92 protein-coding genes, 2 tRNA genes, 2 rRNA genes, 3 pseudogenes and 1 riboswitch (1 of these 100 only partly in view) are annotated in these 115,343 nt (G+C 61.3%); of the genes and pseudogenes, 52 read left to right on the forward strand and 47 right to left on the reverse strand.

Features of this window, described 5'->3' with window-relative positions; translation table 11 throughout:
• The 5 genes from J3P84_RS04835 to J3P84_RS04855 form a co-directional block, all read left to right on the forward strand.
• Positions 1–2,287: ribosomal RNA gene (locus J3P84_RS04835) — 23S ribosomal RNA — on the forward strand; it begins 605 nt to the left of the window's first position.
• Between the two features lie 164 nt (positions 2,288–2,451).
• A 5S ribosomal RNA gene (gene rrf / locus J3P84_RS04840) occupies positions 2,452–2,567 on the forward strand.
• 148 nt (positions 2,568–2,715) lie between these two features.
• Entirely contained in the window at positions 2,716–3,375 is a 660-nt protein-coding gene (locus J3P84_RS04845) for a paraquat-inducible protein A (RefSeq protein ID WP_434571812.1), read from the forward strand.
• A complete protein-coding gene (locus J3P84_RS04850) occupies positions 3,362–3,985 on the forward strand; it encodes a paraquat-inducible protein A (protein ID WP_434571814.1) in 624 nt (207 codons plus the stop codon). Before J3P84_RS04845 ends, J3P84_RS04850 begins: the two co-directional genes overlap by 14 nt.
• Positions 3,978–6,281: an MlaD family protein gene (locus J3P84_RS04855; RefSeq protein ID WP_434628291.1), complete on the forward strand. Its 2,304-nt coding sequence runs from the start codon at positions 3,978–3,980 to the stop codon at positions 6,279–6,281. The genes J3P84_RS04850 and J3P84_RS04855 overlap by 8 nt, the downstream gene beginning before the upstream one ends.
• A gap of 195 nt (positions 6,282–6,476) precedes the next feature.
• Here J3P84_RS04855 and mksF read toward each other — a convergent pair whose 3' ends face one another.
• Genes mksF through mksB form a run of 3 tightly spaced genes read right to left on the reverse strand, consistent with a single transcriptional unit; the run spans position 6,477 to position 11,285 of the window.
• Positions 6,477–9,317: an Mks condensin complex protein MksF gene (gene mksF, locus J3P84_RS04860; RefSeq protein ID WP_434628294.1), complete on the reverse strand. Its 2,841-nt coding sequence runs from the start codon at positions 9,315–9,317 to the stop codon at positions 6,477–6,479.
• A complete protein-coding gene (gene mksE, locus J3P84_RS04865; protein WP_434558641.1) occupies positions 9,314–10,015 on the reverse strand; it encodes an Mks condensin complex protein MksE in 702 nt (233 codons plus the stop codon). The genes mksF and mksE overlap by 4 nt, the downstream gene beginning before the upstream one ends.
• The gene (mksB, locus tag J3P84_RS04870; RefSeq protein ID WP_305498806.1) at positions 10,005–11,285 is read right to left on the reverse strand and encodes an Mks condensin complex protein MksB; all 1,281 of its coding nucleotides are present in this window, start codon (positions 11,283–11,285) and stop codon (positions 10,005–10,007) included. The genes mksE and mksB overlap by 11 nt, the downstream gene beginning before the upstream one ends.
• 181 nt (positions 11,286–11,466) lie before the next feature.
• On the opposite strand from mksB, the gene J3P84_RS04875 reads away from it, so the two are divergent.
• Both J3P84_RS04875 and rimI read left to right on the forward strand, forming a co-directional pair.
• A complete protein-coding gene (locus J3P84_RS04875) occupies positions 11,467–12,252 on the forward strand; it encodes an energy transducer TonB (protein WP_434628299.1) in 786 nt (261 codons plus the stop codon).
• Entirely contained in the window at positions 12,245–12,697 is a 453-nt protein-coding gene (gene rimI / locus J3P84_RS04880; protein WP_003205585.1) for a ribosomal protein S18-alanine N-acetyltransferase, read from the forward strand. The genes J3P84_RS04875 and rimI overlap by 8 nt, the downstream gene beginning before the upstream one ends.
• Before the next feature lie 257 nt (positions 12,698–12,954).
• Here rimI and J3P84_RS04885 read toward each other — a convergent pair whose 3' ends face one another.
• A complete protein-coding gene (locus tag J3P84_RS04885) occupies positions 12,955–13,359 on the reverse strand; it encodes a serine kinase/phosphatase (protein WP_434628302.1) in 405 nt (134 codons plus the stop codon).
• Between the two features lie 133 nt (positions 13,360–13,492).
• Here J3P84_RS04885 and can point away from each other — a divergent pair, with 133 nt between their 5' ends.
• A complete protein-coding gene (gene can, locus J3P84_RS04890) occupies positions 13,493–14,137 on the forward strand; it encodes a carbonate dehydratase (RefSeq protein ID WP_305498811.1) in 645 nt (214 codons plus the stop codon).
• 92 nt (positions 14,138–14,229) lie between these two features.
• Here the strand turns inward: can and J3P84_RS04895 are convergent, their stop codons facing one another.
• Both J3P84_RS04895 and J3P84_RS04900 read right to left on the reverse strand, forming a co-directional pair.
• Positions 14,230–15,390 carry a hypothetical protein gene (locus J3P84_RS04895; RefSeq protein ID WP_434628304.1) on the reverse strand — a complete coding sequence of 387 codons (1,161 nt, stop codon included), beginning with the start codon at positions 15,388–15,390 and terminating at the stop codon, positions 14,230–14,232.
• Positions 15,391–15,501: 111 nt separating this feature from the next.
• Complete coding sequence (locus J3P84_RS04900) at positions 15,502–16,920, reverse strand: short-chain fatty acid transporter (protein WP_434601839.1); 1,419 nt, start codon at positions 16,918–16,920, stop codon at positions 15,502–15,504.
• 374 nt (positions 16,921–17,294) lie between these two features.
• On the opposite strand from J3P84_RS04900, the pseudogene J3P84_RS04905 reads away from it, so the two are divergent.
• Positions 17,295–17,867: pseudogene (locus J3P84_RS04905) on the forward strand (PAS domain-containing protein); the annotation flags it as partial.
• Between the two features lie 156 nt (positions 17,868–18,023).
• A pseudogene (locus J3P84_RS04910) lies at positions 18,024–18,455 on the forward strand (methyl-accepting chemotaxis protein); the annotation flags it as partial.
• 160 nt (positions 18,456–18,615) lie between these two features.
• On the opposite strand, the gene ggt reads toward J3P84_RS04910, so the two are convergent.
• Positions 18,616–20,460 (reverse strand): gamma-glutamyltransferase, encoded by a 1,845-nt coding sequence (gene ggt / locus J3P84_RS04915; RefSeq protein WP_434628307.1) that lies wholly within the window; start codon positions 20,458–20,460, stop codon positions 18,616–18,618.
• 124 nt (positions 20,461–20,584) lie between these two features.
• Positions 20,585–21,385, reverse strand: coding sequence for a response regulator transcription factor (locus J3P84_RS04920; protein WP_434571828.1), 801 nt, complete (start codon positions 21,383–21,385; stop codon positions 20,585–20,587).
• 124 nt (positions 21,386–21,509) lie between these two features.
• Between J3P84_RS04920 and J3P84_RS04925 the strand changes: the two genes are divergently transcribed.
• A complete protein-coding gene (locus J3P84_RS04925; protein WP_434628311.1) occupies positions 21,510–22,331 on the forward strand; it encodes a carbon-nitrogen hydrolase family protein in 822 nt (273 codons plus the stop codon).
• A gap of 219 nt (positions 22,332–22,550) precedes the next feature.
• On the forward strand, positions 22,551–23,876 hold the full coding sequence (locus J3P84_RS04930) for an APC family permease (protein WP_434571831.1): 1,326 nt from the start codon (positions 22,551–22,553) through the stop codon (positions 23,874–23,876).
• Positions 23,877–24,001: 125 nt separating this feature from the next.
• On the opposite strand, the gene J3P84_RS04935 is transcribed toward J3P84_RS04930, so the two are convergent.
• A tRNA-Met gene (locus J3P84_RS04935) sits at positions 24,002–24,078 on the reverse strand.
• Between the two features lie 103 nt (positions 24,079–24,181).
• On the reverse strand, positions 24,182–26,239 hold the full coding sequence (locus J3P84_RS04940; RefSeq protein WP_434628315.1) for a methyl-accepting chemotaxis protein: 2,058 nt from the start codon (positions 26,237–26,239) through the stop codon (positions 24,182–24,184).
• 334 nt (positions 26,240–26,573) lie between these two features.
• Here J3P84_RS04940 and J3P84_RS04945 point away from each other — a divergent pair, with 334 nt between their 5' ends.
• The 4 genes from J3P84_RS04945 to J3P84_RS04960 all read left to right on the forward strand — a co-directional run bounded on the left by J3P84_RS04945 (position 26,574) and on the right by J3P84_RS04960 (position 31,435).
• A complete protein-coding gene (locus tag J3P84_RS04945; RefSeq protein ID WP_434571834.1) occupies positions 26,574–27,791 on the forward strand; it encodes an MFS transporter in 1,218 nt (405 codons plus the stop codon).
• Between the two features lie 163 nt (positions 27,792–27,954).
• Complete coding sequence (locus J3P84_RS04950; RefSeq protein ID WP_434628319.1) at positions 27,955–28,398, forward strand: DUF3592 domain-containing protein; 444 nt, start codon at positions 27,955–27,957, stop codon at positions 28,396–28,398.
• Positions 28,399–28,402: 4 nt separating this feature from the next.
• Positions 28,403–28,990, forward strand: a complete 588-nt coding sequence (locus J3P84_RS04955; RefSeq protein WP_434628322.1) for a hypothetical protein — start codon at positions 28,403–28,405, stop codon at positions 28,988–28,990.
• Positions 28,991–29,359: 369 nt separating this feature from the next.
• Positions 29,360–31,435 (forward strand): calcium-binding protein, encoded by a 2,076-nt coding sequence (locus J3P84_RS04960; protein WP_434628325.1) that lies wholly within the window; start codon positions 29,360–29,362, stop codon positions 31,433–31,435.
• A gap of 54 nt (positions 31,436–31,489) precedes the next feature.
• Here J3P84_RS04960 and ychF read toward each other — a convergent pair whose 3' ends face one another.
• The 8 genes from ychF to J3P84_RS05000 all read right to left on the reverse strand — a co-directional run bounded on the left by ychF (position 31,490) and on the right by J3P84_RS05000 (position 38,406).
• Positions 31,490–32,590 carry a redox-regulated ATPase YchF gene (ychF, locus tag J3P84_RS04965; protein WP_060740647.1) on the reverse strand — a complete coding sequence of 367 codons (1,101 nt, stop codon included), beginning with the start codon at positions 32,588–32,590 and terminating at the stop codon, positions 31,490–31,492.
• A 22-nt stretch (positions 32,591–32,612) separates the two neighbouring features.
• A complete protein-coding gene (gene pth / locus J3P84_RS04970; protein WP_047735973.1) occupies positions 32,613–33,197 on the reverse strand; it encodes an aminoacyl-tRNA hydrolase in 585 nt (194 codons plus the stop codon).
• A 164-nt stretch (positions 33,198–33,361) separates the two neighbouring features.
• A complete protein-coding gene (locus J3P84_RS04975; protein WP_186612429.1) occupies positions 33,362–33,964 on the reverse strand; it encodes a 50S ribosomal protein L25/general stress protein Ctc in 603 nt (200 codons plus the stop codon).
• Positions 33,965–34,106: 142 nt separating this feature from the next.
• On the reverse strand, positions 34,107–35,048 hold the full coding sequence (locus J3P84_RS04980; RefSeq protein ID WP_003171603.1) for a ribose-phosphate pyrophosphokinase: 942 nt from the start codon (positions 35,046–35,048) through the stop codon (positions 34,107–34,109).
• Between the two features lie 47 nt (positions 35,049–35,095).
• Positions 35,096–35,170: transfer RNA gene (locus J3P84_RS04985), tRNA-Gln, on the reverse strand.
• A gap of 37 nt (positions 35,171–35,207) precedes the next feature.
• Entirely contained in the window at positions 35,208–36,059 is an 852-nt protein-coding gene (gene ispE / locus J3P84_RS04990) for a 4-(cytidine 5'-diphospho)-2-C-methyl-D-erythritol kinase (RefSeq protein WP_434571840.1), read from the reverse strand.
• Position 36,060: 1 nt separating this feature from the next.
• A complete protein-coding gene (gene lolB, locus J3P84_RS04995) occupies positions 36,061–36,678 on the reverse strand; it encodes a lipoprotein insertase outer membrane protein LolB (protein ID WP_434558626.1) in 618 nt (205 codons plus the stop codon).
• A 3-nt stretch (positions 36,679–36,681) separates the two neighbouring features.
• Positions 36,682–38,406 carry a tetratricopeptide repeat protein gene (locus tag J3P84_RS05000; protein ID WP_434628330.1) on the reverse strand — a complete coding sequence of 575 codons (1,725 nt, stop codon included), beginning with the start codon at positions 38,404–38,406 and terminating at the stop codon, positions 36,682–36,684.
• A 181-nt stretch (positions 38,407–38,587) separates the two neighbouring features.
• On the opposite strand from J3P84_RS05000, the gene hemA reads away from it, so the two are divergent.
• From hemA to J3P84_RS05030, 6 genes are all read left to right on the forward strand, one after another.
• A complete protein-coding gene (hemA, locus tag J3P84_RS05005) occupies positions 38,588–39,874 on the forward strand; it encodes a glutamyl-tRNA reductase (RefSeq protein ID WP_434571844.1) in 1,287 nt (428 codons plus the stop codon).
• Positions 39,874–40,956, forward strand: a complete 1,083-nt coding sequence (gene prfA / locus J3P84_RS05010; protein ID WP_434628333.1) for a peptide chain release factor 1 — start codon at positions 39,874–39,876, stop codon at positions 40,954–40,956. Before hemA ends, prfA begins: the two co-directional genes overlap by 1 nt.
• A 14-nt stretch (positions 40,957–40,970) precedes the next feature.
• Positions 40,971–41,801 (forward strand): peptide chain release factor N(5)-glutamine methyltransferase, encoded by an 831-nt coding sequence (prmC, locus tag J3P84_RS05015; RefSeq protein ID WP_434628336.1) that lies wholly within the window; start codon positions 40,971–40,973, stop codon positions 41,799–41,801.
• Complete coding sequence (locus J3P84_RS05020) at positions 41,795–42,550, forward strand: molybdopterin-synthase adenylyltransferase MoeB (protein ID WP_434628339.1); 756 nt, start codon at positions 41,795–41,797, stop codon at positions 42,548–42,550. The genes prmC and J3P84_RS05020 overlap by 7 nt, the downstream gene beginning before the upstream one ends.
• Positions 42,543–43,334: a glutamate racemase gene (gene murI / locus J3P84_RS05025; protein WP_434628342.1), complete on the forward strand. Its 792-nt coding sequence runs from the start codon at positions 42,543–42,545 to the stop codon at positions 43,332–43,334. The genes J3P84_RS05020 and murI overlap by 8 nt, the downstream gene beginning before the upstream one ends.
• 111 nt (positions 43,335–43,445) lie before the next feature.
• Positions 43,446–43,964 carry an acyloxyacyl hydrolase gene (locus J3P84_RS05030; protein ID WP_434571851.1) on the forward strand — a complete coding sequence of 173 codons (519 nt, stop codon included), beginning with the start codon at positions 43,446–43,448 and terminating at the stop codon, positions 43,962–43,964.
• Positions 43,965–44,073: 109 nt separating this feature from the next.
• Here the strand turns inward: J3P84_RS05030 and J3P84_RS05035 are convergent, their stop codons facing one another.
• From J3P84_RS05035 to J3P84_RS05060, 6 genes are all read right to left on the reverse strand, one after another.
• Positions 44,074–44,379, reverse strand: a complete 306-nt coding sequence (locus J3P84_RS05035) for a YkgJ family cysteine cluster protein (protein ID WP_434628345.1) — start codon at positions 44,377–44,379, stop codon at positions 44,074–44,076.
• Between the two features lie 28 nt (positions 44,380–44,407).
• A complete protein-coding gene (locus J3P84_RS05040; RefSeq protein WP_434628348.1) occupies positions 44,408–45,172 on the reverse strand; it encodes an SDR family NAD(P)-dependent oxidoreductase in 765 nt (254 codons plus the stop codon).
• Between the two features lie 111 nt (positions 45,173–45,283).
• Positions 45,284–46,717, reverse strand: coding sequence for a deoxyribodipyrimidine photo-lyase (gene phrB, locus J3P84_RS05045; protein WP_434628351.1), 1,434 nt, complete (start codon positions 46,715–46,717; stop codon positions 45,284–45,286).
• 12 nt (positions 46,718–46,729) lie between these two features.
• Entirely contained in the window at positions 46,730–47,668 is a 939-nt protein-coding gene (locus J3P84_RS05050) for a MerR family transcriptional regulator (protein ID WP_434628354.1), read from the reverse strand.
• On the reverse strand, positions 47,668–48,630 hold the full coding sequence (locus J3P84_RS05055; protein WP_434628357.1) for a YbgA family protein: 963 nt from the start codon (positions 48,628–48,630) through the stop codon (positions 47,668–47,670). The genes J3P84_RS05050 and J3P84_RS05055 overlap by 1 nt, the downstream gene beginning before the upstream one ends.
• A 172-nt stretch (positions 48,631–48,802) precedes the next feature.
• The gene (locus J3P84_RS05060) at positions 48,803–49,789 is read right to left on the reverse strand and encodes an NAD(P)/FAD-dependent oxidoreductase (protein WP_434571861.1); all 987 of its coding nucleotides are present in this window, start codon (positions 49,787–49,789) and stop codon (positions 48,803–48,805) included.
• A 196-nt stretch (positions 49,790–49,985) separates the two neighbouring features.
• On the opposite strand from J3P84_RS05060, the gene J3P84_RS05065 reads away from it, so the two are divergent.
• Together J3P84_RS05065 and hemH are read left to right on the forward strand one after the other, a co-directional pair.
• Positions 49,986–50,885: a TIGR01777 family oxidoreductase gene (locus J3P84_RS05065; RefSeq protein WP_434628360.1), complete on the forward strand. Its 900-nt coding sequence runs from the start codon at positions 49,986–49,988 to the stop codon at positions 50,883–50,885.
• A 13-nt stretch (positions 50,886–50,898) separates the two neighbouring features.
• Positions 50,899–51,924 carry a ferrochelatase gene (gene hemH, locus J3P84_RS05070; protein ID WP_434628363.1) on the forward strand — a complete coding sequence of 342 codons (1,026 nt, stop codon included), beginning with the start codon at positions 50,899–50,901 and terminating at the stop codon, positions 51,922–51,924.
• Between the two features lie 126 nt (positions 51,925–52,050).
• On the opposite strand, the gene J3P84_RS05075 is transcribed toward hemH, so the two are convergent.
• Both J3P84_RS05075 and upp read right to left on the reverse strand, forming a co-directional pair.
• Positions 52,051–53,325, reverse strand: a complete 1,275-nt coding sequence (locus tag J3P84_RS05075; RefSeq protein WP_434628366.1) for a uracil-xanthine permease family protein — start codon at positions 53,323–53,325, stop codon at positions 52,051–52,053.
• A gap of 2 nt (positions 53,326–53,327) precedes the next feature.
• Complete coding sequence (upp, locus tag J3P84_RS05080; protein WP_434571869.1) at positions 53,328–53,966, reverse strand: uracil phosphoribosyltransferase; 639 nt, start codon at positions 53,964–53,966, stop codon at positions 53,328–53,330.
• Positions 53,967–54,129: 163 nt separating this feature from the next.
• Between upp and J3P84_RS05085 the strand changes: the two genes are divergently transcribed.
• Positions 54,130–54,687 (forward strand): hypoxanthine-guanine phosphoribosyltransferase, encoded by a 558-nt coding sequence (locus J3P84_RS05085; RefSeq protein ID WP_434628369.1) that lies wholly within the window; start codon positions 54,130–54,132, stop codon positions 54,685–54,687.
• Between the two features lie 8 nt (positions 54,688–54,695).
• Here the strand turns inward: J3P84_RS05085 and dauA are convergent, their stop codons facing one another.
• Positions 54,696–56,435 (reverse strand): C4-dicarboxylic acid transporter DauA, encoded by a 1,740-nt coding sequence (gene dauA / locus J3P84_RS05090; RefSeq protein ID WP_434628372.1) that lies wholly within the window; start codon positions 56,433–56,435, stop codon positions 54,696–54,698.
• Between the two features lie 294 nt (positions 56,436–56,729).
• On the opposite strand from dauA, the gene J3P84_RS05095 reads away from it, so the two are divergent.
• Positions 56,730–57,215 carry a hypothetical protein gene (locus tag J3P84_RS05095; RefSeq protein WP_434628374.1) on the forward strand — a complete coding sequence of 162 codons (486 nt, stop codon included), beginning with the start codon at positions 56,730–56,732 and terminating at the stop codon, positions 57,213–57,215.
• Positions 57,216–57,276: 61 nt separating this feature from the next.
• Positions 57,277–57,564, forward strand: coding sequence for a PA4642 family protein (locus J3P84_RS05100; protein ID WP_434628377.1), 288 nt, complete (start codon positions 57,277–57,279; stop codon positions 57,562–57,564).
• 113 nt (positions 57,565–57,677) lie between these two features.
• Here J3P84_RS05100 and mqo read toward each other — a convergent pair whose 3' ends face one another.
• A complete protein-coding gene (mqo, locus tag J3P84_RS05105) occupies positions 57,678–59,186 on the reverse strand; it encodes a malate dehydrogenase (quinone) (protein ID WP_434628379.1) in 1,509 nt (502 codons plus the stop codon).
• Positions 59,187–59,919: 733 nt separating this feature from the next.
• On the reverse strand, positions 59,920–60,153 hold the full coding sequence (locus J3P84_RS05110; protein ID WP_434628382.1) for a hypothetical protein: 234 nt from the start codon (positions 60,151–60,153) through the stop codon (positions 59,920–59,922).
• Between the two features lie 206 nt (positions 60,154–60,359).
• Here J3P84_RS05110 and J3P84_RS05115 point away from each other — a divergent pair, with 206 nt between their 5' ends.
• The gene (locus J3P84_RS05115) at positions 60,360–60,944 is read left to right on the forward strand and encodes a YajG family lipoprotein (protein WP_305498883.1); all 585 of its coding nucleotides are present in this window, start codon (positions 60,360–60,362) and stop codon (positions 60,942–60,944) included.
• Between the two features lie 128 nt (positions 60,945–61,072).
• Here J3P84_RS05115 and J3P84_RS05120 read toward each other — a convergent pair whose 3' ends face one another.
• Positions 61,073–61,279, reverse strand: coding sequence for a hypothetical protein (locus J3P84_RS05120; protein ID WP_047229420.1), 207 nt, complete (start codon positions 61,277–61,279; stop codon positions 61,073–61,075).
• 376 nt (positions 61,280–61,655) lie between these two features.
• On the opposite strand from J3P84_RS05120, the gene J3P84_RS05125 reads away from it, so the two are divergent.
• Complete coding sequence (locus tag J3P84_RS05125) at positions 61,656–61,937, forward strand: hypothetical protein (protein WP_434571881.1); 282 nt, start codon at positions 61,656–61,658, stop codon at positions 61,935–61,937.
• 181 nt (positions 61,938–62,118) lie between these two features.
• Here the strand turns inward: J3P84_RS05125 and J3P84_RS05130 are convergent, their stop codons facing one another.
• Positions 62,119–63,285, reverse strand: a complete 1,167-nt coding sequence (locus J3P84_RS05130; RefSeq protein ID WP_434628385.1) for a 1-acyl-sn-glycerol-3-phosphate acyltransferase — start codon at positions 63,283–63,285, stop codon at positions 62,119–62,121.
• A gap of 139 nt (positions 63,286–63,424) precedes the next feature.
• Here J3P84_RS05130 and J3P84_RS05135 point away from each other — a divergent pair, with 139 nt between their 5' ends.
• The 3 genes from J3P84_RS05135 to J3P84_RS05145 are packed head-to-tail and all read left to right on the forward strand — an operon-like array spanning position 63,425 to position 64,538.
• Positions 63,425–63,607 carry a CPXCG motif-containing cysteine-rich protein gene (locus J3P84_RS05135; protein ID WP_186634586.1) on the forward strand — a complete coding sequence of 61 codons (183 nt, stop codon included), beginning with the start codon at positions 63,425–63,427 and terminating at the stop codon, positions 63,605–63,607.
• A gap of 10 nt (positions 63,608–63,617) precedes the next feature.
• Complete coding sequence (locus tag J3P84_RS05140; protein WP_305498888.1) at positions 63,618–63,878, forward strand: putative signal transducing protein; 261 nt, start codon at positions 63,618–63,620, stop codon at positions 63,876–63,878.
• Positions 63,879–63,914: 36 nt separating this feature from the next.
• On the forward strand, positions 63,915–64,538 hold the full coding sequence (locus J3P84_RS05145; protein WP_305498889.1) for an SOS response-associated peptidase: 624 nt from the start codon (positions 63,915–63,917) through the stop codon (positions 64,536–64,538).
• A 58-nt stretch (positions 64,539–64,596) separates the two neighbouring features.
• Here the strand turns inward: J3P84_RS05145 and J3P84_RS05150 are convergent, their stop codons facing one another.
• Both J3P84_RS05150 and J3P84_RS05155 read right to left on the reverse strand, forming a co-directional pair.
• On the reverse strand, positions 64,597–65,439 hold the full coding sequence (locus J3P84_RS05150) for a methyl-accepting chemotaxis protein (RefSeq protein ID WP_434631162.1): 843 nt from the start codon (positions 65,437–65,439) through the stop codon (positions 64,597–64,599).
• Between the two features lie 63 nt (positions 65,440–65,502).
• Positions 65,503–66,735: pseudogene (locus J3P84_RS05155) on the reverse strand (methyl-accepting chemotaxis protein); the annotation flags it as partial.
• Between the two features lie 217 nt (positions 66,736–66,952).
• Between J3P84_RS05155 and J3P84_RS05160 the strand changes: the two are divergent.
• Complete coding sequence (locus tag J3P84_RS05160; protein WP_434628390.1) at positions 66,953–67,768, forward strand: M48 family metallopeptidase; 816 nt, start codon at positions 66,953–66,955, stop codon at positions 67,766–67,768.
• A 114-nt stretch (positions 67,769–67,882) separates the two neighbouring features.
• Here J3P84_RS05160 and J3P84_RS05165 read toward each other — a convergent pair whose 3' ends face one another.
• From J3P84_RS05165 to J3P84_RS05175, 3 genes are all read right to left on the reverse strand, one after another.
• The gene (locus J3P84_RS05165) at positions 67,883–68,467 is read right to left on the reverse strand and encodes a TMEM165/GDT1 family protein (RefSeq protein ID WP_305498893.1); all 585 of its coding nucleotides are present in this window, start codon (positions 68,465–68,467) and stop codon (positions 67,883–67,885) included.
• Positions 68,468–68,557: 90 nt separating this feature from the next.
• Positions 68,558–68,680, reverse strand: a riboswitch (yybP-ykoY riboswitch).
• Between the two features lie 50 nt (positions 68,681–68,730).
• Positions 68,731–69,729 carry a methyltransferase gene (locus tag J3P84_RS05170; RefSeq protein WP_434571887.1) on the reverse strand — a complete coding sequence of 333 codons (999 nt, stop codon included), beginning with the start codon at positions 69,727–69,729 and terminating at the stop codon, positions 68,731–68,733.
• A gap of 33 nt (positions 69,730–69,762) precedes the next feature.
• The gene (locus tag J3P84_RS05175; protein WP_434628394.1) at positions 69,763–70,728 is read right to left on the reverse strand and encodes a 2-hydroxyacid dehydrogenase; all 966 of its coding nucleotides are present in this window, start codon (positions 70,726–70,728) and stop codon (positions 69,763–69,765) included.
• Between the two features lie 128 nt (positions 70,729–70,856).
• Between J3P84_RS05175 and J3P84_RS05180 the strand changes: the two genes are divergently transcribed.
• The 6 genes from J3P84_RS05180 (at position 70,857) to J3P84_RS05205 (ending at position 80,457) form a co-directional block, all read left to right on the forward strand.
• The gene (locus tag J3P84_RS05180) at positions 70,857–71,486 is read left to right on the forward strand and encodes a LysE family transporter (protein ID WP_434628397.1); all 630 of its coding nucleotides are present in this window, start codon (positions 70,857–70,859) and stop codon (positions 71,484–71,486) included.
• Positions 71,487–71,631: 145 nt separating this feature from the next.
• Complete coding sequence (locus tag J3P84_RS05185) at positions 71,632–73,314, forward strand: fatty acid--CoA ligase (protein ID WP_434571892.1); 1,683 nt, start codon at positions 71,632–71,634, stop codon at positions 73,312–73,314.
• 287 nt (positions 73,315–73,601) lie between these two features.
• Positions 73,602–75,458 (forward strand): DUF1302 domain-containing protein, encoded by a 1,857-nt coding sequence (locus tag J3P84_RS05190; protein WP_434628401.1) that lies wholly within the window; start codon positions 73,602–73,604, stop codon positions 75,456–75,458.
• 25 nt (positions 75,459–75,483) lie between these two features.
• Entirely contained in the window at positions 75,484–76,848 is a 1,365-nt protein-coding gene (locus tag J3P84_RS05195) for a DUF1329 domain-containing protein (protein ID WP_434628404.1), read from the forward strand.
• A 211-nt stretch (positions 76,849–77,059) separates the two neighbouring features.
• Complete coding sequence (locus tag J3P84_RS05200; protein WP_434628407.1) at positions 77,060–79,795, forward strand: LuxR C-terminal-related transcriptional regulator; 2,736 nt, start codon at positions 77,060–77,062, stop codon at positions 79,793–79,795.
• A 161-nt stretch (positions 79,796–79,956) separates the two neighbouring features.
• Positions 79,957–80,457 (forward strand): methylated-DNA--[protein]-cysteine S-methyltransferase, encoded by a 501-nt coding sequence (locus tag J3P84_RS05205; RefSeq protein ID WP_434571899.1) that lies wholly within the window; start codon positions 79,957–79,959, stop codon positions 80,455–80,457.
• 54 nt (positions 80,458–80,511) lie between these two features.
• Here J3P84_RS05205 and J3P84_RS05210 read toward each other — a convergent pair whose 3' ends face one another.
• From J3P84_RS05210 to J3P84_RS05230, 5 genes are all read right to left on the reverse strand, one after another.
• Positions 80,512–82,419, reverse strand: a complete 1,908-nt coding sequence (locus tag J3P84_RS05210) for an alkaline phosphatase D family protein (protein ID WP_434628410.1) — start codon at positions 82,417–82,419, stop codon at positions 80,512–80,514.
• Between the two features lie 131 nt (positions 82,420–82,550).
• Positions 82,551–83,834: a C4-dicarboxylate TRAP transporter large permease protein DctM gene (gene dctM, locus J3P84_RS05215; RefSeq protein WP_434601811.1), complete on the reverse strand. Its 1,284-nt coding sequence runs from the start codon at positions 83,832–83,834 to the stop codon at positions 82,551–82,553.
• Positions 83,831–84,463, reverse strand: coding sequence for a TRAP transporter small permease (locus tag J3P84_RS05220; RefSeq protein WP_434571904.1), 633 nt, complete (start codon positions 84,461–84,463; stop codon positions 83,831–83,833). Before J3P84_RS05220 ends, dctM begins: the two co-directional genes overlap by 4 nt.
• Before the next feature lie 66 nt (positions 84,464–84,529).
• Positions 84,530–85,525, reverse strand: a complete 996-nt coding sequence (dctP, locus tag J3P84_RS05225) for a C4-dicarboxylate TRAP substrate-binding protein DctP (RefSeq protein WP_434628415.1) — start codon at positions 85,523–85,525, stop codon at positions 84,530–84,532.
• 126 nt (positions 85,526–85,651) lie between these two features.
• Positions 85,652–86,647: a TRAP transporter substrate-binding protein gene (locus J3P84_RS05230; protein ID WP_434628417.1), complete on the reverse strand. Its 996-nt coding sequence runs from the start codon at positions 86,645–86,647 to the stop codon at positions 85,652–85,654.
• A gap of 198 nt (positions 86,648–86,845) precedes the next feature.
• Here J3P84_RS05230 and J3P84_RS05235 point away from each other — a divergent pair, with 198 nt between their 5' ends.
• Positions 86,846–87,217, forward strand: coding sequence for a PH domain-containing protein (locus J3P84_RS05235; RefSeq protein WP_434628420.1), 372 nt, complete (start codon positions 86,846–86,848; stop codon positions 87,215–87,217).
• Between the two features lie 42 nt (positions 87,218–87,259).
• Here J3P84_RS05235 and J3P84_RS05240 read toward each other — a convergent pair whose 3' ends face one another.
• Positions 87,260–87,676 (reverse strand): VOC family protein, encoded by a 417-nt coding sequence (locus J3P84_RS05240; RefSeq protein ID WP_434628423.1) that lies wholly within the window; start codon positions 87,674–87,676, stop codon positions 87,260–87,262.
• 249 nt (positions 87,677–87,925) lie between these two features.
• Between J3P84_RS05240 and J3P84_RS05245 the strand changes: the two genes are divergently transcribed.
• From J3P84_RS05245 to J3P84_RS05275, 7 genes are all read left to right on the forward strand, one after another.
• The gene (locus J3P84_RS05245; RefSeq protein WP_434628425.1) at positions 87,926–89,080 is read left to right on the forward strand and encodes a mandelate racemase family protein; all 1,155 of its coding nucleotides are present in this window, start codon (positions 87,926–87,928) and stop codon (positions 89,078–89,080) included.
• Between the two features lie 68 nt (positions 89,081–89,148).
• Positions 89,149–90,771 carry an ABC transporter substrate-binding protein gene (locus J3P84_RS05250; RefSeq protein WP_434628428.1) on the forward strand — a complete coding sequence of 541 codons (1,623 nt, stop codon included), beginning with the start codon at positions 89,149–89,151 and terminating at the stop codon, positions 90,769–90,771.
• A gap of 35 nt (positions 90,772–90,806) precedes the next feature.
• Entirely contained in the window at positions 90,807–91,844 is a 1,038-nt protein-coding gene (locus tag J3P84_RS05255; protein WP_434571920.1) for an ABC transporter permease, read from the forward strand.
• On the forward strand, positions 91,844–92,752 hold the full coding sequence (locus tag J3P84_RS05260) for an ABC transporter permease (protein WP_434628431.1): 909 nt from the start codon (positions 91,844–91,846) through the stop codon (positions 92,750–92,752). The genes J3P84_RS05255 and J3P84_RS05260 overlap by 1 nt, the downstream gene beginning before the upstream one ends.
• 10 nt (positions 92,753–92,762) lie before the next feature.
• Positions 92,763–93,602: an ABC transporter ATP-binding protein gene (locus J3P84_RS05265; protein WP_434628434.1), complete on the forward strand. Its 840-nt coding sequence runs from the start codon at positions 92,763–92,765 to the stop codon at positions 93,600–93,602.
• Between the two features lie 10 nt (positions 93,603–93,612).
• Positions 93,613–94,380, forward strand: a complete 768-nt coding sequence (locus J3P84_RS05270; protein ID WP_434628436.1) for an ABC transporter ATP-binding protein — start codon at positions 93,613–93,615, stop codon at positions 94,378–94,380.
• Positions 94,381–94,510: 130 nt separating this feature from the next.
• Positions 94,511–95,233: an oligogalacturonate-specific porin KdgM family protein gene (locus J3P84_RS05275; protein WP_434628439.1), complete on the forward strand. Its 723-nt coding sequence runs from the start codon at positions 94,511–94,513 to the stop codon at positions 95,231–95,233.
• Positions 95,234–95,491: 258 nt separating this feature from the next.
• Here the strand turns inward: J3P84_RS05275 and J3P84_RS05280 are convergent, their stop codons facing one another.
• Positions 95,492–96,235, reverse strand: a complete 744-nt coding sequence (locus tag J3P84_RS05280; RefSeq protein WP_434571929.1) for a FadR/GntR family transcriptional regulator — start codon at positions 96,233–96,235, stop codon at positions 95,492–95,494.
• Positions 96,236–96,331: 96 nt separating this feature from the next.
• Here J3P84_RS05280 and J3P84_RS05285 point away from each other — a divergent pair, with 96 nt between their 5' ends.
• A complete protein-coding gene (locus J3P84_RS05285) occupies positions 96,332–97,045 on the forward strand; it encodes a FadR/GntR family transcriptional regulator (protein ID WP_434628442.1) in 714 nt (237 codons plus the stop codon).
• A 70-nt stretch (positions 97,046–97,115) separates the two neighbouring features.
• On the opposite strand, the gene J3P84_RS05290 is transcribed toward J3P84_RS05285, so the two are convergent.
• Both J3P84_RS05290 and aceE read right to left on the reverse strand, forming a co-directional pair.
• A complete protein-coding gene (locus tag J3P84_RS05290) occupies positions 97,116–98,165 on the reverse strand; it encodes a hypothetical protein (RefSeq protein WP_434628445.1) in 1,050 nt (349 codons plus the stop codon).
• Between the two features lie 343 nt (positions 98,166–98,508).
• Positions 98,509–101,178 carry a pyruvate dehydrogenase (acetyl-transferring), homodimeric type gene (gene aceE, locus J3P84_RS05295; protein ID WP_434628448.1) on the reverse strand — a complete coding sequence of 890 codons (2,670 nt, stop codon included), beginning with the start codon at positions 101,176–101,178 and terminating at the stop codon, positions 98,509–98,511.
• Between the two features lie 174 nt (positions 101,179–101,352).
• On the opposite strand from aceE, the gene J3P84_RS05300 reads away from it, so the two are divergent.
• Together J3P84_RS05300 and J3P84_RS05305 are read left to right on the forward strand one after the other, a co-directional pair.
• Positions 101,353–101,805, forward strand: coding sequence for a MarR family winged helix-turn-helix transcriptional regulator (locus J3P84_RS05300; RefSeq protein WP_434628450.1), 453 nt, complete (start codon positions 101,353–101,355; stop codon positions 101,803–101,805).
• A 35-nt stretch (positions 101,806–101,840) separates the two neighbouring features.
• Positions 101,841–102,542 (forward strand): hypothetical protein, encoded by a 702-nt coding sequence (locus tag J3P84_RS05305; RefSeq protein ID WP_434628453.1) that lies wholly within the window; start codon positions 101,841–101,843, stop codon positions 102,540–102,542.
• Between the two features lie 202 nt (positions 102,543–102,744).
• Here J3P84_RS05305 and J3P84_RS05310 read toward each other — a convergent pair whose 3' ends face one another.
• Together J3P84_RS05310 and J3P84_RS05315 are read right to left on the reverse strand one after the other, a co-directional pair.
• Positions 102,745–104,247 carry a hypothetical protein gene (locus J3P84_RS05310; RefSeq protein ID WP_434628456.1) on the reverse strand — a complete coding sequence of 501 codons (1,503 nt, stop codon included), beginning with the start codon at positions 104,245–104,247 and terminating at the stop codon, positions 102,745–102,747.
• A 186-nt stretch (positions 104,248–104,433) separates the two neighbouring features.
• Positions 104,434–104,838, reverse strand: coding sequence for a DUF488 domain-containing protein (locus tag J3P84_RS05315; protein ID WP_434628459.1), 405 nt, complete (start codon positions 104,836–104,838; stop codon positions 104,434–104,436).
• A 300-nt stretch (positions 104,839–105,138) separates the two neighbouring features.
• Here J3P84_RS05315 and J3P84_RS05320 point away from each other — a divergent pair, with 300 nt between their 5' ends.
• Entirely contained in the window at positions 105,139–112,773 is a 7,635-nt protein-coding gene (locus J3P84_RS05320; RefSeq protein ID WP_434628462.1) for a filamentous hemagglutinin N-terminal domain-containing protein, read from the forward strand.
• A gap of 97 nt (positions 112,774–112,870) precedes the next feature.
• On the forward strand, positions 112,871–114,535 hold the full coding sequence (locus J3P84_RS05325; RefSeq protein WP_434628465.1) for a ShlB/FhaC/HecB family hemolysin secretion/activation protein: 1,665 nt from the start codon (positions 112,871–112,873) through the stop codon (positions 114,533–114,535).
• The last annotated feature ends 808 nt before the right edge of the window (positions 114,536–115,343 follow it).

Below are 115,343 nucleotides of genomic sequence, written 5' to 3' on the forward strand. Positions count from 1 at the left end.
TAGGGGAGGCGTAGCGAAAGCGAGTCTTAATAGGGCGTCTAGTCGCTGGGAATAGACCCGAAACCGGGCGATCTATCCATGGGCAGGTTGAAGGTTAGGTAACACTGACTGGAGGACCGAACCGACTACCGTTGAAAAGTTAGCGGATGACCTGTGGATCGGAGTGAAAGGCTAATCAAGCTCGGAGATAGCTGGTTCTCCTCGAAAGCTATTTAGGTAGCGCCTCATGTATCACTGTAGGGGGTAGAGCACTGTTTCGGCTAGGGGGTCATCCCGACTTACCAAACCGATGCAAACTCCGAATACCTACAAGTGCCGAGCATGGGAGACACACGGCGGGTGCTAACGTCCGTCGTGAAAAGGGAAACAACCCAGACCGTCAGCTAAGGTCCCAAAGTTATGGTTAAGTGGGAAACGATGTGGGAAGGCTTAGACAGCTAGGAGGTTGGCTTAGAAGCAGCCACCCTTTAAAGAAAGCGTAATAGCTCACTAGTCGAGTCGGCCTGCGCGGAAGATGTAACGGGGCTCAAACCATACACCGAAGCTACGGGTATCACGCAAGTGATGCGGTAGAGGAGCGTTCTGTAAGCCTGTGAAGGTGAGTTGAGAAGCTTGCTGGAGGTATCAGAAGTGCGAATGCTGACATGAGTAACGACAATGGGTGTGAAAAACACCCACGCCGAAAGACCAAGGTTTCCTGCGCAACGTTAATCGACGCAGGGTTAGTCGGTCCCTAAGGCGAGGCTGAAAAGCGTAGTCGATGGAAAACAGGTTAATATTCCTGTACTTCTGGTTATTGCGATGGAGGGACGGAGAAGGCTAGGCCAGCTTGGCGTTGGTTGTCCAAGTTTAAGGTGGTAGGCTGAGATCTTAGGTAAATCCGGGATCTTAAGGCCGAGAGCTGATGACGAGTTACCCTTTGGGTGACGAAGTGGTTGATGCCATGCTTCCAAGAAAAGCTTCTAAGCTTCAGGTAACCAGGAACCGTACCCCAAACCGACACAGGTGGTTGGGTAGAGAATACCAAGGCGCTTGAGAGAACTCGGGTGAAGGAACTAGGCAAAATGGCACCGTAACTTCGGGAGAAGGTGCGCCGGTGAGGGTGAAGCACTTGCTGCGTAAGCCCACGCCGGTCGAAGATACCAGGCCGCTGCGACTGTTTATTAAAAACACAGCACTCTGCAAACACGAAAGTGGACGTATAGGGTGTGACGCCTGCCCGGTGCCGGAAGGTTAATTGATGGGGTTAGCTAACGCGAAGCTCTTGATCGAAGCCCCGGTAAACGGCGGCCGTAACTATAACGGTCCTAAGGTAGCGAAATTCCTTGTCGGGTAAGTTCCGACCTGCACGAATGGCGTAACGATGGCGGCGCTGTCTCCACCCGAGACTCAGTGAAATTGAAATCGCTGTGAAGATGCAGTGTATCCGCGGCTAGACGGAAAGACCCCGTGAACCTTTACTATAGCTTTGCACTGGACTTTGAATTTGCTTGTGTAGGATAGGTGGGAGGCTTTGAAGCGTGGACGCCAGTCTGCGTGGAGCCATCCTTGAAATACCACCCTGGCAACTTTGAGGTTCTAACTCAGGTCCGTTATCCGGATCGAGGACAGTGTATGGTGGGTAGTTTGACTGGGGCGGTCTCCTCCTAAAGAGTAACGGAGGAGTACGAAGGTGCGCTCAGACCGGTCGGAAATCGGTCGTAGAGTATAAAGGCAAAAGCGCGCTTGACTGCGAGACAGACACGTCGAGCAGGTACGAAAGTAGGTCTTAGTGATCCGGTGGTTCTGTATGGAAGGGCCATCGCTCAACGGATAAAAGGTACTCCGGGGATAACAGGCTGATACCGCCCAAGAGTTCATATCGACGGCGGTGTTTGGCACCTCGATGTCGGCTCATCACATCCTGGGGCTGAAGCCGGTCCCAAGGGTATGGCTGTTCGCCATTTAAAGTGGTACGCGAGCTGGGTTTAGAACGTCGTGAGACAGTTCGGTCCCTATCTGCCGTGGACGTTTGAGATTTGAGAGGGGCTGCTCCTAGTACGAGAGGACCGGAGTGGACGAACCTCTGGTGTTCCGGTTGTCACGCCAGTGGCATTGCCGGGTAGCTATGTTCGGAAAAGATAACCGCTGAAAGCATCTAAGCGGGAAACTTGCCTCAAGATGAGATCTCACTGGGACCTTGAGTCCCCTGAAGGGCCGTCGAAGACTACGACGTTGATAGGCAGGGTGTGTAAGCGCTGTGAGGCGTTGAGCTAACCTGTACTAATTGCCCGTGAGGCTTGACCATATAACACCCAAGCAATTTGCTGATCCTGCTCTGGAAACGGAGAAAGGCGCCAGATTGCGGTGTGTGAAGACGAGATGAACCGAAAGTTCGAGTCAAAACCCACAAACTATCGCATACCCATTCGCTGGAACGTGACCGCAAGGCACGCACTGGCTACCGAATTTCTTGACGACCATAGAGCATTGGAACCACCTGATCCCATCCCGAACTCAGAAGTGAAACGATGCATCGCCGATGGTAGTGTGGGGTTTCCCCATGTGAGAGTAGGTCATCGTCAAGATTAAATTCCGAAACCCCTATCTGCTGACGCAGGTAGGGGTTTTGTTTTTATCTGTAATAAAACCGGCCGAAGCTCGTGGTAAATTTGCGCAGTTATTTTCGAGCTGGAGCACTAGAATAGCCCCACCTTAGTTGAGCCAGAGCGCTATATGCCCGATCCGTCAGACATCGATAGGTTGTCAGATCTACCCTTGGACGGTCTGGTGGCGTGTCATGAATGCGACTTGTTGATGCGCAAGCCACAGCTGGCCCACGGCGAAAAAGCCGAATGCCCCCGCTGTGGATACGAACTTTATGCCCACCGACATAACGTGGTCGAACGTAGCCTCGCCCTGGTAGTTGCCGCTTTGCTGTTGTTTGTGCCGGCGAACTTTTTACCCATCATGCAGCTCAATCTGCTCGGACAGTCGTCCCAGGACACCGTCTGGAGTGGCGTGGTCGGGCTGTTCAATACCGGTATGCACGGTGTATCGGTGGTGGTGTTCCTGTGCAGCATGGGGATTCCGCTGCTCAAGTTGCTCTGTCAGCTGATTGTGCTGCTGACCATTCGCTGGAACGTCGGGCGAAGTTACGGCTTGTTGTTGTACCGCACTTACCATCACTTAAGGGATTGGGGGATGCTCGAGGTCTATTTCATGGGCGTGCTGGTTGCCATCGTCAAACTTGCCGACATGGCGGCTATTACCGTGGGCCTGGGCCTGGTGTGTTTTGTCAGCTTGTTGCTGGTTCAGGTCTGGCTGGAAGTGGTGATGTCACCGCATCAGATCTGGCAGGCGCTGTCAGGAGAGGATTCTCATGCGGGCGATTGATGCGGGCATTCTGATCTGCGTCGAATGTCACGAGTTGAATCGGCAGGATGCAGGCGCTGACAAACAGACCTGCTCCCGTTGTGGCGCACGCATCCATCCCCGTCGTCCGAACAGCCTCATGCGGACCTGGGCATTATTGATCACGGCCGCGATTCTCTATATTCCGGCCAATATGCTGCCGATCATGACCATCAATTCGCTGGGCCAGGGATCGCCCAGCACCATAATGGCCGGCGTCATCGAGCTGGTTCAGCACGGCATGATCCCTATTGCCGCGGTGGTGTTTGTTGCCAGTATCGTCGTGCCCACTTTCAAGCTGGTGGGGCTCGCCTTGTTGTTGTTTTCGGTGCAACGGCACCAGCCAATGTCCGCGCGTCAGCGCATCCTCATGTATCGCTTCATTGAGTTCATCGGCCGCTGGTCGATGCTGGACATTTTCGTAATCGCAATCCTGGTGGCGGTGGTCAATTTCGGGCGGCTTGCCAGTGTTGAAGCCGGTCTCGGTGCCATCGCCTTTGCCAGCGTAGTGATTTTGACAATGATTGCCGCAGTTACCTTCGATCCCCGACTGATTTGGGATAACACGGAGTCGGATGACGACCATGACTGATTTGCCTACTGCTAAAACCCGACCGGCTTCGAACTGGTCGGCCATCTGGGTCTTGCCGTTGATTGCCTTGATCATCGGCGGTTGGCTCGGCTGGCGGGCTTATAACGAGACCGGGATCGAGATCAGCGTACGTTTTGAAAGCGGTGAGGGCATTCAGGTCAACAAGACCGAGATCGTCTATAAAGGCATGACGGTGGGCAAGGTAAAGGACCTTACGCTTGATGACGAGGGCAGCTCGAAAGGCGTTATCGCGACCGTCGAAATGAACAAGGACGTCGAGCAATACCTCAAGACCGGCACACGTTTCTGGCTGGTCAAGCCGAGTGTGAGCCTGGCCGGGATCACCGGACTGGAGACGCTGGTATCAGGCAATTACGTGGCCATAAGCCCGGGGGAAGGCGAGTCGACACGCAAGTTCAAGGCCTTGGCCGAAGAGCCGCCGCTATCGGACGCCAAACCAGGTTTGCACCTGACGATCAAGGCTGAGCGCCTGGGTTCCCTGGACCGTGGCAGCCCGGTTTTCTACAAACAGATTCAAGTTGGCCAGGTGAAAAGTTATTCCCTGTCCGAAGATCAGCGCACAGTCGAGGTCAAAGTCTTCATCGAGCCGACCTACGCCAGCCTGGTTCGCAAACACACACGATTCTGGAACGCCAGTGGCATTAGCATCGATGCCAACCTATCGGGCGTCAAAGTACGCAGTGAATCACTGGCCAGTATCGTGGCCGGCGGTATCGCGTTCGCCACGCCGGAGAACCGCAAGGACAGCCCGCCCACGGACCCAAGCCTACCGTTTCGTCTGTACGAAGACTTCGATGCAGCCGCCGCCGGGATCCGGGTAAAGGTCAAGCTCAGCGATTTCGAAGGGTTACAGGCGGGGCGCACGCCGGTCATGTACAAAGGTATCCAGGTTGGTAGCCTGAAGACGTTGAAGGTCGACCCCGACTTGTCCAGCGCCAGCGCCGAGCTGACCCTTGATCCTTTGGCCGAGGACTACCTGGTGACCGGCACTCAGTTCTGGGTCGTCAAGCCATCGATTTCCCTTGCGGGTATCACTGGCCTCGAAGCGCTGGTCAAGGGTAACTACATCGCCGTGCGCCCGGGCGACAAGGGCGCGGCGCCGCAGCGCGAATTCGAAGCCAGGGCGAAGGCTCCGCCATTGGACCTGCGTTCCCCTGGCCTGCACCTGGTGCTGCTGACTGAGAATCTGGGATCGCTGGAAGTCGGCAGTCCGATTCTCTACAAGCAGGTCAAGGTCGGCTCGGTGCAGAGCTACCAATTCTCCCGCAAGAAAAAACAGTTGATCATCGGTGTGCACATCGAGAAGGAATACGAAGGGCTGGTGAACGGTTCGACGCGATTCTGGAACGCCAGCGGCGTCACCCTCACGGGCGGTCTGACTGGCGGAATACAGGTCAAGAGCGAGTCCCTGCAGAGCCTGATGGCCGGCGGGATCGCCTTCGAGACGCCGGAGCCGAATGTACCGTTGAAAAGACGCATCCCTCGGTTTCGCCTGCATGAAGACCGCGAAGCGGCACAGCAGAACGGCACGGTCGTGACGATCAAGGTCGATCGCGCCGACGGCTTGCGCAGCGGTACGCCGATCCGTTTCAAGGGGCTGGATGTGGGCAAGATCGAGAACGTCGATCTCAGCGCCGACATGCAGTCGGTGCTGGTCACCGCGCGTATCACCGAAGTGCCGGAGCGTATCGCCCGCGTCGGGACCCAGTTCTGGGTGGTCAAGCCAGAGCTGGGGTTGATGAAGACGTCGAACCTGGAAACCCTGGTGACCGGTCAATACATTGAAGTGCAGCCCGCTGTGAAAAGCCAGGGTCCACAGAAAAGCTTTGTTGCGTTGGCCGAACCACCCGAAAGCGCGGTTCCGGAGGCTGGTTTGAGCCTGGTATTGAGTGCGGCGCGCCGTGGTTCGTTGAAGATTGGCGTGCCGGTGACCTATCGCGAGGTGACGGTGGGTAAAGTCACGGGATATGAATTGGGCCAGACGGCGGACCGGGTGCTGGTCCATATCCTGATCGAGCCCAAGTATGCGCCGTTGGTGCGCAGTGGTACTCGCTTCTGGAACAGCAGCGGTTTTGGCCTGGACTTCGGCCTGTTCAAGGGCGCGACGGTGCGGACCGAGTCGTTGGAGACACTGATCCAGGGCGGTATCGCTTTTGCGACACCGGACGGCGAGCGGATGGGCAACCCGGCGCGACCGCAGCAGACGTTCCCGCTGTTCGACAAGTTTGAAGATGAGTGGCTGACCTGGGCGCCGAAGATCGCGCTCGGCAAGTGAGCTTATAGGATGTGACACCTGTGGCGAGGGAGCTTGCTCCCGCTGGGCCGGTCCGACGCTTCGGGCGTAGCGGCCCCAAAGCCTGCGACCGCTGCGCAGTCGAGCGGGAGCAAGCTCCCTCGCCACGGAGTATGCGATAACAAAAAAGGCCGCGATCCAATGGATCGCGGCCTTTTTCATACCCGGCTATTCACCTCAGACCGGATCCAGCTCCGGCTCATCGGCCTGGACGTTCACCGTGGCTTTCACCGCATCGTGACGACGGATGTACTTCCAGTCCGCCTCGTCGATGTAGATGCCGTTCGGGCCGCTGCCGCCTTCCAGGTCGATGGCGACACTGGCGCAGACCTGCGGCTTCACACTGGCGAGGATCGGCACGAAGCCCAGTTGCAAGCTGGTTTCCAGCAGCGCTGCCTGGTTCTTTTCGTCGATGTCCGCCGCTTCGTCCAGGTAATACGGCAGACGCACACGGCCGGCCTGTTCGCGGTCCATCAGGTGCAGCAACAAGTACATGTTGGTCAGCGCCTTGATGGTCATGGTGGTGCCGTTGGACGCCGCGCCGTCGATGTCGGTGTGGATCACCGGCTGACCGTTGACCTTGGTGATCTCGAACGCCAGTTCGAACAGGTCCTTGAGGCCGAGCTGGTTGTGGTTTGCCGCCACCAGCCGCGCCAGGTATTCCTTGGCTTCTTCGTTCTTGTTGTCCTGCTCGGCGCTCTGGCTCAGGTCGAACACCGACAGCGTCTCGCCTTCCTCGTACTGGCCGGCGCTGTGGATGATCTGGTCGATGTGCTTGAGCGCTTCCTTGTTCGGCGCCAGGACGATGCGGAAGCTTTGCAGGTTGGACACCTGGCGCTTGTTGATCTCGCGGTTGAACAGCGCCAACTGGTGTTCGAGGCTGTCGTAGTCGCTGCGGATGTTACGCAAGGTCCGGGCGATGTCGGTGACGGCCGCACGGCGCGCCTTGCCCAGGGTCAGGGCTTCGTCGGTGCGGTGGGCATAGGCGTTGATCAGCAGTTGCAGGCGGCGCTCCATGTCGTCTTCGCTGTCGAACTTGGCCACGCCCTTGAGGCGCACCTGGGCGTACAGCGCTTCGATCTGGCCATCGACCCGTAACAGGCCCTGCCAACTGTCCTGATAATCGTTGAGCAGCGGCAACAGGTTGTCCATGGAGTCGTCGACCGGGTCCATGAACGGTGTACCGAACGGCAGGTCCGCCGGCAGCAACTGACGACGGCGCAGGGCATCGTCGAGGGTGCGTTGCTTGGCTTCCATGTCGGCGATCTGCCGGCCCACCAGTTGCAACTTGGCGGACAATTGCTGGACCCGCTCGGTGAAGGCATCGCTGGAGCGCTTGAGTTCGTCCTGGGCGGCTTCCATCTGCGCCAGTTGCTCGAGTTTCTCGCCTTCCTCGGCGCTCAAGGTCTGGGTGCGACGGAAATCCTCCAGGGCTTTCTGCGCATCCAGCACCTGCTGGTACAGCGCTTCGGTCTGGGTCTTGCTCGCGGCACGGTCGGCGGCCACGGCTTGTTGGGTCTTGAGCTGCTTGAGCTCTTTTTCCAGACGCTCTTTCTGATCGCGCAGCGCGGCGCGGTCGGCAAGCGCTTGCAGGGCCGGCGGTTCGATGTGGGACAGGTCGATGGACAGGCCGGGCACTTCGAAGCGCTCGCCCCTGAAGCCGTCGAGAATCAGCTCCATGGATTTGACCCACTCGCCATTCTCGTCCAGCGCGATCCCGTGTTCGCCCAGCGGCAGGCTGAACAAAGCGCTGTTGAACAGGCGCATCAGGCGCTCGACGTCCTGCTGGGAGAATTCTTCGCGCAGGCGGGCGTAGCTGTTGTTGTCGGCGTGATCGAGTTGCTGCTTGACCGACTTCAGGCGTTTTTCCAGATCCCGCAGGCGCTCTTCCAGGTCTTCGGCGCTGAACTGCCGGGACTGAGCCAGAGCGCCGGCCAGTTCGTCGTGGGCGTCTTTGGCGGCGAGCAGTTGCTGCTCCAGGACCTTGACGTCGTCCACCAGGGCAAAGCGATGCTTGAGCACCGACAGTTCGCCGAGCCAGCGCTGGATGCCGCTGATTTCACGCTCCAGGCGCATCAGCTCCTGGGTGCCGCCGCGCTGGTCGTTCTGCAGCGAATCCTGCTCGTTGCGGTAGTGCTCGGCCTGGATGGTCAGCTCTTCCTTGCGCGCACTCGCATAGTCCGACCAGGTGCCCAGCAGCGAGTCGAGCAATGGCGACAGGCGATGCAGTTTGCCGCGCAGGATATCGCGCTGCTTCACGCCGTTGGCCAAGGCTTCCACCAACGGGCCGGCCGCCACCAGGGAGTTGTAGTCCTGTTCCATGCGTCGCACATCGCGGAAGGCTTCTTCGCACGCGGCTATGTAGTCCACGCTGCCGGAGCGCAGGCTGTGCTCGAAGGCATCGAGGAACAGTTGCTTGAGCTTGGCGGCGGTGATTTCGCGCATGTGCAGCAGGTTGATGAACAACGCGCGGAAGGTCTTGAGGCTTTGCTCGCTGGTGGAGCGCAGCGGGATCAGCGTCAGGTCCAGGGGGATCGAGGTGTGTCCGCCGACCAGCAGACGACGCAGTTCATCCGGCTTGAGTTCATAGGCCTTCAGGCCTTCGCGCTCCAGGTTGGTGAACAGCTCTTTCTGGCGCAGGCAAGTGTCATCTTTCTGATAGTGGGCCAGGTCCAGTTTGCCGGCGTAGGCAAAGAACTGATGGCCGAAACCGCCGCCAGGGCCGCGACCGACCACGCCAATCACGTGCGGGCCGTGGGGCAGGGCAACTTCCACGAGGATGTAGCTGGTGTCCGAGGCGAAGTAGAAACGCCGGGATTGCTCCAGGCTGTACTTGCCGAAGCTCATGTCCGACATGCGCGCCAGGATCGGGAACTGCAGGGCGTTGATCGAGGCGGATTTACCCAGGTTGTTCGCGCCGTAAACCGATAACGGTTCTTCCAGCGGGAACAGGCCGAGGCTATAGCCGGCGGTGTTCAAAAGGGCAAAGCGGCGGATGCCGTAGCGTTCCTTGCTCATGCGTCGGTCTCCTGTTCTTCGGCAATGGCGCGGGCCAGTGCGTCTTCTTCGCTTTCACCGTCGAATTCACTGAGGTCTAGCGGATCATCGGTCTGCAGCAGTTTTTCATCGCTGTCTTCGTCGATCAGCACCGGCGCCGGCAGCGGCAACACGCTGTGCAGGCTGGCGGCCAGGTCGCGGTCCTGCTGGACCGACAGGCAGACGTCGAGAAAACGATGCATCGGCGGCAGGAAGCGATACACGCCGTTTTCTTCGCTGGCAAAACCCAGCTGGGTCATGCGGCGCATGATTTTTTCTTCCAGCTCTTCCTGGGTCTGTACTTCGGCCTGGATGAACAGGTCGCGGTATTTTTCCAGCAACGACGGCAACTCATCGCGGCCGAGGCTGCCACCGTCGAGCACGGCAATCGGGTCGCGACCCTGATCGGCCAGGTGTTCGACCAGGATGAAGGTGAACAGGGCCAGGCGCTGGGCAGTCTTGTTCACCGCGGCGGCGGCCAGGTCGGGCACGAAGTAATAGAAGCCGCGGGTATCGCACACCAGTTCGAAGCCCAGGGCCTTGAACAGCGTGCGGTACTGGTCCTGGAAGTTCGACAGTTGCGCGTACAGCTCCGGGTCGCGGCGGCTGACGTGGTAACCCTTGAACAGCTCGCGAAAGATCGGCGCCAGCTGGGACAGTTCGGATAGATCAAGATGCATGGGGGATGCTCGCAGAATCCTCGGCGGCGGTGTCGCCGGCCGAGAGCAGGGCGAAGGAGCGCAGGCTGACCTGATGCTCGTGGGTGTGATAATCGCGGCGTTCCAGACGCTCGCGCTTGAATCGTTTTTCCCGCGACAGGCGCGAGAACCAGTACAGCAATTCGTCGGTGGCGCCGTCCGGTTCCTGCTCCAGCAGCCAGCTCATCAGGTCCGGCATCGGCAGGGCGTCTTCGCAACGCTCGACCATCTCGCGTACGGTGCGCGGCGCCCGTGGTGCCTCACCGCCCTTGTGGGTCTTGTGGGACTTGGGAAAGCGCGCCGGTTTGGGCTCGAAACGGGCCAGGGCATAGACATAGGCTTCGACCTGGCTGGCACTGCCCAAAAACGTACTTTGCGGCCGGGTGAACAGCGGCATGGCGGCTTGCGGCACGGCATCGATGCCCTTGCGGCGAATGGCCGCCAGGGCCAGCGCCGCGCCACGGGTCACGGCGTTATGCCGGCGGGCCTCTTCACGCAGCGGCAGGAGCAGTTCCCGGGCGTGGCGCAGGGTCAATTGGGCGCTGGTCTGCATTTCGAGGATGCGTGCGTGGGTACGCAGCAGCATGTCGTCGTCGACGAGGTGGCCGAGGCGCTGTTGTTCGGTGAGCATGCGCAACAGCACGTTCTCGACCTTGCGCACGCCTTGCTCGAAGGCGCCGTCGGCGTTCACCAGCTGGATCATCGGTTCGACGTATTCGTCCCAGGTCGCCAGTACTTCGGCGTAGCGCTGGCGCAGCGGAATTTGTCGATCGCTGGTCTTGGCCCGTTCGGCCACGGCCACCAGTGCCTGCTCATCGTTGGCGAGCTTCTTCAGGACGTCGCGCACGCGCATGTCCAGCAAGCGCAACTGGCGGGCCAGGTCGTTGCCGTCGCGCACCTCGAAAGCGTCCTGGATGTAACCGGCCAGGCGCTCGAGGTGGCGCAGGTAGGCTTCGATTTCCAGGCACAGGCCCAGGCGGTGTTCGCGGCGAAGGTAGGCGAGGAAGTCGTGGATCTGGGCGTTGAGCTCGAAACGGTTGGGGCTTTTCGCCACCGGCACGAGGATGTCCAGGCGGATCCATACGTCCAGCAGGTGGGTAATGTCCTGGGGCGTGCTGTCCAGTTGTTGGGCGGCCAGTTGTGAACGCAGTTCGTTGAGGCTCAGGGTGCCCTGGTCGAAGTGCTCGCACAAAGGTTCCAGCAATGCCCAGTGTTCAGCAAGGGCGCGCAAGACGCGCTTGGGTTCGATCATCGCAATGGCCGTCGGGTTGGCAATTAAAAGCGGCGATTGTACTGCATCGCGCCGGTTGCTATTCACCCCCGAGACGGACTGTCGTCGCGTATCGCTCAACTATCGGCTCAACAGGGAAGCGATCCGCGCCGAAGGGCGGTAGAATCCTCCCTACTTTCAGTTATCCACAAGTGGCCGACCCTTGCTTATCGAGTCCCGCCGCCGCGCCTATCTGACCGCCATGCAGGTGGTCAACTGGCTGCCGCGTACCGAATTGCCATTTGCCGCCCCGTCGCGGCCCGAGCTGCTGGAAGCGCCTGAGCCGATGGAGGTCGCGCCGCCCCAGGCCGCGCCCGTCGCCAAGACCGTTGCCGAACCGTTGGCGCCCGCTGTCGAACGGCCGAAAGTCGAAGTCCCGCGTCCGAGCCTGGCCTCGACCCGGACCAACGCCAAACCGGTGGAAGAGGTCGACGAAGCGCCGGCCCCGGTGAAGGTTGCACAGGTGCCGCCGCCACGTTTCGCCCTGCAACTGCTGCGAGCCGGGCGTTGCCTGCTGCTGGTGGAGTTACCCACCGGCGAACCCTTCCAGAGCCGCGATCCAGCCTATTTGCTGCTCAAGGACATGCTGCGTGCCGCCGGCCTGCCGGACAGCCCGCAAATCATCGGCGAGCCGGTGCGCTGGCCATTGTTGTCGCGCGGCACGATGGACCAGGGGCCGGAGGCGGCGCGGGATTTTGTGCAGGGATTTGTTTCGGCGCGCCTGGAAGATGAACCGTGCGTGTGTCTGTGGCTGATCGGCCTGCCGGCAGTGAGGTTCGCCGGCGAGGCGGATGCCGAAGCGTTCAACCGTGAATTGCAGGTCGAAGGCCTGGGCTCGGCCTGGGCGTTGCCTGGACTGGAATCGTTAATGGAAACGCCACGGCACAAGGCTGACGTCTGGCAAGCCATGCGCCGGCTGATGGCGCGCTGGAAAGAATCGAATGAGTGACGCTGTATCGTTCCGCCCGATGACCGAGGCGGACCTCGACGCTGTACTGAAGATCGAATACGCGGCCTACAGCCATCCCTGGACCCGCGGGATATTTCTCGACGGGCTGGGCAAATACCAGATCTGGTTGATGTTCGAAGGCCAGCAGCAAGTTGGCCATGGCGTGGTGCAGATCATCCTCGATGAAGCGCACCTGCTCAATATCACCGTCAAGCCGGAAAACCAGGGGCGCGGCCTGGGTTTGCGGCTCTTGGAACACTTGATGTCGATTGCCTACAAGGCGGAGGCACGCGAATGCTTCCTGGAAGTGCGCGACAGCAATCGCACGGCGTTCCGGTTGTATGAGCGTTACGGTTTCAACGAGATTGGCCGGCGGCGGGATTACTACCCGGCGGTGGGCGGGCGTGAAGATGCGGTGGTCATGGCCTGTACCTTGGTGGACTGAACTGCCACGACCCATGTGGGAGCGAGCTTGCTCGCGAAGACGGCGGTACATTCCACATATATGCAAACTGATCCGCCGCCATCGCGAGCAAGCTCGCTCCCACAGGGGACTGGCGGCGTACATCAAATCCTGGCCAGACACAGAACCCATGTGGGAGCGAGCCTGCTCGCGAAGACGGCAGTACATTCAGCATCAATGCAAGCTGACCCAGCGCTTTCGCGAGCAGGCTCGCTCCCACAAGGGACTGGCGAGTTTGTTCAGCGCTTGCCATCCAACGGGTCGATATCAGCCATTTCCGCTTCGTCCAGGCCGTCGCCGCCGCCGATATCATTTTCATCCACGACGCTCAGGTCCCAATCGGCCTGTTCACCTTCACCGGCCTCCAGGGCGTCCCTGGCGCCATCATCACGGATCAGGGTCTCGGGGCTCAGATCATCGTCGGTCGGCTGACGGTCATCCATCGAGGCCCCCGTCATGCCTGCTTCGCGCACACGTTCGTCCGGTATCAGTTGCTCGCGCTCGTTCTCCGGCAGCTCGTCGCCGATCCTGGCCTCGTATTCATCGTCATCGAATTCCAGCTCACGCATCGAGCCCATGCGGTCTTCGTTGTCGTCGATGGGTTCCGGTTGCACCGCATCGTAGGGACGTCGTGAATCATTCATGGCAATTCCTCATACTGTGGGCCTTACTATGAGTCGACCGGCTGCGGTGCCAGGAATTCCAACGCGCTGCCGACGTGACCTCGACCGGCGGTCGTCTGTCACAGTTGCGCACTCTCTATCGAGGCTGGACAGCATGAATGAATTACAAGATCTGATTGATAACAACGCGCGCTGGGCCGATGCGATCAAGCAGGAGGATCCTGACTTCTTCGCCAAGCTGGCTCGTCAGCAAACCCCCGAATACCTGTGGATCGGCTGCTCCGACGCGCGAGTGCCGGCCAACGAAATCGTCGGCATGTTGCCTGGTGATCTGTTTGTGCACCGTAACGTGGCCAACGTGGTGTTGCACACCGACCTGAACTGCCTTTCGGTGATCCAGTACGCGGTGGACGTGCTCAAGGTCAAGCACATCCTGGTCACCGGCCATTACGGCTGCGGCGGCGTGCGTGCCTCGATGCAGGACCGCCAGCTCGGCCTGATCGACGGCTGGCTGCGCTCGATTCGCGACTTGTACTACGAGCACCGCGAAGCGTTGGCCAAATTGCCGACCGAAGAGGAACGGGTCGACCGCCTGTGTGAACTCAACGTGATCCAGCAGGTGGCGAACGTCGGTCACACCAGCATCGTCCAGAATGCCTGGCACCGCGGGCAGAAACTGTCCATTCATGGTTGCATCTATGGGATCAAGGACGGGCGCTGGAAAAGCCTGGACACCACGATCAGCGGTTTCGAGCAGTTGCCACCGCAGTATCGCTTGCGTCCTGTAGACGCGCCCTGAGCGTAGACGTCAGTGATCAGCATCGTCGCTGATTGACGGCAGCGGCGCTTTCCCGCGTCAGCCAAGGCTCACGCGGGAAGGCTCCGTCAGGTTCAGACTGATTCAGCTGGCAGCGGCATCGGCACCTTCAATTGCTGAAGTTGCGACTTGATCGCCGGCGCCGCGCATTTTGTCGCCGCTTCGGCCGGCGTCAGTTTGCGAATCGAGGTATAGAACAACTCGCAGGTCTTCTCTTTCTGGGTAACCTGCCAGGTCTGCGTGCATTGGCTCAGTTGCTGGGTCGGATCGGTATCGGGCTTGCTGCCCATCCCGGCTTGCCAGCATGCGGCGCTCAGGTCCTGTCCCATGACTTTCAAGCCCGCGGCATCTGCCTTGGCCTGGTCACCGTCATAGCTTTCAGGGTCGGCGGCGTACCAGATATAGCTGGGGTGATTGGAGCCGAGTACCGGAACCTTGACGCCTTCTGTCGGTGTGATGGTCGCCAGGCCGAGCACATTCACGGTCGGGCCGTATTGGGTCTTGATCCAGTTCCGAACCGGAGCGCCGAAGGCCACCATCGGCAGTGCATTGCCGCTTGCGTTCTGGCTGACCTGCTTGACCATGGTGGTCTGGTAGTCGTTAAAATAATCGTAGACGCCTTCCAGTGCCTGGCCGGCGTTGGACGGGGCGGCGATCGGCGCGATGTCGATGATCGTCTGGTAGGCCGGCGTCTGGTCGGCGGCAATGCCATTGGCGGTCAGCAGCGTGGCCCAGCGGTCGGTAGTGGCCGATTCGAGGTAATCCTGGGCCTGGGTCAGCGAGTAATCCGGCGGGAAGTGCAGCAACTCGACGCTCTTGCGGTTTTCCAGGGCCATGCCCAAGGGCAGGAACAGGTACCAGTTGTAGGCCCACTTTTTGTCATTGTTGAGTTTCGTCGCGCCGTTGTACGCCAGGTCTCCGGCGTTGAGCAGCGCGGCCAGCGGTTGGCCGTAGCTTTTCGGCACCCCGCTGATGTTCGCGTAGACGATGTCGTTATCGCGTTTGACGCTGACCTTGGCCGCGCCGTAGCCGTCGCGCTGTACGCTTTGGGTCAGGTAATGCTCGACGGTCTGCTCCAGCGTCCAGTTGCGAAAACAGATGACGTTGCAGTTGTTAGGGTAGGCGAAGAGACGGGTGACACGTTCGGTACTGCCCAGTTGTACATCGATGTCGGCGGCATGGGCGGCGGCACTGAAGGCCAGGGCGGCGAGAGAGAATACGGCGAGTTTGGACATGCTCAGATCCTTTTCAGCGTGTGAGCCCTTTGAACAGGGTGTATCCATACTGAAACAGACGGAGCCGAAGAAGAAGTGGGCCGATGTAAATATCGGCCCTTTTTTATGGCTTTATGGCATCACGGGCGGCAAATAGGTCAGCGTGGTCCCCAGCGCCCAGAGCAGTACCAGCACCAGAGGGGTGTGCACCAGCAACTGTACAAACGAAAAACCGATCAGATCCCTGGCCTTCAGCCCCAGGACACCCAGCAGCGGCAGCATGTAGAACGGATTGATCAGGTTCGGCAGCGCCTCGGCGGCGTTATAGATCTGCACCGCCCAGCCCAGGTGATAGTTCAGGTCATTGGCCACCTGCATGACGTAGGGCGCTTCGATGATCCACTTGCCCCCGCCCGAGGGAATGAAGAAGCCCAGCACCGCCGAATAGACGCCCATCAACAAGGCGTAGGTGTCATGCGACGCGATCTGTACGAAAAAGGTCGAGATATGGTGGGCCAGCGTCTGCGCGTCGCTGCCCTTGACCGTGGTCAGCAGCGCGGCGATCGAACCGTACAGCGGAAACTGGATCAACACCCCGGTTGTGGTCGGCACCGCGCGGGCCACGGCGTCGAGGAAGCTGCGCGGGCGCCAGTGCAACAATGCGCCGAGCATGATGAACAGGAAGTTGTAGGTGTTCAGCCCGGAAATGGCACTGATCGCAGGCTTGGTCGAAAACTCGTGGAACAGCCAGCCGGCAGCCAGCAGCACCAGGGCGATGGTCAACAGCGGGCTGTGTTCCAGCCATTCTCCCGGACGGGTGCGAGGCTGCAATGCCGGCATGCTGAAGCTCGGATCGATCCCGCAGGCGGCGGCATCACGGGCGCTGTTGGGCCCTGGAGCGGTGGCGTAGGCGACGATCAGCGAAATCACGATCAGCGCCAGCAACATCACCCCGGACTGCCAGAGGAAAATGGTCTGGGTGAACGGAATGACGCCCGTGATGGACAGGATCGATGGCGGCAGGCTGGCCGGGTTGGCCTGCAGTTGCGCGGCCGACGAAGACAATCCCAGCGCCCACACCGCGCCCAGGCCCAGATAGGCGGCGGCACCGGCGGCGCGATAATCCATTTTCAAGTCGCTGCGCCGGGCGAGTGCCCGCACCAGCAGGCCGCCGAACACCAGCGACAGGCCCCAGTTGAGCAGCGATGCGACCATGGAAATCAAGGCCACCCAAGCTACCGCACTGCGGCCGTTTTTTGGAATCCGTGCCAGGCGATCGATCAGCTTGACGGCGGGCGGCGAACTGGCGACCACGTAACCGCCAATCACCACGAAGGCCATTTGCATCGTGAACGGAATCAGGCTCCAGAAGCCATCGCCAAACGCCATCGCCGCTGCCGTGGGCGTAGCGCCGATGAACTGCGTGGCGATTGCGACCACCAGCACCGCCAGCGCGGCGAAGACCCAGGAGTCAGGAAACCAGCGCTCGGCGAAACTTGAGCAGCGCAATGCGAAGCGGGCGGAGCGGCTGTCTTCGATGTCAGTGGTCACGGCAATCACCTCGGTTTTTATGGTTATGGGTATCTGGTGCGACGAAGCATCAGCGGTCGGACGCCAACGGTGGAACATTCCAATGACCGTGGAAGCCGGACCGGCGTTCGAGCGCCACTGGATTATTTTTCAGGCCGACCAGCGGCACTCTTCAGAAACAAATCGCCAAGCCGATGGCATGGGAACACAACAGATTCTCTGCCTGCCGGAGCATGCCCATGTTCAACACCCGCCTCAAGCAGGAGCTGCTGGCTCTTCGCCAAGAACTCTCGAGCATCATGCAAGTCAAGGAAAGCCTGGACCGAGAGATGTTGGCGCTGACCCTCGACGCCGAGGGGCGGGTGCAATCGGTCAATCAGAACTTTCTCGATGAGATGCACTACAAGAGCCAGGACCTGATTGGCCGCGCTGTCGAGGATCTGGTGCCGGCCTACCTGAGGTCCAACGAATTCCAGATTCGTTTCAAGACCGCGCTGACCCGCGGCGAGCACTTCTCCGGTGCCGTTCGCCTGGCACGAGGCAACGGCGACGAGGCCTGGCTACGCTCGATCCTCCAGCCGGTACGGGATGCCAATGGGCGAATCCGCTATTTCTCGATGTACTCCAGTGACCTGACCCGCACCATCGAAAATTCCCGCGAGCATGAAAACCTGATCGGCGCCCTGGTGCGTTCGACAGCGGTGATCGAGTTCGACCTGGGCGGCCACGTCCTGACAGCGAACGATCGTTTTCTCAATGCCATGGGCTACAACCTTGCGCAGATCAAGGGCAAGCACCACCGCACGTTTTGCGAGCCCGAGGAGTACAACAGCGCGGCCTACCAGAACTTCTGGAAACGCCTGAACAACGGGGAGTTCGTCGCCGGCCGCTTCAAGCGCCTCGACAGCAATGGCCGTGAGGTGTGGCTGGAGGCTTCCTACAATCCGGTACTTGACGCCAACGAGCGCCTTTACAAAGTGGTCAAGTTCGCGACCAATATCACCGATCAGGTCAACCAGGAAAAAGCCGTCGCGGAAGCCGCCAGCATCGCCTACAGCACGTCATTGCAGACCGATAGCAGCGCCCAGCGCGGAACCACCGTCGTGACCCAGGCGGTGGACGTGATGCGTGACCTGGCCCGACACATGCAAACCGCCGGTCAAGGTATCGAGGCCCTGAACGAGCAATCCCTGGTCATCGGGACCATCGTCAAGACCATCAGCGGCATCGCCGAACAGACCAACCTGCTGGCGCTCAACGCGGCCATCGAGGCTGCTCGGGCCGGTGAGCAGGGACGCGGTTTCGCAGTGGTCGCCGATGAGGTCCGGCAACTGGCTTCGCGAACCAGCCAGGCGACCGACGAGATCATTGGCGTGGTCCGCCAGAACCAGGACATGGCCCGCAATGCCGTGGCGCTGATGACCGATGGTCAACATCAGGCCGAACAGGGCCTGGCCCTGGCAGCCGAGGCGGGAACGGTCATCGTCGAGATCCAGGACGGGGCGAAAAAGGTGGTCGATGCGGTGAGCCAGTTCGCCAATCAGCTGTCGACTTGAGAACTTGCTGAGTGAGCCGCCTTCGCGAGCAGGCTCGCTCCCACGGTTGATCGGGGTTGTCACAGGTATCACGCAGATCCATTGTGGGAGCGAGCCTGCTCGCGAAGGCGTCAACCCATCCACCATCAAAGCAAGCGGGCCTCACCTGATCCCCGCGCGCTCAATCCCCCAGCGCCTCTCCCTCACGCCGCGGATCCGCCCCGCCAGCCAGTGAAGCCTTGCCTTGCGCATTGCGCACCCGAACGATGGCCTGGGTGCCGCTGGTCATGTCGATCTCGCTCACCGTGTGGCCCTGGTCTTTCAGCGCCTGGATCAGCGTCGGGCTGAACTGGCCCTGCTCCAGTTCGGTGGCGCCGTTGCGGCTGCCGAAGTTGGGCAGGTTGATGGCGGCTTGCGGGTCCAGGTTCCAGTCCAGCAGGCCGATCACCGACTTGGCGACGTATTCGATGATCTGCGATCCGCCCGGCGAACCAATTGCGGCGAGGAATTCGCCACTCTGGCGATCGAAGATCAGCGTTGGCGCCATGGACGATCGCGGACGTTTGCCGGGTTCGACGCGGTTGGCGACTTTCTGTCCGTTCTCTTCGGGTATGAACGAGAAATCGGTCATCTGGTTGTTGAGCATGAAGCCCTGCACCATCAAGTGCGAACCGAAGGCCGACTCCACCGTGGTGGTCATCGACACGGCGCCACCCTGGTCATCCACCGCCACCACTTGCGAGGTGGAAATGCGCAGGGGCGAGCGGTCCGGTGCGTAGGCCACCTGGATACCCGGCGGTGTGCCGGGCTTGGCAATACCCATGCTGCGTGGGCCGATCAGGTTCGCGCGACTGGCCAGATAAGCCGGATCGACCAGGCCCTTGAGCGGCACCGGGACAAAGTCCGCATCGGCGACATACTGGGCGCGGTCGGCGTAGGCCAGGCGTTCAGCCTCGGAAATCAGGTGCACCGCTTGCGGCGCCGGCTCGAGACCCGCGGGCTTGTCTGACGGTAGCGGTTTCAACGGCGCGAGGGCCGAGCGGCTGTCGCGATGTTCCAGGGCCTGCAATGTCCCGAGGATCTGCGCGACGGCGATCCCGCCGGACGACGGTGGCGCCATGCCACAGACTTGCCAGCGCTTGTAGTCGGTGCACAACGGCGCGCGTTCCCGGGCGGCGTAACCCTTGAGGTCGCTCAGCGAAAGGCTGCCGGGATTGCCATGGCCTTGCACCTTGGCGACGATCTCCGCAGCCACCGGCCCTTCATACAACGCGCTGGGACCTTCGTGGGCAATACGCGAAAGTACGCCGGCCAAGGCAGGATTTTTCAGCAGCGTGCCCACCGCTTTCGGGCTGCCATCGGCGTTGAGGAAATAGGCGGCCATCTCGGGCGAGCTGGGCAAGGCTGTATCGGCGGCGATCATCGAGTGCAGCCGGGGGGAAATCCTGAAGCCCTGTTCCGCCAGTTTGATGGCCGGCTCGAACAGCGTCGACCATTCCAGGCGACCGTGTTTGCGATGAGCCAGTTCCAGCGCGCGCAACACGCCAGGCGTGCCTACCGAACGGCCGCCAATCTGCGCGGCGGTGAACGGCATGGGTTTGCCGTCGGCCTGGATGAAGAGTTTTTCGCTGGCGCCGGCCGGTGCCGTTTCGCGACCGTCGTAGGTGCGCACCGCCTTGCCGTCCCACAGCACAATGAACGCGCCACCGGCGATGCCGGAAGACTGCGGTTCCACCAGCGTCAGCACTGCCTGCATCGCAATCGCCGCGTCGATGGCCGAGCCTCCACGCCGGAGCATTTCCCGTCCGGCCTCGGCCGCCAGAGGATTGGCCGCAGCGGCCATGTGCCGGTCGGCGTGGCGAGTCTGCAGGTCGGTGCGGTAGCCGGAAGCGATTTCCGGAGCGGTGGGCAATTGCGGGGCAGTCGTGGAGGCGGGCGGCGTCTTACAGGCAACAAGTGTCAGGGCGACGGCCAGCAGCGAAACGGCTGACAGGCGATGAAGATTCGGTTTGAGGTCTGAAAGCACGTGTCGCTCCATCCATGGGCCAGGGATATTGAGGCCGACTGTAGCGATACGGGACGTGGGGCGCAAATCAGCAAGGGCGTGCTTCTTTCAATAAGCGCTTCTCTGCGTCGCTCCGATAGACACGTCAGGCATTCTGCGCCTGGAGAAAAATGGAAAACAGCTCGGACTGGGACTTGATCCCCAGTTTGCTGTACATGTGCTTCTTATGGACTTTCACGGTCTCGACAGAAATTTCCAGCTTGCGGGCGACTTCCTTGCTGGAGCAACCACTGAGCATCAAGCGCCCGACATCCAATTCCCGCGCCGTCAATTGCGCGCCTTTGAGCTGCTGCACTGACGCTTCCAGCTGCACTCGCCAGTCGACTTGCGACGGTGCTGGCGCGAGGGCCACGACCTCATTGATTTCATAAGGCAGACGCTGGCGCAACAGGCCGAGTACCCAGGGCTGGATCAGTGACAGCAGCGCAATCTGCTCGCCACTGAAGCGCTGCTTGCTGCCCAACGACAGGCACAGCGTGCGGTCGCCTTCGAGCTGGCAATTGAACTGGATTTCATCGGATACCACGTTCAGCCGAAAGTAGCGTTGGTAATACTCGGTCAGCTCGAAATGTTCCGGTGCGACTTCCGAGAGGCGATACAGCCCGGTGCGCGACTGCTCGCGACAGGCGATGTAGAACGGATCGAGCAAATACAAACCGCGCAGGTAATCCTGGAACAACTGATCGGGGGTGCCGTCCGCGCCCGGGCACTCGGCGAACACTTGTGGGCGCTGGTCGGCACTGAAAAGCAGCGCCACCCAACTGTCAAAGGGCACGTACTGATCCAGCAGCCGTACCAGCTGCGTCCAGAAATTGGGCTTGTCCAAGGCGTCGATCAGTTGCCCGACCGAGCGGTGCCACGCGATGTCATCCAGCGAAAGTGTCATGCCTCTACCCCTATCGGGTTACCCCAGCGGCGTGATTTCCCGGCCGCGGGCTTGCTGCGCATACTGGCGCACAGACACCGAGCGGGCAATCTTTCTACCCGCCGATCAAGAACAAGGAATACCCATGAAAGTTGAACTTGCCCAGTTGGCGGGCCGTGATAACGCCACGGCCTACAACCTCGAACGCGCGCTCAAGGCGATTGCCGCGTGTGCCGCCGATACGCAGATGATCGTGTTCCCCGAAACCCACCTGATGGGTTTTCCGTCGCTTGAGACGGTGGCAGAAACCGCCGAACCGCTGGACGGACCGACCGTCAGCGCGGTGCTCGCTGCGGCTCGGGAACATGACGTTGCCGTGGTGATCGGCGTGGCCGAGAACGACCGCGGCCGCTTTTACAACACCACGCTGCTGATCACGCCACAAGGCATTGCGCTGAGATATCGCAAGACACACCTGTGGGCGTCGGATCGCGGGGTGTTCGAGGCCGGCGACCGTTACGCCACGTGTGAATGGAAGGGTGTGCGGGTCGGCCTGCTGATCTGCTACGACATCGAATTTCCGGAAACCGCCCGGGCCCTGGCGCAACTGGGGGCCGAACTGCTGATCGTCACCAACGGCAACATGGACCCCTACGGCCCGACCCACCGCACCGCGATCATGGCCCGCGCCCAGGAAAACCAGGCGTTTGCGCTGATGGTCAATCGGGTGGAGGAGGGCGACGGCGGGTTGGTGTTTGCAGGCGGCAGTGCGTTGGTGGACCCGCTGGGCAAATTGTTGTTCGAGGCCGGGCGGGAGGAAGGGCAGTTTGCGGTGGAGCTGGACCTGAACCAGCTGACGGCGGCGCGGCATGATTATCGGTATCTGGATGATCAGCGCCTGAAGTTGCCGGGGGAAATTATCGAGCATGCCTGTGGGTTGCGCGAGCTGCTGATTCCTGCGCGTTGATCCTGATCCTGTGTGGGTAGGGCTGACGCATTCGTGGGCAGGCCCGCCCCCACACTGGATGTGTGAACGCCAGAGTTCAACTGTGGGAGCGGGCCCGCCCGCGAAGAGGCCCTGGGCAGCAACATCTCTTTGCTGAAAAACCAGAACAACAACGTAACACCCGAAAACTTGCGCCGAACTCGGCTCTGCCATAAATCCAATAATTCGGAGTAGTCGCTCATGGCTCGTTTACAACGCACCCTGTCATTGGGGTCGGTGGTGCTGTTCGGCATCGCTTATATGACACCGATCATTGTCCTCGGCACCTTCGGCATCCTCGCTCAATCCACCGCCGGCATGGTCCCCGCCGCTTATCTCGCGGCATTGGTGGCGATGTTTTTCACCGCGATGAGCTACGGCCGCATGGCCGCAGCGTTCCCCGTCGCCGGTTCGGCCTACAGCTACGTGCGCAAGGCGATCAGCCCGAAACTCGGGTTCATCGCCGGTTGGGCGGTGCTGCTCGATTATCTGTTCCTGCCCATGGCGATCTGGCTGATCGGCGCGGCCTACCTCCATTCCGCATTCCCGGCGGTGCCGCAGTGGATCTGGGTGCTGCTGTTCATCGGCATAACCAGTGCGATCAATATCGTCGGTCTGAAACTGGCCAACGGTATCAACGCGTTATTGATGCTGGTGCAGTTCCTGGTACTGATCGCCTTCGTTGCGCTGTGCGTCCATTACATCGGCGGTGATGCGAGCACGCCGTTGTGGTCGGTCAAGCCGTTCTTCAACGGCGACATGCAGATGCCGCTGATCATGAGCGGTGCGGCCATTGCCTGTTATTCATTCCTCGGGTTCGACGCGGTCAGCACCTTGACCGAAGAAACCCGCGACCCACGCCGGACCATTCCGCGCGCGATCATGCTGATCACCCTGATTGGCGGATTGATCTTCGTCAGCGTGTCGTATTTCGTGCAGGTCGCGCATCCGTCCTTCCAGTTCGACAGCGTCGATGCGGCGGCCTATGAAATTGCCCGCAATATCGGTGGCGACCTGTTCGTGTCGATCTTCCTGATCGGCCTGATCGTTGGTCAGTTCGCGTCGGGGCTGTCGGCTCAGGCCAGCGGCTCGCGCCTGCTGTTCGCCATGGGCCGTGACGGTGTGCTGCCAAAATCCTTCTTCGGTACCTTGCATGAGCGTTTCGGGACGCCGATCAACAGCATCCTGTTGTGCGCAGTGGTCGCGTTGCTGGCGCTGAAACTGGACGTCACCACCTCCACCTCGTTCATCAACTTCGGCGCGTTCCTGGCGTTCAGCCTGGTGAACCTGTCAGTGATCTTTCACTACTGGATCGGCGCAGAAAAGAAGGGCCCGCGTGAATTCGTATTGTTCCTGCTGTTCCCGTTCATAGGGCTGGCAGCGGATGTGTGGCTGATGGTCAGCCTCGATCACCTGGCGATCTATCTTGGCCTGAGTTGGCTGGCGATCGGCGTGGTGTACCTGGCGGTGCTGACGGGCGGCTTCCAGCGCCAGCCACCGGAGATGGATTTCCAGGAGACTGCATAACCGCACTGCAACCTGGAGGGATATACGAAGGAGGGGAGAAGGAGATACAGCCAGAAACAAGAAAGCCCGCACTAGGCGGGCTTCTTGTTGTTCAAAGGCATTCGAAAACATCTTTGAACAGGACTTGGTGGCTACACAGGGACTTGAACCCCGGACCCCAGCATTATGAATGCTATGCTCTAACCAACTGAGCTATGTAGCCAAGTGGCGCGCATTATTCGCTGGTAACGAAGATGTGTCAAGCGTGAATCAAAAATATTTCTCTGCGCTTTCAACCGCTTATCCATCCCCGCCGCCAGCGCTCGTCAGCCGAGTTGAAATCTCCCCGTGTTCGCGCTCAAGGCCTGGCTGCCTTGGCTCAATGTGTCCGCCGCCAGGTTCACGGCGCGGGCACCTTCCAGCAAGCGCATGGCGGCCTGATCCACCTGTTGGATATTGCCGCTGACTTCGTCGGCGGTGCTGGCCTGTTCGTCAACCGCGGTGGCGATTTGCGCCAGGGTATCGGTGACGCTTTGCACGGCGCTGGCAATTTCGCCCAGTCGTTCGCCAAGCCCGGTGACGGCTTGGGCGTCGGTCTGGGCCTGGCCGCAGGCGGCTTCCATCAGGCTGACGGCCTCGTTGACCGTGGCGCGCAGGCTGTCGACGGTGCCGGCAATCTGCTGTGTCGAGGACTGGGTGCGCTGCGACAGGCTGCGCACTTCATCGGCAACCACGGCAAACCCGCGGCCTTGTTCGCCGGCGCGGGCGGCCTCGATGGCGGCGTTGAGCGCCAGCAGGTTGGTCTGCTCGGCCACGCCACGAATGGTGTCGACCACCAATTGGATCTGCTGGCCCTGCTCGCTGACCCGGCCCAGCGCCGCGGCGGTTTCGTTGAGACGCTGGTTGAGTTGCTGGATGCTCGCCGTGGTGCGTTGACTGTCGCGACTGCTGTCGGCGGCGATCTGGCGGGTCTGTTGGGCGCTGTCGGATGCCTGTTCACAACTTCTCGCGACGCCTTGGGACGTTGCCGCCAGTTGCGTCGCGGCAGCGGCGATCTGGCTGATCTGTATCTGTTGTGCCTCGACCTCGCCCAGGGCTCCGCTGGAATGGGTGTTGAGGGTGCGCACGGCATCGCTCAGTTGCAGGGTCTCGTGGTCGACGCCCAGCAGGCTGTTGCGCAATTGGACCACGGCGACGTTGAGAGCGGTGCTGATCGCCGCCAGTTCGTCGCGGCCCTGCACCGGCACTTGCACGCTCAGGTTCCCGTCACGCAGGGCTTCGGCCAGCACGGTGATGCCGCTGGCGCTGCGCCGGATCGAGGTCTGCAGGCAGATGAACAGATACAGCGCGGCCAGCAGCAGGCAGCCCAGCACGGTGGCCACCAAAGTGAATTGACGGATCGCCGAGCTGTGATAGTGCTCCAGCCGGTTATCCAGAGCGGTCAATGATTGTTGGCGCAGGGTCGCCAGATCAAGGAGGAGGGCATCCATCTGTTTCTCGAAGCCTTCCGGCTTGAGATTGATGGCGCCGCCGAACACGCCGTCATCGAGGATTTTCAAACCACCGTCGAGGTTTTTCAGGCTGCCCTGGAACTGGCCGGCCCAGGTTTGCAGCTCGCTGGGCAGGCGCGTTTCCAGCAGCGCACCGGTCTTGACCAACTGGTCCCGGGCATCGCCGATGCGGCTGCGCAAGTCGCGCAGTTGCAGGCGGCTCTGCAAAGTGAACTGGCCTGATACCACCGAGGCCTGGCCAACGCTGGCCAGGCGGCCGACACGTTCGATCAGGTCGGGTGTCTGCTGGGTCGAGATCTGGGTCAGCAGGTAGGTTTCCAGCCAGGAGGCGAGCGTCAGGCGATTGTCCATGACGATCTGTTCACGCAACGCTTGCAGCGCGCCGAGGGCCGCGGTGAAGCGATCATAGCCGTCCGGCCACCAACCGACGGTGCCGAGGCTTTTAGAATCCAGGCCGTTGAGGCTGGTTTGCAATGTCTGATAGCGGGCGAGGGTGTCGGCCTCCGCGCCTTCGGCTTGCAGGGTCGCGCCGAGGTCGCTGGCGGCCTGGTTGAGCGCCGGTTGCACGGCATCGAACGCGGCCATGGCGGCCAGTGTCGCCGGGGTCGGTTGGCGGTTGGTTTCCGTTGCTCTCCAGCGCGCCGCGCGATTGCGCTGGGCGGCGAGCAGGTTGTCCAGGTTGTCCAGCGCCAGCAACTGACGCACCCCGGCACGTTCCCCGGAAATCAGGTTGAGCTTGTCCCGGTAATCCTGGCCGATCAGCCACAGGCTGCCCATGAGCGGCAGGATGAACAACAGGAACAACAATTGGAATTTACGGGCGAAACCAAAATGCCCGAGCAACCGGATGCCCGGTGATAAAAAAGCCTGCATGCCCATACTCCCCTGGACACCCTTTGCACTGTTTTTGTGCGTTTCGACACGCTTGTCGAAACAGGTGCCCTTTTAAAAGGCCTCGAAAGTTTGTCCAGGCTGGCTCTGTGGGCCTGCTCTGTAGCGAAACTTCCCATTCTCGGTCCCCTTTGTAAGGAGCCGCGTCGTAGAGCATAAACAAGGCAAGATTCAGACCATGGCGTTGCGCTATCACCTTGTTCGGCGACTATTTTTTATAGGTAGATAGCAAGCTAAGGGGATAGCCTTGCCGCACCGAAAAATGGCACATTGACGCACCTGCCCGTGTGCACCCATCCGCCGTATGGAAACTCCCATGGCTATCAGCAATACCCAGGCCGACACGACGTCGCCAGCCGCTACGCCTCAAAGCAGCCCGTTAGTCATGCGCATCATTGGTGCGGTGGCGCTTGCCCATCTGATCAATGACCTGATCCAGGCCGTGCTGCCGTCAATCTATCCGATGCTCAAGGAAAGCTACGGCCTGACGTTTACCCAGGTCGGCCTGATCACGCTGACCTTCCAGCTCACGGCCTCGCTGCTGCAGCCCTGGGTGGGTTACCACACTGATCGACACCCCAAGCCCTGGCTTTTGCCGGCAGGAACAATCTGCACCTTGGTCGGTATCGTGATGATGTCGATGGTCGGCAGTTTTGCCTTGATCCTGCTGGCGGCCGGGTTGATCGGGATCGGCTCCTCAACCTTCCACCCCGAGGCGTCGCGCGTGGCACGCCTGGCCTCCGGCGGCCGCTACGGCCTGGCGCAATCGACGTTCCAGGTGGGCGGCAACGCCGGCTCCGCCTTCGGGCCGTTGCTGGCGGCGGCGATCATCATTCCCTACGGGCAGGGCAACGTGGCCTGGTTTGGCTTGTTCGCGCTGTTCGCCTTGTTCGTGCTGTACCGCATCAGCCGCTGGTACGCCAATCACCTGAACCTGTTCAAGCTCAAGCAAGGCCAGGCGGCGACCCACGGCTTATCCAGGGGCCGGGTCTTGAGCGCCTTGGTGGTGCTGGGGTTGCTGGTGTTTTCCAAGTATTTCTACATGGCCAGTTTTACCAGCTACTTCACTTTCTACCTGATCGAGAAATTCGACCTGTCGGTGGCGTCTTCCCAGTTGCACCTGTTCCTCTTTCTTGGCGCGGTAGCGGCCGGAACGTTTTTTGGCGGACCGATCGGTGACCGGATCGGACGCAAGGCGGTGATCTGGTTCTCGATCCTCGGCGTGGCGCCATTCACGCTGATCCTGCCTCACGTTGATCTGCTGTGGACCAGTATCCTCAGCGTGGTGATCGGCTTCATCCTGGCCTCGGCATTCTCCGCCATCGTGGTGTATGCCCAGGAACTGGTGCCGGGAAATGTCGGGATGATTGCCGGCGTGTTCTTCGGCCTGATGTTCGGTTTCGGCGGGATTGGTGCCGCGCTGCTGGGGCACCTGGCAGACATCCGGGGCATCGAATATGTGTACTGGTTGTGTTCGTTCCTGCCGCTGCTTGGGGTGCTGGCGATTTTCCTGCCGAGGACCAAAAAGGCCTGAGTCGGGCGCAATGCTCCTTCCTGATATTCGTTTCTGACCGTGGCGAGTGAGCAAGCGTCCCCGCTACGGTCCTCAGACACTCGCGATAATCTGGCACGGATGCGGACGGTGAGGCTTCTTTGTTACTCTGAGCCTTCTATCATGGACGGATATTGGACACGCTATGGCTGGACACGCCCCTTCACGCCTTGGACAAACACTGCTGGGCCTGCTCTTCGCCCTGATTGGCATTGTTTTGTTGGGCGGCACCGTTCTTCTCATCCTTGAACGCCACGAATTTCTCGCCCGAGCGCAGATCGCCGATGGCATCGTCAGTCGGTTGAATGCCGGTGGTTCTCACCCCGAAGTCGCGTTCACTACCGGCAAAGGTGAAAAAATTTCCTACCCCCAGGGTGGCTTCATCTTCGGCTATGAGCCGGGGCAGCCGGTGCGAGTGTATTACTTGCCCGAGCAGCCGGCCGACAACCCCCTCATCGTTGATCGAGGCGCCCTGTGGGGGACGCCTGTGATGCTGGGGGCAATGGGGCTGTTCTTCACGCTGGTCGGCTCGCTGAAAGCCATCCGCCAGCGCGGTCGCGGTGCGGTTCATTCACTTAAAGGACTTTGAACGTATGAGCTATAACATCCCGATCCCGGTCAACAAAAGTCGCTGGACATATCAGACCGCCAGCGGTGGCGGTCTGACCGTGGTCATGGTGGCGGGCAGTGGCGGTTCGATCATCCTGCGTTCGCCCCAGGGCGAGGACATCAGTTACCGCTATGGCGGCGTCGGTGTAGGTGCGGGAATTGGCGCGCGATTGCCGCGCTTTGGCAAGATCAATATCCAGATCAAGGGCAAGAGCGTATCGGGTGCGGGTGCGGCGGAGTCTTTTTTCAGCATTGGCCGGGTGTTTGTCAGCGACGCCCTGGCCGATCGCGACCTCACCAGCGACGATATCACGGGGCCTTGCATGTATACCGAGGCGGGCTTCGGCTTGGTGGGAGGCGTTTCGGGCACTGCTCTGCTGTTCGGGCTCGATCCGAAGCTGTTGGCGTTGTCGGTGGCCCTGAGCTCCAACCCGGCGACCTCGCTCATTGCGTCCGCCACCGTCAGCCGCCGATTGGCCATGTCAGCCAAGGGAGCGCTGCTCATGGGGGGCTTGAACGCTGGCCTGCAGGCCGGTGGTGGCGCTGCGATCTATATGGGCTATCTTTTTTAGCCACGGCGGGGTTGATCGCACAAGGCGCTTTCCATCCACTGTCATTGATCCGTAGCCGTTGCCAGGTTCGAATAGACGAATCACCCTTCACCTGACTGAGACGTTGGCTCGCTCCATGTACGGGAGCGAGTCGATGATGCTGGTCACCAACACTCCCCGACGCCAGATCAGCGTCCTTTGGTCGTCTTCCTCCAGCCGCAAGTGAACTTGCCGCTCGTTGATATCTCCGTAAAAAAGCGATCATCTCGATCAACTCCGACGAGGCCAGTGGCCACCAAAACCACTGGTCTTGCTCATGCTTGGGCGGCGTGCAAACCCTGATCGCTTTACTAGAGTGACGAATCCAGCACCCATTTAAAGGATTAAACCATGGCAACTACCGATAGCACGGGAACCAGTTCCCATATCGTGAGAACGGGCCCGGGCACTGTCCAGGTCGACCTCACCGGCCAATCCGATGACAACCAGAGCATCATTATCCAGCCGGACGGCAAGATACTGATTGGCGGTTATACCGAATACCTGGCATGGGGTTACCCCGGCGCGCCAGGCGAGGAAAGCTACGGCTACGAACAGAACCATTCGGTTGTCCGCCTGAACGCCGATGGCAGCCTGGATACCGGCTTCCACGACGGCGGCGTCGACATTGTTCCTGCCACAATAGCCCCGTCGTCCCGCTACGAGCTGACGGCGGTGCAGGCCGATGGCAAGGTACTTGTCGCTGTCGCGCTGAACACCGGCATACAGGTGGAGCGCTTCAACAGCGACGGGACACGCGATGCAGCCTTTGGTCAGAACGGCGCCGTGACGGTCGCCATTAGCCATGACTTCAAGGACATCGACCTGACAGCCAACACGGACGGCACCTTCCAGGTCAGCGCGCGCGGGTTCGACCAGGCCACTATCACCAAGGTCGGCGATGACGGCACCTTCGTCGACGGCTTTGGCAGCGAGGGCGTGCTGACCGTCAACGTTGCCGAAGACCCGTATTTCAACGGAGCAATCTCTACTGCGGTGCAGGCCGATGGAGGTGTCGTGGTCGGGGCTGCCTACGATGCCGCCGGGGCGGGTGATCCGACGTTCGCATTACAGCGCTACAACCCCGACGGTCAATTGGACACCCGTTTTGGTGACAACGGTGTCCTGCACTTGAGCGCTGCGATGGGTTTTGGCGAAGACTCGACGGTCACTATTCAGGCTGACGGCAAGATCGTTGTCATGGGCCACGCTCAGGGCGGTACCTTGGCCACCATCGCGCGGCTTAACGCTGACGGGTCCTTCGACAGCCACTTTGGCGATAACGGCAGGGTGACCTTCGAGGCCGACACGCCAGTGGCATTGACGGTACAGGCAGATGGCAGGATCCTGGCCGCCGGCACGAGCAACGGCGATTTCAATGTCATCCGCTTGAACGCCGATGGCAGTCTGGACAGCAGTTTCGGCAGCCAGGATGGCAAGCTCCATGTGGATGGGTACGCCGGTGAGGAAATCCTGCGGGGGACCGCTGCCGCCGAAATCATCCACGGCCTGGCCGGCGACGATGTGCTCCAGGGCAATGGCGGGCGTGACGTTCTGCAAGGTGGCGCTGGCGCGGACATCTTCCGCTTTACCGAACTGGGCGACAGTTTCCGCACGGCTGCGCTGAACAATAGCGACCGGGTCCGGGACTTCGATGTCTCACAGGACCGCATCGACCTGATTGGCCTGGGCTTCACCGGGATTGGCGACGGCCATGACGGCACCTTGGCCATCCAGGCCAGCGCGGACGGCACCCGCACGTACCTCAAGAGCTACGACGCCGATGCCGCCGGGCAACGCTTTGAACTGTCCCTGGACGGCAATCTGGTAGGGCAACTGAACAGCACCAATCTGGTGTTTACCGCGCCCACCGTCGAAGGTACGTCTGCCAACGATACGATCACCGGTTCGGCCTTGTCAGAGATCATCCGTGGCCTGGACGGCAATGACCGTATCAACGGCGGCGCCGGAGCAGACGTCATCATCGGTGGCGCGGGCGCCGACCGTCTCAACGGCGGAGACAGGACCGACATTTCGTTGTGGACGGACAATCGGGAAAACGCCGACGTATTCCGCTATCTCTCCACCGAAGACAGCTACCGTACCGACAGCCAGAGCTTTGCCGACCTTATCGAAGGCTTTACCGTTGACGACAAGATCGATGTATCGGCACTGGGCTATACCGGCTTCGGAGAGGGGACGGACACGACGCTGAAGTTGGTTTACAACGAGGCATTGGACCGCACTTACCTGAAGGATGCGGAAGCGGACGCGCAAGGCCATGCGTTCCAGATTGCGCTGGCTGGGGACTGGCGGGAAAGCCTTGGCGAAGACAACATGGTCTTTGCTCCCGCTGCGGCTCCCGACGCCGAATTAGGCCTGATCGGGGTGGTGCCAGACGTCGATCAATGGCATTTGTTGAGTTGACGCCCATAAAAAAACACCGCGTGACAATTGCTGCCACGCGGTGTTTTTTTTATTTCAAACGTTGAAGCGGAAGTGCATCACGTCGCCATCCTTGACGATGTATTCCTTGCCTTCCAGACGCCATTTGCCGGCTTCCTTGGCACCGGCTTCGCCCTTGTACTGGATGAAATCCGAGTAGGCGATGACTTCGGCGCGGATGAAGCCTTTTTCGAAGTCGGTGTGGATCACGCCGGCGGCTTGCGGGGCGGTCGCGCCAACACGAACGGTCCAGGCGCGGACTTCTTCGACACCGGCGGTGAAGTAGGTCTGCAGGTGAAGCATTTCGTAGCCGGCGCGGATCACGCGGTTCAGGCCAGGCTCTTCCAGGCCCAGGGCCTCGAGGAACATATCCTTCTCTTCACCGTCGTCCAGCTCGGCGATTTCCGCTTCGATCTTGTTGCAGACCGGAACGACCATGGCACCTTCTTCTTCCGCGATGGCCTTGACCACGTCCAGATGCGGGTTGTTCTCGAAACCGTCTTCAGCGACGTTGGCGATGTACATGACCGGCTTTGTGGTCAGCAGGTGGAAGCCCTTGATCACCAGTTTTTCATCGGTGCTCATGTTCTTCATCAGGCTGCGGGCAGGTTTGCCTTCAGTGAAGTGGGCGATCAACTGCTCAAGCAGGCCCTTCTGGACTACTGCGTCCTTGTCGCCACCCTTGGCGTTGCGAGCGACTTTCTGCAGTTGTTTTTCGCAACTGTCGAGGTCGGCAAAGATCAGTTCCAGGTCGATGATTTCGATGTCGCGTTTCGGGTCGACGCTGTTGGAAACGTGAATCACGTTTTCGTCTTCAAAGCAGCGCACCACGTGGGCGATTGCATCGGTTTCACGGATGTTCGCCAGGAACTTGTTGCCCAGGCCTTCACCTTTCGAGGCGCCCGCCACCAGGCCGGCGATATCGACGAATTCCATGGTGGTCGGCAGGATGCGCTTGGGGTTGACGATGGCTGCCAGAGCTTCCAGGCGCGGGTCGGGCATCGGCACGATGCCGCTGTTCGGCTCGATGGTGCAGAAGGGGAAGTTCTCGGCCGCGATCCCGGATTTGGTCAGGGCGTTGAACAGGGTGGACTTGCCGACGTTAGGCAGGCCGACGATGCCGCAATTGAATCCCATGGTGTTTCCCCTCGGATAAGTGTCAAGCCTTCTGGCTGTGCAGGTTTTTCATCGCACGGTTCCATTCACCGGCGAGGATATCCGGCAGCACGCCGAGGGCAAAATCGATGCTGGCATCGAGTTTTTCCTGTTCGGCGCGAGGCGCGCGACCCAGGACAAAGTTTGAAACCATACTGGCAACGCCCGGGTGGCCGATGCCGAGCCGCAGGCGGTAGAACGTATTCTGATTGCCCAGTTGCGCGATGATGTCGCGCAACCCGTTGTGACCGCCATGGCCGCCGCCCTGCTTGAGCTTGGCAACGCCCGGAGGCAGATCGAGTTCGTCGTGGGCCACCAGGATTTCTTCAGGCTTGATGCGAAAGAAACCGGCCAATGCCGCCACGGCCTGACCGCTGCGGTTCATGTAGGTGGTGGGAATCAACAGGCGAACATCCTGACCTTGATGCGAGAAGCGCCCGGTCAGGCCGAAATATTTGCGATCGGCAGCCAGGCTGACGCCTTGGGCGTGCGCGATGCGCTCAACAAAAAGGGCCCCTGCGTTATGCCGGGTCTGTTCGTATTCAGCGCCTGGATTTCCCAGGCCAACGATCAGTTTGATGGCAGTCACGATAGGGGCCCTTCCTGGAGTGTGGATAACATGTCGCGGTCAGGTGTATGGCGACAACGAACGAAAATTGCGGATCTACCGTTAAGTAAACTTCGCGTTCTTGCCCGTTGTCTCGCTACGTTCCAGTCCGCGATGTTTCCGGTCACCCCGGCGACAGAGTGAAATTACTCTGCAGCGCCTTCTTCAGTAGCTTCTGGAGCAACACGTGGAGCGTGGACGTTGGCAACAGCCTTGTCATCACCGTGAGCCAGGGCAACAAACTCAACGCCTTTAGGGGCCTTGAGGTCGGACAGGTGAATGATCGTGCCGATTTCGGCGTCAGCCAGGTCGACTTCGATGAATTCAGGCAGGTCTTTCGGCAGGCAGGAAACTTCCAGCTCGGAAGTCACGTGCGAGATCTCGCCGCCTTTCTTGACCGGAGCAGCTTCGTTGATGAAGTGCACTGGAACAACAGCAGTCAGCTTCTGACCGGCAACAACGCGGACGAAGTCAGCGTGCATCACGTGGCCTTTGGCCGGGTGACGCTGCAGGGCTTTGATCACGACGTTTTGCTTGGTGCCACCAACGTTCAGCTCGATGATGTGGCTGTAGGCCGCTTCGTTTTCGAGCAGTTTGGCAACTTCTTTGGCCAGCATGCTGATGGACTCAGGGGCTTTGTCGCCACCGTAGACTACAGCTGGAACCAGGCTTGCGAGACGACGCAGGCGGCGGCTCGCACCTTTCCCCAGGTCGGAACGCACTTCAGCATTCAGAGTAAAATCGTTCATGTTGTATCTCCAAAATAGCCATGACCGAGTGGCGTTTGCGACCAGCGCCAGGCACGGTATGGGCAAAAAAGCCCCGCCCCGACAGGTGATGCCGGGGCGGGGCGCTTTTCGTCAACGAGACATCCTGGAAAGGGCAGGGCCCTTAACGGAACATCGCACTGATCGATTCTTCATTGCTGATGCGGCGAACCGCCTCGGCAACTACCGGCGCGATATCCAGTTGACGGATACGCGCACAGGCTTGTGCTGCGGCGGACAGCGGGATGGTATTGGTTACCACCAGCTCGTCCAGCACGGAATTTTCAATGTTTTCGATCGCTCGACCCGACAGCACAGGGTGTGTGCAGTAGGCAAAGACCTTGGCAGCGCCATGCTCTTTCAGGGCCTTGGCCGCGTGGCACAGGGTGCCGGCGGTATCGACCATGTCATCGACCAGAATACAGGTGCGCCCTTCGACGTCGCCGATGATGTGCATCACTTCGGAGTGATTGGCCTTCTCACGGCGTTTGTCGATGATACCCAGATCCACGCCCAGGGATTTGGCAACAGCCCGTGCACGCACGACGCCGCCGATATCCGGGGACACGATCATAAGGTTTTCGAAGCGCTGATCTTCAATGTCATCCACCAGGACCGGGGAGCCGTAGATGTTGTCCACGGGAATATCGAAGAAGCCCTGGATCTGGTCAGCATGCAGATCGACCGTGAGTACACGATCGATGCCGACCACGGTGAGCATATCGGCGACGACTTTCGCGCTGATAGCCACACGTGCGGAACGCGGACGGCGATCCTGACGGGCATAACCAAAGTAAGGAATAACAGCAGTAATACGAGTAGCCGAGGAGCGGCGGAAGGCATCAGCCATCACGACGAGTTCCATCAGGTTATCGTTGGTCGGAGCGCAAGTCGGCTGAATAATGAAGACGTCTTTACCGCGAACGTTTTCATTGATCTCGGCAGTGATTTCGCCGTCGGAGAACTTACCGACAGAAATGTCACCGAGAGGGATATGCAGCTGACGTACTACACGCCGAGCCAGATCGGGGTTAGCGTTCCCCGTAAAGACCATCATCTTGGACACGCGCAGTACCTGAAGGCTGAGGGTATACCTGGATGAGTATAGGAAAATGGCAGGGGCGGCTGGATTCGAACCAACGCATGGCAGGATCAAAACCTGCTGCCTTACCGCTTGGCGACGCCCCTGTATCTGTTGCTGCGAGTGCCCAGCACTCGATTCCTTTTAGAGCAGACTTTGCAGCTTGCGATGCAACATCGAAACGTTGCTTCCCTTTGCTACAAACCCTGTAAGGGTCTCTGTCAGAAGGGCCGAGACTTTATCAGCTTCAGCTTTGCTTGGGAAGCCCCCAAACACACAACTTCCAGTTCCGGTGAGTTTTGCTTCGGTAAATTTACCTAACAAATTCAAAGCGTTACGAACATCTGGATAACGCCTTGCTACCACCGGTAAGCAGTCATTTCGACTGTTTCCCTTGGGAACGGGGCGCACTTTAATGGGCTCCGAGTTACGTGTCAACAGCGGATCTGAAAAAATTTCTGCTGTACTTACAGATACTTGCGGCACCAGTACCAGATACCAGGGTTCTTCGGGTTCCACCGGGGTGAGTTTTTCCCCGACGCCCTCGGCAAAAGCCGCGTGGCCACGCACGAAAACCGGTACGTCGGCGCCCAGTGTCAGGCCCAGCGCTGCCAGGCGATCCAGGTCCCAGCCAAGCTGCCACAAATGGTTTAGGCCCAGCAGAGTCGTCGCCGCATTCGAACTGCCGCCACCGATACCGCCGCCCATGGGCAGGATTTTTTCGATCCAGATGTCGATGCCCAGTGAACAACCGGATTGCTCCTGGAGTTTTTTCGCGGCCTTGACGATCAGGTTGCTGTCATGGGGTACGCCGTCGAACTCGGTGTGAAGATGGATCACGCCGTCATCGCGTACGGCAAAGGTGATCTCGTCGCCGTAGTCGAGGAACTGAAAAATCGTCTGCAATTCGTGGTAACCGTCCGGACGCCGGCCGAGGATATGCAGCATCAGGTTGAGCTTGGCCGGGGAGGGCAGCGTCAGGCGTGTTGCGCTCATGTCATTGCCCCAGCTTGCGCGGCTGCCATTGCTTGATGACCAGCGTGACGTCGAGGTTGCTGCCGTGCAGCTTGATGCGCTCGGGCAACCAGTAACCGTTCTGCTGGGCATAGCTGAGGTATTCGATCTGCCAGTCGTCCTGTTCCAGATTGGACAGGCGACTGTCGGCATCCAGGGTCAGGCGGCTTTTGCTGTCCGGCGCCGGAAGGCCGCGGACCCACCAGGTAAGGTGCGATACCGGCAGTTTCCAGCCCAGCTGTTCTTCCAGCAACGCCTCGGGGCTGGGCGCCTCGTAGCGTCCCTGGTTGGCGACTTCCAGCGAAACCTGGCCTGGCCTGCCGGTCAGCCGTGCCGCGCCACGACCCAGCGGGCCGGAAAGGCGAATGTCGTAGTAATCCTGGCGCTGCAACCAGAACAAGGTGCCGCTGCCCGAGTCTTTAGGCGCGCGAATGCCGATCTTGCCGTCGATCTGCCAGCCGTCGAGGCCGCTCAGTTGTTCCTTGTGCACGCGCCACTGGGCCTGGTTGCCTTGGCCCTGGACGGATTCACGGGCGCCGAAGCCCGCGCAACCGGCGAGCAGGGCGATAAAGCTGAAGACGATGAAGTGGCGCAAAAACATGGCTTAAAGAGTCTCTGATCCGGTCAGGCGTTTGATGGTGCTGCGCAGAATCGGGCTGTCGGGCTGTTCCTTGAGGAATTTGCTCCAGATCTGCCGGGCCTCGCGCTGTTTGCCGTTGGCCCACAGGACTTCACCCAGGTGAGCGGCTACTTCCTGGTCGGGGAAGCGCTCCAGGGCCTGGCGCAACAGGCGTTCGGCTTCGTCGAGATTGCCCAGGCGGAAATTCACCCAGCCAAGGCTGTCGAGCACGGCAGGGTCTTCCGGATTGATCTGATGGGCTTTCTCGATCAGCACCTTGGCTTCATCGTAGCGGGTGGTGCGATCCGACAAGGTGTAGCCGAGGGCGTTGAGCGCCATGGCGTTGTCGGGATCACGCTGGATGATCAGACGCAGGTCCTTTTCCATCTGGGCCAGGTCATTGCGTTTTTCCGCCAGCATGGATCGGGTATACAACAGGTTCAGGTCGTCCGGGTATTGCTTCAAGGCTTGTTGCAGCACGGCCCAGGCCTTGTCGCTCTGGTTGTTCGCCGCCAGGGTCTCGGCCTCGATCAGGTAGAGCTGGATGCCGTAGTCCGGCTGGGTGTCGCGCTGGATGGCCAGGCGACTCTGGGCCTCGGCCGCCCGACCATTGCCGATCAGGATGTCGGCCTGGCGCAACTGCGCGGGCAGGTAGTCGTTACCCGGGCCGACCTGGGCGTACTCGATCAGCGCGCTTTCGGGGTCGTTGCGTTCTTCGGCGATGCGCCCCAGGTTCAGGTGGGCCGAATCGACGTGGCTTTCGCGGGCGATCAGGTCCTCCAGATAGCCCTTGGCTTCTTCCCAGGCCTTGGCTTCCAGGCAGACCAACGCCAGCGAATAGCGCAGGTCGTCGTCTTCAGGGTACTGCTGGACCAGGCTGGAGAACTCGACCTTGGCGTCGTCCATGCGGTTGTTTTCCACCAGCATGCGTGCATAGGTGAGGCGCAGGCGTTTGTCGTCCGGGTATTTCTTGATGCTTTTTTCCATCAGCGGCAGGGCTTCATCGCCGCGATTCATGCTTTGCAAGAGGCGGGCGCGCAGCAGGATAGGCGCCACTTCGCCGGGTTCCGGCGGGTTGTCTTCCAGCAGCGTGAGGGCGCCCTGGGAGTCGCCGTTCTGTTGCAAGAGCAAGGCCTTGCCGAAAATCAGCTGCCCGTTGTTCGGGTGACGCTGCAGCAGACGGTCGAAACTCTTCATCAGGCCGTCGCGGGTTTCCTGGTCGGTATCGGCCGCAGACAGCGCGAGGAAATCGAAATGGGTATCGCCCTTGCCCAGCAGGACTTTCTCCATATACATCATGGAGTCGTCGTAACGGCCGGCGCGCGCCAGTTGCACGGCGGCGGCGCGTTGCGCTTCGAGATCGTCGGGTGCGTTCCTGGCCCAGATCAGCGCCGTATCCAGCGCGGGCTGGTCGGCCCCCAGGTATTCGGCGATGCGAAAGGCCCGCTCGGAGATGCCCGGGTCCTGGGTGTTGACGGCCTGGGTCACGTAGTTGTCCAGGGCAATATCGAAGCGATTGCGCTGGCCGGCGAGTTCGGCGCTCAACAGGCTGAAGATGGTTTCTTCGCTGAACGATCCGTAGACCTTGGGCTTTTCGGGGGCCGGGGTGCTGTCTTCGACCGGTGGCGTACCGTCCGTCGAGACGGGGGCCATGGACTGGCAGCCGCCGAGGAAGGCAAAAGCGAGGAGCAACGCGAAAGATCTATTCATATAGGAAGAGGGCGACTAACCTGCGGTCGGATCATCATGACACAAGCCATCGGCCAAACATAACCGAGTCTCGGTGGATGCCTCATAGGCACAGGTAATTGTGACAATAGTCGGTGGTGGTTGTTCTGAATCTGACGAAGTAGGACAATTGCCGGCTTCACGTCACCACCAGCGACCTTGAATGGCCTTCCTTGCACTTGGTATCAACCACAAGACTGCTTCAGTAGACGTCCGCGAGCGCGTGGCCTTTACGCCTGAGCAGCTGGTGGAGGCCCTGCAGCAACTCTGCCGACTCACCGACAGCCGAGAAGCCGCGATTCTCTCCACCTGCAATCGCAGTGAGCTTTATATAGAGCAGGATCACGTTTCGGCCGATTCGGTGCTGCGCTGGCTGGCCCAATACCATGATCTGAGCCTTGAAGAGCTGCGCGCCAGTGCCTATGTGCATGAGGACGATGCGGCAGTTCGTCACATGATGCGCGTCGCCTCCGGGCTCGATTCGCTGGTGCTGGGCGAACCGCAGATTCTCGGCCAGATGAAATCGGCCTACGCCGTGGCCCGCGAGGCCGGGACAGTTGGCCCGCTGCTGGGGCGTCTGTTCCAGGCCACCTTCAATGCCGCCAAGCAAGTACGCACCGACACTGCCATTGGCGAAAACCCGGTGTCCGTGGCGTTCGCCGCCGTCAGCCTGGCGAAACAGATTTTCAGTGATTTGCAACGCAGCCAGGCGCTGTTGATCGGCGCGGGCGAGACCATCACCCTGGTCGCCCGGCACCTGCACGACCTCGGCGTGAAGCGCATCGTGGTCGCCAACCGTACGCTGGAACGCGCCAGCACCCTGGCCGAGCAGTTCGGCGCTCATGCAGTGCTGCTCTCGGACATTCCCGCCGAGCTGGTGCACAGCGACATCGTCATCAGTTCCACCGCCAGCCAACTGCCGATCCTCGGCAAGGGCGCGGTGGAAAGCGCCCTGAAGCTGCGCAAGCACAAGCCGATCTTCATGGTCGATATCGCCGTTCCCCGTGACATCGAACCGGAAGTGGGCGAACTCGACGACGTTTACCTCTACAGTGTCGATGACCTGCACGAAGTCGTCGCCGAGAACCTCAAGAGCCGGCAAGGCGCGGCCCAGGCGGCGGAGGAAATGATCACCGTCGGCGCCGAGGACTTCATGGTGCGCCTGCGCGAGCTGGCGGCGGTGGATGTGCTCAAGGCGTATCGTCAGCAAAGCGAGCGGCTACGCGACGAAGAATTGCAAAAGGCCCAGCGCCTGCTGGCCAATGGCGGCAGCGCCGAAGAGGTGTTGGTGCAACTGGCGCGTGGCCTGACCAACAAATTGCTTCACGCGCCCAGTGTCCAGCTCAAGAAGCTGACCGCCGAAGGCCGCCTCGATGCGCTGGCCATGGCCCAGGAACTTTTCGCCCTCGGTGAAGCTTCACCGGATGGCTTATCGGATAAGAAACCGTAATGAAAGCGTCACTGCTCAATAAGCTGGATATTCTCCAGGACCGTTTCGAGGAACTGACCGCCTTGCTGGGCGATGGCGAAGTCATTTCCGACCAGAACAAATTTCGCACCTACTCCAAGGAGTACGCGGAAGTCGAGCCGATCGTTGCGACCTACAAGCAGTTGCTCAAGGTGCAGAGCGACCTTGAGGGCGCCCAGGCGCTGCTCAAGGACAGCGACCCGGACCTGCGCGAGATGGCCGTGGAAGAAGTTCGCGAAGCCAAGGAGCAACTGGTCGAGCTGGAAAGCGACCTGCAACGCATGCTGTTGCCCAAGGACCCGAACGACGGGCGCAACGTGTTCCTCGAAATCCGCGCCGGCACTGGCGGCGACGAGGCGGCGATCTTTTCCGGTGACCTGTTCCGCATGTATTCGCGCTACGCCGAGCGTCGCGGCTGGCGGGTCGAGATCCTCTCGGAAAACGAAGGCGAACACGGCGGCTATAAAGAAGTCATCGCCCGGGTCGAGGGCGATAACGTCTATGGCAAGTTGAAGTTCGAGTCCGGCGCCCACCGCGTACAACGCGTGCCGGCCACCGAATCTCAGGGGCGCATCCATACGTCCGCCTGCACCGTGGCGGTCTTGCCCGAGCCGGACGAACAGGAGGCCATCGAGATCAACCCGGCGGACCTGCGCGTCGACACCTACCGGTCCTCCGGCGCGGGCGGCCAGCACGTGAACAAGACCGACTCGGCGATCCGCATCACTCACTTGCCTTCGGGCATCGTGGTGGAGTGCCAGGAAGAGCGCTCCCAGCACAAGAACCGCGCGCGGGCGATGGCCTGGTTGTCGGCCAAGCTCAACGACCAGCAGACCAGCGCCGCCGCCAATGCCATCGCCAGCGAACGCAAGTTGCTGGTGGGCTCGGGCGACCGTTCCGAGCGGATCCGTACCTACAACTTTGCCCAGGGCCGGGTCACCGACCACCGTGTCAACCTGACCCTGTATTCCCTCGACGAAATTCTTGCAGGTGGTGTCGACGCCGTCATCGAGCCCTTGCTCGCTGAATACCAGGCTGACCAGCTGGCCGCGATTGGCGAGTAAGCAGAGGTAAACCCATGACCATCATCGCCAGCTTGCTTCGCGCCGCGCAATTGCCGGATTCGCCCAGCCCACGACTGGACGCCGAGCTGTTGCTGGCCGCCGCCCTGGGCAAGTCCCGCAGCTTCCTGCACACCTGGCCCGAGCGAATCGTGCCGAGCGAGGCGGCGCTGTTGTTTTCCGAATACTTGCGTCGCCGTCGCTCCGGCGAGCCGGTGGCTTATATTCTCGGGCAGCAGGGTTTCTGGAAACTCGATCTGGAAGTCGCGCCCCATACGCTGATCCCGCGGCCCGACACCGAACTGTTGGTCGAGACCGCACTGGCATTGTTGCCAGCCACGCCCGCCCGGGTCCTCGACCTTGGCACCGGCAGCGGCGCGATTGCCCTGGCGCTGGCCAGCGAGCGTCCGGCCTGGAATGTCACGGCGGTCGACCGGGTGCTGGAAGCCGTGGCCCTGGCCGAGCGCAATCGCCAGCGCCTGGGCCTGCGCAATGTCACGGTGCTCAGCAGTCACTGGTTCAGCGCCCTGGAAGGCGAGCGTTTCGACCTGATCATCAGCAACCCGCCTTATATAGCCGCCAGCGATCCGCACCTGGCCGAGGGCGATGTGCGCTTCGAGCCGGCCAGTGCGCTGGTGGCGGGGCCGGACGGTCTCGACGACTTGCGTGCAATCATCGCCCAGGCCCCCGATCATCTCGGGGCAGGCGGCTGGCTGATGCTGGAGCACGGTTATGACCAGGCCGAGGCGGTGCGTGGTCTGTTGCAAAAGCAAGGGTTTGCCGAAGTCCACAGTCGCAAGGATCTGGGTAATCACGAACGCATCAGCCTGGGACGCCTGCCGTGCTGAATGATCAAGAACTGCTGCGCTACAGTCGCCAGATTCTGTTGCAGCACATCGACATCGATGGGCAGCTGCGCCTCAAGCAGGGCCGCGTATTGATCATCGGCCTCGGTGGCCTGGGCGCCCCGGTGGCGTTGTACCTGGCCGCCGCCGGCGTCGGCGAGTTGCACCTGGCGGATTTCGACACGGTCGACCTGACCAACCTTCAGCGACAGATCATTCACGACACCGACAGCGTCGGCCTGAGCAAGGTCGATTCGGCGGTGCGTCGCCTGGCCGCCATCAATCCCGAGGTTCGCCTGGTTTCCCATTCGACCGCCATGGATGAAGACTCCCTGGCCGGCGCGGTGGCGGCGGTGGATGTGGTGCTCGACTGTTCCGACAACTTTGCTACCCGCGAAGCGGTGAATGCGGCGTGTGTCACCGCCGCCAAGCCCCTGGTCAGCGGCGCAGCGATTCGCCTGGAAGGGCAACTGTCGGTATTCGACCCACGTCGCCCCGAAAGTCCTTGTTACCACTGCCTTTACGGGCATGGCAGCGAAGCCGAGCTGACCTGCAGCGAAGCCGGTGTGCTTGGGCCGCTGGTGGGTTTGGTAGGCAGTCTCCAGGCGCTGGAAGCCTTGAAGTTGCTGGCGGGTTTCGGTGAGCCCCTGGTGGGGCGCCTGCTGCTGATCGATGCCCTGGGCACGCGTTTTCGCGAACTACGCGTCAAGCGCGATCCGCGCTGCGGTGTCTGCGGTAACCGGCATGCGTGAGGCGCCGGTCGGTGTGTTCGACTCGGGTGTCGGCGGGCTGTCGGTGCTGGGGGAAATCCGTCGGCTGTTGCCCAATGAGTCGCTGCTGTACGTTGGCGACTGCGGGCATATTCCGTATGGCGAAAAAAGCCCGGAATTCATCCGGCAGCGCTGCGCGGTCATTGCCGACTTTTTCCAGCGCGAGGGCGCCAAGGCGCTCGTGGTGGCCTGCAACACCGCGACAGTCGCCGGGGTGGCTGACCTGCGTCGCGACTACCCCGATTGGCCCATCGTTGGTATGGAGCCGGCGGTCAAGCCGGCTGCCGCCGCGACGCGAAGCGGCATCGTTGGCGTGCTGGCAACGACTGGCACCTTGCAGAGCGCCAAATTTGCCGCGTTGCTCGACCGCTTCGCCACGGATGTCCGCGTGATCACGCAGCCCTGTCCGGGACTGGTGGAATTGATCGAGGCGGGCGACCTGCACAGTTCGGCCTTGCACCAACTGCTACAAGGCTACGTCAACCCGTTGCTGGCAGCTGGCTGCGACACACTGATCCTTGGCTGTACGCACTATCCATTCCTCAAGCCGTTGCTCAAACAGATGATTCCGGCCCATATCAGTCTGATCGATACGGGCGCCGCCGTGGCCCGGCAACTCCAGCGCTTGTTGGCGGAGCGGGCGCTACTGGCTGACGGGCCTGCCAGCGAAACTCAATTCTGGAGTAGCGCTGATCCGATACATTTAAGAAATATCCTACCGATGCTATGGAATTCGTCTGGCATTGTGCGAAGCTTCGTTCTGTAAAAAACGTGAAAATTATGTGAATCGTGCTGAACTTCTGATTTGGCGCGGATTTCTATAGCTGTGTCTTCTGTAAGAAAAACTAACTAAGGCTGTCGGAAAAGGATGTTTCTAATGAAGCGTTTATTCTGCTTTGCCGCATTTGCGGCTGCGTTGCTGGGGCACACTTACACCGCACAGGCGGCGGGCGTGGAATTCGGGGTTGGCCAGACCGGCGACTCGACCATGACCTATCGCCTGGGCATGCAGTTCGATTGGGACAAGAGCTGGCTGCAGAGCGACGTGGGTCGCCTGACCGGTTACTGGAGCGGTGCCTATACGTACTGGGAGGGGGACGAAACTTCGAGCAACCACAGCCTGTCGTTCTCGCCAGTCCTGGTGTATGAGTTTGCCGGTCAGAACGTGAAGCCTTACATCGAGGCAGGCGTCGGTGTTGCGCTGTTTGAAAACACTGAAATCGAAAGCAACAAGCTCGGCACAGCGTTCCAGTTCGAAGACCGCATCGGCTTTGGCCTGCGCTTCAATGGCGGGCATGAAGTCGGCATCCGTGCCACTCACTATTCCAACGCCGGGATCAAGTCGACCAACGACGGTGTGGAAAGCTACGCATTGCATTACACAATGCCGCTGTAACTGAGAAACTGTGGGAGCGAGCTTGCTCGCGATAGCGGTAGGTCAGTCGGTCAAGTATCGCCTGGACCACCGCTATCGCGAGCAAGCTCGCTCCCACAATAAGCTTGTCCTATCTATATGCCGTTGCAATGCCCTGGCGCTCTTCCAGGCACTCCGGCGCACCCATCTCGAACTCCCGGCAGATGAGCGGACGCCTTTCGTAGATCGTGCACCGCATGGTGTCGCGATCCAGCGCCGCGCACCAGCCGTCGTCAAGACGCAGCATCACTTCTCCACCCCAGTCATCCGTGTCGATGAAACGGTCGGGCACGCCGGTGTCGGTGATCAACATGACTTCCAGTTGGCAGCAGCACGCCGCACACGTTGAACACGTGACGGCCGGGGCGGGGATTTCGTGCAGCGGGATGGTCTTCATGGCGCGCAGTGTAAGGCAAGCGCGCTATTCAGGGGTGTCCCTTGATCGGGCACTGGTAACTGTCCGAACGTGAATGCGCGCCCGCCAGCACCGTGTCGGTCGATGGCAGTGGCCAAAGCAGGTTCATGGTCATGGCGGGCAGGATCACTTCAAGGGGACGTTCGATCAGTTGGGTCAGGATGTGCTGGGCCGCCGTTTCAGCAGACCAGCGAATCGAAGGAGGCAAGCCATCGTCGATGGCCGGCGATGAGTTATCGAACCCTGGGTGCACGATGGTCACGTCGATGCCATCGCGGGCCAGTTTGCCGCGAGCCGATTCGAATAAAAAGCGCATCCCTTGGTCCCCGGCCTCGAATTGCGAGGGCGGCAGATAGGTCAGCGGACTGGCGATGCCCACCAGATGGGTCCCGTTGCCGGCGCGCAGCAATGGCGCGGCCGCCTCGATACACAGGCTGGCGGCCAGCAGGTTGCTGCGCACGATGTGTTCGATGATCGATGGGTTGACGGGTTGTCCGCTGATGTATTCGGCGGTTCCGGCGTTGATGATCACGGTATCCAGGGAGCCCCATTCCTGGGCGATTCGCTCGCCCACCTCGCGTACGGCCTGGCTGTCGGTCAGATTGCCGGCCACGATCAGGACCTGTCCTGGATATCTTGCCAAAAGCGCATCGCACGGCAAGCGTGAGCTGACAGCCAGATGGGCGCCGGTACGCAGTATCGATTCGGCCAAAGAGGCGCCAATTCCGTTACCGGCGCCGGTCAGCCAGTATCGCCGTGGCGGTGTCGAACCCATTCCTCACTCCTTGTCTACCGGACGATGCGCCTTTTTTAACGACTATATCGTCATACTATTGAGAATGGCAGCCCGCATCGGCCGACCCCTGTTCGTTCACCGCACAAATCCTCAACCGGCGTCCTGCCGTGACGGCAGGTTTCTGAACGCTGCCAGGGCGCGGGCCCTGGACTGGCTGAGGTCGACGATCGGAGCGGGGTAGTCCACCGCGCCAAACAAATCGCCACGGGTATTCGGGTTATGGACATCCGGCTTATCGAGATCGTTCAGTTCGGGTAGCCAGCGTTTGATGAACAAGCCCTCGCGGTCGAATTTTTCCGATTGGCTCAACGGATTGAAAATCCGGAACCAGGGCGCCGAGTCGGTGCCGGTCGAGGCGCTCCACTGCCAGCCGCCATTGTTTGCCGCCAGGTCACCATCGATCAGGTGCTGCATGAAAAAGCGTTCGCCCTCACGCCAATCCATCAACAGGTTCTTGGTCAGGAACATCGCCACCACCATCCGTAGGCGGTTATGCATCCAGCCGGTTTCCAGCAATTGGCGCATGGCCGCGTCAATGATCGGCAAGCCTGTACGGGCTTCTTTCCACGCCGCCAGTGCCTGGGGGTCGTTGCGCCAGGCCAGGGCCTCGGTTTCCGGGCGGAACGCGCAGTGGCGCGATACGCGGGGGAATCCCACCAGAACGTGTTTATAAAACTCGCGCCAGAGCAGTTCATTGATCCAGGTCACGGTTCCGACGTTTCCGCTTTCGAACTCGCCCTGATTGGCCTGCAGCGCGGCGTGCAGGCACTGGCGCGGTGAAACCACGCCGGCCACCAGATAGGCCGACAACTGGCTGGTCCCGGGTCTGGCCGGAAAATCCCGTTCGCTCTGGTAGTAATCGATGTGTTGCTCGACGAACGACTCGAGCCGGCGCCGGGCTTCGCTTTCGCCGGCGGGCCAGAGATCGCGCACCGCCGCATTTGGCGGGTTGAATCCTTCGACCTGCGTCGGCAGCGGATCGCTGGCGATGGCCGTAGGTGCCTGCCGGACAGGCGCGGGCACCAGGCTCGGTAACGAAAAATGCAGACGGCTATAGCAGACCTTGCGAAATTGGCTGAACACCTTGAAATAACTGCCGGTCTTGGTCAGGACGCTGCCGGGCTTGAACAGGAGCTGGTCGAGATGGCTGTGAAATTCCACGCCCTCAACCTTTAGCGCCCGGGCGACGTCGGCGTCGCGCCGGGTTTCATTCAGGCCGTATTCCTCATTGACGTGTACGGCACCGATGCCCAGCTCGCGACATAAAGTGACCAGCACTCGCGGGGCCTGATTCCAATACTGCGTGTTGCGGATCAGCAATGGGATGTTCAGTTCCGCCAGGGCAGTGCTCAATGCCGCGAGGTTGCGCAACCAGAAATCGATCTTGCAGGGTGCATCGTCATGGGCCGCCCATTGCTTCGGGCTCGGCAGGTAGACCGCTACGCAGGGCCCCCGGGCAGCGGCGGCCGCCAGGGCGGTGTTGTCGTGCAGGCGCAAGTCGCTGCGCAGCCAGATCATTTGCATGGATTTTTCCAACTAAAGAAGTTCTCTGCGGCTCAGTTCGCGATGAGCCGATAGCGGGTCTTCGGCCCAGCTGACGTTGCTCATTGCCGCGCTTGCGGACAGCTTGGCCTGGTGAATCGAGGCGGCGGGGCCGGCGATGATGATCGGGCAGTCGAGCCCGCTCAGCAGCCTGGGCAATTGCGACAGATTCAGTGCCTGGCTCGAATACAGCAGCACGCCGCGGGCCTTGAGCCGTTCGACCGCCAACGCCAGCTCACCGGCCGGGAGCGGCCCGTCGAACACCTCCACGGGGCAGTCGGCGCTGCTTGCCAGCCAGGCGGTGAGCCACAACTGGGGCTCCTGCGGCACCTCGGACTGGTTGATCATCAACAGCGGTGCGCCGCGCAACTGGCGGTTGTTGTGGTAGATCCGACTGCCGAATTTGCTGCGCAGCCAGGAGTACAGGAAGACCTTTTCCAGCTGCGCGCCGAATTGGCTCTGCCAGCGCAATTGCAACTCGCCCAGCAAGGGCAGGAGCAACTGTTCACAAACAGTCCAAGGCGGATACAGCGCCATGGCCTGGTTCACCGACTCATCGACCTGACGCTCGGCCAGTTGCGTCACCGCCAGCATCAGGGCATGGCGCTGACGTTGCCAGTCGTCTTCCAACGGTTCGCCTGACGGCTGCGGTGTGTCGAGCAACGGTTTTATCTTGCTCACTGCCACGCCGCGATCGATCCAGGTGAGGATGCTCAGGATCCGCTGCACATGTTCGCGATTGAACAAGCGATGGCCCTTGGGCGTACGGTGCGGCACGATCAACCCGTAGCGCCGCTCCCAGGCTCGCAGCGTGACGGCATTGACGCCGGTTTGCCGGGCGACTTCGCGGATCGGCAGCCAGCCCTGCGCGAGGGCCTTGGCGAAGTCGGCGCCCAGGTCTTCGCTGGCGCTGGAGTCGAGTTCGTCTTTCATCAGATGGCGTTTCGCAAGCTGAGGTTCTCTGGGTGCGGTTGCAGGTAGACCTGTTGTGCGAGATAGGGGTCGGGGTGCTGACGCAGATGATGCTTGAGCAACGTGAGCGGCACCACCAGTGGCACGATACCAAGACGGTACTGCCCGATCAGGTGCTGCACCTCCTGCTTGTCATCGGCATCGATGGCGCGCTTGAGGTAACCGCTCAGGTGCTGCAGGACGTTGGTGTGCGTGCGTCGGGTGGCGCATTTCTTCAAGGCCGCCATCAGCGCGCTGAAATAACGCTGGCCCAGTTCGTCGGGATCAGCCTTGCCCATGTTGCCCAACATGTTGCCCAACGCCTTGTATTGCTCAGGGTTGTGGGCCATCAACAGGTACTTGTAGCGTGAGTGAAATTCAATCAGGTCGCGTCGGGTCAGCCCCCGGCGGCGCAGCGGTTGCCAGGCGGCATAGGCGAATACACGGGTCAGAAAGTTTTCGCGCAGTACCGGATCGTTGAGGCGGCCGTCTTCTTCCACCGGCAGATCGGGGTGACGCTCGCAAAAGGCCTGGGCGTAGACACCACGTCCACCGCCGTCCTGCGGGACGCCGTTGTGGTCGTAGACCTTGACCCGCTCCAGCCCGCAGGACGGCGACTTCTGCATGAAGATATAGCCGCAGATGTCATCCAGCTCAGCGGCCATTTGTTGTCCGTAATCGGTCAATGGCTGGGTCACGTCGAGGTCTCGCTTCACCGTGCCGACCGCGTCGGGGCGCGCGGGGTTGCCAACCAGCCGGATCGGCTCGCGCGGGACGCCCAGGCCAATGGCAACTTCCGGACACACCGGCACGAAATCGAAGTATTCGACCAGCGTGCGGCTGCACAACGGCGATTGCTTGTGACCACCATTGAAGCGCACTTCGGCACCCATCAGGCAGGCGCTGATGGCAATTTTCGGTTTGGCGATAGCTTCGTTGGGCATGGGCGACCTCTGCTGGGTAAATCTTGTACATGTACTATTGTTTGTACAATATTTTCATCATAGGTCGGTACGCGAACAAGTCAACCGATTGTTCCAGGCCGAAGGGCGGCGTTGTGACCTGACCGCCGGCTGCTGCCTTTCGCGACAGCAGCGGATGGCTTGGGGAATGCGCTCACTGAAGGCTGGCGTGCAAGCGACGGGCGGCATCCTGGCCACTGAGCCATGCTCCTTCGACCCGGCCGGACAGGCACCAGTCTCCGCACACATACAAGCCCAGGTCGGCATCGGCCAGGGCGCCCCATTCGTGGCTGCCGGCGGGACGGGCGTAGAGCCAGCGATGGGCCACGCTGAAGCTCGGCGCGGGCATCGCGCTGTGCAGCAGTTCTGCGAAGGCGCCGTGCAAATGCTCGATCACCGCTTCCTTGGGCATGTCGATGTGCTGGCGGCTCCAGTCGCTGGTTGCATGCAGCACCCAGGTGTCGAGCTTGGCATCGCGCCCTGGTTTACTGCGGTTGCGGGCCAGCCAGTCGAGGGGGCTGTCCTGGACGAAGCAGCCCTCCATGGGCGTATCCAGGGGTTGTTCAAAGGCCAGCGCCACTGCCCAGGTGGGGTCCATCTTCACCCCGGCGGCGACGCCGGCCAGTTTCGGCACGGCGGCGAGCAATGCCGTGGCCTGAGGCGCGGGCGTGGCAATCACGACCTGGCCGAACGGGCCGTGGGTAAACCCTTCGGCGTCCTGCAGGTGCCAGTGTTCCTGGCCACGAAAGACCTCGGTGATGCGGCAGGAGAACTGCACCTGCAGCTCGCCGAGCAGGGCGCGGGTAATCGCGCTCATGCGCGGGGTACCGACCCAGCGGGTCTGCTCGTCCGGCGAGGGGCTCATCTGCCCGTCCTGGAAGTGATAGAGCTGCGGGTTCCATTCCGCCGCCCAGCCGTTGGCTTGCCAGCGCTGGACTTCCGTGACGAAGCGCCGATCCCGGGCGGTGAAATATTGTGCGCCCATGTCCAGCGCGCCAGCGTCGCTGCGCTTGCTCGACATGCGGCCGCCGCTGCCATGGCTTTTATCGAAGAGTTGAACGACATGCCCGGCCTCCGTCAGGGCCTGGGCGGCTGAAAGTCCGGCGATGCCGGTGCCGATGATTGCGATGGGTACAGTCATGAGGGCCTCGTTTACCTTTCTGTACAGACTACGCCGTCGTTTAATCCTGTACAATTCTGGTTTTTGGTATAAGTTTTACCGTTCGCGTTTTGGCGGGTTGTCCTATTGTTAGGTACAGACCCTGTCCGATATGAAAAATGCCTACTTATAAAAATAGACTAATGGGCCAGGTAAAACGCGAGCCGAGGAACATCTCATGCACATATTGCTGACCGGCGGTACTGGTTTGATCGGACGTCAACTCTGCCGGCACTGGCTGGAGCAGGGACATCGCCTGACGGTCTGGAGTCGTCGGCCCGAACAGGTGGCGAAAATCTGTGGCGCGCAGGTGCGCGGTGTCGCCAGCCTCGATGAGCTTGGCGAGCCGGTGGACGCGGTCGTCAACCTTGCCGGCGCGCCTATTGGCGACCGGCCCTGGAGCCATAAACGCAAGATGCTGCTGTGGAGCAGCCGCGTCACGCTGACCGAGGATCTGCTGGCCTGGCTGGAGCGTTGCGAACAGAAACCGCGGGTGCTGATTTCCGGCTCTGCGGTGGGCTGGTATGGCGACGGCGGCGAGCGGGAGTTGACCGAAGAATCCGGGCCGGTCAGCGAAGACTTCGCCAGCCAGTTGTGCATCGCCTGGGAAGAAACCGCGCAACGTGCAGAAGCCCTGGGCATACGCGTGGTGCTGGTTCGCACCGGCCTGGTCCTGTCTGCCGAGGGCGGCTTTTTGTCGCGGCTGTTGCTGCCGTTCAAACTGGCAATGGGCGGGCGTATCGGCAGCGGGCGGCAGTGGATGCCCTGGATCCATATCGACGATCAAATCGCCCTGATTGATTTTCTTCTGCTCCGCAGCGATGCCAGCGGTCCTTATAATGCCTGCGCACCGAACCCGGTGCGCAACCGCGATTTCGCCAAGGCCCTGGGGCACGTACTGCATCGCCCGGCCGTGGTGCCGATGCCGGAGCTTGCGTTGAAAATCGCATTGGGGGAGTTGTCATTGCTGTTGCTGGGAGGCCAGCGCGCCACGCCCGCCCGATTGCAGGCGGCGGGGTTTTCATTCCGGTTCACTGAGTTGTCTGCGGCCCTGGAAGATTTGTCGGGTCGCCTTTGAAATAGGACGTTGCATGACCGATCACGCGTTGCTTCTGGTGAATCTGGGTTCGCCTGCCTCCACCTCGGTGGCCGATGTACGCCGCTACCTCAACCAATTTCTGATGGACCCCTACGTCATCGACCTGCCATGGCCGGTGCGGCGGCTGCTGGTGTCGCTGATCCTGGTCAAGCGCCCCGAGCAATCGGCCCACGCCTATGCCTCGATCTGGTGGGAAGAGGGCTCGCCACTGGTGGTCCTCAGTCGCCGCCTGCAGCAGGCCATGAAAGCGCAATGGACCCAGGGCCCGGTGGAGCTGGCAATGCGTTATGGCGAGCCATCGATCGAATCGACCCTGGTGCGCCTGGCAAGCCAGGGGCACACGAAAATCACCCTGGCGCCGCTGTATCCGCAGTTCGCCGACAGCACCGTGACCACGGTCATCGAAGAAGCAAAGCGGGTAGTGCGTGAGAAAAAGCTCAAGGTGCAGTTCTCGATTCTCCAGCCCTTCTATGACCAGCCGGAATATATCGATGCCTTGGTTGCCAGCGCCAAGCCGTACCTGATGCAGGATTACGATCATCTGTTGCTGAGTTTCCATGGCCTGCCGGAACGGCACCTGACCAAGCTCGACCCTACGGGCTATCACTGCTTCAAGGACGCCGATTGCTGCCGGAACGCGCCGCCGGAAGTCATGGCCACGTGTTACCGCGCCCAGTGTATTCGTACCGCCGAGCTGTTCGCCCGGCAGATGGGGCTGGCGGATGGCAAATGGTCGGTGTCGTTCCAGTCGCGACTGGGACGGGCCAAGTGGATCGAACCTTATACCGAGGCGCGCCTGGAAGAACTGGCCAAAAGCGGGGTGAAGAAAGTACTGGTGATGTGCCCGGCATTCGTTGCCGATTGCATCGAGACGCTGGAAGAAATCGGCGACCGCGGGCGCGAGCAGTTTCGCGAAGCGGGAGGGGAGGAGTTGGTACTGGTGCCGTGTCTCAATGACGATCCGCAGTGGGCGAAGGTGTTGAGCACCCTTTGCGAGCGGGCGCCGCTGGCGTTGTAGACCTCAGCGGCCCCTTCGCGAGCAGGCTCGCTCCCACAGGGAAAGCGTGTGGTCACAAAGTTTGTGTTCACAACATCCCCTGTGGGAGCGAGCCCGCTCGCGAAGCTTCTGACTGACGACGAAAACTCAGATCAGCGGCTCATCCGCCTTTTTCTGCTTCCAGCCATCGTTGCCCGGCAAGATCAGGTTCAACGCGATCGCCACCACGGCGCACAGCGCGATGCCCTTGAGGCCGAAGTCGTCCGGGCCGGTACCGGTGCCGACCAGTACGCCGCCGATGCCGAACACCAGCGTCACCGAAACGATCACCAGGTTGCGTGCTTCGCCCAGGTCGATCTTGTGGCGGATCAGTGTGTTCATGCCCACCGCCGCGATCGAACCGAACAACAGGCACAGGATCCCGCCCATCACCGGCACCGGAATGCTTTGCAGCAGTGCGCCGAACTTGCCGACGAACGCCAGGCTGATGGCGAAGATCGAGGCCCAGGTCATGATCTTCGGGTTGTAGTTCTTGGTCAGCATCACCGCGCCAGTCACTTCGGCATAGGTGGTGTTGGGTGGGCCGCCAAACAGGCCGGCTGCGGTGGTGGCGATGCCGTCACCGAACAAGGTGCGGTGCAGGCCGGGTTTTTTCAGGTAGTCGCGACCGGTCACGCTACCCACGGCAATTACCCCGCCGATGTGTTCGATCGCTGGCGCCAGGGCTACGGGCACGATGAACAGGATCGCTTGCCAGTTGAACTCCGGCGCGGTGAAGGCCGGCAGGGCGAACCAGGGGGCGGCGGCGATTTTTGCGGTGTCGACGACGCCGAAGAAGAAGGCCATGGCAAAACCCACCAATACGCCGGAGATGATCGGCACCAGGCGGAAAATGCCTTTGCCGAACACGGCGACGATCAGGGTAGTGAGCAACGCCGGCATCGAGATCAGCATCGCCGTCTGATAGTGAATCAGCTCGGTGCCGTCGCCGGCCTTGCCCATCGCCATGTTGGCGGCGATTGGCGCCATTGCCAGGCCGATGGAAATGATCACCGGGCCGATCACCACCGGTGGCAGCAGCCGGTCAATGAAGCCGGTGCCCTTGATCTTCACCGCCAGGCCCAGGAACGTATAGACGAAACCGGCCGCCATCACGCCGCCCATGGTCGCCGCCAGGCCGAACTGGCCTTTGGCAAGAATGATCGGCGTGATGAAGGCAAAACTCGACGCCAGGAACACCGGCACCTGACGCCCGGTAACGATCTGGAACAGGATCGTCCCCAGGCCCGCGGTGAACAGCGCCACGTTCGGGTCCAGGCCGGTGATCAGCGGCATCAGCACCAGCGCGCCGAAGGCGACGAACAGCATCTGCGCGCCGGACAGCACCTGACGCCAGAGCGGATCGTTGAATTCGTCCTGCATGCTCAGGCGTCCTTCTGCTTGGTGCCGAAGATCTTGTCGCCGGCATCGCCCAGGCCCGGAATGATGTAGCCGTGTTCGTTGAGTTTCTGGTCAATGGAGGCGGTGTAGATGGTCACGTCGGGGTGGGCATCTTCCACGGCCTGGATGCCTTCGGGCGCGGCGACCAGGACCATGGCGCGGATGTCCCGGCAACCGGCTTTTTTCAGCAGGTCGATGGTGGCAACCATGGAGCTGCCGGTGGCGAGCATCGGGTCGATGATCATCGCCAGGCGCTCGTCGATCTCCGGCACCAGTTTTTCCAGGTAGGTATGGGCCTGCAGGGTTTCCTCGTTGCGGGCCACGCCGACGGCGCTGACCTTGGCACCCGGAATCAGGCTCAGGACGCCTTCGAGCATGCCGATACCGGCACGCAGGATCGGCACCACGGTAATCTTCTTGCCGGCGATTTTTTCCACCTGCACCGTGCCCGCCCAACCGGCGATCTCGTAGGACTCCAGCGGCAGGTCCTTGGTGGCTTCGTAGGTGAGCAGGGCACCGACTTCCTGGGCGAGCTCGCGGAAGTTCTTCGTGCTGATGTCGGCGCGGCGCATCAGGCCGAGTTTATGTCTGATCAGCGGGTGGCGGATCTCGAGGATGGGCATGGGGAAGGCTCCGGCGGCGGGCAAAAAAACCGGCCTAGATTAATCTATCCGAGGGTGTTGTCCTATAGACAATACAGAACGTTAGTCCACAAACGCTTGATCTGGCCGGGCGGGATGCGTACCTTTGCCCGCTTTTCCGCAAACGCCACCCTTGGAGAGCGCCATGTCCGCTGATCTCGAGCATATCCGTCAAGTCATGCGAGAGGCTGACTGCCTGTACACCGAAGCTGAAGTCGAAGCGGCCATTGTCCGTGTCGGTGCGCAAATCAACGATCAGTTGGCTGACCGCAACCCGGTGGTGTTCTGCGTGATGAACGGCGGGCTGATTTTCTCCGGCAAGCTGCTGACCTGCCTGAACTTCCCGTTGGAAGCTTCCTACCTGCACGCCACCCGCTATCGCAACGAAACCAGCGGCGGCGACCTGTTCTGGAAAGCCAAGCCGGAAGTCTCGTTCATCGACCGCGACGTGCTGATCATCGACGATATCCTCGATGAAGGTCACACCCTGGGCGCGATCATCGACTTCTGCAAACACGCTGGCGCCCGTGCCGTACATACCGCCGTGCTGATCGACAAGCACCACGACCGCAAGGCCCGTCCCGACCTGAAGGCCGACTTCGTCGGTTTGCCGTGCATCGATCGCTACATCTTTGGCTACGGCATGGACTACAAAGGCTACTGGCGTAACGCCAATGGTATTTTTGCCGTCAAGGGGATGTAACCACACGATCAAACCAGCCTTGAGTGCGCTACGCTCGCGGCCAGCCAGCGCTCACTTTTGCTCCGCGCCTGTTCCAGCGTCTGCACATACGCCAACTGCCGCTGCTCGCGATGGACCCCGGCGCGGCGCAGTTTCAGGCGTACCCTCGGTGCGGTCGCGACCAGGATCAGGCCGATGCCCTGCTTTCGATAGTCCCTGAGGATATTTTCCAGCGCGGCCAGGGCCGTCATGTCCAGCATCGGCACGGCGCTCATGTCCACGACCACCACCCGGACACCCGGGTCGAACCGGCGCAATACATCCAGGGCCTTCTCCGCCGCACCGAAGAACAGCGGCCCGCGAATGGCATAGCAGCGAACATGCTCGGGCATGTCCAGCAAGGCCTGGTGGGAATGGCGTGGCAGTTCAGCGCTGTCGGTCAGTTCGCTCATGCGCTTGATGAACAGCCCGGCGGCCAGCAACAGGCCGACGGCGACGGCCAGGACCATGTCGAACAGCACGGTCAGGCCCAGGCAGCTCAGCAGCACCAGCACATCGCTGCGCGGGGCGATGCGCAGGGTATGCAGCACATGCCCGGCCTCGCTCATGTTCCAGGCGACCATCACCAGCAACGCCGCCAGCGCCGCCATCGGCAAGTAACTGAACAGCGGCGCGAGCAACACAATCGCCACCAGCACCACCAGGCTGTGAATGATCGCCGCCAGGGGCGATGACGCGCCGCTGCGCACGTTGGTCGCGCTGCGGGCAATTGCGGCGGTGGCGGTGATGCCGCCGAACAACGGCGCCACGAGGTTGCCCAGGCCCTGGCCGATCAATTCGGCGTTGGGGTCGTGCCTGCTCCCGGTCATGCCATCCGCCACCACCGCGCAGAGCAATGACTCGATGGCGCCGAGCATGGCGATGGCGAAGGCTGGGCCCAGTAATTGGCGGAACAGGTCATAGGAAAGTATCAACGCACCGCCCTGGCCATTCGGCAGGTTCCAGGGCCAGTCGAAGCGCGGCAGGAAAGGCGGGATGCCAGGGTAGACAATGCCATCGACGACGTAGCTGAAGCGTTCGCCCAGCGTTGCGACCGGCAGCCCGGCGCGCTCGATGGCCAGCCCCAGCAACGCGCCGATCAGCAGCGCGACCAGATGGCCCGGAACGCGTGGCACCCAGCGCGGCCAGACAATCAATACGGCCAGGCATGCCCCGCCGATAATGGCGTCGCCAAGCCGTGCGCCGGGCAGCGCCACGATCAATTCGCCCAGCTGTTCGATGTAATGCGTGGCCTGGCCCGCAGTGCTCAGGCCCAACAGGTCCTTCAACTGCAGCGTCGCGATCACCACGCCGATCCCGGCGGTGAAACCGAGGATCACCGGATAAGGGATGAACTGGATCAAGCGCCCGGCGCGCATCAGCCCCAGCGCAATCAGGATCAGGCCGGCAAGCATTGTGCACAGCAGCAGGCCGCCCAGGCCGTATTGCTGAGTGATGGGCAGCAGGATGACAACGAATGCGGCCGTCGGCCCGCTCACGTTGAATCGCGAGCCGCCGGTCAGGGCAATCAAGGGGGCGGCCACCAGCACGGTGTAAAGACCGTGTTGTGGCGGCACGCCAACGGCGATTGCCAGGGCCATGGCCAGCGGGATGGCGATGATGCCGACCGTAAGCCCGGCTACCAGGTCGCCGCGCAGGCGCTCAAGGGTGTAACCGGCACGCCAGGCTTGGCGCCAGGCGGCGAACAGGGGTGGGGCGGAGAAGGCCATGATGCTCCTCGCATAGACTGGACAATAAACCCGTGGCGAGGGAGCTTGCTCCCGCTGGGCTGCGCAGCAGACCCAAAACGGGCCATTGAAATCTTTCAGACGGAACGCGTTAGCCGATACGACGGCTGCGCCGCCGAGCGGGAGCAAGCTCCCTCGCCACAACGGCATATGCCAGCGGGCCGACACCGATGGCCTCACGGAGTATGCCGCGCCGCAAGCCCCGCTGTATTGACCCTGGTCGCATATTTTTTCAAGGAGTGCTAGCGTGCCCAGCCATGCCTTCCGGAGCCTGTCATGCGTGTATCTATCCGCCGCTGCGCCACTTTGCTGCTGCTATCCAGCCTGCCGTTGCTGGCGGTGGCCGCGCCGATGCACAGCCAGTTCCTGCCCCCCGATGACCTGGTGGCGCGTCAGGAACAGCCCGAACAGCAGCAGTTGCTGCAAGTCACCGAGTATTCGGTGGTGCTGGGCAACCAGCGCCCATCCAACCAGCAGCCGATCCCGGTCACTTCGCCGCTGATGGTGCGGCTCAAGGGCAAGCCCCTGAACAAGGGAGCCATCATCAGCCAGGTGATCCTCAATTTTGATGGCGAAAGCAAAAGCCTGAAGAAACCGGTATTCGATGAGGCGAGCAAGACCCTGACGCTGTCTTATCCACAGGCCCAGTACCGGGTGGTGATCGATCTGTTGCGCAACGACACGGTCTACGTGCAGTTCCTCAGCTACGCCAACGGCCATATCTGGGCCGACCTGCACACTGGCGCCGCACGCCCGCGTTGAGCCCCGAGGCCCGCCGGGGGTAAACTGCCCGCCCCGTGAACTGTGCGAGCTGGAGCCGGCAATGCGTAAAGACAAGAAACAAGTGATTGGTGACGAGATTGGCGACGAACAGATCAAGCTGTTCCTCAATTTCGAGCCCGTCGATGCCACTTCGCCGTCGCTGCACAAACTGATCAAGGCCTACCGTGGGCTGCGTGTCGACGATTTCGAGCGCTTCCTGGGGTTTTTCGTCGAGGCGGGTTACGACCTGAATGGCAAGGACGAACAGGGTAACGATTTCGTTGCGTTGATCCATGATCAGCGCAATGCAGAGGAATATATTGAGTTGATCAAGAAAGCTCGCGGTTGATTGATCAGGCCTGCTGCGCAGGCCAGCGGGAGTAAGCTCCCTCGCCACGAAAAGCTGCAAAAAAAAAACGCCCCGTTCTCATGGAGAACGGGGCGTTTTTTTATCCGGGCGGATCAAGCGTAGCTTTGGGTTTCGCTGCTTGCTTCAACCAGTTCCAGCGCGATGTTGTTCTGCGCGTTGACCTTGCGATACAACGCCGCATCGGTTTCCAGCACCTTCTCCCGGGCCGGGAAGATTTCCGCGAGCTTGGCGGCCCACTCTCCCTTGGCTTTTTCCGGGAAGCAGCGCTCGATCAGTTCGAGCATGATCGACACGGTGACCGAAGCGCCTGGTGAAGCGCCGAGCAAGGCGGCGAGAGTGCCGTCCTTGGCCGCCACCAATTCGGTACCGAATTGCAGGATGCCGCCTTTCTTCGGGTCTTTCTTGATGATCTGCACGCGCTGGCCAGCCACTTCCAGGCGCCAGTCCTCGGCTTTCGCCTCGGGGTAGAAGCGCCGCAGGGATTCCAGGCGCTGCTCCATGGACTGCATCACTTCGCTGATCAGGTACCTGGTCAGGTCCATGTTGTCCCGGGCCACGGCCAGCATCGGGCCGATGTTGCCGGCGCGTACCGACAACGGCAGGTCCATCAGCGAGCCGTGCTTGAGGAACTTGGTGGTGAAGCCGGCGTATGGCCCGAACAGCAGGGATTTCTTGCCATCGACCACGCGAGTATCGAGGTGCGGCACCGACATCGGCGGCGAGCCCACCGCGGCCTGGCTGTAGACCTTGGCCTGGTGATGCTTGACCACTTCCGGGTTGTCGCAACGCAGCCACTGGCCGCTGACCGGGAAACCGCCGAAGCCCTTGCTCTCTTCAATGCCCGAAGCTTGCAGCAGCGGCAACGCGGCGCCGCCGGCACCGAGGAAGACGAATTTGGCGTCGACTTCACGGGTGCTGCCGGAGTTGACGTCTTTGATGCTCACGGTCCAGCCATCGCCCTTGCGCTTGAGGCCGGTGACGCGCTTGCAATATTTGATCTGGGTGTCCGGCGCGCTGCCCAGGTGCTTGAGCAACTGGTTGGTCAGGGCGCCGAAGTTGACGTCGGTACCGTTCATGACGCGGGTCGCGGCGATGACTTCGTCAGCCGGGCGGCCTGGCATCATCAGCGGCATCCACTCGGCCATCTGGTCGCGGTCTTCGGTGTATTCCATGTCGGCGAACGCGTGGTGCTGGCGCATCAGCTCGAAGCGCTTCCTGAGGAATTCCACGCCTTTCTCGCCTTGCACGAAGCTCAGGTGCGGCACCGGGGCGATGAAGGATTTCGACGAGCCGAACGTGCCTTTTTTGGTCAGGTACGTCCAGAACTGCTTCGACACCTCGAACTGGGTGTTGATGTGCACGGCTTTCTTGATGTCGACACTGCCATCGGCGGCCTGGGGTGTGTAGTTCAGCTCACACAGCCCGGCGTGGCCGGTACCGGCGTTGTTCCAGGGATTGGAACTCTCCGCGGCACCCGAATCCATCAGCTCGACGACTTCCAGCGAAATCGCCGGGTCGAGCTCCTTGAGCAGCACGGCCAGGGTGGCACTCATGATGCCGGCCCCTACCAGAACTACGTCGACTGCTTCGTTATGCGCCATTTAACGCGTCTCCAAAATCTGCAGCACCAAATTGTCGGCATAGCGGCCAGGAAGCGGGGCAGATAAGTTGCGCCCCAGGTATCCATGGCCAGGATCGCCATGTCCGAATCTTCGCAATTTTTCGCAACACTGCGGATGCATGCAGCCTGGCCTCAAGAGTCCCATGAACTCATTTAAGCGCCGGGCGGGCAATTCGACTTATGGCCGAGACATCCGTTCGTGCAACCAAATCCGTAGCGGACAGGCTTCAGGCGCCGGTTCTTGAGCGATATCCGGTCCTGTCTCGTTGGGCTGTTCCAGACGCCAATGGTGCTTGTTCAGACGCAAAACTCTTCATTTGCTCGCCACACTCTTGTGAAGTTGTGAAAACCCGTTTTTTCACGCTCTTTTGAAGACGTGAACCTCAAAAAGGGCTGTCCCAGCCTGGCACCGCGCCCGATCTGGATGCCCCTCATGTAATACATGACAGGCAAAACGGGCAGACAGCTCAGTGACCGAGCGTAATGACAGCTCTGCAGATTCGCGAAAAGCAGTGATTTGCCAGGGAAACAGCAAGCGCGCCAGCTTCACTCGATCTGTGTGGGCGGCTCTCTGTGGGCGGTGCGGGGTGCCAATACAAGCGCATCAGCGGCGTTGCGGGCCCGATCAGGAGACGTCCTTATAATCGGGGGGAGATTGTAGCGAAGAAACGCGCGGAAATGGTCGTGTTTTATGACTTTTATTAGCCTTACGGTCAGACGGCCAACAACTGGCGGCTGCGTGCACGAGCGCGGGGCGCCTGTACCAGGGCGCTGGCGGGCAACGGCTGATGCAGCCAATTGAGACGGATCTCTTCGATTTCGACCCAGCCATCGCCCATGGGCTGCAGGCTGCATTGCTTGAATGCCTGGCAACGACCAGTGCGGTCGAGCAGGGCGAAGCAGCGGTGATGCGGGCGCGGGGTAAACAGGGAGATGAGAAAACGCATGGTCGGATACCGTGTCCGGGGAACTTGGGACCAGTCTGACAGCCCGGCATGACACCTCGGTGTAAGGACAATGACAACACGGTGACAGGAACCGGCCACCGCGACCCCTGTCAGACATTTCAGTATTCATGCGGCGACGCTAGTTCGCCGCGATGGCGCACCGCTATACTGCCGGCCTGTTTGTGCCCGATTCTGGAGAGAAGAGCATGTTGCAACGCCTGTTGTTCGGTTTGATCGCCGTGACCAGTCTGACCCTTGTCGGCTGTGCCCACAGCCCGCAACAACTTAACCCGGAACCCAAGCTCAACGCCCAGCTGGCGCCAGTGGGTCGCGGCCAGCCGGTGGTGGTGCGGGTCGTGGACGGTCGCCCGTCGCCAACCCTCGGCACGCGTGGTGGTCTGTACCCTGAAACCAGCGTGATCACGGTGCAGGGCGCACAGGTCCTGCCAAAATTGCAGGCCCAGGCTGAAGCGGCCGTGCGTCTGCTGGGCTTCACCCCGACGCAGAACGCAATGAACGCCCCGCAACTGACCGTGACCCTGGCCGAACTGAAATACCAGTCGCCCAAGGAAGGCATGTACGTGACCGAAGCCACCATCGGCGCGACGTTCCGTTCCGACGTGCAGAACGCCAACCGCCGCTACAGCGGTCGTTACGGTGCGTCGCTGGATCAACGCTTCGGCATGGCGCCCAACCAGGACACCAACACCAAGCTGGTCAGCGACGTGTTGAGCGATGCCCTGACCCGTCTGTTCAAGGACCCGACCATTGGTCAGGTGTTGGCGGAGTAAGCAGCAAGTCTGATATCCCTGTGGGAGCGAGCTTGCTCGCGATAGCGGCATTTCAGCCAACTCAATGTTGACTGATCCACCGTCATCGCGAGCAAGCTCGCTCCCACAGGGTTTTTTATGGGCGTGATTCACGCAGCCTGGGAATAGAGCTCCAGCACACTGATCCCGGTCAGCAGGTCTGTCTCCGGGAGGTCCGCATGTTGATGGCCGCCGAGGGCGCAGTACACCAGCCAATGACGATCCTGGACATTGAAGGACAGACTGCCGACAAGGTTCTGTTGTTCATCGCTCGGGCTGATCAGGTAGAGACGATCCTGGTTTTCGGCGTGCAGCATGACGGATTCCGTACGGTTTTGGAGGGCGACAGGGTGGCCTATCCATATGACGAAACCGTGACATGAAGAATTAGAAGGTTTGCACTTCGTCTTGTGGCGAGGGAGCTTGCTCCCGCTGGGCCGCGAAGTGGCCCCAAAACCTGCCAAATGCGGAGCATCAGACACACCGCACCCGCCGGCTTACGACTGCTTCGCAGCCGAGCGGGAGCAAGCTCCCTCGCCACGGGTCCATCATTTTTCTTAAGTGAACCGCATTGCGGGCATTGGGATCGTTACCGGTCGGAAAAAGCCGCGCAAGGCGACTGGCTTTCGGTAGAATCCGCGCCCTGTTCGTAGGCTCCGGGCGCAGCGCGTCCGTTTTCGCTTGAGGTTTGTGATGTCGTTGCAACTGTTCTCGCTGTTCGCTGCCCACCCCGCCAAACTGATCAACCTGCTCGCGCTGCTGTTTGCCTGTCCGGGTGGCTGGGTGCTGCACGCGACGCGTCGCCGCGAACTGCGCGCGCGGGCCTGTCTTGCGGAGCGCAGCAGCGAAGGCAATGAACGATTCGAAGCGCTGCTGGACCTGGCGACGCAACGCATGAACCGGTTTTTCTACCGTTTCGGCTTCGCTTGCCTGGGGTTGGCGCTGCTGATGTCGTGGATCAGCACGCAGTTCTGACAAAAAACAATCGGTCGCGGCTTTTGTGGCGAGGGGATTTATCCCCGTTGGGCTGCGCAGCGGCCCCCAGCCAGACAACCCGGTGTACCAGTACGATCGGGGTCGTTGCTTTTGGGGCTGCTGCGCAGCCCAGCGGGGATAAATCCCCTCGCCACAGGTCACTCGCGCTCAGGGCTGTCGCTTAAAGCGCCAGCCCCGCCCTGACCCGATACTGGTTACGCACCGGTGTCGCGTATTGCAGCACCAGAAACGGTCGGTGTTCCTCCGGGCAGGCTTCCAGCCGGCGCTGCCATTCTTCTTCAGCCTTGGCCAGTTCTTCGGCACCGAACACCTCGGCCGCCGTCGGAACCTGCAACTGCGGGTCGGCATCGGCCCATTGCGCGTAGGCCAGGTAATGCACCGGGAACAGGCGATAGCCGCCGAGTATCTGCCGGTCCATCTCCATGGCCAGTTGTTTGGTGTCCTCGAACAGTTCGGTGATCGGCGCGGCAAAGTTCACGTGGACCCGGCCCTTGTAACCGGTGATGCCTTTGGCAATGCTGACGTCGTCCTCGCCCGGCGCCTTCGTGTACGTGCCGGTGGTGGCGCGGATGTACAGCTCGCGGGCCTTGGCCTGGTCGCACGGGTCATATTCGTAGCTGATCGACACCGGCGTCAGGTTCAACGAGCGGATGACCTCGCCGAACGGCTCGTCCTTGCGGCTCATGTGGAACATCTTCAGGATCGCCGACTCGGTCCGGTCATCACCGTCCTTCGCCCGGCCCTCGGCCTGGGCGATCCAGATCGAGGCGCAATCGTTGCGGATCGAGTGGTTGATGTAGGCCGACAGCAACTGGTACGCCGCCATTTTTTCCCGGCGTCCGGTGATGGAGCGGTGCACGATGAAGCTCTTGTTCAGGCGCATCAGGTCGCTGACGAAGGGCTTTTGCAGCAGGTTGTCGCCAATCGCGATGCGCGGCGTCGGCAGGCCGGCGTGGTACACGGCATAGTTGACGAAGGCCGGGTCCATCACGATGTCGCGGTGGTTGGCGAGGAACAGGTAGGCATTGCCGGACTTGAATTGCTCGACCCCGGTGTAGGTCACGCCATCGGTGGCACGCTCGATGGTGTGGTCGACGTAGAACTCGACTTTGTCCTGCAACGTGGCAACGGAGGTCACACCGGCGAACTCTCGACGCAACTTCTGCGCTATAAGAGGTTTGAGCATCCAGCCGAAAGCGCCGGCCAGGCGCGGGAAGCGGAAGTGGGTGAGGATATCTAGAAACGCCTTGTCGCTGAGCAGCCGTGCCAGCACCGCTGGGACTTCGCTGTCGTTGTAAGGTCGGATGGCATCGAATTCGCCCATCATGCTCTCTTGTTGGAAACGGCTAGGGTAAGTAAAGGTTCGATCGAAAAACCGACGGGGCACGGCCTGGAAGATAGTCCAGGCAAAAATAGCCCTGCAAATAGACCGGCGATTATACGCACAAGTCACTTGGGAGACCGCGATGCTGGAAGCTGCTCTTTATGAATGTCCGTATTGTGGGGAGGAGGTAGAGACTTCCGTGGATTTGTCCGGCGGCGACCAGACCTACATCGAAGACTGCCAGGTCTGTTGCCGACCGATTACTTTCGTCCTGCAGGTCCACGAAGACGAATGGCACCTCGAGGTCTTCAGCGAAAACGAATGATGGGGCGGCCATGCAGCGAATCTACGAGCTGGAAAACCTGATGGAAGGCGAATTGCTCCAGGGCATGCTCGCCAGCGAAGGCATCACGGCGCACCTGGTGGGCCGCGATCTGGTGGGCGGCGCGGGTGAGCTGCCAATGTACGGCCTGCTGGGGCTGGCGGTGGAGGACGAACAGGCGCAGTACGCCCGGGAGCTGATCGCCGCCTACAATGCCGCGATGCCGGTGCCGGGCGATGAGCCTGACAGTTACCCCGGTACGCTGGTCTGTTAGGCTGGCGGCCGTTTGATACAAGAGTCGTGTTGCCCCATGTGTGGACGTTATGCCCTGTTTCGCTGGAACCCCGCTTTCGCGGCCTTGCCCGGCTTCCCCGCCGACCAGAAGGCCCAATGGAATATCTCGCCCAATGACTCGGTGCTGATGCTGCGCGCCGGCGCCGATGGACAGCGCGAACTGGCACGGGCGCGTTGGGGCCTGACGCCGCCGTGGCTGACCGATCTGTCCCGCACCCCGGCGCACGCCCGCGCCGAAACCGTGGCCGAGCAACCGATGTTCCGCGAAGCCCTGCGTTTGCGTCGTTGCCTGCTGCCCGCCAATGGTTTTTACGAGTGGCGCGGCGGCACGCGCAAGCGCCCGTACTGGCTGACGCCGGGGGAGGGCTCATCGCTGTTCTTTGCGGCGATCTGGGAAGCGTACCCGGTGCAGGAACAAGTGTGGCTGAGCACGGCGGTCATCACGCAGCCGGCGGCCGGCCAGCGCCGACCGTTGATTCTGGATGAAGAGGGCCAGCGCTTGTGGCTCGACCCCGAGACGCCCTTGCATGCCTTGCAAGGGTTGCTGGCGAGCGAGCCAGGGCAACTGCGCGAGCGGGTTCTGGCGAACATGGTCAACGACCCGAAACTCAATGGGCCGGAATGCCTGACCCCGGCCTGAGTTCTTTGGCGACAGCATTGGCCTCTTCGCGAGCAGGCTCGCTCCCACAGGGTTCGGCTCAAACCCTGAACTGATTGATCAACCGCCGTTGCTGCTCCGCCAGCCTGGTCAGCCCGGCACTGGCCGCGCTGGATTCGTCGGCGCCGCTTGCCACTTCGTTTGCCACCTGGCCGATGTTGATCACGTTACGGTTGATGTCATCGGCCACCGCGCTTTGTTCCTCGGCAGCGCTGGCGATCTGGGTGTTCATGTCGCTGATCACCGACACGGCCTGGGTGATCGTCTCCAGGGCCTGAGCCGCTTTTGCCGCGTGTTGCACACTTTCATCGGTACGCTGCCGGCTGTCTTCCATCACACGCACCACGTCCCGCGTACCCTGCTGCAGCTGCTGGATCATCGACTGGATTTCTTCGGTGGCCTGCTGGGTCTTCTGCGCCAGGTTGCGCACTTCATCGGCGACCACGGCAAAACCGCGACCCTGCTCACCGGCCCGTGCAGCCTCGATGGCCGCGTTGAGCGCCAGCAGGTTGGTCTGCTCGGCGATCCCGCGGATGGCGGTGAGAATCGCGTTGATGTTTTCGCTGTCCTTGGCCAACGTCTGCACCACGCCCACGGCCTTGCCGATCTCCACCGCCAAGGCACCGATGGACGTGGAGGTGTCGCGGACAATCTGCATGCCCTGGCTGGCGGCCTGGTCGGCGTGGCTGGCGGCTTGGGCTGCCTGGCTCGCATTCCGCGCCACGTCCTGGGCGGTGGCGGTCATCTCGTGCACGGCGGTGGCAACCTGATCGATTTCCGACATCTGCTTGTGTACGCCCTGGTTGGTGCGGATCGCGATGTCGGCGGTGTGCTCCGACGAATCGCTGACGCTCTGCACCGAGGTCACTACCTGGGTAATCATCCCCTGCAATTTGCTCAGGAACGTGTTGAAACCCTTGGCGATGGCCCCCAATTCATCGGCGCGGTCGCTGGTCAGCCGGCGCGTCAGGTCGCCTTCGCCCTGGGCAATGTCGTCGAGCATCGCCACCATTTGCTTGAGCGGCCGGGCGATACCGTGGCCCACCAGCCAGATCACCAGCAGGCCGATCGCGGCAATCGCCAGGCCGACCATGGCCATGCCGAAGATGTCGGTTTCGCGCTGGTCGTCGAGGTCTTTCTGCAAGGCTTGCAGATCCGCCATCACGGCATTCAGCGGCAATTGCAACATCAACGTCCAGCGCGCCTCGGTCTGGCCGATACCGAAAGGCATATACACCTCGATGTGGCCGTGTTCTTCATCGATGTCGTAACGCACTTCACCGATGCCGAGCCGGGTCAGGTTATCCAGTTCGTTGGCGTCCAGCAGGTCGCTGGCTTTCTCGCCGAGTTTGCCTGGGTCCTTGGTGAAGGCCACCAGCCGGTTGTTGCTTGCGAGCAGGGCCATTTCCCCGGCGCCGTCGTACAGCTTGGCGTCGGCGGCGACGAGCATGTCCTGGATGAAATTCACCGACAGGTCGGCGCCGACGATGCCCTGGAACTTGCCATCGATCAGGATCGGCTCGATGAACGAGGCGAGCATGGTCATGGTGTCGCCGACGCGGTACGGCGCGGGATCGATCACGCAGGCTTTTTTGCTGTCCTGGGAGCACAGGTAATATTCACTGGCACGAATGCCGGTGGACAGCAGTTTCTGGTCCGTCACGTCGGCGAGTTTTTCCAGGCCCAGGGTGCCGTCCTGATTGCGAAACCACCACGGCAGGAAGCGCCCGTTGTTTTCCATGCCCAGCACCTGGCTGTCTACATAGCGGGCGTCGTCGTGGTCGATGGCGTTCGGTTCCCAGGCGATGTAGGCACCGAGAATCTTCGGGTTGCGCACCACGGTTTCACGCAGCAGGCTGATCATCTGCTCGCGCGGGATGTTCAGTTGCGGGTTGCCGTCCGTTCCGTTCATGCCCATCAAGGCGTTGCTGGTGGCCAGCCCACGAGCGAGCAGCAGCGGCGCTTCGAGTTCGCGCTGGATCAGGCTGGCCTGGGTGCGGGCCAGCGCACTGAGGCGTTGCTCGATGAGTTGTTCGAACTGCGCCTTGGTCCGCTGTTGCACCATGTCCTGGGTGCGGGCGCCGGCGAACAATGCGTACAGCACCAGGGCGCCGACCACGCTGAGCACGATGGCACCAGCCAGGGCGGCAACGGAAAACTGGATCGATCTGAATTTCATAAAGGCTCCGGACGCGGAAGTGACGTCTGGACTTTTTATCGGCGTTTCCGGGGCATGGCATGAGGCACTGTTCGTCGGATGACTGTTTTGGCTAGACCGGTGTCGCAATCGGGCCAAGGGGGACTTGTCCGAAAATCGGTAATCCCTCGCTTCGTATCTGGCGCCGATACCAATCAGGGCCTAGGATACGCCCACGATTCCATGGAGCTTCTTTTGTATGAACAAGACTTTGATGGTGAGCGCTCTGGGCGCGGCTCTGCTGCTCGCCGGTTGCCAATCGGTCAATACCACCAGCGGCGGAGCCGTGGGGGTGGAACGCAAGCAGTACATGTTCAGCATGCTGTCGACCGCTGAGGTCAACCAGATGTATGCGCAGTCCTATCAGAAGACGTTGGGTGAGGCGAGCTCCCAAGGCGCCCTGGACAAGACCAGCAGCGATGCCAAGCGCTTGCAAGTCATTGCCGACCGTCTGATTGCCCAGGCGCCTGTGTTCCGCCCGGACTCGGCGCAATGGAACTGGGAAGTGAACCTGATCAAGAGTGATGAGCTCAACGCCAACTGCGGTCCTGGCGGCAAGATCATGTTCTATAGCGGCCTGATCGATCAGTTGAAGCTGACCGACGCCGAGATCGCCGCGATCATGGGCCATGAAATCGCCCACGCCTTGCGCGAGCACGGCCGTGAAGCGATGTCCAAGGCCTATGGCATCGAAATGGCCAAGCAGGGCGCCGGTGCCATATTCGGCCTGGGCCAGGACAGCCTGGCGCTGGCCGACACCGTGGCCAACTACGGCATGACCTTGCCCAACAGCCGTGGCAACGAGAACGAAGCCGACCTGATCGGCCTCGAGCTGGCCGCCCGGGCCGGCTACGACCCGAACGCGGCGATCACCCTGTGGAACAAGATGGCCAAGGCTTCGGAAGGGGCACCACCGGAATTCATGAGCACCCACCCCTCGTCGACCAGCCGGATCGCCTCGTTGCAGGCGGCGATTCCGAAGGTGATGCCGCTTTACCAGCAGGCCAGGAAGTAAGGGCGAACCTGCCGGCCTCTTCGCGAGCAGGCTCGCTCCCACAAAGACAAAGCGGTCATCTGAGGGAGCGAGCCTGCTCGCGAAGAACGATAACGCGGTAGCTCTGGAATCGGATCAAACCCACCCACTACTCTGCATTGCCTTGTACACCGCGACGATCGCCAGGATGAAAAACGCCGAGGCGGCCAGGCGGCGGATGAGGGCAAGCGGCAGTTTCTCGGCGGCGAAATTGCCCGCCAGTACCACCGGCACGTTAGCGATCAACATACCCACGGTGGTGCCGATGATCACCAGCCACAACTCCGGGTACTGCGCGGCAAGCATCACCGTGGCGATCTGGGTCTTGTCACCGATTTCCGCCAGGAAAAACGCGATCAGCGTGGTCAGGAAAGGTCCGAACCTGCGAGCCGTATTGGCTTCCTCGTCGTCCAGCTTGTCCGGCACCAGGGTCCACAGCGCGGTGGCGGCAAAGCTCGCCGCGAGGATCCAGTGCAACACCGAGTCGGAGAAGAACCCGCTGACCCAGGCACCTACCGCGCCGGCCGCCGCATGGTTGGCCAGGGTTGCGGCGACGATGCCGGCAATGATCGGCCAGGGTTTGCGAAAGCGTGCGGCGAGGATGAGCGCGAGCAATTGCGTCTTGTCGCCGATTTCGGCCAGCGCAACGATGGCGGTGGGTACCAGGAAAGAGTCCAGCATCAGGTGATTCCTAAGAGGGGCGGGTCGACACGGCTATGACACGTACAGCCTTCCCGCCCCGGGTAAGGTGTGCGTGTCATAGGTCTTGTCAAACCCAGCGACCATCTGCGTGGACGCTTGGGCCGCATACGCCATGGTCTGCTGACCAAGTATGTTGACGTATGCCGGGCGAGCATGGCGCTCGCGGGAGACTACTCCCCTAGGACGGAGCGGATTCTGCCTAGGCAAATCCGTTTGGGCAAGCGCTGTTTTTCAAAAACGCCTTAGCCGCGCTTGGCTCGGTAGATGCGAAAACCCTGGCCTTCGGCCTTGATCGTGCACGTGCCCAGATGCTCCTCGATCAGCGGCTGGTACTTGAGGAAACTGTTCGCGACCAAGCGCAGTTCGCCGCCGTTTTTCAGATGTTTGGCCGCTTTTCGCAGCAGGTTTTCCGTGGCGTGATAATCGGTGTGCACGCCGACATGGAACGGCGGATTGCTCAGGATTGCGTTCAGGCCCATGGGCGCGGCATCGATTCCATCACCGGTCAACACTTCGGCTTCCAGCCCGTTGGCGGCCAGGGTCAGGCGACTGCTGGCGGCGGCAAAGGCATCCACGTCCAGCAGGGTGACGGTATTGTGCGGGTAGCGCCGCTTGACCGCCGCGCCCAGTACACCGGCACCACAACCGAAATCCAGCAGATGGCCGCTGGGCAGCTTGTCCAGGTGCTCCAGCAGCAACGCGCTGCCGCGATCCAGCCGACCATGGCTGAACACCCCCGGCAGGCTGATCACTTTCAACGGGCCTTCGGCCAGGGGCAGCTCGTAGGTCTGCGCCAGGCTTTCCAGCGGCTTGGCCTGCGGGGCGTTGGCGACGGTGACTTGCCACAGTTGGCAATGCCGCGCGCTGTCGAGCTTGCGTGGCTTGCCGAACGGGTTGAGCTGCTTGGAAGCACCTTCGATGCCGCTGCGCTTTTCCCCCACCAGGTACACCTCGCGACCGGCCAGGCGCGCGGCCACGGCGTTGAGAATGTAGTCGGTCAGGTCCTTGGCCTTGGGCAGGAACACCACGGCCGTTTCGAATTCCCGCTCGGGTACGTTCACGCCAAAGTGGCTACGTTGCGCAAAGCGCGCATCCAGCGCGGCCTGGTCGCCGGCATGCCAGCACCAGCCGTGGGCCTCGGGCAAACGTCCGAGCAGATCGTCGGCGGGCAGGCCGGCCAGCAGGACCGGGCCCTGGAACAATTCGGGCTGACGAAGCAGTACTTCACTGCGCGGATCCATGGTCTGCTCCTTGTAAAAAAGTGCGGCAGTTTATCAACTGACGACCCGGCGCGCTGTACCGCTGAAATAGCCTTGGGCGTTTTCCGTCAGTTGGCCGACGATCCGCTGCCGCGCCTCGCGGCTGCCCCAGGCGTTGTGCGGGGTGATGATCAGCCGCGGAATGTCGCCGGCCAGCAAGGGATTGCCTTGGGTCGGCGGCTCCACGCTCAGCACGTCGCTGGCCGCGCCGCCCAGGTGACCGCTGCGCAAGGCGTCGGCCAGGGCCTGTTCGTCAATCAGGCCGCCACGGGCGGTGTTGACCACGAACGTGCCGGGCTTGAGCAGCGCCAGTTCGCGCGCGCCGATGAAGTGGCGGGTGTGCTCGTTGAGCGGGCAGTGCAGGGTCAGGGCATCGATCTGCGGTAACAGCTCATCCAGCGGCAAGCGATCCGGCCGTGCCGGACGCCCGGGAATCTGCCCCAGCAGCACATGCATGCCAAAGGCTTGCGCCAGCCGGGCGACGGCGCCGCCCAGTTCGCCATGGCCGAGCAAACCCAGGGTCTTGCCTTGCAGCTCGACAATCGGATAATCCAGCAGGCAGAACTGCGAAGCCTGTTGCCAGCGACCTTCAGCCACGGCTTTCTGGTAGTCGGCGAGGCGCGTCGCCAGGTTCAGCAACAGCATGATCGTGTGCTGGGCCACCGACGGCGTGCCGTAGCCTTGGCAATTGCACACGGTGATTCCGTGGTGGCGGGCAGCGGCGAGGTCGACGTTATTGGTGCCGGTAGCGCTGATCAGGATCAGCTTCAATTCAGGGCTGGCGGCCATGGCTGCCGCGTCGATCACTACCTTGTTGGTGATCGCCACCGTCGCCCCCTTGAGTCGCTCGGTCACCTCGTCCTGGCGGGTCCCGGCGAACAATTGCAGTTCGCCGAAGCAATCGCGCAACGGGCCCAGGTCCAGGTCGCCGAGGTCCAGGGAAGGGTGGTCGAGAAAAACGGCGCGGGCGGTGTTCGTCATCAGCTGTACCTGTCATGTAAAGAACCGAAGGCGTAATGTGGCGAGCCTATCAGATGAATCGTGGCGAGGGGGCAAGCTCCCTGGCCCACGGGATTTCATTCACCAAGAGATGTCGCAAGGAGCCCACCATGTACCTCACCGAATTCCTCACCGTCGCCCTGATCCACCTGCTGGCGGTCGCCAGCCCCGGTCCGGACTTTGCCGTGGTGGTGCGCGAAAGCGTAACCCATGGCCGACGTGCCGGGACCTGGACGGCGCTGGGCGTAGGCACGGCGATTTTCCTGCATGTGGGGTATTCGTTGCTGGGCATCGGCCTGATCGTGTCGCAATCGATCGTGCTGTTCAACGCGCTGAAGTGGGCCGCGGCCGCGTACCTGCTGTACATCGGCTTCAAGGCCCTGCGTGCGCAACCGGCCAAGGCTTCCGGAGAAAACCTGCACAAGGAGGCTGGCGAGCGTACCGCTCGCGGTGCGTTCACCGCAGGTTTTGTCACTAATGGCCTGAACCCCAAGGCAACGCTGTTCTTCCTGTCGCTGTTCACCGTGGTGATCAATCCCCATACGCCGCTGGCGATCCAGGCCGGCTACGGCGTGTACCTGGCGATCGCCACGGCGGCGTGGTTCTGCATGGTGGCGATGCTGTTCAGCCAGGCGCGGGTGCGTGCCGGTTTCGCCCGCATGGGCCACTGGTTCGACCGGACCATGGGCGCCGTGCTGGTGGCCATTGGCGTGAAACTGGCCTTCACCGAGGCGCGCTGACCGCGCCTGAACATGTCCCTGAGATGGCTCAAGGCTAGTATTTGCGGGCGGATCAAATCATTCCTTCGGCTGATTTGATCCGCGGGCAGGCACTTTAGAGTGCTTACCTTCCAGCCAAGACCGTGCAGTCAGAAAAGGGACCCTTATGTTGCAGACTCGCGTTATCCCTCCAGCCGAAGGCGCTTACCAATACCCGTTGCTGATCAAACGGCTGCTGATGTCCGGTGCGCGTTACGAGAAAACCCGCGAGATCGTCTACCGCGACCAGTTGCGCTACAGCTATCCGACGCTGATCGAGCGCGTCGCGCGGCTGGCCAACGTGCTGACCGAGGCCGGAGTGAAGGCCGGTGACACCGTTGCGGTGATGGACTGGGACAGCCATCGCTACCTGGAATGCATGTTCGCGATCCCGATGATCGGCGCGGTGATCCACACCATCAATGTGCGCCTGTCACCGGAGCAGATCCTCTACACCATGAACCACGCCGAGGACCGCTTCGTGCTGGTCAACAGCGAGTTCGTCGGCCTCTACCAGGCGATCGCCGGCCAGCTGACCACGGTAAAGAAGACGCTGCTGCTGACCGACCTGGCGGACAAGACCGCCGACCTGCCGGACCTCGTGGGCGAGTACGAGCAACTGCTGGCCGCCGCCAGCCCGACTCATGATTTCCAGGATTTCGACGAGAACTCCGTCGCCACCACGTTCTACACCACCGGCACCACGGGCAATCCCAAGGGCGTGTACTTCACCCATCGGCAACTGGTGCTGCACACCCTGGGCGTGTCGACCATCATGGGCTCCATCGACAGCGTGCGGCTGTTGGGTACCAACGATGTGTACATGCCGATCACGCCGATGTTTCACGTACATGCCTGGGGCCTGCCGTACGTGGCGACCATGCTCGGGCTCAAGCAGGTCTACCCCGGGCGTTACGATCCAGAGTTCCTGGTCGAGCTGTGGCGCAAGGAAAAGGTCACCTTTTCCCATTGCGTGCCGACCATTTTGCAGATGGTCCTCAACGCCAAGGGCGCCCAGCAAACCGATTTCGGCGGCTGGAAAATCGTCATCGGCGGCAGCGCCCTCAACCGCAGCCTGTACGAGGCGGCCAAGGCCAAGGGCATCCAGCTCACCGCCGCCTACGGCATGTCCGAAACCGGGCCGCTGGTATCCTGCGCGCACCTCAACGACGAGCTGATGGCCGGCGGTGAAGACGAACGCATCACCTACCGGATCAAGGCCGGCGTGCCGGGGCCGCTGGTGGAAGCAGCGATCGTCGACGGCGAGGGCTGTTTCCTGCCCGCGGACGGCGAGACCCAGGGCGAACTGGTGCTGCGCGCGCCGTGGCTCACCGAAGGTTATTTCAACGAACCGCAGAAAGGCGCCGAGCTCTGGAAGGGCGGCTGGCTGCACACCGGCGACGTCGCCACGCTCGACGGCATGGGCTTCATCGATATCCGCGACCGGATCAAGGACGTGATCAAGACCGGCGGCGAATGGATCTCGTCCCTGGACCTGGAAGACCTCATCAGCCGTCATGCGGCGGTACGCGAAGTAGCAGTGGTCGGCATCCCCGATCCGCAGTGGGGCGAGCGCCCGTTCGCCTTGCTGGTCATTCGCGAAGGGCACCAGCTCGGGGCTCGCGAGCTCAAGGAACACCTCAAGCCATTTGTCGAGCTGGGGCACCTGAGCAAGTGGGCGATCCCGAGCCAGATCGCCCTTGTTACGGAAATTCCCAAGACCAGCGTTGGCAAGCTCGACAAGAAGCGCATCCGCGTCGACATCAGCGAATGGCAGAGCAACAACAGCACCTTCCTCTCGACGCTCTGAGCGTACCCGCCGTGCCTGAAAAGGGCACGGCAGGCCCACCCGGCAAGCGCTTGTCTTGTCAAACCGGAAATTTCAGCCATCCTTGCCGTGCCGACATCCGTCGGCCTGGCGAAGGACTGTTCCAGAGTGGTCGAAGGCTGCAAATCACACTTTAGAGGGATCAAGCCGTACTACCTGCTGGCTATAGTCCGCTCAAGGATTTTCGGAATGGGACGCGCGTGCCAGCACGGCGAAGGGTTTCCGGAAATGCCCACTGCCATAACAATAAAACACATGGAGTTGCGTCGATGACCTCAGCAAACACTTTCTGGCGCCGGGCAAAACTGCCTCTGGCCGTCAGTCTTGCCTCTTCGCTCGCCGGCCCGGCATTCGGCGTCAGCTTCAACATCGGTGAAATCGAAGGCCAGTTCGACTCGGCCCTGTCGGTCGGCGCAAGTTGGTCCACGGCCAAGGCCAACCGCGACCTGATCGGCGTCAACAACGGTGGCAAGGGCCTGTCCCAGACCTCCGACGACGGTCACTTGAACTTCAAGCGCGGGGAGACCTTCTCGAAGATCTTCAAGGGTATCCATGACCTGGAGCTGAAGTACGGCGACACCGGTGTGTTTGTACGTGGCAAGTACTGGTACGACTTCGAACTCAAGGACGAAAACCGCCTGTACAAGGACATCAGCGACAGCAACCGCAAGGAAGGCGCCAAGTCCTCCGGCGGGCAGATCCTCGATGCGTTCGTCTACCACAACTACGATATCGCCGATCAGCCGGGCTCGGTCCGCCTCGGCAAGCAAGTGGTCAGCTGGGGTGAAAGTACCTTTATCCAGGGCGGTATCAACGCCATCAACCCGGTCGACGTGTCCGCGTTCCGTCGCCCCGGTGCCGAGGTCAAGGAAGGGCTGATCCCGGTCAACATGTTCTACGTGTCCCAGAGCCTGACCGACAACCTGTCGGCCGAAGCGTTCTATCAACTGGAATGGGACCAGACTGTCGTCGACAACTGCGGCACGTTCTTCTCGCAGCCGGACGTCATCGCCGACGGTTGTGACGACAACCTGCGCGTCTTGAACAAACGTTCGCGGATTCCGGGCGCAGCCTTGCCGACCCTGACCGCCCTGGGCGTCAACGTGAACGAGGAGGGCGTGCTGGTTCGCCGTGGTCCCGACCGTGATGCCCGTGACAGCGGCCAATGGGGCCTGTCGTTCAAATACAACTTCGAGCCGCTGGACACCGAGTTCGGCGCCTACTTCATGAACTACCACAGCCGGGCGCCAATCTTCAGCGCCACGGGCGCCGCGTCACGTTTCTATACCCAGCCGCTGGGGCCGTTGGCCGCATTGCGTCCGGTGATCGTGGCGGGTAACTCGAACTACTTCGTCGAGTACCCGGAAGACATCCGGCTCTATGGCCTGAGCTTTTCCACCACGCTGCCCACCGGCACCGCGTGGAGCGGTGAGCTGAGCTATCGGCCGAATGCTCCGGTACAACTGAGCACCACCGATATCCTGTTCGCCGGTGTCACGCCAATTCCGGGCTTTGGTAACGCCTCCGTACTGGACGGCGCGCCGGGCCAGGACCTGCATGGCTATCGCCGCAAGGAAATCACCCAGTTCCAGACCACCTTCACGCACTTTCTCGACCAGGTCATGGGCGCCAGCCGCCTGACCCTCGTCGGTGAGTTGGGCGTGACCCACGTTGGCGGCCTGGAAAGCCGCTCCGAAGCGCGCTACGGCCGTGATCCGGTGTTCGGCCCGGGCGAACTGCCCAACGGCTTCTGCAATACCCTCAACACCTCGACTGCGGCAGGTGGCGGCCAGACCATCAGCGGGGTGAACAGCAACTGCAACAACGACGGCTTCACCACGTCGACCTCGTGGGGCTACCGCGCTCGCGCCATCTGGGAATACCCGGATGTCTTCGCCGGTGTGAACCTCAAGCCCAACGTGGCCTGGTCCCATGACGTCAAGGGTTACTCGCCAGGTCCTGGCGCCAACTTCGAGGAAGGCCGCAAAGCCGTCAGCCTCGGGCTGGATGCCGAGTACCAGAACACTTACAACGCGAGCCTGGCCTACACCAACTTCTTTGGTGGCGACTTCAGCACCGTGGATGATCGCGACTTCCTGGCGCTCAGCGTCGGCGTGAACTTCTAAGCACCGTATTTCAGGACGACACACTATGAAAATAACCAAGAATCTGTTGCAAGTCGGTGTGCTGGGGCTGTCGCTTTTGGCGGCCAGCGTCATGGCCGCCGTGCCTGCCGCCGAAGCCGACAAACTGGGCAAGAGCCTGACGCCGATGGGCGCCGAAATGGCCGGCAACGCCGATGGTTCGATTTCCGCCTGGAAACCCATGGCCAAGAACGCCGGCAGCGTCGACGGCAAAGGCTTCCTCTCCGACCCGTACGCCAGTGAGAAGCCGCTGTTCACCATCACCGCGCAGAACGTCGAGCAGTACAAGGCCAAGCTTGCGCCCGGCCAGTACGCGATGTTCAAGCGCTACCCGGAAACCTTCAAGATGCCGGTCTACCCGACCCATCGCGGCGCTACCGTGCCGGACGAAGTCTTTGCTTCCATCAAGAAAAACGCGGTCAACACCAAACTGGTCTCCGGTGGCAACGGTCTGGAGAACTTCGAGACGGCTGTGCCGTTCCCGATTCCCCAGAGTGGCGTCGAAGTGATCTGGAACCACATCACCCGCTATCGCGGCGGCAGCGTGACGCGCCTGGTGACCCAGGCCACGCCGCAGCCCAACGGCTCCTACAGCCTGGTGTACTTCCGTGACCAGTTCGTGTTCCGCGACAAGATGAAGGATTTCGATCCGGCCAACCCTGGCAACATCCTGTTCTACTTCAAGCAGCAAGTGACCGCTCCGGCGCGTCTGGCCGGCGGCGTGTTGCTCGTCCACGAAACCCTCGACCAGGTGAAGGAACCGCGTTCGGCGTGGGTCTACAACGCCGGCCAGCGCCGTGTGCGTCGCGCCCCGCAAGTGTCCTATGACGGCCCGGGTACCGCCGCCGATGGCTTGCGTACCTCCGACAACCTGGACATGTACAACGGTGCGCCGGACCGCTACGACTGGAAGCTTGAAGGCAAAAAAGAGCTGTATATCGCCTCCAACAGCCACAAGATCGATTCGCCGCAGCTCAAGTACGCGGACATCATCAAGGCCGGCCACATCAACCAGGACCTGACGCGCTACGAGCTGCGTCGTGTCTGGCACGTGACCGCGACCCTGAAGGAAGGCCAGCGCCACATCTACGCCAAGCGTGACTTCTACATCGACGAAGACACCTGGCAAGCCGCGGTCATCGACCACTACGACGGCCGTGGCCAACTGTGGCGCGTAGCCGAGGCCCATGCCGAGAACTACTACGACAAGCAAGTGCCGTGGTATGCCCTGGAAACCATCTACGACCTGCAGTCCGGTCGCTACCTGGCCCTGGGCATGAAGAACGAAGAAAAATCGGCCTATGACTTCGGCTTCACCGCCAGCACCGCCGACTTCACGCCTAACGCCCTGCGTCAGGAGGGCATTCGCTAAACGCTCCACCCGAGGCCGCATCCTCGAAAAAACGCCCCGGCTGGTTCGGGGCGTTTTTTTTGCCTGAAAAAAAACTTCCTGGCCACAATAGTTGCCAACCGCTTGTAGCCTTTTTGTAGCCATTTGTAGCACTCCCTTCAATACCTCCTCGTTTACCGCTAGTCTGCGGACATCTGCAACGCCGCCACCCGCATTCCAACAAGAGCCGGCCATGACTGATTTGTCTTCACCTGCGGATTCTGCCCGCGCAGCCATCGCGGTACAGGACGGGCGTTTCTACCGCCCGCCCTTGCCCGACGGCCACGTCGCGCGGCCGCGGTTGTGCGAGCGTCTGAGCGCTGGGCTCGGCGGTCGCCTGCTGCTGGTGAGTGCACCGGCGGGGTTCGGCAAAAGCTCCCTGGCGGTGGAATTCTGCCAGAGCTTGCCGGCCCATTGGCGGAGTCTCTGGTTGGGGCTCAGTGCCCGGGACAATGATCCGGGCCGCTTCCTGGAGCGGCTGCTCGAAGGGCTTCAGGCCTTTTATGCGCAGCTGGGCGGACGGGCGTTGGGCCTGCTGAAGATGCGCCAGCGGCACCAGCCCTTTGCTTTCGAGGAGTGGCTCGACGGCTTGCTGGATGAACTGTCCAGCCACCTTTCCTCCCGCGCCCCGCTGTTGCTGGTACTCGACGATTACCACCTGGCCCAGAGTCCGGTGCTGGATCGTTGCCTGCAGTTTTTCCTCAATCACCTGCCCGAGGGCTTGCTGGTGCTGGTCACCAGCCGCCAGCGTCCGGACTGGCACCTGGCGCGCCTGCGCCTGTCGCGGCAATTGCTCGAACTCAACGAGCAGGACCTGCGCCTGACCCATGACGAAGCGTTCACCTTGCTCCAGCACCACAGCAGCTCGCTGCGTGGCGAGGCACTGGAGAGCCTGATCCAGCGCAGCGAAGGCTGGGTCGCCGGGCTGCGTTTCTGGCTGCTGGCCGCTTCCGAGGCAGGTAGCGAAGGCCGGCTGCCCCAGGCGCTGCATGGCGGTGAAGGGCTGATTCGCGATTATCTGCTCGAAGAAGTCATCGATTGCCTGCCGCCCGAGGTGCAGGCGTTTCTCTACGACACCGCGCCACAGGAGCGCTTTTGCAGCGAACTGTGCGATGCGGTGCGCGACGCCCATGACAGTCACGAAATTCTTCAGTACCTGGCCGCCCACCAGGTTTTTCTGGTGCCGCTGGACGAGCACGGCCACTGGTATCGCTACCACCACCTGTTTTCCGACCTGTTGCGCAGCCGCCCCAGCGCGCCGGCCATGGTGCCGGCCGCGACCCTGCACTTGCGCGCCTGTCGCTGGTTCAATGCCCGAGGCCTGATCGACGAAGCCGTGGAGCAGGCGTTGCGTGCCGGGCACCTGGACGTGGCGGCGAACCTGGTGCAGAACCTTTCGGAAGAACAACTGCTGGCCGAGCAGAACGTCGGCATGTTGCTGCGCTGGAAAATGGACCTGCCTGATAGCCTGCTCATCAGCACCCCACGGCTGATCGTGCTCTACAGCTGGGCGTTGGGCCTGGCCAGCCAGCTGGATGCCGCCGAGGAGCTGGCCGCCCACTTGAGTCGCTTCCTGCCGGCGCCGTCGGCCACCGCGCAAAAATCCATGCTCGCCCAGTGGCTGGCCCTGAGCGGCATCGTCGCCCGCGGGCGTGGCGACCGAGAGGCCACGCTGCGCTATTGCACCGAAGCCCTGGAAAGCCTGCCGCAGAAACGCTATGGCCAGCGCCTGATGTGCTTGTCCACCCTGTCGAACCTGGCGATTGCCGACGGTGACCTGTGGCGCGCCCGCGCACTGAACCGCGACTCCCTCGAACTGGCGCAGCGGGTCGGCAATCCGTTGTTCGAGGCGCTGGCCCATTACGATCGTGCACGGGTGTTGCAGGCGCGAGGGGAGATCCTGCGCGCACTCGATGAAGTGAAGCAGGGGCTGCAGCGACTGCATGGATTGTCGCCGCAACGGCTGTATGCGGTGCGCGCGCGATTGGTGCTGTACGAAGGTTTCCTGTTGACGCTGCGCATGCAGTCCCAAACCGGATTGGCACGGTTGCAGGCCGGCTTGACCGAAGCCCGGGCTTGTCGCGATATCAGTGTGTTGATCGGCCACTGCGTGATTGCCCGGGTCGAAGGCTATAACGGCGAATTCGCCCGGGCCTTCGCCGAGCTGGCCGAGGCCGAGCGCCTGATGCACATCTGGGATGTACCACCGGTTTACTACCTGGCGATGATCACCCTGGTCAAATGCGAGCTCTGGCTGGCCCAGGGCCGTACCGAGCTGGCCGAAGCCTGGCTGGCGCGGCTGGGCCAGACCTACACCGGCGAACGGGCCGCCGCGCCACCGGAATTCCACCCGCAGTTGCCGTTGCATGTCGAGCTGCAGCAGGCATTGCTGGAATCCATAAAGGGCCAACCGATGCAGGCCGAGGGGCGCCTCGATGCCTTGCTTGAGCACGCACAGCAAACCGGGCGGCAGATGCTCAGTGTGATGGTGCTCAACCAGAAGGTTGCCTTGCTGCTGCGCCTGGGCCGCGAGCCCGAGGCCCGCAGCACCCTGGCCCAGGCGTTCGATGCCGCCATCGGCGGCGTGTTGCAGCCTTTCGAATGGTTGTTGCGAGAGCATCGTGAATGGCTGCGCGAACAGTTGCTGCACGCGCCGCCCAGTGACGTGCGCCAGCACTTGCTCGAATGCTTGCCGTCGACCGCGACGCCAGCGATCGAACCCTCGGTCCCGGTCGAAACCCTCAGCAGCCGCGAGAGGGCAGTGCTGCAACTGATCGCCCAGGGATGTTCCAATCAGGAAATCAGCGAGCAGTTGTTCATCTCGCTGCACACGGTAAAAACCCATGCCAGCCACATCAACAGCAAACTTGGCGTCGAACGCCGCACCCAGGCCGTGGCGCGGGCGAAGGCCTTGGGGTTGTTGGGCTGAGTTCTTTACTCCCGTGGCGAGGGAGCTTGCTCCCGCTGGGTTGCGAAGCGACCCTAAGATCTGACAGCGCGGTGTGGCAAGCTATGAGTTGCTCCGCAACTCAGCGGGGATAAATCCCCTCGCCACAAAAGCCAATGAGCGTGAGCCAAGGAACCACTTGAATGCCGCCCCTTTACCAAACCATCCAATCCCCCGTAGGCGAGCTGATCCTTGTCGCCCGCGGCACCAAGCTGGCGGCCATCCTGTGGGAGAACGAGCGGCTCAACCGGGTGCGCCTCGGACCGTTGGAGCAGGACAGTGATCATCCGACCCTCAAGGAAACCGAGCGTCAACTGCTGGAATATTTTTCTGGCCAACGCCGCCGTTTCGAGCTTGAACTGGATTTCGCCGGCACCGACTTCCAGGTGCGGGTCTGGCAGGCTCTGCTGACCATCCCGTTCGGCGAAACCCGCAGCTATCGCGACATAGCCATCCAGATCGGCCAACCGACCGCGACGCGCGCGGTCGGCGCCGCCAACGGACGCAACCCGATCTCGATCATCGCGCCCTGCCATCGGGTCATCGGCACCTCCGGCAGCCTCACCGGTTTCGCCGGCGGCCTTGCCGCCAAACAGTTCCTGCTGAGCCTCGAAGGCCAACAGAGCCTGCAACTGGCGTTCTGAAGCCTGCCCCTGCCCAATCCCTGTGGGAGCGAGCCTGCTCGCGAAAGTAGCCGTTCAGCTCAAGGGCGACTTCGGCGCCAGCATGCGCGTGGGCGGCTTGCCGTTGGCGTTGTGTTGATAGATCTGCGCCGGTTGCCCCTGTTCGTTGAAAAACACCTGGCCGATCCCCGCCGAGTTCCACAGCCGTTCCCCGGCTTCGGCATGTTCCGGGACATGAGGGACGATGCGCATGCTGCGGCGCTTGGTGAACCAGTTCAAGGGCGAGCGTGGTGAATAGAGCCAGCGGTTCAGCCGATCGAACCATTCCAGCAGCGCCGGCGGGAACTCGTTCTTGATACCGCTGCTGGTGATCTGCCAGACACGTGGGCCGCCCTTGCGGTGCGGGATCAGCACCTCGTAGACGAAGGAATAATGCACATCGCCGGACAACACCACGTAGCTTCCCGGCGTGCGCGAGTGGCGGAAAATATTCAGGATCACCTGGGCCGCGCCACGGTGGGCCATCCAGTTCTCCGCATCCACCAACAGCGGGTAGCCGCACCAGCTGAACAGCCGCTGCACGGTCTCGATCAGCTTGACGCCAAAGATCGGCGCCGGCGAGACGATGATCGCCGAGCGATGGTCCAGCAGTTCCTGCTGCAGTTCGCTCAGGGCTTCCCAGTCCAGCAGGCCCGACGGCTGCTTGAGGCTGTTCTCGCTGCGCCAGCGGCGGGTGCGGGTGTCGAGCACCACGAGCGCCGGCGTGCTCGGCAACACGTAATGCCATTGCTGGAAACCGAGCAGGGTGTCGATCAACGCATCCTGGGGCCCGCTGTCGATGTAGCGGTCCCGGGCGGTGTCGCTCAAGGCCACGGTCTGCTCGATCACTTCGCCAAAGGCATCCGGGTTGTTGCCCCAGCCCTGGCAGAGCAGATAGGCGATCAGCGCGTTGCCGATGATGCGTTTGGAGAAGGGATGGCCGTAGGCCGTTTCCTCCCATTGCGCGGACAGGTTCCAGTCATCGGTGATGTCGTGATCATCGAAAATCATCAGGCACGACAGATGGGCGAACACCCGTGCCACGCCATCCAGCCCGGTCTTGAATGCCTCGATGCGCTGTTGTTCGAGGTCGTAGCGCTGGCGCCGTTCTGCGGTCAATTCAGGCGGTTGCGGATCGATCAGCGTCCACGGTACGGACGACCACACCAGCAGATACATCGCCATGACCTCGGCGAAGGTCACCAGATGGTTGTCGGCGCTGCTGCTGGTGAAGATCGGCTTGCGCGCCCCGCCGAAAAAACGTTCGCGCAGGGTTTTGTTGCTCTCAAGCGCCGGTAACAGATCCGCGCGGTGATAATAACTGGCCGGGTGTTGGTAGAGTTTGGCGCTGTCTTCCACCACCGCACCTTCCAGGCACTCCTCGAACAGGCCCAAGCGCTCGATCAGGGCATGAATCGCCCGCAACATCGGCCCGGCGACATCGTCGGCGTACACCTGGTCGCCGCTCATCATCAGCAATGCCGGACGCTGCTCCGCAGACTGCGCCAACAAGCGGTCGACACAGAGCAGACCATCATTGGCCGGGAAATGGGGTTTACGACACGAGCCGTGGACCAGCTGTTCGATACGCGAATGCAGCATGAAATTCGGACGCTTTGCGTCGCCGTACAACAGATGCGGCGCCCATTCGGCAATGGGAGCGCCGTCCACCAGCAGGTCGTAGTCAATCGCCACGTCCTGGGGCAGGGGCGTATCGAGTGTCACATCGATCAAATGCACAAACGCTCGTTGCCCCACCGGCACCACGGTGCAGCGCGACGCATCCAGCGCCAGGTCGCCGACGCCGTCGATACTCAGCGTCAACGCCAACGCTCGTGTCCCCACCAGCCACATCACCAGCCGCGTCGGCTCCAGTCGTCGCAAGAGCGGGCCGACAAGGACGGGGGGGAGGGTGATCGGGGTATCGGAAGGGGCCGGCAACATGCGTGGGAAAAGCTCTGCTTCAGAATAAAGCAGGGATCATAACGCATGCGTACGCTGGGAGGGGGCATGCGCACCTGCGGCAATGGAGCATTGCTCCCTCACCACAGGGCGGTATGTTCAGCTCGGAATAATCAGCTCATCCCCAACCAGTTAGGCAGCGCGAGCGAGATCCACGGTACATAGGTAATCAGCACCAGGAACGCCAGCAGAATCATCAGCCACGGCATGGCCGCGCGGATGGTCGCCGTCAGCGACATGCCGGTCACCGCCGAGGTGACGAACAGATTCAAGCCCACCGGCGGCGTGATCAGGCCGATCTCCAGGTTCACCACCATGATGATGCCCAGGTGGATCGGGTCGATGCCCAGCTTCATGGCGATAGGGAACAGGATCGGCGCCAGAATCAGGATGATCGCCGACGGCTCCATGAACGCACCGGCAATCAGCAGCACGATGTTGACCACCAGGAGGAAGGTTACTGGCGTCAGCCCGGCCTCGATCACCCACGCAGTGATTTGCTGCGGCAGTTGCTCGGTGGTCAGCACGTGGGCGAAGAGCATGGCGTTGGCGATGATGAACATCAGCATGATGCTCAGCTTGGCCGACTCCAGCAGCACCTTGGGGGTTTCGCGGAACGTCAGGTCCTTGTAGACGAACAACGCGATAAACGCTGAGTAGACCGCCGCCACTGCTGCTGCTTCGGTGGGCGTGAACATCCCCGAATAGATCCCACCGAGGATGATCACCATCAGCAGCAAGCCCCAGATGGCCTGGCGTGCCGTGCTCAGCCATTCCCGCAGCGTCGCCCGAGGCATCGCCGGGAGTTTTTTCTTAACCGCGACGATGTAGATCGCCACCATCAAGAAGAACCCCAGCAGCAGGCCCGGTATCACACCCGCCATGAACAATTTTCCTACCGAGGTTTCGGTCGCGGCGGCATAGACCACCATGACGATCGACGGCGGAATCAGGATGCCCAGAGTCCCGGCGTTGCAGACGATGCCGGCACCAAACGCCTGGGGATAACCTGAGCGCACCATGCCGGCAATGGCAATCGAACCCACCGCTGCCACCGTCGCGGGGCTGGAACCGGACAACGCGGCAAACAACATGCACGCCAGCACCGCCGCAATCGCCAGGCCACCGCGGACGTGTCCGACGCAGGCGTTGGCAAAGTCGATCAACCGTCGTGCCACGCCACCCGTGGTCATGAACGCACCGGCCAGCAGGAAGAATGGAATCGCCAGTAGGGTGTAGTGCTCGGATGTCTCGAACAGCTTGATTGCCAGGGAGCGTACGGAGTCGGGGCTGAAGAAAATGATCGTCAGCGAGCCGGCCAGCCCGAGGGAAATGGCGATGGGCACGCCAATGAACATCAGCACGAACAGCGCGATGAACAGGAAGGCAATGGTCATGGCTTGTCTTCCTCGATCTCGGTCAGTTTGATCGCTTCGGCCGCTTCATCGGCAAGACCCAGGCCTGTCTGACGGTTCATCAGGATGCGCACCAGGATTTCCGCGAAGCGGATAAACACCAAGGCAAAACCTACCGGCACGATCAGCCCTACGTGCCATTGCATGATGCCGAAATGGCCGAGGTCTTCCGCGCCGATCTGGGCAATCATCAAGGTATTGATCCATTCGTAACTCGCCACGGCCAGCAACCCGGCGTAGGCCAGGCAGCACAGGCAGGCGATCACGCCGATAATGCGCTGCACCGGTTTGCTCGCCAGTTTCACCAACGCGTCGACGCCGATGTGGCCGGCCGTGCGCACGCCATACGACAGGCCAAAAAAAATCAGCCAGCCAAACAGCGCCTTGGTCAGCGCGCTGCTCCAGGTCATGGCCTGGGCCATGCCCATGATGCCGTCGCCAATGGCGAACATCGGTTCGCTGGCGGCTGGCCAGTTGTCGCCAAGGCTGTAGAACACTGCATAAAGGTTGTTGAGGACCACGTAGACGAAAGTGACCAACGTCATGGCGGCCAGAAGGAAGGCAATGAAACCTTCCTCGAAATGTTCCCAGGTGCGCCGAAGGGCGTTCATGGATGGCATCTCCTGCAGGGAGGACGACAGGCCGGCGCTGCCACGGCGGCAGCGCCGACCAACCCATTACTGAGCCTTGTTGGAGGCTTCGGCGGCTTGGATCAGGTCAGCGCCGATGTCACCTTCGAACTTCTTCCAGACCGGTTTCATCTTGTCGCGCCATGCGTTGCGTTCTTCAGGCGTGAGGGTAATGATCTCGGTGGTCTTGGCGTCGAGGATGCGCTGCTTGTCGTTCTGGTTCAGTTGCGCCGCTTCCTTGTTCACATGGGCGGTGACTTCCACAAGGATCTTGTCCAGTTCGCTGCGTACGTCCGGCTGCAAGCCATTCCAGAACTTGGTGTTGGTAATCAGCATGTAGTCGAGCAAGCCATGGTTGGACTCGGTGATGTACTTCTGCACTTCATGCATTTTCTGGCTGTAGATGTTCGAGTAGGGGTTTTCCGCACCGTTGACCACGCCGGTCTGCAGGCCTTGGTACACCTCGGCGAAACTCATCTTGCGCGGGTTGGCATTGACGGCCTTGAACTGTTCTTCGAGCACGGCAGACGCCTGCACGCGGAACTTCAAGCCACGGGCATCCTTGGGTTCGCGCAGTGGTTTGTTGGCAGAGAGTTGCTTCATGCCGTTGTGCCAATAGGCCAGGCCGGTGATGTTCTTGCTTTCCATTGACTTGAGCAGTTTCTGACCTTCAGGGCTCAGTTGGAAACGGTCCACGGCAGAGATGTCATCAAACAGGAACGGCAGGTCAAACAACTGCACCGTCTTGGTGTATTGCTCGAACTTGGCGAGCGATGGCGCGATCATTTGCACGTCACCCAGGAGCAGGGCTTCCATTTCCTTGCCATCGCCGAATAACGACGAGTTGGGGTACACCTCGACCTTAACCTTGCCCGGCAGCCGTTCTTCCACCAACTTTTTGAAGAGCAGCGCGCCTTGGCCTTTGGGGGTTTGTTCGGCCACCACGTGCGAGAACTTGATAACCACCGGATCAGCCGCCATGGCGGTGCTCAGCGTGCTGAGGGCCAATGTGCAGACGAGAGCTTTCCACATAGGTTTAAACATAGGGGGTTCCTTTTATTTTTAGTTTTTCACGTGCGGGCTCATTCAAAACACGACGCACGGTGGGACACTTGCAAGTCTAGGCAGAAAAACAGCTTGCCGGGGCATTTTGACATCAAGTTCGGGGCTTTACTGCGTCTTGTTGGACGCTTCGGCGGCTTTGATCAGCTCCGGGCCGATATCCTTTTCGAACTTCGCCCATACCGGTTTCATTTTCTCTCGCCAGGCATCTCGCTCTTGCGGCGTGAGGGTCATGATCTCGGTGGTCTTGGCGTCCAGGACGTGCTGTTTGTCCTGCTGGTTGAATCGCTCCGCTTCCTTGTTGGCATGAGCGGTGGATTCGACCACGATCTTTTCCAGCTCACCGCGGATATCCGGCGGCAGGCCGTTCCAGAAATCCGATGTGGTGATCAGCATGTAGTCGAGGATGCCGTGGTTGGACTCGGTAACGTATTTCTGTACCTCATGCAGTTTCTGGTTGTAAAAATTTGAATAGGTATTTTCCGTGCCGTTGACCAGGCCCGTACGCAAGCCCTGATACACCACCGAGAAAATCATCGGTTGGCCTTTGGCACTCACCGCCTTGAACTGCTCCTCCAGCACCGCGGAAGTTTGCACACGGAAGACCAGGCCGCGCGCATCTTCGGGCGTGCGCAGGGGTTTGTTCGCCGAAAGCTGCTTCATGCCGTTGTGCCAATAGGCCAGGCCGGTGATGTTCTTGCTCTCCATGGACTTGAGCAGTTGCTGGCCCTCGGGGCTCTGTTGGAAACGGTCCACCGCGGCAATGTCATCGAACAGGAACGGCAAGTCGAACAACTGCACCTTGCGGGTGTACTGCTCGAACTTGGCCAGTGACCGCGCGATGATCTGCACGTCTCCCAGCAGCAACGCTTCCATTTCCTTGTCGTCGCCATACAGTGTGGAGTTGGGATACACCTCCACAGTTACCTTGCCCGGCAACCGCTCCTCCACCAGCTTCTTGAACATCAGGGCGCCCTGGCCCTTGGGCGTCTGTTCGCCCACCACATGGGAAAACCTGATCACGAGGGGGTCGGCTGCGTAGGCGCTGCCCAGTGCGCTGAAAACCAGAGTGCAGATGAGCGCTTTCCATAAAGGTTCGAGCATGGCGTATCCCTTCGATTATGTTTATTGTACGAGCTCATTCCAGCCCCGACGAACTGCAAACACTGGCAAGTCTAGGAGCAAAAAATGCGGGCTGCCGGAAAGTTGCGGATCCTGGAGGAGAACCAGCCGCGCCTGTCAGGCTTGGCCTCCGGGATCACTGGACAGGACGTTTCAAAAAACTCAACAAGGGACTCAACGATGATCGATTTCAACAACAAAGGCTTCTTCAAGCTCAAGCAAAACAATGAATACGCCGAACGCGTCTCGGATCTGTTGCTGGACGGTGAACAGGTGATCGACGCCTACAAGTCGATGCGTGATGGCGTGGTGTTCACCAACAAACGCATCATCGCGGTAAACGTGCAGGGCATTACCGGCAGCAAGAAGGATTTCACCTCGCTGCCCTACAAGAATATCGTTGCGTACTCGGTGGAAACCTCCGGCACCTTCGACCTGGATTCCGAACTGGAGATTTATTTTTCGTCCCTGGGCAAGGTGAAGTTTGAGTTCTCCGGCAAGACCGGCATCGTCGAAATCTCCAAGGTCATTTCCAGGCACCTTTTGGTCTGAGTCGATACAAGCGCACCCCGGCAGCGTAAGTTTCGCTGGAGCTCAAGGCTCCAGCGCCGGTCCCTTCAACTCGATCTGGTTGCCATCCGGGTCGAAGCAATAGATTGACCAGCCTTGCCCCTCCGCGCCATAGCGCATCTGTGCCTTCTCGACCTCCAGCCCGGCAGCGCCCAGATGAGCGAGCAGGGCTTGTTCGTCAAACGGTTCGACGCGCAGGCAGAAGTGATCGACGTTGTGCCCCTGCCTGCCCGACGCCGCGCCACCCTGACGGCCGAGCGGTCCTTCGACATCCACCAGATCGATCATCGACGCCCCGGCGCCGAGGTGGACCAACCCCAGATCGTCCCGCCGCTTCTTCAGTTCGCAACCGAGCACCGAGGTGTAGAAGGTCAGGCTGCGCTCGATGTTCGTCACGCGCAGTACGACGTGGTCGATGCGCTCGATGGTGAAATTTTTCATACCGGTCTCCACAAGGCGGGCACAAATGGGCACGTCACTGTAGCCAGAATTTCCCAAGGGAAACGAGCTTATCATCAGGGCGTGGTATGACGACATTTCAAGTCGTCATCTTTCCAAAAATAGAGCCTGCCCGAAAAACCTCATATTTAGCTGATGCACAGGCTTGACAGCTCAGAGTAAACGTACAAATAATCCGCCATGTTGTATGACGACATACAAATAAAAATAACCACACGGTGGCTCCTTCTTATGAGAATCACAGGCGTTCACGTCGAAATCTTTTCCACCCCGTCGCGTCGCGCCCAGGACAGCGCCGGTCACGCCCATCCAGGCGACGAAGTCATGATCAAGATGGCCCTGCTGCGCATCAGCTGCGACGATGGCTCGGAGGGTTACGCCTTCGGTACGCCCGAGTTGATTCGTCCACACATCATCGAATCGTTCGTGCGCAAGGTGCTGATCGGCCGCGACCCGATGGACCGTGAGAGCATCTGGCAGGACCTGGCGCACTGGCAGCGCGGCAGCGCCGGCCAGTTCACCGACCGCGCGCTGGCGCTGGTTGAGCAAGCCTTGTGGGATCTGGTCGGGCGCAAGCTGAAGTTGCCGGTGCACAAGCTCATCGGCGGTTACCGTGACAAAGTCCTGGCCTACGGCTCGACCATGTGCGGCGATGATTTGCCGGGCGGTCTGTCGACGCCGGATGAGTACGGCCAGTTCGCCGAAAAGCTCGTCAAGCGCGGCTACAAGGCAATCAAGCTGCACACCTGGATGCCGCCGATTTCCTTCGCGCCGAATCCGCAAATGGACATCCAGGCCTGCGCGGCAGTGCGCGAGGCGGTCGGTCCGGACATCGCCCTGATGCTCGATGGCTACCACTGGTACAGCCGTATGGATGCGCTGACCATTGGCAAGGCCCTGGAAAAACTCAATTTCGCCTGGTTCGAAGAACCGATGATGGAAGACTCCGCCGAGTCATACGCCTGGCTGGCCGCCAATCTGGACATCCCGGTGCTGGGCCCGGAAAGCATTGCCGGAAAATTCCACAGCCGCGCCAGTTGGGTGACGCAGAAGTCCTGTGACATCCTGCGCGCCGGCGTGGCTGGCGTCGGCGGTATCGGCCCTTGCCTGAAAGTGGCGCACCTGGCCGAGTCGTTCGGCATGGATTGCGAGGTCCACGGCAACGGCGCGGCGAACCTGGCGGTGGTGGGCGCGATCAGCAACTGCCGGTGGTACGAGCGCGGCCTGCTGCACCCGTTCCTTGATTACGAGGAAGTGCCGGCGCACCTCAACAGTATTGTCGACCCGATGGATGCCGACGGTTACGTGCATCTGTCTGATCGGCCGGGGTTGGGCGAGGACATCAACTTCGCGTATATCGAAGCCAACACCTTGTCTCGACACTGATGGCGCACCACGTCCGAGGCTGAGCGGCCCGGGCGACAAGTCTTATAAATATAAGAAAGGACTGAACCATGAAACTCTGGCCCAAGCGCCTGACCAGGCTGCTGTGTGTCATCGTGGCCCTGTGCGCAGTGCAGGTGCCCGTCAGCCTGGCCCAAGGCGAAACGCCCGCCGACCAATTGGTGGTGGGCATGAGCATGATCAACCTGCTGTCGCTGGACCCGGCGGCCGCGACCGGCCTGGAAGTTGCCGAGGTCAACGCCAATGTCTACGACATGCTCCTGGAGCAGGACGCGGCGCAGCCGGACACGCTGGTGCCGGCCCTGGCGAAAAGCTGGGAAGTCAGCCCGGACCGCATGCGTCTCACCTTCCAGTTGCGTGACGACGTCCGTTTTCACTCCGGTGCGCCGCTTACTGCGCAAGATGTCGCCTGGTCCTTGCAACGTGTGGTCACCCTCAACCGCGCCCTGGCGTCCACCTGGAAAGCCTACGGTTTCAGCGCCGACAACGTCGCCCGGCTGATGCGCGCCGAAGGGCCCCACACCTTCGTCATGGAGCTGCCACGCGTCACCGACCCGCTGTTGGTGCTCAACACCCTGGCCACCTCGCCGAGTGCGTTCATCATCGACCGCTCGGTGGCCTTGCAGCATCAGGTCGGTGACGACCAGGGCGCGGCCTGGCTGGCGACGCACACCGCCGGGTCCGGTGCATTCAAGCTGGATATCTGGCGCGCCAACGACGTGATCCTGATGAGCCGCAACGAGGACTACTGGCGCGGCGCGCCGAAGTTGCGCCGGGTGATCATGCGCAACATGACCGAGTCCCAGGCCCTGCGCCTGATGGTCGAGCGCGGTGACCTGGATGTCGCCCGCGGCATGGCGGCGACCGACATCAAGGCGCTGGGCAGGGTGGATGCGGTGCGCATCCAGAGCATCGCCCGCGGCACGCTGTACTACGTCGCGATGAGCATGCAGCAACCGTTGTTCCAGGACATCCGGGTGCGCCAGGCGATCCGTCTGCTGATCGACTACCAGGGCATCAACGACGTGGTGATGCCGCACTACGGCGTGATCAACCAGCGGCCGATGCAACTGGGCTTGCCGGCACGCCTGGACGATCCGGGTTATCGCCTGGACGTTGCCGAGGCTCGCCGCCTGCTGGCAGAAGCCGGTCACGCCGAGGGCTTCAAGGTGAGTATCCGTTCGCTGACCGACCCGCCCTTCATCAACATCGCCACCAGCCTGCAAGCGACGCTGGCCCAGGCGGGCATCCAGGCGACGATCATCACCGGCACCGGCAACCAGATCTACGGGGCGATGCGCGACCGCCAGTTCGACATCCTCGTGGGGCGTGGCGGTGGTGGGGCGGAGCGCCATCCGCATTCGAGCCTGCGGGCTCTGGTGTACAACCCGGACAACCGCAGCGAAGCCAAGCTGAGCAACTTCCAGGGCTGGCGCACCTCGTTCTTCAACCCGCAGCTCAACCAGTTGATCGAACAGGCCGAGCGCGAGCGCGACCCCGAGCGGCAGCGGCAGATGTATGCCCAGATCCAGACCCTCTATGACCAACAGGCCGGGGCAATCATGCCGGTCTCGCAAATGGTGGACGAGGTGGTGGTTCACGCCGACGTGCGCAACTACATCGGCCACACCGCCGCCACCACGCGTCTTCGCGACGTCTACAAGCAGCGCTGAAATCGACGGCCTCAAGGCCAAGGCAGGAAATGAACATGTCGACTGCATCCTTTTCAATCTGGACAACCCGGGCCGCTTCGGCGACCCGGCGCGGCGGTTCGGTGGCGGTGACGCTGCTGGGGTTGCTGCTGCTGACCTTTTTTATCGGCCGGGTGATGCCGCTGGACCCGGTGCTGGCAATCGTTGGCCCGGACGCCGACGCCTCGGCCTACGCCCAGGTCTATCAGGAACTGGGCCTGGACAAGCCGCTGTGGACCCAGTTCGCGATCTACCTCGGCGACCTGCTCCACGGCGACTTCGGCATGGCCTTGCTGACCGGCAACCCGGTCATCAGCGACATCGCCCGGGTCTTCCCGGCCACCTTGGAACTGGCGACCCTGGCCATTCTGTTCGGCGTGCTGGCGGGCCTGCCGCTGGGTGTCTACGCGGCGACTCATCAGGGCCGCGCCGGTGATCATGTCGCGCGGTTGATCACGCTGTTCGGCTATTCCACGCCAATCTTCTGGATCGGCATGATGGCCTTCCTGGTGTTCTACGCCTGGTTGGGCTGGGCCGGTGGCGTCGGGCGAATCGGCCTGGCCTACGACGGGCTGATTCCGAGGCACACCGGACTGCTGTTGATCGACACCGCCTGGTCCGGCGATTGGGAAGCCTTTCGCAGTGCGCTGCGGCACATCCTGCTGCCGGCGGTGATCCTCAGTTTCAACTCGGTCGCCTACATCAGCCGCATGACTCGCAGCTTCATGCTCGAGCAGCTGTCCCAGGAGTACATCATCACTGCCCGGGTCAAGGGTCTGTCCCAACGCAAGATTGTCTGGGGTCACGCCTTCGGCAACATCCGCGTGCAGCTGTTGACGATTGTCGCGCTGGCCTACGGCGGGCTGCTGGAGGGCGCGGTGCTGATCGAAACCGTGTTCGCCTGGCCGGGTTTCGGCCAATACCTGACGAGCAGTCTTTTGCTCGGCGACATGAACGCAGTGATGGCCTGCGTGCTGCTGATCGGCCTCATCTTCGTGACGCTGAACCTGATCAGCGATGCGCTGTACAAGCTCTTCGACCCGAGGACTCGCTAATGAATCTGCCCCTTGCTTCGAGCGCAGCCGGCGATACCGCGCTGCCCGCTTCGAGTACGGCAGCGCTGGTCGCCAGCGCCGCCCGGCTGCTGCGCTTTCTGCTGCGCAACCCGATGACGTTCGCCGGCCTGGTTGTCGTCGCGACCTTGATGGTGGTCGCGGCGTTCGCGCCATGGATCGCCGGCCACGACCCGTTGTTGCAGAACCTCGCCGGTGCGTTGCAAGCGCCCAGCAGCGCGCACTGGTTCGGCACCGATGAATACGGTCGCGATGTGTTCGCCCGGTTGGTGTACGGCTCGCGCATCACCTTGTACATCGTCTTGCTGGTGACGGTGATCGTCGGTCCCATCGGCCTGTTGGTCGGGACCATCTCCGGTTACTTCGGCGGCTGGGTCGACAGCCTGTTCATGCGCATCACCGACATCTTCATCTCGTTTCCGAGCCTGGTGCTGGCGCTGGCCTTCATTGCGGCGCTTGGCCCGGGCCTGGAGCACGCGGTGATTGCCATCGCGCTGACGGCCTGGCCGCCGATCGCCCGATTGGCTCGCGCCGAAACCCTGCCGCTGCGCAACGCCGACTTTGTCGTCGCGGTGCAGCTCCAAGGCGCGTCGAGTGCCCGGATCATCCTGCGCCATATCATCCCGATGTGCCTGTCGTCGGTGATCATCCGCCTGACCATGAACATGGCAAGCATCATCCTCACCGCCGCCGCCCTGGGCTTTCTCGGCCTCGGCGCCCAGGCACCGTTGCCGGAGTGGGGCGCGATGATCTCCACCGGCCGGCGCTACATGCTCGAAAGCTGGTGGCTGGTGGCGGCGCCGGGTGCGGCGATCATGCTGGTCAGCCTGGCCTTCAACCTGTTGGGCGACGGCTTGCGCGACGTCCTCGACCCCCGCAGCCAATCCTGAGGAAAGTCCCATGACTGAGATAAAACTGGCCGTGCAGGATTTGTGCGTGGAGTTTCGCAACGCCGGCAAAACCTCCCTGGCGGTGCGTGATGTGTCGTTCACCCTGGGGCGGGAAAAACTCGCCATCGTCGGTGAATCCGGCTCGGGCAAATCCACCGTCGGCCGCAGCCTGTTGCGCTTGCATCCGCCGACGGCGCGGGTCACCGCCAAGACCCTGCGTTTTGCCGACATCGATTTGCTGAAGGCCAGCGAAAAGCAGATCCAGGCGATTCGTGGCGCGCGCATGTCGATGATCATGCAGGATCCGAAATACTCGTTGAACCCGGTGGTGCGAGTCGGCGAGCAAATCGCCGAAGCCTATCTCGCCCATCACAAGGTGCCCCATCGCGAAGCCCGCGAGCGGGCGCTGGACATGCTCGGCAAGGTGCACATCCGTGATCCTCGAAGGGTCTATGACCTGTACCCCCATGAAGTCTCGGGTGGCATGGGCCAGCGGATCATGATCGCCATGATGGTGATTACCGATCCTCAGGTGATCATCGCCGACGAGCCGACCTCGGCGCTGGACGTGTCGGTGCGCCGGCAGGTGCTCAACGTATTGGAGGAGTTGGTCAGCGAGCGTGACCTGGGACTGATCTTCATCAGCCACGACCTGAACCTGGTGCGGCATTTCTGTGATCGCGTGCTGGTGATGTATGCCGGCCGGGTGGTCGAGTCGATTGCCGCCGCTGACCTGGATAACGCCACCCATCCCTACACCCGAGGCCTGTTGGCCGCGTTGCCAAGCCTGGATCACCCGCGCGCCACGCTGCCGGTGCTGCAGCGCGACCCACGTTGGTTGAACGCTTGAGGAGCCTGTCATGAACATGATCGAAATCGCCGGCCTGAACCTCAGTTTCGGCACCGGCGCGGCACTGAACGCGGTACTGCACGACGTCGACCTGAGCGTTGGCGAAGGCGAGGCATTCGGCCTGGTGGGGGAGTCCGGTTCGGGCAAGACCACCGTGCTGCGTTGCCTGGCCGGACAGTACCAGCACTGGGCGGGACGGTTGCAGATCGCCGGGAGGGCGGTGACGCGCAAGCTGCCGCTGGACCACTACCGCACCGTGCAGATGGTTTTCCAGGATCCCTACGCTTCATTGCATCCGCGCTACACCATCGACGCCGCGTTGCAGGAACCGCTGCGCATCCACGGCATTGACGGGCGCGGGCAAAAGGTCAGCGAGATCCTGCGCAAGGTCGGCTTGAACGACAGCTTCCGCTTTCGTTATCCGCATCAGTTGTCCGGCGGCCAGCGCCAGCGCGTGGCGATTGCCCGGGCGCTGATCCTGCGGCCGCGGGTATTGCTGCTGGACGAGCCAACCTCGGCACTGGACGTCTCGGTGCAGGCGGAAATTCTCAATCTGCTGGCTGATCTGCGTCGTCAGGAAGGTCTGACCTACCTGATGGTGACCCACGACCTCGCCGTCGTTGCGCACTTGTGTGATCGGCTGGCGGTGATGCAACAGGGCCGGGTGGTGGAAACCCTCGACAGCCAGCTGCTGGCGAGCGATGGCGCCGCCCACGAGTACACCCGTTTGCTGGTGCAAGCCAGTCGCGACATACAGCGAATACCCATCGCCGTATGAAGTAACCAAGCCGCTGTAACTGTTTTAAACCGCAGCACACGTTGAACCGCAAGTTTCAATGCGCGCACGCGCTCGCCTGCGATTTGACGTTCACCCCAACTATTGATTTCAACCAACAAGAATAAAAAACATGAAAAAGATATTCACCGTTTTGTCGATCGCTTCATTGTTCACTTCGTTTGTCGTTCAGGCCGATACCGGTTACATCAACGTTCGCCATCAATACGCCGAAAAGACCCGCATGCACGCCGACCGCGCCAAGTTCGGCATCAGGCTGGATAACGGTGTGGGCCTGGAAGGCGAACTCAAATACAAGACCGCCGGGGATCGGGAAGATGTCGCCTTCGACAACACTGTCGGCAGCGGCCATGAGTTCACCGTCAACTACCAGCACAAGATCGACGACCGCTGGACGCTGACGCCTTCGTTCGCCATGGAAAGCGACGAGGAGTCCACCACCTACAAGATGGGCTTGCGCCTGGGCTACAAGATCACCAAGGAACTGAGCATCGCCGGGCGTTACCGTTACGACGCCAGCAAACTGGACCGCGACAAGGTGGATCACGACGTGCCGGACAATGGCCAGGACGACCAGACGATCCATCGCTATGACCTCTATATCAACTATGCGAACCAGGGGCCGTGGGCCTATGAATACCAACTGACTTACTTCGATGCCGATTACATTCGTTACAACGGCGGTACTGACGACTATGAGCAGAATGCCGTAGTCAAGTACAAGTGGGATAAGCGTTGGGCACCGTTCTTTGAGGTCGGTGACATCAAGGTCAATTCGGTGGACAGCGATCGGCAACTGCGTCTGCGGGTGGGCATTCAATACAACTTTTTCTAAGTCGCGAAATCACCGGGATCAACTTGTGGCAGCGAGCTTGCTCGCGATAGCGGTCTGTCTGGGGCGGTGATGTTGGATGTGCTGCCGCCTTCGCGAGCAAGCTCGCTCCCACAGGGGCTTTGTTGTGTATGTAAATGCAATGAACACTGGAGATCAGGGTGGGAGCGAGCCTGCTCGCGAAAGCGGTGGGCCCGCTTGCATCAGCATTGAATGTGCCACCGTCTTCGCGAGCAGGCTCGCTCCCACAGGGAACAAAGGTTATTCGTTGTAGAACGCCTGGCGTTGTTGGGTTTCACACAGGCGCATGCGGCTGTTGCTCAAGTGCAGGTACATGGCCGCCCGCGCCGCGTCGGCATTGCGGCTGGCGATGGCATCGAAAATTTGCTGGTGTTCGGCGTTGATCCCCTGCAGGTAGGCGCTGCGATCACTTTGCCCGGAGTAGGCGGAGTTCATCCGGGTACGCGGGATCAGCTTTGTACCCAGGTGCTTCATGATGTCGATCAGGTAGTAATTGCCGGCCGCCTTGGCGATTTTCAGATGGAACTGGAAATCGGCGTTGATCGTGGTGCCGGATTTTTCCGGCCCTTGCAGCAACGCCTCCAGCGCCTGGGCCAGTTCGGCCAGGGCTTCGGGCGTGGCGCGTTCGGCGGCCATGCCGGCGGCCTGCACTTCCAGGCTCAGGCGAAACTCCAGCAAATTGAGTACGTCCGACAACGTCGCAATCGTCGCCGGCCCGAGGGTGAACCCCTCCGGTGCCGGCATATCCAGGACAAACGTACCGACGCCATGGCGGGTCTCGACCAACCCCGCCGCCTGCAGGCGCGACAGCGCCTCGCGCACCACCGAACGGCTGACGCCCTCGGCTTCCATGATGTGCACTTCGGTGGGGAGCTTTTCGCCGCATTTCAAAATGCCGTCGCGCATGCGCTGGGCAAAACGGTCGACCAGTGTTTCGGCCAGGCGGCGCGGCTTGTTCAATGGAGATAACGCTTGGTCCGTCATCGGCGTGCTCTAGTGTGATCAGCGGGCATTATAGTGAGTTTTGGCCCAAGGTCGCGGCTATAATGCCGCGATCGTCTGGCTTGATGGATAGGTGCAATGGAGCGTGTCACAACCGATCGACGCCTGAGCATGACTCAGCAACTGGTGGTCGACCTGACGCAGCAGATACTCGCAGGCGAGCTGCCGGCGGGCAGCAAACTGCCGACCGAACAGGTGATCATAAAAGAGCGTGGCGTCAGTCGGACCGTGGTCCGCGAAGCCATGTCGCGGCTCCAGGCCGAAGGCTTGGTCGAGACGCGCCATGGCATCGGCACCTTCGTCGTCGACACCGCGCGCCCGGGTGATTTCCAGGGCGGCAAGCACATCAAGGGCGGCGCCCATGACGCGCTGGCCGTCATCGAACTGCGCCTGAGCCTGGAAGTGGAAGCGGCCGGCATCGCTGCGCAACGCGCCACGCCGGAGCAGTTGCTGGCAATGCGCGAAGCGCTGGATGCGGCGAATGCCGCCGACGCAACGGACGACAACAGTGCCCGGATGGATTTCGAATTTCATCGGCAGATCGCCCAATGCACCGGCAACAGCTTTTTTATCGACGCGATGGCGCACGTCGGCAATACCCTGATCGCCGTGGTCCAGCAGGCGGTGCCAGCGATGGCAACTGAAAATCGAGCATTGGTGGTGCGTGAACGCGAGCAGATCTACGCGGCATTGGCGCGACGGGACGGCGAAGCGGCGCGGGCGTCGATGCGGTTGCATCTGATCAACATGCAGCAGCGGGTCCGAGGCGCGGTAGAACTGGCGAAGCAATAATTCGCACCACAGACCCTGCGGGGGGCAGGCGGGCGGGCTTGCTCGCGAAGGCGGCCGGCCCATCCTCTTGCTAATTGCGCTTCCAGCACTCCGCAAACCGCGCACATACCCCGTAATGCTCGTCCATCTGCGCCATCCTTTCCAGGTGACGAGTTACCGCTTCGACCGTCACCCCATTCCCGATCCGGAAGTACTCCACCATCATCGCAACGTCCAGGTCGATCTCGGCTTTCTCCGGCTTGGCATTGGCGGTTTTGGGTAACGCCCATTGCTCCAACTGCTCGTCCTTCAGCTGTCGTAGACGCGTCTGGTATTCCTCCTTGAAACGTTCCATCGAGTGCGTCTTGTTCTGCGCCATGTCATCGCCAAACGTCTTCAGATTTTCCCGATACAGCGTCCAGTAGTCAGCTGGCAGGTCGAAACCGAGCTTGGCCTTGCGTTCGCTGATCAGGGTGTCCAGTTTCTCTGGCGAATAACTTTCAACTTTTTCCTTGGCCGGATCCGTCTTCACCGTGACGACCAGGCTTTTATCGATGACCCGGCTCATCAATTCCAGGCGATGGGGTGTGTCCGGGTAGGTCTTGGGGAACAGCGCATTGCGGCCGGAGCAGGCGGGAAAGTCTTTTTTCAGGATCGGGATCGGTGTGCGCACGTCCTTGCCGTCGACCCGTTGCAAACGTTGCAACTGAGTCAGGCAGAAGTTCTTCTCGGACTTGAACGTCACCTCGTATTCGGCATTGGCCTCGGGTGTAAAGTTGAAGCCCTTGCCACACACGGCATAACCGCTGTTCATGTTGGTGCGCAGGTGAATCTGCTCACCGGGCTTGAGTTTGACCTCCAGATAACCCCTGGCATCCTTGGGCGCCGGAACGCTCATCCCCACCCGCCGCGCGGTATCGCTCAACAGCATATTGTTGAGGATGCCCGTGGTTTGTCCGTCGCAATGGGCCGCGTCGAAATAGTCCAGCGTGGCGTTGCTGGTATTGGCGACGAACCTCAACTTGGCGGCGTCCGGTTCGATGGCATCGGGGTAACTGCCGTTGACGCTGCAACCGCCGAGCAATACAAACAACGCGGACAATGCTAGCAACGGGGTAGGACAGCGAGGCAGGGCGAGCATAGGTCATCCTTGAAGGATCGATAAAGTGGCGAATGCTACTAAAATGCCACTATTGCGTCCATCACCTGCCGCTGGACAGCAGGCGATACCCTCTTCTTTCCCGCAGATGACGCGCTCATGCCTCTAGGCAGGACTTGAAACAACACTTCAGCACGCTATCAGTATGGCTGATAGCGTGCTGAAAAATTGACTCAAGCGAGGCTGAAGTCTTCTTGAATCGTCAGAGAGAAAAGGAATCTACCGTTCCGTTGGAGAGCGCGCTGCGGGGTGGTTCATAACTCCAAAACTGAATGCAGCAAACCGTGAAGCGAGCAAGCTTGCTCCCGCCGGTCTCTTGTGGAGATCAAACCTTCGCAGGGTTCTGCTTTTGCGGATCAATGCCGTAAAGCCTGATGGCCTCGGCTACTTTTTCCCGCGGTATTTCCCCGTCGTCGGCCAGGGCCTTCAACGCCGCGAGGGCGATGAAATGACGATCCACCTCAAAGAATCTACGCAGTGACTCACGGGTATCCGATTGGCCGAAACCGTCGGTGCCGAGGGCCACGAAGCGTCGATTGGGTGCGAACGGGCGGATCTGGTCGGCGAATATCTTCATGTAGTCAGTCGCGACCACCACCGGCCCCTGTTTGTCCTGCAGGCAACTTTCCACATAACCGATACGCGGCGCGTGCTCGGGATGCAGCAGGTTCCAGCGTTCGGCTTCCTGGCCGTCGCGACGCAGTTCGGTCAGGCTGGTTACGCTCCAGACTTCGCTGCTGACGCCAAAGTCCTGTTCCAGCAACTGCGCCGCCGCGACCACTTCCTGAAGAATCGAACCGCAGCCCATCAGTTGGACATGCTTGCCTTCGACAGGCTTTTCAGGCGCCGAGAGCCGGTACATGCCCTTGAGAATGCCTTGCTCGACACCTTCGGGCATTGCAGGTTGTGCGTAGTTTTCGTTGAGTACGGTGATGTAATAGAAGATGTCTTCGTTTTCGGCATACATCCGCCGCATGCCGTCCTGGATGATCACGGCCAATTCATAGGCGTAGGTCGGGTCGTAGGACACGCAGCAGGGGATGGTCGAGGACAGCACATGGCTGTGGCCGTCGTCATGTTGCAGGCCTTCGCCCATCAGCGTGGTCCTGCCGGAGGTGGCGCCGAGCAGGAAGCCGCGAGCCCGGGCGTCACCGGCGGCCCAGGCGAGGTCGCCGACGCGCTGGAAGCCGAACATCGAATAAAAGATGTAGAAGGGCACCGTCATCACGCCGTGGGTGCTGTAGGACGTACTCGCGGCGATCCATGAAGAAATCCCGCCGGACTCGTTCAGCCCCTCCTGCATGATCTGGCCGTCCCGGGCTTCCTTGTAATAGCTCAACTGGCCGGCGTCTTGCGGCGTATATAGCTGGCCGACGTGGGAATGGATACCGATCTGGCGGAACAGGCTTTCCATGCCGAAGGTCCGTGATTCGTCCGGGACAATGGGCACGATCAGCTTGCCGATATTCGGATCCTTGAGCAGTGTGCCGAGGATGCGCACGAACGCCATGGTGGTAGAGATCGCCCGTTCGCCAGTGCCTTTGAGTTGTGTATCCAGCGACGACAAAGGCGGGACCTGCAACGGCGCCACGGCATTAAAACGGGCCGGGATATAGCCGCCCAACTGGCTGCGCCTGGCTTGCAGGTACAGCGCCTCGACGCTGTCCGCGGCCGGCTTGAGGTAAGGCATGTCGCCCAGCTGGTCATCGCTGAGTTCCAGACCGAACCGATCACGGAACGCCTTGACCGCGTCGTCGCCCATTTTCTTGAGCTGGTGGTTGATGTTCTGGCCTTCACCGGCTTCGCCCATGCCGAAACCCTTCACGGTCTTGGCCAGGATCACGGTCGGCCCGCCGGTGTGGCGCATGGCGGCGGCATAGGCGTTGTGGACTTTTTCCGGGTCGTGGCCGCCGCGAGACAGCTTCCAGATATCGTCGTCGCTCAGGTCGCTGACCAGCTCCAGCAGCTCTGGATACTTGCCGAAGAAGTGCTCGCGCACATAGGCGCCGTTCTGGGATTTGTAGTTCTGATAATCGCCGTCCACGCACTCCATCATCCGCTGGCGCAGCAGGCCGCTCTTGTCCTTCTCGAGCAGGGCATCCCAGCCGCTGCCCCAGATCACCTTGATCACATTCCAGCCGGCCGCCCGGTACAGGCTTTCGAATTCCTGGATCACTTTGCTGTTGCCACGCACCGGGCCGTCCAGGCGTTGCAGGTTGCAGTTGACGACAAAGATGATGTTGTCGAGCTTCTCCCGGCCCGCCAGGGAAATCGCCGCCAGGGATTCCGGCTGGTCCATTTCACCATCACCGAGAAACCCCCAGACCTTGCGGCCCTGGTGCTCCTTCAGGCCGCGATCTTCCAGGTAGCGCATGAACCGGGCCTGATACGCGGCCGTGATAGGACCCAGCCCCATGGACACTGTCGGGAACTGCCAGAAGTCAGGCATCAGCCGTGGATGCGGATAGGACGAAACGCCGTCGCGGTCGGTCTCGCGGCGAAAGTTATCCAACTGTTCTTCGCTCAGGCGTCCTTCCAGATAGGCGCGTGCATAGATGCCCGGTGACGAGTGGCCCTGGATGTACACCATGTCACCGGCGAACTGCTCGGTGCGGCCACGGAAAAAATGCTCGAAGCCGACGTCATACAAAACCGCCGCCGACGCGTAGGAGGCGATGTGCCCGCCGACGTTCGAATGTTTGCCGGCGCGCAGCACCATGGCCAGCGCGTTCCAGCGGATATAGGCATTGATCCGGCGCTCCACGGCCAGGTCGCCGGGGTAGGGCTGCTGGCGGTCGGCCGGGATGGTATTGACGTAGGGCGTCGTCACGCGCCCGTAGAAATCACCGTGGCGGTTGGCGTCGAAATCAAGCATCTGATCGATCAGGTAGTGGGCACGAGAGCGCCCTTCGACACTCGCCACCGATTCAATGGATTCGAGCCATTCGCGAGTCTCTTGTGGATCCTCGTCGAGAAACATGGATTGTTGTGCCATCGTTGTCGTCTCCTGGACAGTGCAGCAGCACCGAGTCGTTTGGTGCCTGACTAAGGGGCGTGGGTCGACGCCAACCTTCGAGAATTTTGTAGTTGCACTTGCAACTACGTGCGAGAACTTAGCCTGCCGCGCGCTACAATTGCAACTAAATCGATTTCTTGAGAAAGGTGCTGCATGTCATCCAGCGAGCCGGATACCTGGTTCAGATTCGTCAGGGCCCACCGTTGCCTGATCCGCGAAATCGAGCGTCGGCTGGCGTCCGCCGGGCTGCCGGCCTACGCCTGGTACGACGCGTTATGGGGCCTGGAAAGCGGCCCCGACGGCGCCCGGCGGATGAGCGAACTGGCCGATGTCATGGCCATCGAGCGCTACAACCTCACCCGCCTGGTGGACCGCCTGGAGGCGGAAGGCCTGGTCACCCGCAGCCGCGCCAGTGATGACGGCCGAGGTGCGTACGCCGCCATCACCGAGAGCGGGAAAGTGCTGCGCAAGAAAATGTGGAAAATCTACGAAGAGGCGGTGGACGAATTGTTCCTGGCGCAGTTCGACGACGACCAGCAGCGAGTCTTCAGCGAAGCGTTGGAGCGCGCGGCCACAGCGGCGCGCAGCAGTGGTCGAGGGAAATAGTCGATGGACTCCACTCAGTGCCGGATAAGCCACCCATGATCAAATGGTTCAAGACCCTCACCCGAACGGATGTCATTGCAACACTCGCCTTGGTCGTCTCCATCGCGTCCGCCTACTTCAGCTACCAGCAATACCAGGACGGCATCGCCAGTCGCAAGACACCGATCATTGTCCGTGTCGGTGCTGAACACGACAAAATCTCGTTCTTCAAGCCCCACGCCGACTTCCCGGTACTTTTCAAACAGCGTTACAAGATCATCCTCACCAACAACAGCTTCAATCCGGAAAGCGTCATTGACTGGCGAATATGGGAGCGCCGGGAGGAGGGCGGCGGGCAGTACATCGGCATGAAATCCAAGCTGCTCGATTCCACGGGAATGCCGATGACCTTGCCATTCCTGATCGCTGCGAAAGAGAGCAAAGTGCTCTTCCTCGACGTTGGCCAGAAAGTCACGCCAGAGGCGTGGGCGGCGGTGGGACCCGCGGTGAGTCTCGGAAAAGAACTGGACTGGTTCGACGCAGACAGGATTTTTGCCGACGCGGGTTATCCACAGTTCGGCCAGCTTGCGCCGGGAGAAAGCTCCCGGTATCAGGACCTGCAAGTCAACCGCTGGACCAAGGGCCCCACGCACCAGGAATTCCAGTTGAACTTCACCAAGGCCGATGGCTACGAAGTGGCTGCGCAGTTATCGCTGAATGTCAGTGATGTTTATCCACAGGGGGAGGCGGTGCGGTAGTGGTGGGCAAAAGCTGATCCGGCATGATTACCGTTACCCGTGGCGAGGGAGCTTGCTCCCGCTGGGCTGCGTAGCAGCCCCCTGGCGGTATGCCAGATGAAAATGGTCGGCAGGTTTGCGACTGCTGCGCAGCCGAGCGGGAGCAAGCTCCCTCGCCACGGGAATAATGTGGTTCAACGGATCGCGGTGCGGCTGCGGTGGCTCACTCGAAGCTCAATACTCCACAGCCCTTGGCTTCGACCATGTCGCTGAATACCGGCAAGCGCGCCACAAACTCCGTCTCGAACGCCAGATACCGATCCTGCGCCGGCACATAACGAATCTCCGGTTTGATCCGCGGCAGGTCCTTGGACGTCAGCTTCAGCACCTGGTTGCTCCGTTGGTTCCAGAACCACGCCAGCGTGTGTGTGCCGAAAGTGTTGGCGCGATAGCTCCACACCCACCAGTCGCCATGTCCACGCGCGACGTGAAGTTGGCCATGAAACGTGCGCAACGTGATCACCTGCTTGGGCTGGGTGACCAGCAGGCGGGTGTCCTGGCGCAGCTCACTGCCGAAGCCGTCCAGCGTCGCCTGGGTCTTGGCGCCGGTGATGAAGTTGAAGCGCCACGCCAGCAACACTGTCTCCTGATACCCCGCGTGCTCGAGGTTCTGCCGCGCGCCTTCGCTGAACAGCAGAATCTCGTCACCGCCCAGATACGCCGTGGCTGGCCGCAGCTTGTAGGCCTCGGCTGGCATCGGTTTGGCGGCGATGGCCTGGTGCGGCGGGTCCAGGTTCCAGACCCAGCAGCGCTTGCCGTTGTGCTGCATGAACAGCAAGCGACGGGGGCCGATGGGCAGGATTGTCAGCTCCTCCGAATCCTCGAAGATCACCTCGCTGCTGTCCCCCGTGATCCGCCAGATTCGCGTCAGATGCTCGGGCTGGTAAATGCGCTGACGTTCGAAAATCTCCTCGTCCACCACGACACAAGGCTCTTCGAATGCTTGCCATTGCATTCCGGCAGGGCCGAACTCTTCGATGACATCGCCCCGGAGGACCTCGTATTTGAACCGATCATCCGCACTGTAATCGCCGTGTTTGACCTGGCGCCTCCACAGGCTGCGCTGGGCGTTGGCGTCGATCAGCCGCAGATCGGCGCCATCCACGCCGTCAGCGCGCTGTTCAAGCATGTCCTGTTCGGCAGGCGGCCATTGGTTGTAGTCGATCAGGAAGCACAGCCAACGGTTTTCGTCCTGCTCGGTAATCGCGGCCCAGCCGTTGCGGTAGTTGTATTCATGCACATAGGTGGGGCCTGGATAGTCATGGACTTCCTGCAACCACTTGACTTTGCCGCGCTTGGGTTTGGCCGGTTTGCGCGCTTTTACCGCAGGTGGCTCGATCAACGTCGCCGTGAAGCTGGGCTCCCCGCGAGGGCTTTGCCAATGCTGGGCAAACGTCTCACGCTGATCGGAAGGAAAAATCACCGGCCGATAGTCGTCGCCACCGGCATCCAGGTTCCACAAGTCATAACCCTGACCCGCCAACACCGGCGCCAGCGCCTCGAAGCAGACCTCGGGCATCTCGTTGGACAGCTCATCCAACAAAGCCTCGAATTCCGGTCCGGCAAACACACCGACGTCGGGATAGTAATGCTGCAACAGTCCGAGCAAGTCGCTGCCCGGTGTTTTCCAATCGATATGAACCAATGGATCAAAACGAGCTGCCATCACGGCTGTTTCCTTGTGGTTTCTCTGCGTATCCCAGCTGCACACCACCAACCTCAAGCAAACCAATAAGCCGATTTTGATTGAGTTGGTCGGGTACAGACTACTGTGGGGGCGAGGACGGCGACCAACCCCGTGGCGAGGGAGCTTGCTCCCGCTGGGCTGCGCAGCAGCCCCAACCCGGCCCACTCAACGCCCCGGAAACTCCCCCAGATAACAAACCGGCGAACTCGAATCCGCCCGCTTCTCAACCTCGTCCTCCAGCCACCGCGCCAACACCAGCGCATTATTCTCAACCGGCGACTTGGCCGCATAGATCAACGTCAGCGTCCCGCCCCTCGCGATATCCACCAACTTCCACCAATGTTCCGGCCGGGCCGCCAGCTCTCGTCGATACGCCACATCGAACTCGGCAAACGAAACCGCCCCCGCCTTGAACGCCTTGCGCAACTCATGAGAAGGCCCAACTTCTGGCAGCCATGTATCGATCGCCAGCGCATCCTTGCGGCAATTGCGCGGCCACAGGCGATCAACCAGAACCCGCACGCCGTCCTCGGCGCTGGCGGTTTCGTAGGCGCGCTTGCATCGGATCATCAACGTCTGCCTGTCGAAGTGGGACCGCGTCAGCATAGGTCGCCCACGACGAGGCGACCAGCCTCCATCCATCGCACTTTACCCACCCTTTGTGAAAAAAACTTCACTCGATCCCTTCAATCAAAAGCCGCGGGCGCTCAAGCAAAGGTGCGCTCCGCAGGCGGCAGAGATGATGGCGCGGAGCACTGTGGGATTTTCGAGCCGTCGTCCGTCCGGAGGCGGTTTTCCATTTGATTTGTCGACAGCGAACCGCCTGGTCGTCATGGCACGGCCCGCCGTATTAAGGATGAGTGAACAAAAATGAACAGAGTTTACCGAGTCGTCTGGAATGCCGTGATGGGCGCATGGCAGGTGGCATCCGAGTTGGTCAAGAGCCACGGCAAGGACAAAAGCCGTACCTCGCTCAGCCTCGTCATCGGCGTGGGCGGCGGACTTTTCGCCTCGGTAGCGGCGGCGGGAGCGTTGCCCACCGGAGGGAACATTGTCGCGGGTAACGGCAGCATTCAGCAGAATGGCAACAACATGGCCATTCATCAGGGCAGCGACAAGCTCGCGATCGACTGGCAGGGCTTTTCCATCGGCAAAGGCAACACCGTCGAATTCGTCCAGCCTGGCAAGGCGTCGGTCGCCTTGAACCGTGTGCTGGGCTCGGATGTATCGGTAATCCAGGGCGCGCTGAAAGCCAACGGCCAGGTGTTCCTGGTCAACCCCAACGGCGTACTGTTTACCCCTGGCGCACAGGTTGATGTGGGCGGCCTGGTGGCCTCTACGCTCAACTTGAGCACCGAAGATTTCCTCGCTGGCAACTACCGTTTCAGTGGCAACAGTGCCGCGTCGGTGGTCAACCAGGGCAACATCAATGCAGAGCAAGGCGGCACCGTTGCCTTGATCGCCGCAAGAATCGTCAACGAAGGCAATATCACCGCGCACAAGGGCAATGTCCTGCTCGGCGCCGGCAGTGTCGTGACGCTCGACCTGGGCGGGCCGGTGCAACTGGAAGTGAAAGAAGGCGCGCTTCAAGCGTTGATCGAAAACGGCGGCGCCATTCGTGCCGATGCCGGCCGCATCCTGCTGACCGCCCGTGCGGCGGAAACCCTCGCAAGCACCGTCATCAACAACACCGGGTTGATCGAAGCACGCTCCCTGGACATCGGTGAAAACGGCCTGGTCACGCTGATGGGGGACCATGGCGATGTGCAAGTCGCTGGGCGTATCGATGTGTCCTCCGACACCGCCAAGGGCGGCAAGATCGTCGTGACTGGCGAGCGCGTGGCGATCAAGGCAGGCGCCGGGCTCGACGCCACCGGCGCCAAGGGTGGCGGCGAAATCAATGTGGGCGGCAGCTGGCAAGGCAAGGACCCGTCGATCAAACAGGCCAGCCAGACCACCATCGCCGCAGGTGCCGTGCTTGACGCATCGGCCACCGACAACGGCAAGGGCGGTACCGTGGTGGCCTGGTCGGATGTCAAGAAAGCGGGCAGCGTGACCCGCGTGGACGGCACCCTGAAAGCCACCGGCGGCGCGAAGGGCGGCGACGGCGGCAAGATCGAAACCAGCGGTGCGAAGCTGGCGGTGAGCAAGGCGGCCGATGCTTCGGCTAAAAACGGCAAGGGCGGCTTGTGGTTGCTCGACCCGGACAGCGTCACGGTGGGGCCGGGTAACGGAGGGTTGACCGGCGGCGCCAACGGGACAGAAGCCACGGTTGGCTTCAACGCGATCGATACGGCCCTGGCCGGCGGCACCGACGTCGCGATCAAGGCCGACAACAGCATCCATTGGAATGGCGACTACACCCCGTCGAGCATCAGCGGCGAGCGGACGCTGACCCTGCAGTCCGGGCACAACGACGGCGGAACCGGCCGCTACGTCTTCGGCAATATTTTCCTCAACGGTGATATCGACGCCAGTGGCGCCGGCAATGGCAACAGCCTCGCGTTGATTCTCAACGGCAAGATCGCGCTCAACACCGATGTGAGCTTGAAGAGCAACGGCGGCAACGTCGTGTTTGCCGGCGTGGTGGACTCCGACGCGGTAGCCAACAACCGCCAACTGCGTGTCGATGCCGGTTCAGGTTCGATCATCTTCAGCGACATGGTCGGCGGTAACAGCGCGTTGGGCTCGCTGTACGCGACCACCAGCGGCGCCGGCAAAAGCTATATCAACGGCGCGAAAGTCTTCACCAGCGGCGAGCAGGTCTACACCGGCGCCGTCGAGCTGGGCACTTCGCAGTTCCTGAACGCCGACTTCGAAAACGGCCTGGTCGGCTGGCAGACGTCTATCGCCCAGTTCTTCACCGGCGTCACCGTGGTCGACGGCGTGGTATCGCCGGATGACCCGACGCTCCCGACCACCTCGCCAACCAACGGCAATGCGCCGAGTGTTTCGCCAGGCGACCAGGGCGACATGAACTACAAACCGCTCACCCCGGTTGCCGCCGCTGGCCAGGGCAAGGACGGCGGCGCTGCGCTGCTGCTGGGTACCGAGAACAATTCCAACTGCCTCAACGCGCCCGCCGGCTGCATCATGCGCGGCCCTTCGGTCGTGAGCGAGGGCACGGTTTCGCTGGCGGCAGGGGAAGCGGTCAGTTTTGATTACAAACCGGTCGCTGGCGGCGACACCTACGATGTCTTCGGCTATCTGTTGAACGTCAACACCGGCGAATACCAGATCATCCTGAACGAAACGGGTAACGGTACCGGCGCGGTGAATTGGCAAACCCGCACGGCAACGGCTGATAGGGCCGGCACATACAAGTTCGTCTTCGTTTCCGGCAGCTTCGACCAGACCGCCGGCAAGCAGGTCGGTGGCTCGCTGTACGTCGACAACATCAAGACCAACACCTCGGGCAGCAAGGGCCTGCAGGGCAGTTCGATCACGTTCAACGGCAGCCTCAACAGCACCGATAACAACCTGGCCATCAAGGCGGACGATATCAACTTCAACGGTGGGGTTGGCAGCGTCACCGGCAACGGCAGCATCGCCCTTGAAACCAACACCCCGAGCAAGAACATTGCCGTGGGCGGCAGCACCGGCGATGCCCCCGGAGCGTTGGAGCTGACCGGCACCGACATCGGCGCGCTGAGCGACGGGTTCACTTCCGTCAAGATCGGTGGCGCCGACATGACCGGTGACATCAACGTCATCGAGCAAACCCGCTTCAATGACAGCCTGGTCCTCGACGCCGGTACCGGCAATATCCACATCAATGACCAACTGACCGTGGCGGACGCACCGGGCACCGGTAACGATGACAACAAACCGGCTCCGGTCCTGGCGTTGCAAAGCAATGGCGGCAAGATCGACCAGACCGCTGGCGGCGCCATTGTTGCCGATGGCCTGGTGCTGTTGGGTAACGGTGCCGTCCATGACCTGGACAACGCCGGCAACGACGTCAATACCATCGCCAGCAACACCGGCACGGTCAGCTTTGCCGATGTCGATGACCTGACCGTTGGCGTTGTGACCATTCCCGACAGCCAGACTCCGGCAAACCCGCAAGGCGTACCGGTTGCCGGCATGATCCAGACCGGTGACCTGAACCTTGTCTCCGACACCCTCACCGTCGGCCAGGCCTTGGTCACCCAGGGCGATACGAGCCTGACCGCCGACGAAATCGATCTCGCCGCGAGCGTCGCCGGTGGTGGCAGCCTCACCCTGCAGCAGAAGACCGATGGGTTGGATATCCACCTGGGCGGCAGCGACGATCCGGAAGTGACCGGGCCTAACGATCCGCTGGTGCTGTCCGACGCCGACCTGGCCAATATCCAGGATGGCTTCGACAAGGTCGTCATCGGTAACGACAAGACGCGCAACATCACCGTCGACGATGAAGGCGCGACCTTCAAGGACGACCTGGCCCTGGTCGCCAACGGCGTCCTGGACCTGTTGGGCAATCTGGCGCTCAAGGACCCCGAAGGCAGCGATGAAGACGGCGCCACCGGCAAGGGCCTGACCCTTAGCGTCGACGCGGGCAAAGGCGCGACCCAGGCAACTGGTGCGACCATTACCGCAGACGAACTGGCCTTGCGCGGCGAAGGTGACTTCAACCTGGGCAAGGGCGGGCATGACGTGAGTGTCATCGCCGCCGATGTCGGCAGCCTGAAATTCGCCGGCAACGGCGACCTGACGGTCGGCGTCGTGGACGGCACCGTGGGGATTACCTCCGATGAGGCGGTCACCCTGAAAACCGATCACGACCTGACGCTGGCCAAAGGCATCACCATCGAAAACGGCCCACGCGATGACTCCAACAATGGCGAAACCCGTGCCGACGACATCATCACCCTGGAAGTAGGGGGCAACACCACCCAGTCCAGCGACGTCGGGGCCAAGCTGGATGCCAGCGGCCTGGTACTGCTGGGCGGCAACTACGCGTTGAACAATTCGGGCAACCTGATCGGCGATATCGCCAGCGAGGCGGGCAAAGTCCGCTTCAACAACAGCGGCGACCTCAAGGTGGGCACGCTGACCGCGACCCATGCCGACGGCACGCAAACCAGCCTCACCGGCGTGAACAACACGGGTGATGTCAGCATCGGCACCCAAGGCAATCTGGCAATCAACGAAGTGCTCGCCACCAGCGGCAACGTGTTCCTCAACGTCGACGGAAAGACCACGCAGGACAGCAACGGCAACATCAGTGCCGACGGCCTCGCCCTCAACGGCGGCGACTTCGAGTTGCGCAACAACGGCAACGTAGTGGGCGATATCGCCAGCGAGGCGGGCAAGGTCGCCTTCAACAACACCGGCAACCTGAAGGTCGGCACGCTGACTGAAACCGACGGCAGCGGCAATCTGGTCAAAACCACGACTGGCGTGAACAACACTGGCGATGTGAGCATCGGCACCCAAGGCGATCTGGCGATCAACGAAGGGCTGGCGACCAGCGGCAATGTGTTCCTGAACATCGGCGGCAAGACCACCCAGGACGGCAACGGCAATATCACTGCCGATGGCCTGGCGCTTAACGGCGGCGATTTCGAGTTGCGCAACAACGGCAACGTGGTCGGTGATATCGCCAGTGAGGCGGGCAAGGTTGCGTTCAACAACACCGGCAACCTGAAGGTCGGCACGCTGACTGAAACCGATGGCAACGGTAACGTGGTCAAGACCACTACCGGGGTGAACAACACCGGCGACGTGAGCATCGGCACCCAAGGTGATCTGGCGATCAATGAAGGGCTGGTGACCAGCGGCAACGTGTTCCTAAACATCGGCGGCAAGACCACCCAGGATGGCAACGGCAACATCACTGCCGACGGCCTGGCCCTCAACGGCGGCGACTTCGAGTTGCGCAACAACGGCAACTTAGTGGGTGATATCGCCAGCGAGGCGGGCAAGGTTGCGTTCAACAACACCGGCAACCTGAAGGTCGGCACGCTGACTGAAACCGACGGCAACGGCAACGTGGTCAAGACCACGACTGGCGTGAACAACACTGGCGACGTGAGCATCGGTACCCAAGGCGATCTGGCGATCAACGAAGGGCTCGCCACCAGCGGCAATGTGTTCCTCAACGTCGCTGGCAAGACCACACAGGATGCCAACGGCAACATCACCGCCGACGGTCTCGCGCTTAACGATGGCGATTTTGAGTTGCGCAACAACGGCAACGTGGTCGGTGATATCGCCAGTGAGGCGGGCAAGGTTGCGTTCAACAACACCGGCAACCTGAAGGTCGGCACGCTGACTGAAACCGACGGCAACGGCAACGTAATCAAGACCACCACCGGCGTGGAGAACAGCGGCGACGTCAGCATCGGCACCGACGGCAACCTGGCGATCAACGAAGGGCTGGCGACCAGCGGCAACGTGTTCCTCAACGTCGACGGCAAGACCACTCAGGATGCCAACGGCAATATCACCGCTGGTGGCCTGGCCCTCAACGGCGGCGACTTCGAGTTGCGCAACAACGGCAACGTGGTCGGTGATATCGCCAGCGAGGCGGGCAAGGTTGCGTTCAATAACACCGGCAACCTGAAGGTCGGCACGCTGACCGAAACCGATGGCAACGGCAACGTGGTCAAGACCACCACCGGCGTCAACAACAGCGGTGACGTGAGCATCGGCACCCAAGGCAATCTGGCAATCAACGAAGGGCTCGCCACCAGCGGCAACGTGTTCCTCAACGTCGACGGAAAGACCACGCAGGACAGCAACGGCAACATCACTGCCGACGGCCTGGCCCTCAACGGCGGCGACTTCGAGTTGCGCAACAACGGCAACGTGGTCGGTGATATCGCCAGTGAGGCGGGCAAGGTTGCGTTCAACAACACCGGCAACCTGAAGGTCGGCACGCTGACTGAAACCGACGGCAACGGCAACGTGGTCAAGACCACCACCGGCGTGAACAACACTGGCGACGTGAGCATCGGTACCCAAGGTGATCTGGCTATCAACGAAGGGCTGGCCACCAGCGGCAATGTGTTCCTGAACATCGGCGGCAAGACCACCCAGGACGGCAACGGCAATATCACTGCCGATGGCCTGGCGCTTAACGGCGGCGATTTCGAGTTGCGCAACAACGGCAACGTTGTGGGCGATATCGCCAGTGAGGCGGGCAAGGTCGCGTTCAACAACACCGGCAACCTCAAGGTCGGCACGCTGACTGAAACCGATGGCAGCGGCAACGTGGTCAAGACCACGACTGGCGTGAACAACACTGGCGACATCAGCATCGGCACCCAAGGCGATCTGGCAATCAACGAAGGGCTCGCCACCAGCGGCAACGTGTTCCTCAACATCGCCGGCAAGACCACCCAGGACGCCAATGGCAACATCACCGCCGATGGCCTGGCCCTCAAGGGCGGTGATTTCGACCTGCGCAATGCCAGCAACTGGGTCGGCGATATCGCCAGCCGAGCGAAGGACGTCAGCTTCGTCAACCGCAGCGACGTCACCGTCGGCAGGTTGACCGAGACGGCACTGGACGGCACCCAGCTGGATCAGATCGTCGGCATCGGCAACACCGGCAAGGTCCAGGTCGTAACGACGACCGGCAACATCACCCTGGCCGAGAATGTCAGCACCACCAGCAACGCCTCCGATGCGATCGTGCTCAACGCCGGTCAATCGGCTTCGGCGGGCGTGGCCGCGGGCGGAGATGTGAAGGCTGGTGCCGGCGTGACGGTGTCTACCGGCGCTAGTGGCCGGGCGGTGATCTACACCGGCAGCCTCGCCGGCAGCACCCGCATGGTCGATGTGGTCGGCAGTGGCAGCGGCAATTTCCGCTACAACAGCGACGAGCAGCAGAGCAACTTCGGCAGGGCGCTGGGCAACAGTGGCGTGCATGCCGTGTACCGCGAGCAACCGACTCTGGTGGTTTCCACCAACGGTACGACCACCCAGACCAAGGTGTTCGACGGCAGCTCCACCTTCAATGGCGGCGGTATCGGCGGTTATGACGCCAACGGTCTGTGGAACGGCGACACCAAGCAGATGCTTGGCAACCCGTTGTACTCAGTGGCGGCTTCAGGCCCGGGCTCGCACTTGATCAACATCGGTGGGCTGGCTGACCTGGGTTACCTGATCGTCAGCAACCCGGCCAACGCCAACCTCACCGTGACTTCATCCATTGACTATGAGGCCGTCCGGCAGAGCGTCGCCGATGCAACCCGCGTTGGCGCGCAGCAGAATTCGCCGCATTCCCCGGAGCTCGATCCGGCCCAGCCGAAGCCGGCTGACTGGTCTGACTACGGCGTCGAGGACGGCGGTCTCCTGCTGGTGGACCAGGGCGGCACTCGGGCGAACGGCAATGCGGGCGACAGCGATTCGGCCGCCCAGGCCGAGGACACCGCCAGCGAGCGGGAACTGGCCGGGAACGTCTGCTCCGACGGCGGGGTATCCGCCGGCGGCGCGTGTGCGGCCTATCCGCCGCAGACCGTGTTCGTCGTACGCGGCGGTGTGCGCTTGCCAAGCCTGGCCATGCGTCCCTGAACCCTGACATCCACCTTTTCATTTGAAGGAGCCCCCTGGCCACGTCCGCGGACGTGGTCATGGGCTCAGGCAAGCCGAATTTTTCGAGATTGATCCAATGCATAACAAACTGATGTCCTGCGCCGCCGGTCTGGCGTTGTTGTCCACTTCCCCGGCCTGGGCGGCAACCCTGCCGGCACGCCCGATCCCCGACGCCGGTCGCATCCTGCAGGAACTGCCGATTCCGCAGCAGGAGCTGCCGCAAAGCATTCGCCTGGATGTCGAGGCGCCACAGCCGACACAGGAAAAAGTCGGCGGCGCCAAAGTCCAGCTCAACGCCGTGCGCTTCACCGACAACACCCGCATCGACGAGGCCAGACTGCAACGCGTCGTCGCCCCGGCCATCGGTCAGGCCCTTGATCTGGACGCGCTGCGCGAAGTGGCCCGGCAGGTCACGCTTTACTACCGCGAGCAAGGCTACCCCTTCGCCCGCGCCTACCTGCCGGCACAACGCATGGAAAAAGGCGAGCTGACCATCGCCGTGATCGAGGGCCGCTATGGCAAAGTCACCGCCGTCAACGACGATGCAAAACTGGCCGCCCAGGCGCAGCCGTTCCTGGATGACTTGCAGCCGGGCGACGTGATCGAGCGTGAGCGCCTGGAGCGCAGCATATTGGTGCTCTCCGACTTGCCGGGCGTGGATGTTCGTCCGGTCATCCGTCCGGGGGAAGCGCTTGGCACCGGTGACCTTAATGCCCAGGTGAGCAAAACCGAGGCCTTCGAGGGCAAGGCCACGCTGGACAACCACGGCAACCGTTATTCGGGGCGCAATCGCCTGACGGTACAAGGCGACTGGAACAGCCCGCTGATGTTGGGCGATCGCCTCAGCGCCGCGGTGATGGCCACCGATGAAGACCTGTATTTCGGCAGTCTCGGCTACTCGATGCCACTGGGCACCTCTGGCCTGCGTGGCAACGTCGGTTACGCCCAGAGCTCTTATGACCTGGGCGCCGAATTCGCCGACCTGGGGGCGACCGGTACCGCCGAAGTCAGCAGCATCGGCCTGAGCTATCCACTGCTGCGCAGCAACCAGGCGAACCTCATGCTGGCCGGGCAGTACCAGCACAAGGACCTTGAAGACAAATACGAAGTGCTCGGCCTGAGCTTTGAAAAAAGCAGCAACTCGCTGCCCATCAGCCTGCAGTTTGACGTCAGGGACAGCTTGCTCGGCGGCGGCATCACCTACGGCGGCGCGACGCTGACCTACGGTGACCTGAAGCTGGATTCGGCCCTGCGCGAAGGCGACCGTCAGACCGCCCAGACCGAAGGCGACTTCAGCAAAGTGAATGTCGACCTCGCCCGCCTGCAAGCGCTGCCAGCCAACTTCACGCTCTTCGCCCGTTTCCTCGGCCAGTGGAGCAACGACAACCTCGACTCCTCCGAAGATTTCAGCCTCGGCGGCATCGATGGCGTACGCGCTTATCCACAAAGCGAAGGCTCGGGCGACGAAGGCATGCTGACCCAGATCGAGCTTCGCTACCCGATCGACAAGTTCACGCCTTACCTGTTCTGGGACGCCGGCAAGGTGCGCATCAACCACAACGAGTGGGCCGATGAGGAAAACAACCGCAGCATCTCCGGCGGCGGTGTCGGTTTGCGCGCTCAATACGGCCAGCTCTCGTTCGACGCAACGGTCGCATGGCGCCACTCCGGCGGCGAAGCGCAAAGCGATACACGCCAGGAAAACCCGCAACTGCTCGCTCAGATCGGCTACTCGTTCTGATTGCATAAAGCCCCCGTGGCGAGGGAGCTTGCTCCCGCTGGGCTGCGCAGCGGCCCTATAAAAAACAGTTCGGCAATTTGAGCGCTTTTCCTTTGTGGCGAGGGGATTTATCCCCGTTGGGCTGCGAAGCAGCCCCTGAGCCAGGCACCTCGGTGTGCCAGGAAGATCGGGTGTGTTGCTTTGGGGCTGCTGTGCAGCCCAACGGGGATAAATCCCCTCGCCACAAGGGGGCGTCGTTCGCTATCAGAACTCGCCTGGGCTGATGTCCAGGCGCAGCCAATCTTGCTTGCCATCCTTCCACCGGATCTGAAATAGAAACCGAATCCCTGTGGGAGCGGGCCTGCCCGCGAATCGGCCGTGGTAACACCCTTCATTCAAGGATTCACACTAACCCCGTGGCGAGGGAGCTTGCTCCCGCTGGGCTGCGAAGCGGCCCTATAAAAAACAGTTCGGCAATTTGAGCGCTTTTCCTTTGTGGCGAGGGGATTTATCCCCGTTGGGCTGCGAAGCAGCCCCCTGAGCCAGGCACCTCGGTGTGCCAGGAAGATCGGGTGTGTTGCTTTGGGGCTGCTGTGCAGCCCAGCGGGGATAAATCCCCTCGCCACAAGGGGGCGTCGTTCGCTATCAGAACTCGCCTGGGCTGATGTCCAGGCGCAGCCAGTCGTGCTTGCCATCCCTCCACCGGATCTGAAATAGAAACCGAATCCCTGTGGGAGCGAGCCTGCCCGCGAATCGGCGGTGGCAACACTGTTCATTCAAGGATTCACACTAACCCCGTGGCGAGGGAGCTTGCTCCCGCTGGGCTGCG

The sequence above is a fragment of the Pseudomonas sp. Z1-29 genome, assembly GCF_051131995.1.
In the GTDB taxonomy this organism is placed as follows: domain Bacteria; phylum Pseudomonadota; class Gammaproteobacteria; order Pseudomonadales; family Pseudomonadaceae; genus Aquipseudomonas.

Coding starts and splice junctions, on each gene's coding strand:
- J3P84_RS04945 (WP_434571834.1), top strand. CDS start 26,574: ATGGCTATCAGCAATACCCAGGCCGACACGACGTCGCCAGCCGCTACG.
- J3P84_RS05095 (WP_434628374.1), top strand. CDS start 56,730: ATGCGTGTATCTATCCGCCGCTGCGCCACTTTGCTGCTGCTATCCAGC.
- mqo (WP_434628379.1), bottom strand. CDS start 59,186: ATGGCGCATAACGAAGCAGTCGACGTAGTTCTGGTAGGGGCCGGCATC.
- J3P84_RS05255 (WP_434571920.1), top strand. CDS start 90,807: ATGTCGACTGCATCCTTTTCAATCTGGACAACCCGGGCCGCTTCGGCG.
- lolB (WP_434558626.1), bottom strand. CDS start 36,678: ATGTTTTTGCGCCACTTCATCGTCTTCAGCTTTATCGCCCTGCTCGCC.
- J3P84_RS05185 (WP_434571892.1), top strand. CDS start 71,632: ATGTTGCAGACTCGCGTTATCCCTCCAGCCGAAGGCGCTTACCAATAC.
- J3P84_RS05315 (WP_434628459.1), bottom strand. CDS start 104,838: ATGATCCGATGCAAGCGCGCCTACGAAACCGCCAGCGCCGAGGACGGC.
- J3P84_RS05220 (WP_434571904.1), bottom strand. CDS start 84,463: ATGAACGCCCTTCGGCGCACCTGGGAACATTTCGAGGAAGGTTTCATT.
- murI (WP_434628342.1), top strand. CDS start 42,543: ATGCGTGAGGCGCCGGTCGGTGTGTTCGACTCGGGTGTCGGCGGGCTG.
- J3P84_RS05130 (WP_434628385.1), bottom strand. CDS start 63,285: ATGATGGGCGAATTCGATGCCATCCGACCTTACAACGACAGCGAAGTC.
- J3P84_RS05200 (WP_434628407.1), top strand. CDS start 77,060: ATGACTGATTTGTCTTCACCTGCGGATTCTGCCCGCGCAGCCATCGCG.
- J3P84_RS05245 (WP_434628425.1), top strand. CDS start 87,926: ATGAGAATCACAGGCGTTCACGTCGAAATCTTTTCCACCCCGTCGCGT.
- J3P84_RS05065 (WP_434628360.1), top strand. CDS start 49,986: ATGCACATATTGCTGACCGGCGGTACTGGTTTGATCGGACGTCAACTC.
- J3P84_RS04940 (WP_434628315.1), bottom strand. CDS start 26,239: ATGCAGGCTTTTTTATCACCGGGCATCCGGTTGCTCGGGCATTTTGGT.
- J3P84_RS05100 (WP_434628377.1), top strand. CDS start 57,277: ATGCGTAAAGACAAGAAACAAGTGATTGGTGACGAGATTGGCGACGAA.
- dctP (WP_434628415.1), bottom strand. CDS start 85,525: ATGTTTAAACCTATGTGGAAAGCTCTCGTCTGCACATTGGCCCTCAGC.
- J3P84_RS05240 (WP_434628423.1), bottom strand. CDS start 87,676: ATGAAAAATTTCACCATCGAGCGCATCGACCACGTCGTACTGCGCGTG.
- upp (WP_434571869.1), bottom strand. CDS start 53,966: ATGCCCATCCTCGAGATCCGCCACCCGCTGATCAGACATAAACTCGGC.
- J3P84_RS04895 (WP_434628304.1), bottom strand. CDS start 15,390: ATGTCCAAACTCGCCGTATTCTCTCTCGCCGCCCTGGCCTTCAGTGCC.
- J3P84_RS05180 (WP_434628397.1), top strand. CDS start 70,857: ATGTACCTCACCGAATTCCTCACCGTCGCCCTGATCCACCTGCTGGCG.
- J3P84_RS04920 (WP_434571828.1), bottom strand. CDS start 21,385: ATGACACTTTCGCTGGATGACATCGCGTGGCACCGCTCGGTCGGGCAA.
- mksB (WP_305498806.1), bottom strand. CDS start 11,285: ATGATCGAACCCAAGCGCGTCTTGCGCGCCCTTGCTGAACACTGGGCA.
- J3P84_RS05120 (WP_047229420.1), bottom strand. CDS start 61,279: ATGCTGCACGCCGAAAACCAGGATCGTCTCTACCTGATCAGCCCGAGC.
- J3P84_RS05060 (WP_434571861.1), bottom strand. CDS start 49,789: ATGACTGTACCCATCGCAATCATCGGCACCGGCATCGCCGGACTTTCA.
- J3P84_RS05110 (WP_434628382.1), bottom strand. CDS start 60,153: ATGCGTTTTCTCATCTCCCTGTTTACCCCGCGCCCGCATCACCGCTGC.
- can (WP_305498811.1), top strand. CDS start 13,493: ATGAATGAATTACAAGATCTGATTGATAACAACGCGCGCTGGGCCGAT.
- J3P84_RS05115 (WP_305498883.1), top strand. CDS start 60,360: ATGTTGCAACGCCTGTTGTTCGGTTTGATCGCCGTGACCAGTCTGACC.
- dauA (WP_434628372.1), bottom strand. CDS start 56,435: ATGGCCTTCTCCGCCCCACCCCTGTTCGCCGCCTGGCGCCAAGCCTGG.
- J3P84_RS04930 (WP_434571831.1), top strand. CDS start 22,551: ATGGCTCGTTTACAACGCACCCTGTCATTGGGGTCGGTGGTGCTGTTC.
- J3P84_RS05230 (WP_434628417.1), bottom strand. CDS start 86,647: ATGCTCGAACCTTTATGGAAAGCGCTCATCTGCACTCTGGTTTTCAGC.
- J3P84_RS05035 (WP_434628345.1), bottom strand. CDS start 44,379: ATGAAGACCATCCCGCTGCACGAAATCCCCGCCCCGGCCGTCACGTGT.
- J3P84_RS05145 (WP_305498889.1), top strand. CDS start 63,915: ATGTGTGGACGTTATGCCCTGTTTCGCTGGAACCCCGCTTTCGCGGCC.
- J3P84_RS05285 (WP_434628442.1), top strand. CDS start 96,332: ATGGAGCGTGTCACAACCGATCGACGCCTGAGCATGACTCAGCAACTG.
- J3P84_RS05270 (WP_434628436.1), top strand. CDS start 93,613: ATGAACATGATCGAAATCGCCGGCCTGAACCTCAGTTTCGGCACCGGC.
- J3P84_RS05195 (WP_434628404.1), top strand. CDS start 75,484: ATGAAAATAACCAAGAATCTGTTGCAAGTCGGTGTGCTGGGGCTGTCG.
- mksE (WP_434558641.1), bottom strand. CDS start 10,015: ATGCATCTTGATCTATCCGAACTGTCCCAGCTGGCGCCGATCTTTCGC.
- J3P84_RS05205 (WP_434571899.1), top strand. CDS start 79,957: ATGCCGCCCCTTTACCAAACCATCCAATCCCCCGTAGGCGAGCTGATC.
- J3P84_RS05320 (WP_434628462.1), top strand. CDS start 105,139: ATGAACAGAGTTTACCGAGTCGTCTGGAATGCCGTGATGGGCGCATGG.
- J3P84_RS05000 (WP_434628330.1), bottom strand. CDS start 38,406: ATGAATAGATCTTTCGCGTTGCTCCTCGCTTTTGCCTTCCTCGGCGGC.
- J3P84_RS04925 (WP_434628311.1), top strand. CDS start 21,510: ATGAAAGTTGAACTTGCCCAGTTGGCGGGCCGTGATAACGCCACGGCC.
- J3P84_RS05030 (WP_434571851.1), top strand. CDS start 43,446: ATGAAGCGTTTATTCTGCTTTGCCGCATTTGCGGCTGCGTTGCTGGGG.
- J3P84_RS05275 (WP_434628439.1), top strand. CDS start 94,511: ATGAAAAAGATATTCACCGTTTTGTCGATCGCTTCATTGTTCACTTCG.
- J3P84_RS05290 (WP_434628445.1), bottom strand. CDS start 98,165: ATGCTCGCCCTGCCTCGCTGTCCTACCCCGTTGCTAGCATTGTCCGCG.
- J3P84_RS05150 (WP_434631162.1), bottom strand. CDS start 65,439: ATGATTACCCAGGTAGTGACCTCGGTGCAGAGCGTCAGCGATTCGTCG.
- J3P84_RS05280 (WP_434571929.1), bottom strand. CDS start 96,235: ATGACGGACCAAGCGTTATCTCCATTGAACAAGCCGCGCCGCCTGGCC.
- ispE (WP_434571840.1), bottom strand. CDS start 36,059: ATGAGCGCAACACGCCTGACGCTGCCCTCCCCGGCCAAGCTCAACCTG.
- J3P84_RS04845 (WP_434571812.1), top strand. CDS start 2,716: ATGCCCGATCCGTCAGACATCGATAGGTTGTCAGATCTACCCTTGGAC.
- J3P84_RS05235 (WP_434628420.1), top strand. CDS start 86,846: ATGATCGATTTCAACAACAAAGGCTTCTTCAAGCTCAAGCAAAACAAT.
- J3P84_RS05140 (WP_305498888.1), top strand. CDS start 63,618: ATGCAGCGAATCTACGAGCTGGAAAACCTGATGGAAGGCGAATTGCTC.
- J3P84_RS05310 (WP_434628456.1), bottom strand. CDS start 104,247: ATGGCAGCTCGTTTTGATCCATTGGTTCATATCGATTGGAAAACACCG.
- prmC (WP_434628336.1), top strand. CDS start 40,971: ATGACCATCATCGCCAGCTTGCTTCGCGCCGCGCAATTGCCGGATTCG.
- J3P84_RS05265 (WP_434628434.1), top strand. CDS start 92,763: ATGACTGAGATAAAACTGGCCGTGCAGGATTTGTGCGTGGAGTTTCGC.
- aceE (WP_434628448.1), bottom strand. CDS start 101,178: ATGGCACAACAATCCATGTTTCTCGACGAGGATCCACAAGAGACTCGC.
- hemA (WP_434571844.1), top strand. CDS start 38,588: ATGGCCTTCCTTGCACTTGGTATCAACCACAAGACTGCTTCAGTAGAC.
- mksF (WP_434628294.1), bottom strand. CDS start 9,317: ATGAGCAAGGAACGCTACGGCATCCGCCGCTTTGCCCTTTTGAACACC.
- J3P84_RS05160 (WP_434628390.1), top strand. CDS start 66,953: ATGAACAAGACTTTGATGGTGAGCGCTCTGGGCGCGGCTCTGCTGCTC.
- rimI (WP_003205585.1), top strand. CDS start 12,245: ATGAGTGACGCTGTATCGTTCCGCCCGATGACCGAGGCGGACCTCGAC.
- J3P84_RS04885 (WP_434628302.1), bottom strand. CDS start 13,359: ATGAATGATTCACGACGTCCCTACGATGCGGTGCAACCGGAACCCATC.
- J3P84_RS05170 (WP_434571887.1), bottom strand. CDS start 69,729: ATGGATCCGCGCAGTGAAGTACTGCTTCGTCAGCCCGAATTGTTCCAG.
- J3P84_RS05050 (WP_434628354.1), bottom strand. CDS start 47,668: ATGAAAGACGAACTCGACTCCAGCGCCAGCGAAGACCTGGGCGCCGAC.
- J3P84_RS05250 (WP_434628428.1), top strand. CDS start 89,149: ATGAAACTCTGGCCCAAGCGCCTGACCAGGCTGCTGTGTGTCATCGTG.
- J3P84_RS05135 (WP_186634586.1), top strand. CDS start 63,425: ATGCTGGAAGCTGCTCTTTATGAATGTCCGTATTGTGGGGAGGAGGTA.
- J3P84_RS05300 (WP_434628450.1), top strand. CDS start 101,353: ATGTCATCCAGCGAGCCGGATACCTGGTTCAGATTCGTCAGGGCCCAC.
- J3P84_RS05175 (WP_434628394.1), bottom strand. CDS start 70,728: ATGACGAACACCGCCCGCGCCGTTTTTCTCGACCACCCTTCCCTGGAC.
- J3P84_RS04950 (WP_434628319.1), top strand. CDS start 27,955: ATGGCTGGACACGCCCCTTCACGCCTTGGACAAACACTGCTGGGCCTG.
- J3P84_RS04960 (WP_434628325.1), top strand. CDS start 29,360: ATGGCAACTACCGATAGCACGGGAACCAGTTCCCATATCGTGAGAACG.
- J3P84_RS05055 (WP_434628357.1), bottom strand. CDS start 48,630: ATGCCCAACGAAGCTATCGCCAAACCGAAAATTGCCATCAGCGCCTGC.
- J3P84_RS05305 (WP_434628453.1), top strand. CDS start 101,841: ATGATCAAATGGTTCAAGACCCTCACCCGAACGGATGTCATTGCAACA.
- J3P84_RS05190 (WP_434628401.1), top strand. CDS start 73,602: ATGACCTCAGCAAACACTTTCTGGCGCCGGGCAAAACTGCCTCTGGCC.
- J3P84_RS05210 (WP_434628410.1), bottom strand. CDS start 82,419: ATGTTGCCGGCCCCTTCCGATACCCCGATCACCCTCCCCCCCGTCCTT.
- J3P84_RS04955 (WP_434628322.1), top strand. CDS start 28,403: ATGAGCTATAACATCCCGATCCCGGTCAACAAAAGTCGCTGGACATAT.
- J3P84_RS05325 (WP_434628465.1), top strand. CDS start 112,871: ATGCATAACAAACTGATGTCCTGCGCCGCCGGTCTGGCGTTGTTGTCC.
- phrB (WP_434628351.1), bottom strand. CDS start 46,717: ATGCAAATGATCTGGCTGCGCAGCGACTTGCGCCTGCACGACAACACC.
- J3P84_RS05085 (WP_434628369.1), top strand. CDS start 54,130: ATGTCCGCTGATCTCGAGCATATCCGTCAAGTCATGCGAGAGGCTGAC.
- J3P84_RS05125 (WP_434571881.1), top strand. CDS start 61,656: ATGTCGTTGCAACTGTTCTCGCTGTTCGCTGCCCACCCCGCCAAACTG.
- J3P84_RS05075 (WP_434628366.1), bottom strand. CDS start 53,325: ATGCAGGACGAATTCAACGATCCGCTCTGGCGTCAGGTGCTGTCCGGC.
- prfA (WP_434628333.1), top strand. CDS start 39,874: ATGAAAGCGTCACTGCTCAATAAGCTGGATATTCTCCAGGACCGTTTC.
- hemH (WP_434628363.1), top strand. CDS start 50,899: ATGACCGATCACGCGTTGCTTCTGGTGAATCTGGGTTCGCCTGCCTCC.
- ychF (WP_060740647.1), bottom strand. CDS start 32,590: ATGGGATTCAATTGCGGCATCGTCGGCCTGCCTAACGTCGGCAAGTCC.
- J3P84_RS04850 (WP_434571814.1), top strand. CDS start 3,362: ATGCGGGCGATTGATGCGGGCATTCTGATCTGCGTCGAATGTCACGAG.
- J3P84_RS05040 (WP_434628348.1), bottom strand. CDS start 45,172: ATGGGTTCGACACCGCCACGGCGATACTGGCTGACCGGCGCCGGTAAC.
- dctM (WP_434601811.1), bottom strand. CDS start 83,834: ATGACCATTGCCTTCCTGTTCATCGCGCTGTTCGTGCTGATGTTCATT.
- J3P84_RS05260 (WP_434628431.1), top strand. CDS start 91,844: ATGAATCTGCCCCTTGCTTCGAGCGCAGCCGGCGATACCGCGCTGCCC.
- J3P84_RS04975 (WP_186612429.1), bottom strand. CDS start 33,964: ATGAACGATTTTACTCTGAATGCTGAAGTGCGTTCCGACCTGGGGAAA.
- J3P84_RS04855 (WP_434628291.1), top strand. CDS start 3,978: ATGACTGATTTGCCTACTGCTAAAACCCGACCGGCTTCGAACTGGTCG.
- J3P84_RS05165 (WP_305498893.1), bottom strand. CDS start 68,467: ATGCTGGACTCTTTCCTGGTACCCACCGCCATCGTTGCGCTGGCCGAA.